We start from the raw sequence: 115,343 nt of genomic DNA, 5'->3' as shown, positions 1-115,343 counted from the left end.
CCTTAAGTGCTATTCTTACTCCTCCTGACGTTATTACGATGTTGGGCCTATGGCTTCCCCTCACAATTCTTTTTGAAATAGGAATTCTAGCTGTCGCTTTTATTGTTCATCCATACTTGGAAAGACATCATACTTCTGGAGAGTAATTTTCCTGAGGAATGGTGATGAGAAATTGAGTGTTCAGAGACTTCGAATTATAAGTTAGAGATCCTCTATGATCTTTAATTATCTGATGAGAGAGGGGGAGACCTATCCCAGAATTTTCTTTAGATTGAGATTTAGTCGTAAAGAATAAGCTAAAGAGGTGAGGTTGAATTTTCTTTGGAATTCCTGAGCCACTATCAGTTACGGATATTTCAATATTCTGATCTCTGGAAATAACACTAACTTCAATCCACTTCTCATCTAAAAACTCTATGGCATCAATACTATTATTGATGAGGTTAATAAGAACCTGAATGATCTGTACTTCACGTACGTAGATATACTTGTCGTAGCAGTTAGAAGTGAATTTGAAATTAAAGTTTTCAGTCGAAATTTTTGGAGAGAGAATATCATTTATCTGATCTCTTAAACTACTAATAAGAAGTTTCTCTCTATCATCTCTTTCACCATTCTTTGAAAGAGTTTTAATACTCTTAATAATTTTATCAATTCTATTAGTGTTCATTGTAATACTTTCTAGATCACTTTTTACTTTTTCATCTCGGGCAATGAGAGTGGATAAGTTTTTTTGAAGAGACTTTGTTCTCCAGAGTATAACTGTTAAAGGATTATTAATTTCATGAGCAACGCCTGCGGAGAAGTGGCCAAGGGCGGTGAGTCTTGAGTTCGCCACCATTTCAACCTTTTGTTTTTCAAGAAGATTTTCTATTTTGAGTCTTTCAAATAAGAAGTAAATTAAGATAAAGAGACCAACAATAAAAGAGAGAACAAGACTCCAATAAATTTTTTCTATAATTTTATTTCTAAGACGAATACTTTCAAAGTCCTCTGCTCTTTGTTTCCAGAATTCTGATTCAGCATAGCCTAGGAATTGATTTAAGAGTTTTATATCTTGTTGAAGACTTAGTGCTAGAGCATAAGAGCTTTTCGAATAAGGGTCTTCTAAGATAGTGGCATACTTATCGAGTAGGGCATCATATGTTTCGAAATCTTCGCTAAAAGAGCTTTTTGCATTTTGGAGAAATAATTCAGAGTCAATGGAAACTAAGAAGCCATAGGCCGACTCTAAGTGTAGATAGCCTTCTTCAAGTTTTAGCTGATTTCTTTCGTGAATGGCCTGAGTGAGATGTGTGACAGCACGAAGGTTTGCTGCGATCACTTGAAAATTTCCTCTTGAAAATAATCTAAAAGAATAAACTCGTTGCAAGGAGTCTCTATTTACGGATAATGTCCAGTGACCAATCACTGCTATAAATGAACCCGCGAGGAGAAAGATGACTCCTAAAATGATGTAACTTTTAATAGAGTTTCTAAGTAGTTTCTTGTGTTCCATTATAAGAAGTTAATACTCCTCACAAACCAGACCCAGTTAACACCTTCTTTTGCCAATTTTCCTTCTTTGAGTTCTCCCTTTCCTGGAACAACTATTCTCGCAGGTCCTTTCTCTTTGACTGTTAAAAAAGATCCATCTCCTTTAATAGCAAGAAGCATTTTCTCTTTCTCAATAAAACTTCTGTCAATTGTTACTTTATAGTCATTGATAGCAATAATTTCTATTCTCTTTGAATTCTTATTAGCATGTATTTTAAATAGGTCTGCTAATAGGATTCCTTGAAACCTAACTTTCTTATTCTTTGAATAGGGATCGTGAATATCTGCTGTGCTTTGAGGAAGCTTAGAAATTTCTTCAATTGTGTAAGTCTTAGGGGCCTTTACATTCCCACCAATGAAAACCTTTTGTTTGGAGTAGTTAATAGAGTAGATATTTATTGAAAAAAGAAGAAGTATAATTGAAATTAGGTGTTTCATATTTTGCCCTTGAATGTTTAGAATATTGTGTCGTAAACAATTCTTTTTGGCAAAAAACTTTTAAGTGTACTTAGGTCTAGATTTACAGCTGGGGGAAGAGTCGGGGGTGCAATTCGTTGTCGTTTTTACTGATATTGATGAGTCGAGGCTCTTGTTGAGTCTTGGTTGATAACTAGAAATAATTAAACCTAGTATGAGAAAAATCTTCATGACTACCTCTAACGTTCCACAATTTCATTATCCCATAAGTAGGGCCATTGCTTTAGAAATGATGTATTTTTAGTCTCTTAGAAGAGGATGTAGGATAATTTCTCGCCGTAATAAAGTGGCGTTGAAGAGTTAGACTATAGCTAACTTATTGATTATTATGTATCATAGCAGTTATAGCATTCTAATAAGGAAGAATTCATGATTTTAGTTACGGGTGGAGCTGGCTTCATTGGAAGTGTTTTAATCAAAGAGCTTAATCAGCTCGGAAGAGAGGATATTTTAATTGTCGATAGATTCGCTGAATCTGATAAGTGGTCTAATCTGGTAGGACTAAAGTATCACGACTACTTTAACTGTGATGAATTTCTCCACGGAATTGTTGATGAAGTTATAGAAGCTGTCACTTTCATTTTTCATATTGGAGCTTGCTCGGCGACGACTGAGTTGAATATGGATTATCTCATGAGAAATAATGTAGAGTACTCTAAGGTCCTCTTTGAGCTTGCGACAGAGCGTGACATTCCAATTGTCTACGCCTCTTCAGCTGCAACTTATGGCGATGGAGAAAAGGGTTATAGTGACGATCATTCTAAAATTAGAGAATTCTCTCCTTTAAATCGCTATGGCTATTCAAAGCAATTAGTTGATGAATGGGTTTTAAAACAAGAGAAACTTCCAACACAGTGGTTTGGACTGAAGTACTTCAATGTCTATGGACCAAATGAATATCATAAGGGAGATATGCGCTCTCTTGTTCATAAGGCCTACGGACAAATTCTTGAAAGCGGACAGGTCAAATTATTTAAATCTCATAGAGACGATTACGAAGATGGAAAGCAACTTCGCGACTTTATTTATGTGAAAGACATTGCTCGTGCGATGATTGAGATGATGAATCCAAGCTCTGCAAACTTCTCTGGAATTTATAATTTAGGAACGGGAAAGGCGCGAAGCTTTTTAGATCTTATGAAAGCAACTTTTAAATCTATGGGGCGCGACGAGAATATTGAATTCATCGATATGCCTGAAAGATTTAGAAATCAATATCAGTATTACACTCAAGCAGATATGACTAAGTTCAAAGAATTTCTTCCACACTTTAAATTCACAACTCTTGAAGATGGTGTTGAGGACTATGTGAAGAATTACTTAGTCGACGGTGATAAACACTACTAGGAGTCACTATGCTCTTTAAAGGTGGAGTAAAGGAAGCGGCCAAAATGCTCTCCGCTCTCTCAATTTCTGAGAGGGAGAGAATTCTTGGAGATATTGCTAAGAAAGATCCCCGAATGGCAGAACTTCTAAAACAGAGTCTCGTTGTCTTTGAAGATTTGATTTTCATCACTACCAAAATGCTTGTAGAGCTTCTTAGAGAAATTGAAATAAGAGACTTGGCCCTAGGGCTTAGAGTTGCTTCTAAAGAGCTTCGAGTACATATCTTAGAAAGTGTCTCAAGATCTATTCGAGAAGAAATTGAGGAAACTCTAAATGGTAAACCGCGTCCAGTCTCTGAAGTTGAAGAGAGTGTCGAGAAAGTCATGCAGGTCGTTAGAAGAAAAGTTGAAAGAGGAGAGTTAATTCTTTCAAATTCATCTGAAACCATGGTCTAACTAATATATCTTAAAAGTTTAAACATCGAATTAAGTCGCATTATTTACTTTTTATTATCTATAAATTAGATAGAAGGTATCCGACTAATATTATTTAAAATGTACACTCACTGGCCTATATTCACTCAAAATAAAGGAATTGGTCCAATAGATAGTTAAAACAGTGAGGTGACCTATGAAAACAATTTTATCTTTAATTTTTATTTTAAGTTCAATACAAGTTGCTAGTGCAAACCTTGATTGCGATAGAGTTCTAACAAGTGACTACTCGGTTGATAGTCAATCATTCAAGTTAAATGAATTTGATCTTGAGTCTGACTTTGAAGTTAGCGCAGTTGCTTTTGCTAGAGAAGCGGTAACGAAACTTTACAGTAATTTAGGTTGTGAAGAGCTTAAGCAAAAGTCTCTTCAGACAGCAACTTGTTCTGAAGTGATTAAGGGCGTGAGTACTTCTAAGGTTTGTTACTTAGAAAATAAGCAGGGCTACTTTCTTGTCTCTAAAGACATGATGGAAAATATTAATATTCTTTATAATCGTTGGGATTAATTTGTATGAAAAGTTTAATTTTAGTTCTTTTCTTAATTTTGTCAGTATCTGCTTTTGCTAAGAAGAACCCAGTGAAGTCAAATGCTGCTATTGAAGAAATTTCTTGGGCGTTAGAATCCGCTAGATGGGATTATGCTCAAGCAATGACTGTAAACTTTGAAGAGAGTTTAGATAGAGTAGATCTTGAGTGTGAAGTCCGAAGCCATAATGAAGCTATTAAATTATTTGGAAGAGCGATCAATGGTTTTAGGGGATACTTTCCAGATGAAGAGCTTCCTTATAGCGCTGCTCTTGATGGGCTATCGTCAATTCTCTCAGGGAGCGAGTTAGATTACTGCGCAACTGATTTTGATGGTGTAAAAGTTTGGCAAATTTATCTAGGTGAAGAGTACTTATTTTCTGTAGAACAATAAGTGAAGTTTTCTACTTCGCTGTCACAATAGATGTCAGTTCATTAATATGGGCCGGCATCTGCTTGTAGTTTAAAGTCGTCATATAAATATCAGAGTTTGGAAGAGATTTTATATTGTAAATATTTAAACTCTCATTCTTCTTTAGAACATGATCTGGAACAACAGCAATACCAAGTCCATTCTTTACTAGAGTTAAAATAGTCTCAATCGAATCAACAGTTGTAATAGAATCACTTGGTCTCTTACTTATCTTGTAGAGATTATCTCCATCACTAAAAACAATCCATCTATGTAGATGAAGTGAGGATAAGTTTACTTCTTCTTTTGAAATGAGAACAAGTTTTTCATGGAAGAGTTTTAGTGAAGAGACGAGTTCTGATTGTAAGTTATCAGTTGAGAATGTGATGTCGTAGCGACCATCTTCAATTCCTGATTTCAGTTGAGGTTGATCTTCAATATGAATCGAGAGATCTCTTGAATACTTCTTACAATACTTAGTTAAATGGGGGGTGAACCAATTCTTTAGGAGACCATTTAAAATACCTATTTTAAGGGCCTTCTTATCTTCTTTTTGAAAGATATCTGAAGTCATTTCATCAAATTGCTTTGCTACTAGAAAGAGTTCTTTTCCTTTATTGGTTAAGAGAACTTTCTTAGATGATCTCATAATTAATTCTTCATCGAGAGATTCTTCTAGGAGCTTGATTTGTCTACTGACAGCAGATTGAGCAATTTTTAATTGCTCTGCCGCTTTGGAGAAGCTGGCAAATTCTGCTGTGAAAAGAAATGCTTTTAAGTATCTATAATCCATAATCTCTAGTTGCGTAGTAGAGGAGGAGTTTTCTCCGGAGCTTTTCTCCAAAACTTTCCTGCATACTTCTTTTGAAGGTGGTTGGTAATAACGAAACCTTCAACGTCATTTACTAAGTCTTGAATAAAGTCTACTGAACTTTCTTGTAGATAGAAAGCAGCAAATGGGTCTAGGAGAATAATGATATCTTCACTGGCATTTTCTATGCTTATTTGAAAATCATCTTCTTTTAGATCCGTAAAGCCGGCCGAGTATGTAAAACCATCACATCCTTTTCCAGAGACTAGGATTCGAAAGTACTTACCCGATAGGGTGAAGTCATTTTCTAAAATAAGCTTTAGTTGATCTAGAGCTCTTTCAGTAAAATAGACCACTGGTTGGGCAACAAGATTTGGGTTAATTTTGTTTTCCTTAAAGGCCATAGTGATTTCTCTTTTGTGTAGTGTGTGTTGTGTCAAACTTGAATAAAATAAGTTTGTCATGTAAGTTTTCAAAATTGAAATTCATTTTTTCTATGCTTCTAGCTTAAAGAAGACCTTAATTTCAAGAATTTTTTTAAAAAGGACCAAATTAAATGAAACTGCATTATAAGCTAAAAATTGAAAGCCCTAAAACTCACTACTTAACGGTTACAATCAACGGGAAGAGAGAGTCTAAAGATTCTAAATTATCTTTCTTTATTCCATCTTGGTCTCCTGGGTCATATCTTATGCGTGAGTATGGAAAACATATTCAAAACTTTAAGGCACTGAATTCAGGTGGAGAGTTCTATCAATACTCACAAGTTGATAAAGGTATTTATGAAGTGGATTTTGGAGTTTCAGAAGTAAAAGGTGACCGCGAAAATTTTGAAATTAGCTATGATGTTTTCTGTCACGAATTAACAGTTAGAACTTCTCATATTGACGAGAGTCATGCCTTCTTACATGGCCCAACTATTTTCATGGGAGTACTTGGAAAAGATATTCTAGACCCGGAGGTTGAAGTTCAATTTCCTCCTCTTTGGTCAAAGTTAACAACAGGACTAAAAGATATTTCAACTAAGAGAGAAGTCTTTCTCTACACAGCAGATAATTACGACGACTTAATCGACACTCCTATTGAAATTGGTTGTCAAGAAACTGATGGCTTTAGAGTCGAGGGAATTGATCACGAACTCTGTTGGTTTGGAAGCCCAATGAAGCACGATCATAACTTGAAAGCAGATATCAAAACCATCGTTGAGCATATTGCTAAAACCATGGGAGAGATTCCTTATGAGAAGTATACTTTTATTACTCACTTTGCGCCAAACCTCTTCGGAGGATTAGAGCATAAGAATTCAACTGCGCTTCAATATTGTTCAAGAGCAATGGTAGATAGAAAAGGCTATACGGATTGGTTAGAGCTTGTGGCCCACGAGTACTTTCATACTTGGAATGTGAAGAGAATTCGTCCAAAAGAACTTGGACCTTTTGATTATTTAACTGAAGCGAAGACTCGTATGCATTGGTTAACAGAAGGGCTTACAAGTTTTATGGACCAGCTCTTTGTTTATAGATGTGGTCTCACAACTCTTGAAGAGTACTTAGAAAAAACAGCAGCAACACTTAATAGGTATTTCTCTATTCCAGGAAGAAAGTTTCACTCTCTCGAAGATAGTTCATTAAACTCTTGGATTAAACTTTATAGACCAGATGAGAATTCAAATAATTCTTCTATTTCTTATTATCTAAAAGGTGGACTTGTTTTCTTCGCACTCAATGTTCACCTTATTAAGGAAGGTAAGAATATCAATGATCTCCTAGATCTACTTTGGAAGAGGTATAAGGCGAATCCAGAGGTGGGAATGGAAGATCATGAAGTATATTCAATGATCGAAGATCTTACGAATAAGAAAGTGAGTGATATTTTCTCAAATATGATTACTTCCACTGAAGAAATTGATTTTGAAGCGCTCCTAAAAGAAATGGCGGTTGAAGTTGAATACACAGATCCTAAGACAACGTCTCTTGGTATCACGACATCTTCATCTGGAGATAGAATTATTATCAAATCAGTAACTCTTGATAGTCCGGCCCATAAGTATGGTTTAAACGCAGGAGATGAAATTATTGCAATTGATGGAATGAGAATCTTAAATTCAGAATTTCAAAAGTACGATAAATTTCTATCCTTGAATAAGACTTATAATTTCTGCGTTTCTAGACTTGGTTACTTAACTGACGTGAAAGTTCTAATGGATAAAGGTCCTAGGGTAATTAAATCACTGAAGAGTTTAGACGAAGATAAGACTAAGAAGTTCTTACTATAATCGCAAGGGCCAGATAATGGCCTTGCTCTTTTCTAAGCTGATAGTATCCACTGAGGCCTTGCTTTGAATCAAGAGCAAAGCTTCCATCATTTCTTATGCAGATATCTTTTAGAACAAGTTGTTTTTCTTCATGGTAGAGAGGGGAGAGTGCCTTGAAGGCCGCTTCCTTTAAGCACCAAAGCTCTAGAGGATTCTCTATTTGATCATCTTCTCGTAGAAAGAATTTCAAAATACCTGTTTTCATTTCTCTATTTCTTGCTTCGAGATCAATCCCGACAGACTCTATCAACTCTTGATCTGTTGTCACTGCTGCGGCCAAGGTATTGGTGTGAGTGAGTGAGACAATAAACTGCGGAAGACTCACCAGGTGATGATGATTCTCTATTTTAAGATCCTCATAGCTTTTGACCTTGGAGGATTTTAGCGCTTCTATGAGAGCAAGTCTTGAGGTGTAGTGGTCTCGAACTCTCTTCTTGGAAGGGTAACGCTCTAGAATCGATGCTGGAATTTCTCCTTCAAAAGAAGGGATAACTACTACTTTTAAGGAATTAAATAGTTTTGAAATTTCTTGTTGCGATAGCGTCATAATTTTGTCATATATGATTTATAAAAATTGGAGTTAGAGACCATGATGCCACATGAAGTACAAGAAGTGATTGCTAAAGTTTTATTTTTCCTATTTGCAACAATAGTCCTATGTATGTCTCAGACTCATGCTGCGGGGCTCCTCCTTTAGGGAAAGCCGAAGTTAGTGATTTTATAATCCCTTACTATAGACATTCTTCCCATATCATAAGAAAATTTACATGTTATTTAAATTTTCGATCCATAAGTGGACGATAGGGAGATAGAAATGCCATCCAAGTATTCAAGATTAGAAGCGAAGAAATTTGCGGTAAATCGTAGCTCAAGAATTTTCGAAAGACCTTTAGATATTAATGGAAATTTACAAAAAGTGAGCGAGTATTATGGAGAGAGTGTTTTTCACTACCTAACTGCTCCAGGAATTCCTGAATCAATTAAAGATGAACTACTGGCCGTTTCAACTTCTGGAACTGCTTTAAAAAAAGAACATGCAGATATTGTTGCTAAGGCCGTTACGGAATGGGCCACTCAGAAAGGGGCCACACACTTTTGTCACTGGTTTCAGCCTCTAACTGGTTCTACTGCTGAAAAGCACGATGCCTTCTTAGATCTTGACGGTGAAACTCCCATTGAAAAACTCTCTGCTGGTCAGCTTATGCAAGGTGAGCCAGATGCTTCTTCTTTTCCAAATGGTGGATCGAGATCTACCTTTGAAGCGAGAGGTTATACATCGTGGGACCTTTCTTCCCCAATGTTCTTAATTGATGGAGTAAATGGAAAAACTCTTTGTATACCTACAGCTTTTGTTTCTTATCATGGTGATGCTCTCGATATGAAGACGCCACTTCTTAGATCAGTGACTAACTTAAATGAAGTCGCGACTAAGTTTATGAATATGATTGGTTTTTCAAATACCAAGAAAGTCACTGTGACTTGTGGAGCAGAGCAAGAGTACTTCTTAATTGATAAGGCCTTTTACTTTGCAAGACCAGACCTTGTAATGACTGGAAGAACTCTAATGGGTTCTCTCTCTCATAAGAATCAGCAATTAGATGATCACTACTTTGGAAGAATTCCTGAGAGAGTCCTCTCATGTATGGAAGAAATTGATTTTAAATTACATAAACTAGGAATTCCTGCTAAGACTAGGCATAACGAAGTTGCGCCGGGGCAATTTGAACTCGCTCAAATTTTTAGAGAGGCGAATGTCTCGGCAGATAATAATCAACTTGTTATGGCAGTGATTAAAGAAGTTGCTGAAAAGCATAATTTTATTGCTCTTCTTCATGAGAAACCTTTTGCTGGAATTAACGGTTCAGGAAAACATATCAACTGGTCAATGGCCACTGACGATGGAATGAACCTCTTAGAGCCAGGTGTGAATCCTGAGAAGAATTTAAAATTTCTAGCTGTCACTTCTATTGTTATTGAAGCCGTTCATAGAAGAGCGAAACTTCTTCGCATGGCAATTGCTTCACAGGGGAATGATCATCGTCTTGGCGCTAATGAGGCTCCTCCGTCAATTATCTCTGTTTTTACAGGTTCTAATCTTGAAAAAATATTTGAGGCGATTAAAAATGGTGAAACTGTTACTGAGGAAGGGAAAGTTATTCTTGATCTTGGTGCAAATCAGCTTGCTAATCTAATGATGGATAATACGGATAGAAATAGAACTTCTCCTTTTGCCTTTACAGGAAATAAATTTGAATTTAGAGCAGTAGGTTCTTCTCAGTCGATTAGTTTTCCACTGAGTATTTTAAATGCAGCAGTTACTGAAGTGTTCGAAGAATCAATTGCATTTCTTGAAAAAGAAATTAAGGCCACCTCGGTTGAAACAGCTCTCATGAACTTAACCCAGAAATGGCTTAAGAGTTCATGGAATGTTATTTTCAATGGAGATGGATATTCACAGGAGTGGGTAAAGGAAGCTGAAAAACGTGGACTTCCAAACTTAAAGAATACTGCTGATGCACTTCCCGCTCTCTTAGATCAAGAACAAACTAAGTACATGGTTGAGAAAGGAATATTCAGAAGAAATGAACTAGATATGAGATATAACGTACTTGTGGAAAGTTATAACACTCTTCGAGAGATTGAATTTCAGACGCAAATGGATATTGTCAAAAAGAATGTTCTTCCTGCGACGTTAGAGTACAAGAGAATTCTTGGAAAAGTCATTAAGCAACAAAAAGATATTGGCCTAGAGTCTTCAGTGGAGGTTGAGCTTTATAAGAAACTTAACTTTACTGTGGAGAGCCTCTATGCAAATTTATCAAATCTCTCAAATGCGTGTGAGGCCCTAAATGGTGATGCCGCTAAGAATTCATTTGAAATTGCAAATAATATCTTTCCTCTATCACAAGCTCTAGGAGTTTCGTGTAATCAAGTGGAAGACTTAATTCCAAATGATCTATGGCAATTGCCAACTTATTACGAAATGCTCTTTCTAAGATAGAGTCGAAAAAATTCCAATATTTCTAGGTGAGAGGGACTCGTTAAAGAGTTCCTTCATCTGGACTTTAAATCCTGCTTCTTCTAGTACAAGACATCTATCAGTTAAAATATAATGCTCTAATGCTCGTCCAAATTGCCAACGTAAAATATTTCCAAGATACATCTCTTTAACTTTTCCTTGAGTCTCTGTACTCTCATAGAAGTTTTGAAGCTCTTCCAATTGATAGGTATGATTAATATCTAGAGCTGATAATTTCTTGGCAGCGTAGTCTGAGAATTCACCCCAGTATTCTCTTGAATGAGAATCGCCAACCGAGATAAAATTAGGGCCACCGTGAATTTCATTTAAGAGAAGTTGCAGCGAGTACCGAAAGGATTTAACTCTCTCTTTTAGAAGATATTGTTTGAAGTCCATACTGGTGTAACCTCTAGAGGCTAATGTTAGTGCCCATCTTGAGAGGTCTAAGTTTTTATTTTCTTTTGAATAACTTGAAAGATTGGTATCATCGTCAGGGTTCATTTTTAGATAACAACACCCAAAATTTAAAAGAGACTTTGTTCGCATTCTTATATGAGTTTCAATAATAGAATTGGCAAGAGTTCCACAGGTGTGAAGACCAAGAGTTAGGGAGTCTCCAGTAAAGACGCTCTTCATTTTCTTAGCGTCACTTTCTCCTAGAAAATTCATGTGGATAAACTCTAGATCACTTGCTCCGTCAGGAAGTGGAAAAGCCTTTGATCTCTTCTCTCCAATTTCTTGAAATTCTTTATTGATATCTATGCTCTTAGTTCGTATGCCGTAGTAGTGAGCGAGAACTCTCGCTAGATGGCCGACGCCGCCTCCAATATCTATAGTATGAGAATGAGGGGATTTCTTTTCTAGATCATTAATAAAAGCTGTTATGAGAGTGATCTCATGTCTCTTCTTTTCTTTGACTTTTCTAAAGGCCCAGTCTGGAAATTCTCTCTCCTTTGAGTAGGTAAAGAAGTCGAGCTTTGTTAACTCCTTTAAAGACTCCATCATTTTAATTAGTGAGGTATTTTCTAATTTATCAGTCTGCCCAAAACAATCAAACTTCCATAACTCTTCTTTAGAGAGCTTTGCAAGATCATCTAACCATGATTGCCGGTAAACAGTCATAGTTTCTGGATAATTTTCTAGAATCTCTCTATTCCAAAGGGGCTCGTAGGGAGTTAGAAATTCGGTTAATCTATTAAAGTGCTCTTTATAGTTCAAAGTAGTTCCAAAAGTATTTTTTTCCTTGTTATAATGCCTTTAGACTCATATTTGAAGTCCTAAAAAGGGAGCAGACTTGTCTTTACAGGGTAAGAAAATAGCAGTTATTGGTATGGGAATTTCTGGAATTGCTAGCGCTAGGCTAGCGAGTGCTCTAGGAGCTTCTATATTGGTCGTAAATAGTGGAAATATTGAAGATTGGTCCCATAAAGTGAAAGGTATTTCCAATTGCACTCCCGTCTCTCAAAGTGATCCAACTCTTGGGGATAGATTAAGCGAAGTCTCTTTTATTGTTCTCTCTCCCGGAATTGCGAGAGAGAGTGAATTCTTAAAGGATGCTCTTCTTAAGGGAATCTCTATAATTTCAGAAATAGAATTCGCTTATGGGCACTTAAATTTAGAGGCCACTAAGATTATTTCTGTCACAGGAACAAACGGAAAGACAACGACTGTAACACTGCTAGATATACTGGCCAGGGGAGCAGGAAGAAGCGTCTTTCTTGGTGGGAATATTGGAACTCCTCTAGCTACTTATGCATTAGAAATTCTTTTAGAAAAAAGAAAAAGCGCAGACCTCGTTATTTTAGAACTCTCTAGCTTTCAATTAGAGAGTATGAAAACTTTTAAGTCGGATGTTGCCGCCATTTTAAATATTTCTGCTAATCACGGTGAAAGATACGAGAGTGTAAGAGATTACGCTCTTGCAAAATTTCACATTGCAGATCGAATGAGACCTGAAAATTGTGTCTTCATTGGTGACCTTGATGGTTTTGAAAGTGACTTTACTCCTGAGTGCAAGACTACTTTCTTGGCGAGTCCAAAGAGTATTGAAGAATTTGGAAGTGAGCTTAAGGGAAAATTTCATCTCATCGGTGAGCATAACTTGAGTAATTTAAATTTTGCAAAAATCTTACTTGAGTCGGTAGGAGTTAATTGGAAAGAGGGAATATCTACACTGGCCGACTTTCATGGCGTGCAGTATCGTCTCCAAAAGAGGTCAGCTAGAGTCGGAATTGAAGTCTTTAACGATGCTAAGAGTACAAATTGGGAAGCGACAATTACAGCTCTAAAGGCAGCAGTATTCTCTTTTTCAAATTCTAAAGTTCATCTGATCTTAGGCGGGCAACTACGAGGCCACGGAGATGAGCTAGAAGGAAAGCTTGATAACTTTAAAGATAGTATTACAACTCTCTATCTCTTTGGAGAATCGGGAAAGAGCTTACTTTCAGAAGCCTCAGCTAAATTTAAGTGCGAGTACTATAAGAATTTAGAAGAAGTTATAAAAAGAATTAAAGAAGTCGAAGAGGATGGAGTGGTATTATTCTCGCCGGCTTTTCCTTCTTTTGATTTATATGATAATTATGTGAAGAGGGGCGAGCATTTTGATGAGCTCGTTAGCGAATATCTTGGATCTTAATGGTCTTAGTACTAGAAGGCTTTCTTCCATCATTGGCCCTAAAAGTATCTGCTACAGCTATCTTTAAGAAAAAGACGCTGAGAATGACGAAGACAATTTTTGTTAAGTTTAAATGCATTTTATAAGCCGTTTAATTTATTGGTAAATCCAAGTTTTAATACTTTTCGGCTAAAGAAAAAAAAATTAAAGAAAAAAGTGAGGAATATCTTGAGAAATACGTTTTTTTTAGAAAAAGAGGTTATTGAGCAGCACTTAGAGCAGATGAGCGCTTATCTAAAGAAGAATTCTATAGATGCTGCCTATATTTCGAGCTTTGATATATTTATGAATGAGTATGTTCCAATGCAGGAGAGTCTACGTTATTACTTTTCTGGATTTTCAGGCTCAGTTGCTGAAGTTCTCCTTCTGTCTAATGGAAGTTGTCATCTCTTTGTCGATGGTCGTTATCATGAACAAGCGGATATCGAAGTGAAGGCCCAAGGGGTTATTGTTGAGAAGTGTCCTTTTGGAAAATCTCTTATAGATGCGACTTTAGAGAAAATAGAATCTTTAAATATTAAAACATTGTGGATTGATGGAGATAGAACTCCACTTGGTCACTTCGATGCATTTAAAGAAATTGTTGAATCAGTTGAAGTTGGAAATACTAAGATTGTTCAAAACTTTATCTCTTTCCAAGCTTTTTCTAAAGAGGTAACTTTGGAAAGAATAAAGAAGTTAAAATCTCCAAAAGAAAAAGTGAAATCTCTTTTAAAAGAAGGCGAGGCCATTTGGTTAAATTCATTAGATTCTATTTCTTGGATTACTAATCTTAGGGGTTATGGTCTTCCGTTTCAAAGTAGCTTCATGGCAAGATGCTTTGTCACAAGAGAGAGCATTGAACTTGCTATTCCAAATCATTATCTTCTAGATTTTGATGATGATTTCATTAACTTTCATAAGTGCTCAATTGATACTTTTTCAAAAACATTAGAGAAAAATCCTTCAGTTCAAAAAGTCTACTATGACCCAGCTCTAATTAATATTACAGACTATAACTTTCTAAGTGAGAAATTTGGAAAGGATAATCTTTGCGCACTTGTTAATGGGATTATTCCAACTCACGCTCTTAAATCAGAAAAGGAAATGGATTATATTAATGCGGCCTTTGAATCTGGAGATAGAGCGATTTTAAATTCTCTTAATTGGTTGAAGGAATCATTTCATAGTGGTGAAAAAGTTTCAGAACTTTCTTTCTACCATAAAGCGACAGAATTTTATTCTTTAGAAGGAGCGAAGGGGCATAGCTTTGGGACAATTGCTGGTTTCGGGGCGAACTCTTCTATTATTCATTATTCAAGTCCATCAGATAAGAAGTTTGCGACAGATGGAGAGATTGCACTAATGGACTCAGGAGCTTACTTTGAGGGTGGCTTTGCAACAGATACGACGCGAACAATCTTTCTTGGAAAAGGTGAAGCTAGCGCCAAGCAGAAACTTATTTATACTCTTGTCCTAAAAGGACTTCTTAATGCTCAAAGTGCTGTATTCCCAGAGGGAACATGGGGCTCTCACATTGACGCTCTTGCAAGAACTCCTATTCTCAGAGGTGGATTTAACTACGCACACGGAACAGGTCACGGTGTAGGAGTTAATGTTCACGAAGGTGGACTTCGTTTCTCTCCGACAAGTTCAATTCCACTTAAAGAAGGAAACTTAGGTTCGATAGAGCCAGGTATTTATCTCCCTGGATTTGGTGGAGTGAGACTTGAGAATATTGCTACAGTAATTAAGCATCCTACGATTGAAGGAATGCTTACTTTTAAACCAGTTGTCTATATTGGTTTTGATCATGCTCTAATAAATAAAGACCTTATGAATCAAGAAGAGATTCAGTGGCTAAATGAATACGAAGCTGAATGTGAGAAGAGAGGAACACTCTTCTCTTAAGAGAGGAGTGCCTTCCCTTTTGATTTAAGGGCCACTATAACGAGACCTATTACCAGTAGTAAGCTCGCAATTGGCTTTCCTCCGCGGTAGTCATCCTGAATATAGGCAACACTTCCGCATGAAGTTGGCTGCTCCCTTGGGTAGAGATAAGTAATACCATCCATATCATCTTCACCAAGTGAGACTCTATTGGCAATATTAGAAAAATACATTAGAGAGTCTGTCACCGGAGAGTGCCCAAGTCCTATGGCGTGACCTATTTCATGGGCGAGAACAGAAATAAATGATTCTCTTGAAAGATTGGCAAGACCTGAACCTGCTCTATTATTTAAGAGAATAACAGAACCAACAATATTATCTCCAGAAGTATTCACATTTGCAGTCACGGCCAAAACACCGTTAGAAGAAAAATTACTTGAGTTTGTATTACAGCTCATGAGAATTTGCGTTTGTCCTGAGAGTGCAGGATTAGCTGTACAGCCATTTGTATTAGAAGTACATAGAGGCCCTGACTCAAAATCATTAGAGACGCTCGTATGATTTCCTCTTCTAATTTTTAATTTACTTGTAGGAACTCTATTCCAGAATTTATTAACACCTTCTGAGGCCATGGAGAGAATTTCATCATTGGTATAAGGAAGGTTATCACAATCATGTGTGGCGAGGTTTACAACAACTTCCTCGCCGGGAAAGGCCGCTGCAAAGTTTGTATTCAATGTGAACGCGAAGGAATTAAAACTAAGAAGGAATAAAAGGAAAGCATTGAAAGTCTTAATTACCATTTTATTTCTCCAAAGTGGTAGTAAGCACTTAGTGCGTAACTAAACGCTCGTGATTCACTATCTGATAAATTTATAACCCAAGTTTCTACTCGTCCAGAAATATTCTTATAGAACTCCCAGTCGGCAGCTAGGTTCAATGTTAAATTACTTGAAATAGAGCTTCCATTTGGTAGAGGAAAATCTGTTGTTCCTACTCCATTACTAAGGCTCTCTGTTCCTCCAGAGGATGAGACTCTATTATATAGAAGACCTGGGCCAAAACTAAATTGAAAACTTTCTAAGTTATAGGCCACAGGAAATTGAAACCAATAAGTGAGCTTCTTTATATTCTCATCTCGTCCTGATCTTGGAAAAGAGATGGCCAGCTGGGGATTAAAAGAGAAAGATTCGTAGAGTTGAAATTCTACTCCACCAGCAATATAGGGAAGGAAGTCAAAGCTATTAGTGGAACCGCTTTCATCTTTTTGAACTTTTCCGACAAATTGAGTTAGAGAGCCGCCTCCCACAAAAACGTCGTTAATAGCGAAGAAGTCTGAGTTCTTTGATTCAGCATAGCTATTGCTGCTAAGAGCAATAATGATTAGTAGTATTAATTTTTTCATAGCAATATTTTTTATGAACATAGACAGAATGACAACTAAATAAAGGTCGTGGGAAATAAAACCTGTGTTCAAAAGTGGTATTTAGGCCTATTATTATTGCAAATATTTACCAAGGATGAGTTATGTTTGAAAATTATAAGACACCTGCTGAATTACTACCTAGTGACCCACGTTTTGGTTGTGGTCCGTCTCTTATTCCTGTTGAGTTCTTGGAGAAATTAGCAGCAACTGGAAATTCTTTAATTGGAACATCTCACAGAAAACCTGCGGTAAGAAAACTTGTTCAAGAAGCTCAAGAAGGGCTTACAAAATATTTTAATATTCCGTCGGACTATCAAGTCGTTCTAGGGAATGGAGGAGCAACTTTTCTCTTTGATATGATCGCTCTTGGTCTTGTTCGTAAGAAGGCAACTCATTTTACTTGTGGAGAGTTCTCTTCAAAGTGGTTTAAGTCGAGCAAGAGTGTTCCATGGATTGAGGCTTCTGAAGTAAGCGCTGAATTTGGACAAGGAGTGGTTGCTGAAAATGTTGCTGATTCTGATTTGATTGCGACGACATTAAATGAAACATCAACAGGTGTTCAAGTGGACGGACTACCGGAAGTAGATGGAGATACTCTTCTGTGCGTAGATGCAACTTCTGGAGCGGGGCAGGTTCCTTGTGATATTTCTAAAACAGATGTGTTCTTCTTTTCTCCGCAAAAAGTCTTTGCTTCTGAAGGTGGGCTTTGGGTTGCCTTCATGTCTCCAAAAGCTATTGCTAGATCAAAAGAAATTGAAGCTAATAAGGAAAGATATATTCCTGGAATTATGAGTTGGGACGCGGCGATTAGTAATGGTGAGAAGAACCAAACGTATAATACTCCATCGATCTCAACAATTTTCTTTTTAAATGAGCAAGTAAAGCTAATGAATGAATTTGGTGGATATGAAAAGGCAATCGAGTATGCAGAGAAGAAAGCGAAACTTCTCTATGGCTGGGCAGAGGAGAAGCCTTACCTAAGCTGCTATGTAGGTGAGGATAAGTTTAGATCTCGCGCAGTGGCGACAATTAATCTTGATGATAAGTACGATGCGTCTGAGCTAATAAAGATATTTGAAAAAGAAGGCTCTGTTAATGGTATCGATGCTTATCGAAAATTAGGTAAGAATCAATTTAGAATTTCTCTTTTTCACAATGTGAAGTATGAAGACCTCGAAAAGTTGACTAAAATGATTTCCATGGCCGTCGAGTCGTAAGTCTATAAAATGACAGAATTTTGAGGTAGGCTACTATTTTAAAATTCTGTCTCATCTCTTTTAAATTCCAGTGTTTAATAGGTAAAATTTGAGTTCCCTATCATTAAAGACTACTTTTCTGTAAAATATCTATAGTTGTGAGTTCTACAACTAGAGAGAAAGGTAGTTATGAAGATCATTTTCTTATTAATACTTTTAGTATTTCAAAACTCTTTTGCGTCCCAAGAGAGTATTTCCATTAAAGATGTTGAAAAAATATTCCTAGATGAAATAAAGAACGAGAAGTCATCCGATGAAGATAAATTTCTACTCTTTAATTTAGCGGGTAGAGAGCTTTATAACTATAAGTACTTTGATAAGTCTAAAGAGTATTATGAAAAAGCAATAGGACTTAGAACAAGTCAAGATAGTACCGAAGCCTATATTAATCTCATGGCCATTGAGCATGCAAAATCAAAAGAAATTTCTAAAAGAACTTATGATAGAGCAATGGATTACTTCAAAAAATCGAAGAAGATTAGTGATGACGGAATTAAAAGGTATATGGAGTTTATTTATTCAAACTTCATAGATAAGAATGGTTCTAAGAAATTTGAAGGATTCTACGGAGAGTTCTCGAAACAAAATTCAATAAAGAAATTAATTGAAGAAAAAAAGTATAAAGAGGCCCTCTCTTTAATTAATACGACGAATATGGAAGAAAGGGACTTTGTTACAAAGATTCGCTATGACCTACTTAGATCAATTGTCCTCGGAAAGAAGAATCTTTCGCTATCATGTAAATCTAAACTAGATAAGTATCCCGATTCAATTGCATGGACAATTGAAGCCTGTAAGACATTAGTTAGTTATCAAAAAGGAAAAACTCCAAGTAAGGCTGATTTAAAGAGGATTGTTGAATCAGCAAAAGAGCAGAGGAGTTCTAGTCAGTATCTCGTTCAAATTTTTGGAGATTTAAAGTGAGAAAGTTCTTAAAATTAAATTTTCTATTGTTGCTACTTGTGTTGACGATTTCTAGTTGTAATCAAAATATGATAGGAGCTGGTTACGCTGTTAAAAATCTTGTGACAGCACCTTTTAAAGCGGTAGGTAATTACTTTAGTAATAATGCATACGATAATATTAAAGAGCAATCGAATGATAAGTCTTCAACACCAACTGAGTGTTGGGTAAAAAGGAAGTCTGTATTGCCTGGGCTACAAGGAATTGAAGATATCACCAATGCAGTAAGGGCCAATGTTTGCTCTTGCGTTCCTTGGGGCAGCTGTACAGTAGAGGAGTGTCCTTGTTCAAGAATGTGCCCAGAAGGATTTGATATTTTTAAAAGGCCAGGGCAGAAGTCTACCGCAGATTTATCTACCAGAGAGAATTCTCTTAGCTTTATTAATGGTGGTGGAGGTGGAGAAATTGAAGCGACACAAGGTTTTTGCTGGGGGCATGCTTCTGTTACTAGTAAGTTTAATCGATTGTCCTTCTTTAAAAAAGACGAAAAGCCAAAGTATAGTTTGAAGTCTAAAGATAGAGAAGAGCAGAAGAAGGCCCTAGATTACTATAAGGATCTTATTGATGATGTCGTTGATAATAAGGTGACAACAATACCAGGCCTTTCAAGCTTACGTGAGCTTTCTGAATTTCCCGGATTAGAGAGTTACATCGCCGACAAAGTTGCACATGAATGGGCGCAGAGAGCAATGAGTACAGCAGGACTTGGAATTGCCTTAAAATCAGGAGCAATGAGCAGAGAGAAATCTTCTGAATTCTTTAATACCATTAAAGAGAAAGTTGATCAGAATCAGCAACCTCAAATTGTATTCACAAAGAGAGGAAGTGCCATGTATACCCACGCAGTACTAGTATCACATTATATTAAAGAAAGAGATGGTAGTACCACTCTATGCATAAGGGATAATAATAGATCTAGATATTCAATTGATAGAGTTAAATCTGATTGCGTTGATAAGATGTCTATTAAAGGAGACGGAAGTATCCGCTATTCTCAGTGGGGAGACTTAGGAGGAGCGGAAATAGCTTTTAACGAAAATCCTGATGCACTTACACAGATAAATAATCTAAAAGAGCACTGTGATAAAGAAAAGGGATGTAATAAGTAATTAAATTACTTATCTCTCGATTCTAGATTGTAATAAAGGTTACTCTTGTACTTAGAAATTGTTCCAGAAGCCTCTTCACCTTCTAGTAGGCGACATTTTCCAAAAACATTAATAAATTCTCCAGAGATGTCATTCATGTCTAAAGGGAAGAGTCTACTCTCATTAAAGTAGGAAACATTTTTAATTTTAAAACGACAACCAAAATTTGTATTCTCTAAACTCTTAACTTCTCCTACAAACATGGCTTCCGGGTATTCATAATCAAGTTCATATACATCACGAGATATTTTTGAATCAGGATGTAGCCAACAGCTTGGTCTTGAAAGAGAGAGTGCACCGTGAACATAACTGGTATAGCGACAGCTAACCTTTGAATAATCATTAAAAAGAGTTCTCTCTGTTTGTGTGGTATCAAGTTTTGTGTAATCTTCCCACTTTTCTCTTGGGGTTAACTCTTGATCTACTTTAAGCGTGTCCCTTGAAGCAATAAGTAAATCAGTGCAAAGAGAGAGAGTTGAAGGGGAAGTTTCCTTGCATTTATCTCTTTGCCAGTCTGTTGCTATTCTATTTGTAGGAAATTTTTGAAAGTACTTTCTTAAGCAGATACTTGTTGCAAAGTAGTCAGCTTCTGATTCTGCAGCATACTTGAGAGTAGGCATAACTTTATAGCCCTTAGAGATAAGATGGCCTAACTCATGGCAGATAGTTAGAGCGAAACTTTCCTTTGTTACAACATTAAGTCTCGCGTACCCTCCATAGAGATTGATAACACCGGTATTATCACTTCTATTTGCACCTGCATTTGTTGTATTTGATTCCCAATTTAAATTGAGAGAAATACTTAATCCCGAGTCTGAAATTTCAGAAGTCATGACCTCTAAGACATTCTTAGGAATTTGCTGAAACTCTACTTCATCAATTGATGCAAGAGCTGTATTTGAAATAAGTAGTAAGATGATTAAGATTTTCTTCATGATTTCTTATATAGAAAAAAGAGAAGAATGTCTTAAATGTTGTATTTTCTTCAAGGCAGGGCCATAGGTCGACCCTGCAACTCTTAGTTATTTGGAGAACTATTATAGTTTTCTAGGAATTCTTTTTTAAATTCTGTAAATCTATTTTCTAGTATTGCTTCTCTCGCTCTTTCGGCAAGACCTTTGTAGAAAGCAATATTGTGAGCAGTCGCTAAAATTGCTCCCAGAATTTCATTTGAATCAAAGAGATGTTTTACATAAGATCTCGTAAAGTTCTTACATGTATAGCAGTCACAGTTTGGATCAATAGGATAAAAATCTCTTCTATAATTCTTATGTTTAATTCTAATTTTCCCTCTATTTGTAAATAGAGTTCCACCTCTGGCAAACTTAGTCGGAATGATACAATCACTCATATCAATACCATTTTCCCAGATCATTAAAAGATCTTCTGGATTTCCAACTCCCATTACATATCTTGGTTTATCGACGGGCATAAGAGGAGCAGTATAGGAGACAATTTTCTCCATTAGCTCTGGTCCCTCTCCAACAGAAACGCCTCCAATAGCATAACCAGGAAGGTCTCTCTTGATGAGTTCTTCCACACACTCAGATCTATACTCGTCGTAAGTAGACCCCTGAATAATTCCAAAGAGTGCTTGTTTTGGATTAGTCCAAGTTGTAATACATCTATCTAACCATCTATGGGTTCTATCAATGGAATCCTTCGTATAGCTCTTAGAAGCTGGGTATGGAATACATTCATCAAAGGCCATCATTATATCTGAACCAAGGTTTTGCTGAATCTCTATACTTGTTTCAGGAGAGAGAAGAACTGTCTTACCTTTTTGATCTCTAAACTCAGCACCTTCTTCTTTAATCCCTTTCTTTTGAAGAGAGAAGACTTGAAATCCACCTGAGTCAGTTAGAATTGGTCTTGGCCAGCCCATCCACTTATGGAGCCCTCCGGCCTTTTTTATGAGATCAGAGCCTGGACTAAGGTGAAGGTGATATGTATTTGAGAGGATAACTTTTGTATCCATATCTTCAAGAACACTTGGTTGAAGGGCCTTAACAGCTCCGTGGGTACCAACTGGCATGAAAACTGGAGTTGGAATATCTCCATTTGGTGTTCTTATTACTCCGGCACGGGCCTTAGAGTTCTTATCAACATGAGTTAGCTCAAAGCTAAAAAATTCTTTTACACGGTCCTGAATTCTGGACATCTTGGGCACTCCTAACTAGTTTTTTGAATTTATGACAGATTATAGTGAGAATTTCCACTTAATTAGTAAGATGTGAATGATTTCCATAGTATTTCTACTGATTTATACTAAAAAAGTTTAAATTCTCACTTTCAAGGTTCTCTTTGAGTCTCTTCAAAGAGTTATTTAATTCAGAAACTTTTATAAAGTTATTAAACTCCAAAGTACTCTCTAGGTATTCTTGAATATTAGAAATTTCAGAAGTTAGAGATTTCTTAAATGGACCTCTTTCTTCTACTGGAAGTGACTGCAACAGAGTTAAGTAGGTTCTTGTAAATTCGAAGTAATATTCATAACTCTTGGCCAATTCCTTATCTGTGAGATCTTTTTTCGTTTCTGTAATTGAAGTCAGAAGATCTAGAGTCGTTGACCAATCATAGGATTCGTTCTTCTTTATAAGTGAGAATACTTTAATTTGTTGAAAGAAGTTTTCAATAATTTTGGTTGTGAGTCTTGCATACTTCTTAGGTGCACTAGATCTATAATTTAGAGTATTTCCACTTCTAAAAATAATTAAGTACTCAGTTCTAATTGAAGAGGGGCTTTGGATAGTGTTGGAAATAATAATTCTATCTTGGTTTTTAAATAGAGAGAGTGAAGAGGAATTATTAACACTTAAATTTTCCAATAAAATACCATTAAGACCCATTAAGTCTTGTAGGAAGACACCATGATTTAGGAAAATACTCTGTGCATTTTCTGGATCAAGATTTAGTGAATTCTTTACGAGTTGAAAGAGTTGATCAAAGGCGTTGATTGTAAAAAGGTCAATAGGTTTCTCACTTTCAAGCTCTGTCTGAAGATCAGGGTAGTGAATAGAGAACATAGGATTAAGCTTTATAAGAGGCAGTATCTTATTGAGAATTTCAACTTCTCCTTCATAAGATACATTCGTCCAAGAATTTAAATTCTTCTTATTAATAAATTTAAGAGAAGCTTTCGTTTTTTCTTTTTGATTTTTTATTGCTGAAAAGATCAACGTGTCTTTAGACGTTTTCCCTTTAAAGTAAAGATTTAAACTAGCATTAGACCATTCATTTTCAACAAGTTCTGCTTTCTTTGAAGGTCTTGTCTCTTGTTGTTCAAAGACTTCTCTTGCTTGAAATTTATCTAAATTAAGAAGCACCGGTGTATAGAGAGGACTTAGAAGAAGAATTGGAAAGAGAATCAAAATACCTAGGGTTTGGAGGAACTTCGAAGGCGTGTGAAGTCTAGAACCTGAAAGAACTTCTTTTAGAGTTCTCTTTTTTACAATGCATGGAAGATCAAAAATGAGCAGAGGTGTTGTCGCTAAGGAGAATATACTTCGTAGCACTCCTTTTATTCTAGAAGCGATAGCACCACTATCACCTCTAACTCCAAGAAGAAGATAGGCGATATTTACTCCAAAGAGTAGTGTTGTTGAGAGCTCTATTAAAATAAAGACGAGGATAATTTGTATGATCTGCGCCGATAAAATATTTGAATAGGGAATAGGAGTTATAATTTTTTGAAAGTCTGCAATATACTTACCTATATGGGCATTTACTTCAAAAATAGGGAAGACCTGATCTACAATGCTGTAGCTGATGGCAATTAATGAGAGAAAAGAAAAGAATCTTGTAAAGAAACCGGGAGGAACTCTTGGAATTGATTTATTCTTGTTCTTAGAAACAATATCTTTCTTTACATCAATCTTCTTTACTTTAAAAATATTTGTTAGTTTTTGAACTAAAGTACCTTCACTTTCACTTGTGCTCTCATCATCTTCAAATTCTTCTTCATCATCTTCCGCGAGATCATCAATACTTTGAAAGCTTGGAGTCGTTTGAGCTTCTATCTCTTCGTCTTGGACATCGCCATCTTCATATTCAATTAACTCTTCTTGTACTACTTGATGAACAGGGTCAGTTTTCTCTTCAAATAGCCCTTTTAATTCATCAGGAGTTTCATTAGGAGCATCACCTTCTCTAATGAAAATTTCAATATCACCAAGTTTCAATTCATCGCCAATATTTAGAATATACATCTTTCCATGTATGAGTTCTTGTTTTCCAAGATAGGTTTTATTTTGTCCACCAAGATTGTGTAGGGAGAGAACTCCATTGTGAGTTCTAAAACTTAAGTGTAGTGGTGAGAGGTTATAATCCTCAATACAGAGTTCACTCTTGTCTGAACTTCCAAGAGATAATTTATTAATGATACTTACTCTGTGAGGAGATTGGTCGGGAAAGCGAATATCAAGTTCGTAGTTGATTTGATTACTCAAGAATTGAAACCTTTATAAAAAATTAAGCTCTCTCTATTTTCGGTGCTAAAGCTAATTTATGCAAGTGATTCTGTCCATTTCATTGGAATGAATTAAACAAATTTTCCCCGTGGTAATAAAGTCGTTAACTCACGATAATAATAAGAAATTCTTACAAACACAGGAGAGTGTAAATGACCACATGGAAGAACCTTGCTCTAGCAGGATGCTTAGGGCTAGTTGCTACAAATTCTTTTTCTTACGATATTGTTGATCGTGCGAAATTGATCGATGATAAATTTAAAACCCAAGAGATGCTTAGACCATACGGTCATGATTTCTATTTAAATATTAATGGGGCAGTGACAACTGATGCCATGGATTTAAAGGATGATGCTGATAAAATTGGTGATATTAACTCGGGAAGTGTTACTGCTGACCTTGCTGAGGCCAATAGAATTCTTGAAAAATACTATGATAAGGAGCAAGTGCTAAGAGCTAAAGTCGATTTTGGGATCCCAATCTTTTCTTTTAAGGCCTTTGATATTGATTTCAAGCCAAATTTTAGATTTGGAGCAGGTGTTCTAGCCGTCCTTACACCAAAGAAAGAGCAGAGTAGTATTTCTACAATTATTGATAATCTTGATGAAATTCCTGCTAATATTCGAACAGCTCTTAAGAGTTGCTTGAATACAATTGTAACAAATAACAATCCAGCTGATAATGGAAAAGATTTACTTGTCCTATGTGTTGGAAATGGTATTACTCAAGCTCAAGCTGATCAAATTAAGGATACTTATAACGTAGATAAAATTCCTTATGAGTCATCAATTGCAACAACAACGACAACTACTCCAAGTGTTGATATCTACGCTAAAGTAGAAGCGAAAGCTGGTCTTTGGTTTGATTACACAAAGGGTGAGCACTTCTTTGGGACATTTGGACTTTACGGACTTGGAAGACTTGATATTAAAAAGAGAGCCGATGGGGTAATCCTACTTGGTGGTGGTGGTAATATTGATACTGCTAATAACACTCTTATTAATGCGGCAATTGATTATAGATTTGGTTATAAGAATTCAAATTACTCAGCATTTGCTGCTGTGGAAGAATTAAAGCTTGCAGAAATTTCTTCTGAAGATGAAGGAACACCATCTTATGGCAACAGCGCCTTAATTAGACTGCACGGTCAAGCTGACTATAAATTAAGTTTCTTTAAACTCTCTCCATTTGCAGGAACTCATATGAGAAGTGGATATGGAATCGGTGATGGATTCTATCTTGGGGCTGATTGGGGAATGCACACTTGGGAAGAGAGACTTGCTCTTACTTTTAGAACGCAGGTTGATACTGAGCATTTAACTCTTGGAGTTGCCGCTAAACTATGGCTTCTTCAACTTGATCTTCAAGGAAAATTTGCTGTTAAAGATAAAGTTGATGACATCAAAGTATCTAATTACTACTCAGCTAATTTTAGATTATTCTTCTAGATTTAACACTTTTGGCCTCAGTCTCTGGGGCCATTTTTTTTAACCTCTCTAAATACTTAATTTTAAAGCTTAAATTTAACGTGTAATTAATTTAAAGGTAATGACTTTAAGTAACTCCTTTGTTAAAAATCGAACACTTATATTTTATTGAAGGAAGAGAAATGTCGAAGTTTGAAGATTTACTACATAATGCAGAGTTGCTTAGATATATTGAAGATCAAGGTTTTAAAACACCAACTCCTGTTCAGGTAAAAGGAATTCCTCTTCTTGCTAAGAAAGAGTCAATTTCTCTACTTGGAAAAACTGGGACGGGGAAAACTCTCTCTTACGCTCTTCCAATTGTTCAAAACTTAAAAGAAGTAGAAGATAGAAATGTGGAAACAATTCCAGGTGCGCCGAAGGCGTTAATCATTCTGCCAACAAAGGAGCTGACTTCACAGGTCTATCAAGTTTTTAAAGATATCTCTCACTTTGCAAAATTAAGAGTAAGACAACTTCTTGGTGGGGAAAAAGGTCAAAAGAGTAGAGACCTTGGAACATCTGCAATTGATGTACTGATCACTGGTCCTGGAAGACTTGCTCAAATGCTTGAGAAGAAGGAAATTACACTTAGTGAAGTAAAGTACTTCATTCTCGATGAAGCTGATACTCTTCTTGATATGGGATTTTTCAAAGATATTCAAAAGCTCTGGGGATACTGCGAATGGGATGATTGTACTGTTGGTCTAATCTCGGCAACAATGCCAAATGACTTTGATAAATTTAAAGAAGAAGTTTTTAGCAAAGTTGATTTTAAAATGCTTGAAGTCGGTGGCCATTCAATAAAGCAAGATATTGAAACTTTCAATATTGATATTGGTCAAAAAGAAAAGAACTCTATGGTAGAGCTTTTCCTTGAAAAGCAGGCAAATGGTAGTGGGATGATTTTCTGTAATAGAAAAGAAACTACGACTGAACTTTATGATTTCTTGAAAGTAAAATATCCAAGTAAGAGATTCTTTATTTTAAATGGAGAGATGGAAGCTAAAGATAGAAATGCTTCTATGAAGAAATTTAGAGATAAAGGAGGGGTGATGATCTGTACTGATATCGCCGCTAGAGGGATTGATATTCCATCTCTAAATTGGGTACTTAATTACGATCTTCCATTTGAAGCAGTCTTTTATATTCATAGAAGTGGACGTGTGGGGCGTGGAGGAAGAAAGGGAAGTGTTTATAACTTCGTAACTTCAAGAGATCTTAATTTAATTTCTAGAATTAATACTTCTATCAAGGAGCAATCCCTTCTTAAGTTGACAACAATTAATACGAAGATGCAAAGAGAGCTCACTAAGAAGAAAGTAGCGAGAGGAAAAGTTAGTGAAGTTCCTGTTAAGAAAGTTGCTAAGAAGAGACCTCAGGTTGGAGGAAGACATTCTCCAAGATATAAGAAAACCAAGTAATTCAAATTTCTAGTTTTTGCCATATTGGTATATAATATCTCTATGGCAAAAATAATATCTATTCTATCCTTATTCATTCTCATTTCCTGCTCAAAAGAAGAGCGCTATTCTGCTAGTCAAATGTGGAAGATGGCGCAGACGAAGGATCCTAATATAGAGCTCGTCATCATTACTGATCCGGCCAAGAGAATTCTCTGTGAAAATTATCATGTCAAAGGATGTATTAGAGGTTCAGGAAAGAGAATAAAACTGCGCTTAGTAGATTTGATTGCCATTGAATTTGATACCGAAGAAAATGCGAGAGCTGCTGCACTTACTTATAATCAATACTACGCCAGAAATTGGTTCTTCGATGATGTTAAGGGTGAGCCTGTTCTTGAGAATTTTGTGAAAGAAGTCTTTGATGCTAAGAACCCAAAAAGCTCAAAATAGAAAAGTTAGAAATCTCTTTTCAAATTCAGAAACTTTCCTTCTCCATTCTCTGATGAAATCTTTATCATCACTACTTTCGTATTGATCTAATGTTTCGTTAAAGAGTTTTACCCATCTTAAGACTTCTCCCTTATTAGGGTTTAGTGCCTTATGAATATTGATAAGATCAAATCTCTTCTCTTCTTTTGTAATTCTCTCTCCTAGAAGTTGTACACGCCAGAATTTTTCAATTCTAGGAAGATGACTTTTAAAGGCCTCTAGTGGGGGAGAGAGTGGATCAAGAGATTTAAATTCTTGAATTTTTCTAAACTGATAGCCAATAAGAAAGTCTGTAGTGGCCTTTTCGTAAAAAGAGTAAGTTACATCATGGATTAGTTGATCTTTTTTGTCTGGCATTTCGTTCTATCTCATTAAATTCATTCGCTATACGAAGAAAAGTAAAGTCAGTGTAAAGTAGTCCAATTTAAATCCGATAAATTAAGTACAGCAAATATCGGAGCGAAATACTATGAAGAAAACTCTTCTTATCCTAACATTAACTGGTTTATTTTCAATAGGGGTTCTGGCCGAGGATATACAGGTTAAATCTTTAAATCAAGGAATATGCTGGATAAAGGAGGAAGTAGGCTCTGTTAAGATGGCCTCTTTTAATCAAGGTATCAGTGTAGAACTCAATGATCAGAGTCTCGGTCGAATTCATGAATTGAATCTTCCTACTCGTTTTGAAGGCGCTCTAGAAGCTAGGGCCTTTTGCAGCTCTCATGGCCTAAGTTTAGTCTTTAATGCTGTTGAAAAAAATAAGAGATATTGTATCTGGCTTCAAGTGGAGCAAGATGGATTTAAAACTCAGTCGGTAGGTTTCACAGATTCAGAGGGAACTTGTGATGGCTATAAACCAGGAACACTTGTTCTTACATTATCGGAGAGTGGAATTGATGAAGGGAGCTTCTTAAAGAAATTAGAAGATAGATCTATTGCAATTAACTTTAAATCTTTTGAAGTTATTTCAGAAGGTTTAGTAAAGATAGAATTAAACGAGGAAGACTGGGGGAGCGAATCTGAGTTCAGTACGAAGTTTCAAGATCTCAGTTCAGTAAAGTATGCGGAGAAGTCATTCTTCTACCACTCTATTGGAGAGTGGAGCGACCTAGAAACTCTAGGTCGTGAATAATTCTCCGGCAATTCTATTTTGAAGAAAGCTCTGAAAGAGTTTTACCAAGTGATTTAGACTTTCTTTGGATGAAGTTGTTCTTTTCAGACAATTCAGCTTCTTCCTTACAACCAATACAAAGCTCGGCAGTTGTTCTTGCCATTAGCCTTTCATAATTGATTTCATCGTCACACTCTTGGCAAAGGCCGTATGTACCTTCTTCAATTTTACCTAGTGCTTTGTTAATTTTCTTTAAGTAGAAGATGTCGCGATTTCTAAAGCGAATCTCCTGTGAGGTTTGTACATTTACTGAAGCTTCATCAACCGGATCACTGAGTTCGTTCTTGTCTAGACAATAGTTCTCACTGTTTTGAGATTTATTGTAGATTCTTTCCTTTTCTGCGAGAAGCGTGTCTTTTAGTTTTTCGACTTGCTTGTCGCTGAGGTAACTGTTTTCACGTTTCATGAGTTTCCTCTCCTGTGTAATATGTGTGTGTGTTGTTGATCAGTTGTATCCCAAGAAATACTCGATTGAAAGCTATCTCGTATTGCAATTTCTTACATTTACTAATCCTTAATTTATTTAGAAGTAATCTACTTACGACTATGCGCACTCGTAAAACCTATTAATCTTACAAAAGTTGACAGCTATACACGGTTTTAACTACTTGACGCGTGACTTAGGAAATGAAGCTTCGCAGTATGGGCAGAAGTGCCAGAATTGGATATCAATTTCAGTTTTACAGCTTTCACAATTTATAATGAAAGCAAGGTCATCAAAAACCTCTGTGGTTCCCACAAAGATATCTTTCCTCATGGCCCTAATCGTTGTTGGATGGGCCTTATAGCCACCTGGAAGAATAGGGTCATTGAGAAACTTACCTGGAGAGATGGATTTGTCCGGACGAATTTGAATTTGATAGGCTTCGGGATCATCAATGAAGTGCTTCTGTCCTACGGCATTAGTGACCTTCATTAGAGTTTCATAGGCCGCTTGTGGATCAAAGTTATCGGAACTCATTTCTTTGGACTCCATCTCTTTTCTAACATTTCAATAATTTGTTTTGAAGCCTTCTTATGCTTATCAAATAAGCTCATAATACCAGGCTTCGCTTTAATTATATCATCTTTTAGAAATATTGCTTGGCTACCTAATTGCTCAACTGTTCTGAGTGTCCACTCTAAAACCTCAGGGCTTTGATGATGGAGAAGTTCTTTAAAAATATTTAATAACTCAAAGGGCGTGCGCTCACCCTTTTTTTGGTGATAAGCAATGATGTGCTTACTCGCTGCACTTAAATTATAGATGAGGATTTCATCATCATTAAGCGTGAAAGTTTTAAAGATATTCTCACTAAAGATATTAGAATAATTTTGAGTATTGTCTAAAATGCAAAAGATCTTGTGCAATTCTTTGAAGTTCTTAGCTTCTAAGAGTTTTGACCATTCTTTATTGATGGAGTGAAATTCCTCCTCACTATATTTGATAAGAGGTCTTTCATTCTTTCTTAACTTTTCTATAATTAATTCAAATTCTTTATCAATATTCATTTCTTAAAAATAACACGAAAGTATTGGGCTTTAAACTCATAAACAAGGCAGTCATATTAGCTAAGGTATAGAGTCTTTTGTCGTGATTTAAGGTGTTTAGCACTAGGTTTATTTTTCTATATCAATTATTTTCCTTCATTGAAGTATAATTTTTTTTAGTGGGAGAGTTCTTTGAAAAAAATATCGATTAAAATTCTAGTATTACTAATCTTGTCACCCTTGGCCAATGGAAAACTTCCTTTTAACGAATGTAAAAAATATGGCGAATACATAGAAGGGCAATATGAAAAAATTATCGAAAATTCAAAAAGGCGTGATGTCACTAAAGAAATAGAAACTCTTAAAAGAACTGCAAATCATTTTTGTAAAAGAGAGATTAGCTCTAAACTTCAAAATAGCTTTACTCGATTACAGAAAAATGGATTAAAGAACCATCTCGATTTAATGGTTAAAGAGGCGAGGAGAGTCAGTCAATTTCGTGCTCCAACATGGGAGATCTCTGAAATTGAGAGAGTGAGAAAGAAATTGGGAGTATCGAATCCTCTTAACTCTGTTGAGCTCTGGAGGTTGAATAGAAATGGTTCGAGGAACTCTCAGGGACGAAAGTCTAAATGTTCAAATATCGATAATAGAAAACCACCTCTAGTAGAAAAAAGAAATGGGAAAATTATTGATAAACCAAGAAATCAAGATTCCATCGGATGGTGCTATGCTTTTGCTGCCGCTGATCTCATTGGTCATAAAATTGGAAAGAAAGTTTCAGCAGTGGATATAGCCAATAGTTTTAATGAAGGCTCTCTTAGTGATATCTTTGGTAGTAATGAAACTAATATGGAAGGGGGATTTGCTTCGGACGCTGCGAATTCCGCATTGAAACGTGGACTTTGTTTAGAAAGTCAGCTCCCTAGTGACGATTATAAATTTTCTACCGATTCTAATTTGATGAAAGAGTACCAAAGAATGGAAAAAATTTATGAGAGCTTTAGAAAGAGAACAACAGAGGCGGGCTTAGTTTTTGGTCAAAATGATTTAAAAGGAACTAGATATAGAAGGGCGGTGAGTTCCTTTGAGCAAGATCTTGTTTGTAACCGTATAGAGGGAGAGTTTAATGTTCTATTCCCTTCTGTAAACGCACAGAGTTTAATGACGATATTAAAGAGGTCTTCTTCTGCAAATGACTTTATTGATAATTTAGTGGCCAAGAGTTGTAAGAATAGAATCAGAAACTCTCAGAACTTAAAATTTGAAAGTAGTGGAATGCTAACTTCAACTAATTCAATGGTAAATACTATAAATAAAAAACTTGAGTCCGGCGATATTGTGGGCGTAAATTATAAAGCATCAAGTTTGAGTAACTTGCTTGATTACGACGAAGACTCTCGCCACGCTAGTATTGTTGTTGCAAGAAGGTTTAATAAGAATACCGGTTCATGTGAGTATTTAATAAGAAATAGCTGGGGAAGAACAAAGGGATCTTCCTATGATTCTAGAACAAATTCTGGTGGAGGAAACCACTGGATGCCTGAAGAGTATTTACGAGAGTCGATGCATGGAGTGAGTTATGTTAAATAAGGTGATCTTACTTTCCCTATTCTTGGGTAAGCCAGTATATGCAAAAGAAGTCTGCGGCGTTGGGCAAATTAAGTATATCAAAAATCAAAAAGAGATCGTACAGAATCTGAAGTTTTGTAAAGAGAGCGAGGGAGGAAGTATTTACTCTCAAAATTGTTCCGAAAGAAAGTGTCACTTTTTAAAAGAGCCTTTTAAAAGACCTGTCGATCTACGCAAGTATGCTTCAACTATGGGCTCTCCTGGGTTTAAAGTTTGTCGTGAATTAAAAGGTTCTCCACAAATTATTAAATATAAATTTAATGACCAAAAGTTTTGGGATGATGATGCGAGATGTATTGTTGATGAGAAAACATTCGTATCAAATTCTATTCTTCTTGAAATGTGGAAGGACTATATTTTAAATTAATCTATGATTTGCCAAGTGTGGTCGGCTAATAGCTCTACTGTTGCAATCCACGACTTATAAGGCATACTTTCTCCCCACTCGTTAGGGGCAATAATTGAGAGTAGGTGTTCTTCATTTTCTTTTTGGTATAAGTGATAAATTTCTCCGATCATGGGCTCAAAAGAGATATGGGCACCATAGATAAGTTCACTAACTTCAACTCTCTTCTTTAACTTTGCGGCCTGTTCAATTAGGGGCTGCATTTGCTCCAACAATTGGTCCATTTGTTTTGCTGTTTGCTGATGCATGGCCCTTAGGGCCTTACTCTTTATCTTACCTTCATCTTCTGGATTTATAAGAGCGCTACTGGCGTTTGTTGCGTAGGCGACTAGACCTGGGAGATCACTTGCGTTGAGTTTAAGTCTATTTCTATCAATAGAATTAATATCAATTTCTCTACCTAATTTATCTTTTCTATCCTTCATAGCTTCTAAATATAGCAAAAGTTTAGACTTTTATCAGCAAGAGCCTTGCTAGTGTTAAAAAAGCTGTGTAAAGACTACAGACTCTGGCCTTTTAAGCGCTGATTCTATGATATAAGTGAGGGCTAGAGGAAGGTTAAGCATTTGAAATCGTTTTTAATAAATTCTATTTATCCCGCGACAGAAGGCGAAGGAGTTCATATTGGAACACCTCAGGTCTTTGTACGTTTTCAGGGATGTGCAATCGGATGTCTTAACTGTGACTCTAAAGATACTTGGGATTTTACTGGACGCAATTGGACATTAGAAGAAGTTCTAACGGGGATTGAAGATGCTGGTGGCGAGAGAATGAAGCGCGTTTCAATTACTGGCGGCGATCCTCTACACCCAAGTCACACTGATCAGGTTTTAAGTCTTGTTGAAACTCTTAAAGAGAGAGGATACTTTGTTAATATCGAAGCAGCCGGAACAAGAGTCGTTGATGAAATATTTAATAAATTAGATTTCATAAGTTTTGATTTTAAAACTCCTTCTACGGGAGTGAAAACTCGTGTTCAGGCCTTAAATAAACTTATCCAAAATTACCCTGGAAAATTTCAGATAAAAGCGGTTGTTGAAACAGAAGAAGACTATAGAGCGACTGTAGATATGTATAATGAGCTCTTGTCGATGAATAGCTCTCTTAACTTTCCGTGGTGTCTAACACCGTCTTATAATTTAAATGAGGAATTTCCTCTTGAGCGTTTTAGAAATGTTATTAAGTGGAATGAAGAAGGGGGAAGTTTATTTAGAGTTATAGGCCAGCAGCATAAGTGGCTCTTTGGCCCAGACGAAAAACAGGTTTAAGCGGCCATAGGTAAATCACTCTTGGCTTCTAACATTTCCATTCCATACTTCTTTAGAGTAATCATATCAACGAGAGCATAATTTGAATCATCTGCGAGGGCCTTTTCATCGGCAGTGAAAGCATTGCAAATAACCACAAGCTTTGAATCAGCAGGAACTTTCTTTAGAGCAATTTTTATAATGGATTTAACTTTAGATAGGTTCGGCGCGCAGTAGACAAGATACTTCTTCTCATTTCTCTTCGCTGTAAAGTGCCAGAGATTTGCTTTATTCTTAGAAACAATCACTTCATGATCAAACATTTTAAATGTCGTCGTACATGTCGTAATATATTTATCAATTTGTTTCTTTGTCGACACAGAAATCCTCGAAGCTAAATTACTTACTTTATTCTATTCGGTATAGCTTGAGGATTTCTAAAGGAAAACCATCTAAGGTAAGCTGCTGTTTTTATGAGAAATCTTGAAGAACCTAAGGCCTAGAGACAACCATCCAAAGATAAATGTAACCCCTCCAACAGGAATGAGTAGCGCGAAGATCTTGATGCTAGTTAAAGCATAGATATAGCAATTAAATGAAAAGAGTATAATACCTAGAGTGAATAATGCTGTTTCAATCTTAAAGCGGTCATTGAAAACTCTATCTAATATTCCTAGAAATATTAGACCAAAAGCGTGGAGCATTTGGTATTGAACTCCCGTCTTAAAAGTCGCGAGGTTTTTCACTGTAAGAGTTTTCTCGAGAGCGTGTGCACCCATTGCCCCTAGAGCAACGGCGAGGGCCATAAGTAATGCTCCCGCAATGATTTTATGATTTGTTCTCTTTAGCTCCATTTTTCTAAATCCTTTTTTGAAAGTGGGTAGAGATTAAAAGTTCCCATTCCCTTTGCTACAATTTTTCCCGTCTCTAGACATGTGATAGAGCCGTTGCAGACTACTAAGGAATTTCCAACGTAATCAAGTTCTGCAGTTCCTTTAATTGTATCACCAAGACTTGCAGGTGTAATAAAATTCGTTTTAAATTCAACCGTTGAGCACAATTTATCAATTGTTACAGAATAGGAAAGGACTGTTAAACCTAGAACACAATCCATCATTGCTGAAATAACCCCCCCATGGCAGGTCTTTGGACTACTTAAGTGATTTTCTGTTATTGGAAGAGTGTATTCTATTTTTCCAGGACCCTTTAATTCAAACTCTAGACCTAGGTGCTTGTCAAAATTTGAAATTTTTCTAAAGAGTGTCTCTAGTTCTTTGGGAGTCATAAATTACCTCAAGAGTTTTATAATTGATGAGTTTGAAATTGATTTCTTTATCTTCAAATTCTTTCCAGCCGACTTTCCAAGATCTGCACTCCTAGAGTTATTCTTTATTCTCTGACTACTTGAGTAGGAGAGACGAGAGTAGACATTCTTAACTCGCACTTCTAGATCTTCTTTTAAAATCATAAGATCTTTATTTGAAAAAGATGAGCTTTGTATTTCTTGAATTTGTTCTTTGTAGCCAGTGGCCACTCCTCGAAAGAAGGAGTTCTTAGCACCAAGTCCTTTTAGACCCAAATTCTCCTTCTGTGTTTCCTTCCATAGGTAGTCGAGTTCATGGACAAGGTAGTCGCAGACGTAGTGGGCGAGCTCTACGTTGACTCTAGAGCCTACGACCTCAAGATAATAATGTCCTTTAGCGTGACTAAAAACAGGTTGAACATTAAAGGTTGTGAGGATTTCGTAAATGGCCTTGGCCTTAGCGTTTACTTTTGTTCCTTCAAGGACTCTTAAAAGAAATGTTTCATCTTCTTCTTCGCTTAAGTCTTCTTCTGTTAAATTAAACTTTAGAAGAAGCTCATTTGCCTTTGCAGTTGCTAAACGTGACTCATTTAAATTATCGGAGTTAGCTAAACTTAAAAGCTTTTGAACTCTTGAAATCAATTTCTCATTCTTAGTATTATCTGCTTTAAAATGGGGGAGAGTTTCACTAAGTTTAAGTTTGGCCCCATAAATATCTTCATTCCAACCATGGGATTTACAGATATCTCTGTATTCGGTTCCATGATCGTTAATAGAACTTCCATATCTTAAGTAGGCCTCAAAATGCGCGAGCTCATGGCGAATAACATCCGCCAAAACTTTGAAGTCATTTAAAAGTAATAATCTCTTATTTAGACCAATTTGATAGAGATGATGATTGAAGAATCCAAGATTTGTTTGGTGTTCAAAGACAACAAAACTTAGGGGGACAGAGTAGTTCTTCCATTTGACTCTTGATCTATTAAAGTCAATTTTCATTTCTTGAATAAGAATTTCTTTGGCCTTGGCCTTACAAATTTTTAGAAATTTCTGAGTCGCTTTAGAGTAAACTTGCATAGAATGAAAAAGGCCCTCTTTCGAGGGCCAACTCTTTAACTTTTAGATTTTACAGCCGCAGAAAGAAAGTCTCTATTCATTCTAGCAATATTGCTAATTGAAATTCCTTTCGGACATGAGGCTTCACATTCAGCTTCGTTTGTACAATTTCCAAAACCGAGTTCATCCATTTTAGAAACCATATTCTTTACTCTCTCTTCAGCTTCAAGTTTTCCTTGAGGAAGAAGTGCTAGTTGAGAAACTTTTGCAGAAACAAATAACATTGCAGAAGCGTTCTTACATGAAGCTACACAGGCTCCACAACCAATACAAGAAGCCGCGTCCATTGCAAGTTCAGCATTTTCTTTTGGCACTAGAATCGCATTAGCATCTTGCGCGTTTCCAGTATTTACATTAACAAAACCACCTGAAGCGATAATGTCATCGAAGGCTGATCTATCAATCATAAGATCTTTTAGAACTGGAAATGCTCTCGCTCTAAATGGTTCTACTACAATAGTTTCACCATTTTTGAATTTTCTCATGTGGAGCTGACAAGTCGTTGTCTCTGCTTCAGGGCCGTGGGCCTGTCCATTAATCATCAGTGAACACATTCCGCAGATACCTTCTCTACAGTCGTGATCAAAGGCAACAGGGTCATTGCCTTCTGCAATTAACTTTTCATTTAGAATATCAAGCATCTCTAAGAAAGATGCATCTGGTGAAACTCCATCAATTGTGTAATCAACGATTTCACCTTTTTCTTTGTTGTTTTTTTGACGCCAAATTTTTAGATTTAAAGTCAATAAATTATCAGAACTCATATTAATCTCCTACCTTTGGCCTACTTGTATGATCTTTGTGTTAGAGCAACGTTTTCAAACTCAAGCTCTTCAATATTTCTAATTGGCTCTTTCTCGTCACCAGTATATTCCCAAGCTGCAACATGACAGAACTTATCATCTTCTCTTCGAGCTTCATTCTCTTCAGTTTGGTACTCATCTCTAAAGTGTCCACCACAAGACTCTTCTCTAGTAAGAGCGTCTCTCGCCATGAGTTCACCAAGTTCTAAGAAGTCTGCAACTCTATTGGCCTTCTCAAGCTCAATGTTAATTCCGTCTGCACTTCCTGTTACTTTTACGTTCTTCCAGAAGTCTGCTCTAATCGCTTGAATTTTTGAGATTGCAGTTTTTAGTCCTTCTGCAGTTCTCGCCATCCCAACATAGTCCCACATCACAACACCAAGTTCTCTGTGGAAAGTGTCTACAGACTTAGAACCATTGATTGCTAGAAGTTTATCAAATCTTGCTTGTGATGATTTAAGAGCTTCATCAAATTCAGGAGCGCTATCATCAATGTTTTCATTAATTAGTCCTTCACTTGCTAGGTAGTGTCCTAATGTATAAGGAATAACGAAGTATCCATCTGCTAAACCTTGCATAAGAGCTGAAGCTCCAAGTCTATTTGCACCGTGATCCGAGAAGTTTGCTTCACCTAGGGCAAAACAACCTGGAACTGTTGTCATTAAATTATAGTCAACCCAAAGGCCTCCCATTGTATAGTGAACAGCAGGGAAGATCCTCATTGGAACTTCGTATGGGTTCTCATCAGTAATTCTTTCGTACATATCAAAGAGATTTCCGTAACGAGCTTTAATTGTTTCGATTCCTTCTCTTTTAATTGCATCTGCAAAATCAAGGTAGACGGCAACTTTTGTTGAACCAACTCCTTTTCCCATATCCGCTTGTTGTTTTGCATTTCTTGCAGCAACATCTCTTGGAACAAGGTTACCAAAAGAAGGGTACTTTTCTTCTAAGTAGTAGTCTCTATCTTCTTCAGGTATTTCATTTGCTTTTCTTGTTTCATCTTTATTTTTTGGAACCCAAACTCGTCCATCATTTCTAAGTGACTCTGACATGAGCGTTAGCTTAGATTGGAAGTCTCCGTGTTGAGGAATACAAGTTGGGTGAATTTGTGTGTAGCAAGGGTTTGCAAACATCGCACCCTTTTTATAGGCCTTCCATGCCGCAGAACCATTAGAGGCCATAGCATTGGAAGAGAGGAAGTAAGCGTTTCCGTAACCACCAGTACAAAGAAGAACAGCGTCAGCAGAGAATTTCTCGTACTCACCAGTTACAACATTTCTTGTGATAATCCCTCTGGCCTTACCATTTACAACAACAAGTTCAACCATCTCTCTTCTTGTATAAGAAGTTACTTTTCCTTTTCCAACTTCTTTCATAAGAGCAGAGTAAGCCCCTAAGAGAAGTTGTTGACCAGTTTGACCTCTAGCATAGAATGTTCTTGAAACTTGTGCTCCACCAAATGATCTATTTGAAAGGGTACCACCGTACTCACGAGCAAAAGGAACACCTTGAGCCGCGCATTGATCGATAATATTATTTGAAACTTGGGCCAGTCTATAAACATTGGCCTCTCTCGCTCTATAATCTCCACCTTTAATAGTGTCATAGAATAGACGCCAAATTGAATCACCATCGTTTGGATAATTCTTGGCTGCGTTTACTCCACCTTGAGCGGCAATAGAGTGTGCTCTTCTTGGAGAATCTTGAATACAGAATGTACTTACTTCGTATCCTAGCTCTGAAAGTGTTGCAGCAGCAGAGGCTCCAGCGAGTCCTGTTCCCACAACGATAACTTTATACTTTCTCTTATTTGCAGGGTTCACAAGTTTCATATTGAAACGGTGTTGATCCCATTTTTCTTGAAGTTTTCCCGCAGGAACTTTTCCATCTAGTTTCTTTATTTCAGTCATCTTAATTTCCTCCCTGAAGGTAACAGAAAATTGGTAGGGCAGAGTAACCAATTGTTACTACGACAGCAAAAATTTTTGCTAAACACTTTAGAAGACAAGTGTACTTAGGGTGCCAAAAACCAATTGATTGAAATGCTGACCAGAAACCGTGACTCACGTGTATTCCTAGTCCAATCATACAGAAGATATACCAAAGAACTGCGAGAGGACTTTGAAAGTAATCTACAACCGTTTTATAAATATCTCTCATCTCTACACCACCATGAGTGATTGTGTAGACAGGACCAAACTTAAATTGAATAAGGTGAAGAATCATGAAGATAAGAATTAAAAGCCCTGTGTAAGGCATAGTCGATGAAGCGAACGTTGCCCCTCTTCCCGTCTTTTGCTTAATATAATACTTCTGTGGTCTTGCTCGATTATTTTCAATTGTTAGCTTTGCCGCCAATCCAATATGGGTTAAGAAAATTGCCGCGAGAATCGCTTCTGCCACATAGATAAATGGATTTGTGACAAGTGTGTGAGCGTAAGTGTTAAACGCTTCTGGTCCGAAGTACATTAAGCAATTACCGGCTAAGTGTGACAGTAAGAAGCCACAAAGCAGTAGGCCCGTAATGCCCATAACTTGTTTTTTTACGACCGAAGAAGTCGCATACTTTAGCATTGATGAAGCCATAGGATATTTACCCCTTTAAAATAAGTGAATGGTTTTCTTTCAGTTTTGTTGAATTGATCAGATTGTACTCCTGTAATTACGATAAATTAAGTGATTTCTTATGTTGCTAATGGCCATGAGGCAATTTTCTTCTGGAGCAATATTTGTAATTTGTTGAGAATTCGCCCAAATTTAATGGCTCGAATCTATATGTAAATATTATCTGTGGAGGGGCGTAAGTATTTGGATTTTTTGAGGGGGTACTAACTAGGCATTAATAAAGAGCTTTAATCTTATCTAACGCGATATAATATTTCTTGAGTAACTAAGTATTTTTGAGTAACCGACCGATCAGGACAGGTATGGATAAAGTAAAGACAGCAATTATATTTACATTCTTCTTGTTTACCACTTGGTCAGTGCAGGCACTTCCTGGGGAAGGAGCACAAAAAGTTGAGGGAGTTGAGCAGGGAGGAGCAGAAATCTCTATTGAGAAAGTTAAGGAAGCCGCTAAGGCCCAAAGAGAAATGGCTGAAGCTATTTGTGAAGGAAATAGAGAAGGTATTGTTGACGAACAATTGAGTGAGTTGATGAAAGTTGGTCTTTATAATTACTGCGACCAATATACTGACGAAGATAGATTTTGCGGATGCGTTGGTGAATCAACTTACGAGCAAAAAGTTACAGATGAAGATCTTAAAAAGTTTGATGAAAATCTTATAAAAGAAAGTAAGAAGAATATCGCTTTAAATAGTTTTAAAGCGCTTAAAGAATATAGAGAAGAAAAGAATAGAGAAATTGCCAATATGCCATCAAGTAATAATGGTATGAAGTATTTAGATTCTTACTCTAGACAAACCTGTGATGACTCAAAGACACTTATGGAAGAAATAAAGCCTTTTTGTAAGGAGTCAGATCTCCTTGCATTAAAAGAGAGCTTCTCTGATTCATTAAAAGACTGCAAGAATTGTGTTGGAATGGACATAGATTCTATGCCGCAAGCTCCTGAACTAAGAAAAAAGAGAACTTCAGGTGAGGACTTTATCTACTTTCCAACTCACTGGGTAAATGAAAGTTTTTTAAAACAAACAGATGCAGATGCTTTTAAATTAAATGAGATTAATAAGAGATACCCAAATAATGACTCTAAATATAAGTCGCTTGGAAATTTTCAACATAAGGAGCTAGTAGAAAATATTGCTAGAAGACTTCAGGCTAAGTGGAGGGGAACTGACGCGAATCTCTATGCAGCAGTGGGGTTAGCTGATTACCAAAGAAGAATGGATACAGCTTTTCTAGTAAGTATGAAAAACTTCTACCTGTTTAAGGGAATAGATAACTTTCCTAATAAGCCTTACTTCTATACTAACGACGTCAGTCTAAAAAAATCTGTAGGTGAGTATATTGATTACTTTAGTGAGCAGTATCCAAATAAAATTTTTCAAAGATCTAAAGTTGAGTTACCTCAAATTATCGCATCTCTTGAGAATTTTATGGAAGATAAGCAAAATGAGAAATTAAATAATAAGTGTGAGAAATTAGTTAAAACTATGAAAGACTCTTGTGCTGCTATATCTGATCCTAAGCCAAGACTGAGCTTTTCTTTAAACGAAGAAACAGCAAAGAAAGTAAGAGAGAATAGGTATAAAAACGATAAATTTAAATTTGATCAACTCTACTGTGTAGCTAAAAATAAATCAGAGTCAAGAGTCTTTGATTCTATTTTTAAAAGATACGGAAGTTTCTTTTCAAATAGCTCTAAGAAGTTAGTGGATGAAAGTAAGCCTTTAAACGCTTATGCCATACTTAATTTTGAAGATGAGAAATTAAATAATGTAGACTTTTCTACAGGCGTTTCTATGGAAATGTCAGAAACTTTAGCGACAGGTAAACGTAATCAAATTGTTGACTTATATGTTGCAGGCTCAGATGAAAGTGATAAGGAAAACCTTTCTTTATCATTTGATTGGCGAAATTACACTGGTAAAGGGACTGGGGCTCTTTTAAATCCGACTAATAGTTATGGTGGAGGAAACGTTATCAATTGGGGAGGCGGAAGTTTTGTGATAGATGTCTCAAAGTTCTACAACTCAAGCCCAGTGGATAATGCCGTTCGAGATATTATTGATAGAGCTCTATCCAATCCTAATCCTGAGGGAGCGAGTGAGAATATACCTAAAGCAATCGTGGTGGAAGAGCCACAACTTGCAAATATTCCCGTTGAAGATGCAATAAGCGACGCTACAGAGTCAGTAAAAGAAGTAGCCAGTACTGTTGATACTCCGGTAGAGAGTGGTGAAGAAATTTCTGACTTTGAAAGTACGAACTTGGAGAGGAGCGAAGTTCCTTCTGTCGTCGAGTCTAAGTCGAGTTTCGACTCATCTGTACCGCTAGATACTAAACCTGTAATGAATTTTAATTCTAATTCTAATACTAGTGACTTCATGCTTGGAAACACCAAGTTTAATAATCGTCAACAAGAAGAAAGAGAGCTTAGTAAAGAAGAATTAATGGAAAAGAGGATTCAAGATCTTGAGGAGAGATTGCAAAATTCAGCAACTCAACAAATAACAAAAATTGATAATAGTAAGTCGCGAGAAGTTAATCCGACAGAGAATAGTTTTAGTAAAGAAAACACAACAACGAAAGACCAGTTAGAGCTTAATAAGTTAAAAGTTGATTTAGAAAAAATGAAGTTAGAGCTTGCAAAATCTGAACTTGAATTGAAAAAGGCTGAGAAGAAAAAGAAGAAGGAAAGAGTTCCGGCATCAACGAGAGAAAGTGTTTCAAAATTAGACTCTAATTCTTTAGAGAGAGAGAACTCTAAAAGTGTTTTCTCGTCAACTAGAAGTAAGAGAGCTGCTGAGGCGAGTTCAACTCCACAGAGAAGTGCAAGTCGTTCTTCTCAGAGTTCAACTGAATCACAATCAAGCACTCCAAACTCAGCTCCTTCTCAGTACTCATCGAGCACGTCTTCCGCAGGAGGCTCTCTCGATAGTGAAGCTTCGAGAGGCTCTAGTTCCATAGCTCCTAGAAGTTCTTCAGGAGCATTACTGAGCGCAACTCAGATTGAAGATTCACAGCTTCAAAATTCTAGTAATGTAAGTGTTGTATCATATCAAAATATTAACGAAGTACGATCAGCTGACCAGAGCGAGCTTGCAAAACTCTATTCTGAGTATGGTACTGAAGTCATCACTCAAGGTGGAACAGAAATTATCCTAGAAAAAGATGAAAGAACTGGTGAAATTAAAGTTATTGAAAAAGATAAGACTTCCGCAGCAGTTATCGAAAAAGTTCTCTCCAAAAGGGCGCCTGCATCGGTTAAGAAAGAACCTGTAGAAGAGAAGAAAGCAAGAAAGAGATTTTCTCTACAAGATTTTAATGAAATTATTGATAATGGTGTAAAGAAAGAGTAGAAGACTAGGCACTAATTATTAAAGAGAGATGAAATTGAATAAAGACTTTCCAAAAGAATTCTTTGTTGAAATTGAAACAGATGACTTCCGTGAGGGAAGAATATCTGTTAATCAAATTGAAGACGGTTTTATGGCCGAGATTGATATTGTTCAGATCGAGACACGAAAAATTTGGAAGCATGTTAAATCTATTTTTGGAAGAGAATCGGCTCATGACGCATTGGAAGATGCGAGTTACTATCTCGGAAAATTTCTAAGAGGTGAGTCAGTAAGTTGACTCTTGAAATCGGTCCTTGTCATAAAAATGGCGGAAGCGTCGCATTCTTAATCCAGTAAATACAGATAGTTATATTTATTAGGGACAATCGAAAAGTTGGCACACGTCTTGCTATATATTAAGTGTGTGTGTAGGAGTTACGAAGAAAGGATTTTTTCATATCTCCAAAAAATGTCTCTCAAAAAAAAGACCCATGAATTTCTTCATGGGTTTTTTTTCGTCTTTTTTATAGAAATGGCTCAATTAATGAGGCCAATGCTCTTGCCCCTTTATTGGACAAATTATCAAAAATTGGATTGTACTCATAAATTCCACAAAATTTCTGCTTCTGGTCTAACGAGTAGTACCAAGAGAAAATATCTCTCACAAAGCTGAGCTCAAGTCCGTTATGGTTAACAGCACTTACGGCCTCCATACTTTGGGAGGAAATGGCATCACAGTCTAAACTTAGAATTATTGTAAACTCACAAAGATCTTGAGTGACTTTATCCATAAAGGCCTGAACCGCTGTAAAGTTCGAGGTCTCTTTTCTTAGTTGAGAAACAGAATAGATTTCCATCTCGCTCTTATTAAGTGGAGTATAGTTACTTATTTCATTTGCAAAGTCGTGAATACCTAGCTGAATTAATTTAAAGTCTCCTTCGACTTCGTTGGCAAATTGTCTAAAAGGAGTTCCAGAGTGAGTCTCTAGGTCTGTCCTTGTGTCTAGATGGGCATCAATATTTATTACTGCGATTTTATTTGTTCTCGTATTTAACGCTTTTAAGAGAGGGTAGATGTGATCGTGTCCTCCTCCTAGGTGACAAATATGAGAATAAGTATAACTTTTCAAGATTTCGGTAATTGAAGAAATATCTTCACTTTGTTGCTGAGTAAAAGGAGTATAAGGCTGGAGACTTCTAATAGATTTTAACCCATTCTCTTTTTGCTTATGGGTAGTCATTTTTAAAAGAGTGTTGACGATGGCCTTTGGCCCAAAGGCCGCTCCTCTTCTTCCTCCATTTCTAACAACCCCTAAGTCGGATTCACTTAGAATAAATATATTCTTAAGATTGCTATTTTTGAAATCGTTAAGGGGTTCAATTCTTAGTTTAGAGGCCGCTCTCTTATCGAGTTGTGTTTGAATATCTTTGATGTCTTCTTTCATGGCGGCATATTAGAGCAAGAAATGAAATTAAGCAAAGTGATAGAGCAATTTTATAAATCTATAAGCTTGAGCAATTCCATATAGCAAGTTAACATACTAAGATATGGAAAAAACGTGGTTTATTTTTCAATCTGATCATCACTTAGGACCATTTTCAACAGAAGAAGTTAGAGAAATGTTGCAAAATGGCAAGGTCGATGATGAAGTTCCTCTCTGGAAAGAAGGGGTAGATGACTGGTACCCTTTGAAAGAGTTTCAGGAATTTAAGCCAGTAGAAACTTTAATTGATCCTCCAAGTGATCTTCCCGATCTTCCTCAGTTACCGGATCTTCCTATTGTTGAAGATTTTGCTTTAGAAGAAATAATTGAACTTCCTGCAGTTCCGGAGCTACCTTCAATTCCAAGTGAAGAAGTTCTATTAGAAGTTGTTGCTGAGGAGAGTATTGAAGAAGAGTTACCAGACTTCCCTGAGATTCCATTTGAAATTCAAGAGGAAGAAGAAGCTCTTCCAGAATTTCCAGAAATTGTTGAGGTGGTGGAGATTGTGGAAGTCGCGGAGACTATTTCTGCAATTGAACCTGTAATCGAAGCTGAACCCGCGCCTCTTTTTATTCCCAAACCAGACTCTATTGATGAGGAAGAGGCTGAAGAAGACATCTGGCTAGAGATTGAAGCTGAGGTAGAGAAGAAGCCTTTTAACTATAAGTTGATAACTGCTGTTGCTTCTTGTTTTATTATTTTGATCTTGTCAGGTTATTTAATATATCAAAGTACACAGTCCTATGTGAATTTAGAGGATTTTTCTGCCATTACAATTGATCGTATTGGAGAGGTTAGAAAAGCTCCCTTTGTGAATAATGTTCAGGCCGAGATCTTTATGTCAAAAGACTCTAAAGAGTTAATTCTTGCTGCGAATATTAAGCATAAATCTAAAGTCTACTTAACTCTTACTTCGGTGCAAGATAAGGTTCTTGCCGAAGAGAAAGTTGTGGCAACTGCGATGGGAATGTTGATTAATGGAGTTGCAAAATTTCCAGAAGTTAAGATTGTAAAAGGGGATCACTTCGCTTCGGGTGAGTACTATGTTCAGCTACTGGCCATTCCTACAGGAGTAGAGCAGAGAGCATTTAAATACCTCTATTCAAAGCTCTCTCTTGGCCTGCTTAAACCAGCTGAGCAACTTCGCTTTAGAGGAAAGAGTCTGATCTTTCCTGGGACGAGAGAGGATTTCGATAAGAATCTCTCTCAATTTAAAAAGAAAAACCTAATTGAAAAGAAAAAGCCTTATACTCACATTTTAGAGGGATATAAAACATTTTCAATGCTTTCTACTAAAATTTATAAAACGTATGAAGATGTTTTAACTTCAATTCGTAGAGGAAAGGAAATTGAGTCTTTTGAAATTCTTTACAGTAAGAATATTGGCCCAGTCTTGCAGGGACTGATCTTAGAGACTCATAAACAATATAAAGAGTTTGAAGTTTCAGATCCTATCATTGCTAGAAAGTTTGAAGAATTATTAGAGCAAGGAAAGAGGATTGGAGAAATGTCATCTGATATGGTTACGATGACGAAGAAAGTGAACAGACTTAGAAAGAAGAATAGAGAACGTCTTATGAAGTTATTTATAAAACGCTCATTATTTCTTCAAGAAACTTCTAAAGCAAAGGCCCATGAAACTGGACTCGAACTTAAGAATCTAAAGTTATAATTCTATTTTATACGCGAGCTGATCAAATTTCTTAAAATTTTCACCTGCACTGAAACCATGTTTACTCGGAGTGAGTTTTCCGCCCCAGTAGATAGGATCATGCTCATAGATCATAGTTAAATTTCTATCGTAAATAAATTGTAGAAATTCTTCCTTATCTTTTGTTGTGACTCCAGGACTAATGTCATAGCCCATGACCCAAGGTATATGGATATGATTAGAAGTTGGAATGAGGTCGGCCAGATAAATCATTCTGTCATCGTAGGGGTGCATCAGATAAGGTGTGTGGCCGTGAGAACATTTAAAGTTTAGTGGTCCACTGTCTAAGTCTAGAATTTTCCCTTCTTCACCTTTATGCCAGATGAGTTTAGAGTTTTCTTCATACCATTTAATAATGGGCTCAAAGTTCTTGCAGTGAAATGATCCCGCATCTCGCATCGTTGGAGAGTGAGCATAATTATAATGCTCTTTATGGATATGGCAGTTTGCATTTTTAAAAATGGGGGTCATCACTCCATCGATAAGCTCACCAATTCCTCCAATATGATCAAAGTGAAGATGGCTTAGAATAAGGTCTGTGATATCGCCAGGTGTTAGGTCAGCTTTTTTGAGAGCTTTTTCAAGAGGTTTCATCTCTGTTCTGACGTCGAATCTCTCGTTGAAGCTCTCGGAGTTGTGATCACCGATCCCTGTATCTATTAAGATATTCTTATTTTCATCCTTTATAAGGATAAGTCTAAGAGCTAGGTCAATTCTATTTTGCTCGTCACTTGGATGAACTTTATTCCAAAGAGGTTTGGGAATGATTCCAAACATGGCTCCACCGTCTAAACGAAATTTAGCAGGTTCTAGACAAAAATACTCTGTGTTGCGTTGCATGTATTCAACCTTTTTTATAGTAATCTCTTAGTATATAGAGATTGTCGCCACAAAAGCATCAAAAATCAATCTGTTATGAAGCATAGCACCTAGTATGATGCACGACTTGCCACTATTATGGGAACAAATTTTTAATACAAAACTTAGGAGAGATTCATGAACGTACATGAGTACCAGGCCAAAGAACTGATGAAGAAGTTTGGAATAAAAGTTCTTGGTGGTCAGGTAGCTAAGTCCGTCGACGAAGCCGTTGAAGGAGCCAAGAAGCTTGGTGGAAATATTTGGGTTGTAAAGGCTCAGATCCATGCTGGTGGTAGAGGAAAAGCTGGTGGAGTTAAACTTGCTAAAAATATGGATGAAGTTAAGGCACATGCTGACGACATTCTAGGTAAGACTCTAGTGACTCATCAAACAGGACCGGAAGGAAAGAAAGTGTTAACACTTTTAATCGAAGAGGGTTGTGAAATTGAACACGAATATTACGCAGGTATCGTACTTGATCGTGCAACTGGTAAAGCAACATTTATGGCATCTATTGAAGGTGGTGTAGAGATTGAAAAAGTTGCAGAAGAAACTCCTGAGAAAATTATAAAAGTTGCTGTTGACCCAGCTGCTGGTTTTACTCCATTTATTGGAAGAAAGCTCGCTTACGGAATCGGTATTAAAGATAAGGAGCTTGTTAAAGAAGCGACTAAATTCTTTAAAGGTTTATACGACCTTTATATCGCAACAGATTGTACAATTGCAGAAATCAATCCTTTAGTGAAAACTAAGAGTGGTGAGATGATTGCTCTTGATGCGAAGTTAAATTTTGATGACAATGCTCTTTTTAGACATCCTGAAATTGAAGAGATGAGAGATCCAACTGAGGAATCTGCTGAAGAGCTTGATGCTGCTAAGTTTGGTCTTTCTTATATTTCTCTTGATGGAAATATTGGTTGTCTAGTAAATGGTGCCGGTCTTGCGATGGGTACAATGGATATTATCAAGCTTCACGGTGGTGAGCCGGCAAACTTCCTAGATGTAGGGGGAGGAGCGACTAAAGAAACTGTTGAAAAAGCTTTTTCAATTATTCTTTCAGATAAGAACGTTAAGGCCATCTTAGTAAATATCTTTGGTGGGATTATGAAATGTGACATCATCGCCGAAGGTGTTGTTGCTGCAGCTAAATCACTTGGTGTTACTGTTCCTCTTGTTGTTAGACTTGAAGGTACAAACGTAGCTCTAGGGAAGAAAATTCTTAACGAGTCTGATTTAACTATTATTGCTGCCGACGACCTTGCAGATGCTGCTGTAAAAGTTGTTGAAGCAACAAAAGGGGAGGCGTAATGGCCATTCTAATTAATAGAGACACGAAATTAATTACTGTAGGTTTCACTGGTAAGCAGGGAACTTTTCACTCTCTTCAATCAAGAGATTATGGAACAAACTTTGTTGGTGGAGTAACTCCTGGTAAGGGTGGTACTGTTCACGAAGGTTTTCCAGTTTTTAACACTGTTAGAGAAGCTGTAGATAAAACAGAAGCGAATGCGGCCATGATTATGGTTCCACCTCCGTTTGCAGCTGATTCAATTCTTGAATGTATTGACGCTGGAATGCCTCTTGTTATTGCTATTACTGAAGGAATTCCTATTCTTGATATGGTAAAAGTTAAAGCGGCTCTTCAAGGATCAAGTACTCGTTTAATCGGTCCTAACTGTCCAGGCCTTATCACTCCGGGTGAGTGTAAGATTGGAATTATGCCAGGACATATTCATATGCCAGGAAGAGTTGGTGTTGTTTCTCGTTCGGGAACTCTTACTTACGAAGCGGTTTTCCAATTAACTCAAAGAGACATTGGTCAATCAACTTGTGTTGGTATTGGTGGAGATCCAGTTAATGGAACAGACTTCATCGACGTACTAGAACTATTTGAAAAAGATCCAGATACTGACGCAGTTATTATGATCGGAGAAATCGGTGGTAATGCTGAAACTGATGCAGGTAGATGGATTCAAAAAAATATGACTAAGCCTGTTGTTTCTTTCATCGCTGGTGCTTCTGCTCCTGCAGGAAAGAGAATGGGTCACGCTGGTGCTATTATCTCTGGTGGAGATGATACAGCAGAGGCAAAGTTCAGAATTCTAGAAGAATGTGGTGTAACTATTGCTAGATCACCTGCTGAACTTGGTCACAAAATGGAAGAAGTTTTAGGTAAGAAATAAAATATTTTATAAGGAGAAATATAATGGAAAGAACACTAAGTATCGTTAAGCCAAATGCTGTATTAGATAATAATATCGGAAATATCATCGCTAAGTTTGAAGGTGAAGGACTAAGAATTGCTGCTGCAAAACTTGTTCAACTTTCAAAAGAAAAAGCAGAAGGTTTCTATATTGAGCACAAAGACAGACCATTCTTTGGTGAATTAGTATCTTTCATGACTTCAGCGCCAGTAATGATTATGGCCCTTGAAGGTGAAGGTGCTGTTGATAAGAACAGAGAAATTATGGGAGCAACTAACCCAGCCGAAGCTGCGGAAGGTACTCTTAGAAAGCTATATGCGAAATCAATCGGTGAGAACGCTGTTCACGGATCTGATTCTCAAGCATCTGCTGATAGAGAGATTAACTACTTTTTTGACAAAAATGAAGTTCTAGGAAGATTCTAGTCTCTAAAATAGTCTAATAAGATTTTATTTAATTCATAGTAGGGCCCTGGCGTAAGTCAGGGCTTTCTTGTTTAAGTACTTGATTTTTAAGGACCTGGCATTTATAATTTTCTGTCTACAAAGTCCACACCACCTGTATTTATTTCAGGGGCAATTGTTAAAAGCACCGCATCAAGATATAAATGAAGAGAGTATATTTACGGAGGTTACTATGTTTAATATTGGCGATTATGCAGTATGTCCCGGACACGGAGTAGGACAGGTATGCGATATCGAAGAACGCGAGGTTGGTGCTGAGAAGTTATCTTTTTACATCCTCAAAATTATTGCCAATGGTATGACTGTGATGGTTCCTACAAATTCTGAAAATGGAATTAGAGAACTTGTTGGTATGAATGAAATCAATGAGGTTTATGAACTTTTACAAGATCATAATATTCAAATTGATAATTCAACTTGGAATAGAAGATACCGCGAGTACATGACCAAGATTAAAACAGGCTCTTTACTAGAAATTGCAGAAGTTCTGCGCGCATTATTTCTTCTTAAAGATAAGAAGAATTTAAGTTTTGGTGAAAAGAAAATGTTAGAGCAGTGTAGAGATTTACTTGCTCAAGAGATTTCTCTTTCTAATGGAGATGACTCTAAGAAAGTAAGTACAGCTATTGACGAGTATTTTAATTAATCTGATCAGGGAGATCCTGATCAGTTAGTTTTTAAGTTACCATCAACATCAAGTATATATTCTTTTGTTCTCTCTCTCATATTATAAGTGGAGCTCATGCTATGGCCATAAGCGCCCACGTCTCCTATACAAATTCTATCCCTTGATTTAATTGGTGGCAGTGATCGATTGCTAGCAAAGGAATCTGCTGTCTCGCAAATTGGACCAACCACATGACAAGGACTAGGGTTGCCAGACCTCTTAGACAGAGGAAGAACGTGGTGATAGGCTCCATAGAGAGAGGATCTCACGAAGTCATTCATTCCACCGTCAACAATAATAAATTTATTTTCTTCTGATTTTTTTATCCTTATGACTTCTGTCACAAGAACTCCACAATTGGCGACAATAAACCTTCCCGGCTCAAAGACTACTCTCGGAATAACTTTCATATTTGACTTGAGAGTCTTAGCAACTAGGCTCATATACTCTTCTAAGGAGCTTAGAGGATGATCTTCGTTATAAGGAACTCCTAGACCTCCTCCAACGTCAATAAACTCTAAGGGAGAGGGGAGAGCGCTTGCTAATTTTACAATTTCTTTAAGGGCCTTCTCTGTGGCCTTTAGACATGTTAGCTGCGATCCAATATGCATGGATAGTCCTACTAGATCTATATTCTTCCAGAGACTTTTCTTTTTAAGAGACTTTTCAATATCAACTTTTAATATTCCAAATTTGTGACTCTTTCCACCTGTTGAAATATGCTTGTGCGTTTTAACATTTACTTGGGGGTTTAGTCTTAGGGCGACTCTTGCTTTTTTATTTAATGACTGAGCGACAGTTCCAATCATTTCTAACTCTTCAATACTTTCGACATTGAATGAGTAAATACCATCTCTATGACACTTAAGAGCAAGCCTAATCTCATCTTCTGTCTTTCCAACTCCAGAGAAAACAATTTTACTGGCAGGTATCTTTGCCTTTAGTGCTTGTTTAAGCTCTCCACCGGAAACGATATCTGCTCCTGCTCCTAACACTTTAAGGGACTTTAGTAGACTTAGATTTGGATTCGCCTTTAAAGCATAGCAAACTAGTGGGTTACTAAGTCCATTATTAGAAGCTGCTAAATAGAAATTCAAATAATTGCTTTCAAGGGCCTTAACACTATAGAGATAAAATGGTGTTTTAAGATCTTTAGTTATAGAATTAATACAGTGATCATCTATAAATAATTTATTTTTCTTATAGCTTAATGATAGGTGGCTTTTAATATTCATAAATTTATTTTAACTGAAATTGAATAACATGAAAGATAAAAAAAACGTTTTTAAAATACATTCAGAGTTTAGTCCATGTGGTGATCAACCAGCCGCGATTGAACAATTAACTAGAAAATTTGAGGCAGGGGAAAGAGAGCAAACCTTGTTAGGAGTTACGGGTTCTGGAAAGACTTTTACCATGGCCCACCTTATTCAAAATCTAGGTAAGAAAACTCTTATTCTTGCTCACAATAAAACTTTGGCGGCCCAGCTCTACGCGGAGTTTAGAGAATTCTTTCCCGAAAGTGCTGTAGAATACTTTGTCTCTTACTATGACTACTATCAGCCTGAAGCCTACGTTCCTGGAACTGATACTTTCATTGAAAAAGACGCTAGTGTTAATGATGAAATTGATAAACTTCGCCATAGTGCCACTAGGAGTCTATTAGAGAGAGATGATGTTATTGTCGTTGCGAGTGTGAGCTGTATTTACGGTATTGGTTCTCCCGATGAATATGAATCTCAAAAGTTGAGTTTATTTATTGATGATGAAATTGATCGTGACCAATTTTTAAAGGACCTAGTTTCCATACAATTTCAAAGAAATGATATTGATTTCTCTAGAGGGTGCTTTCGAGTACGAGGGGATCTGGTTGAAGTTTTTCCAGCATCTGAGGATTCTGATGTTATAAGAATTGAGTTCTTTGATGATGTTGTTGAATCTATTTCAATTGTTGATCCTCTTAGAGGTAAGGTCTTACAGAGTTTAAATAAGATAGTTATTTATCCGAAGTCCCACTACGTTGTAAGTGAGAAGAAGCTTGAGACGGCAATTGGAACAATTAAAACAGAACTTAGGTCTAGGTTGCAAGAGTTACAGTCGCAAGAGAAATTAGTGGAAAAACAAAGGTTAGAGCAGAGAACTCTTCTCGATTTAGAAATGATGGAAGAGATGGGATTTTGTTCTGGTATCGAAAATTATTCCAGACATCTCACAGGCAGTAGTGAAGGTGATCCACCGCCAACTTTAATAGACTTTTTTAAAAATGACTTTCTCATGATAATTGATGAGTCTCACATTACAGTTTCTCAGGTTGGTGGAATGTATAGAGGGGATAGAGCGAGAAAGCAAAACCTTGTGGACTTTGGTTTTAGGCTTCCATCTGCTCTTGATAATCGGCCATTAAATTTTCCAGAGTTTGAAAAGAAACTTGATCAAGTTCTCTATGTCTCTGCGACTCCAGGAAATTATGAACTAGAAAGAACTGAGGGAGAGTATGTAGAACAAGTGATTAGACCGACCGGATTACTTGATCCAATCATTGAAGTTCGAGACGCTACAACTCAAGTTGATGACTTACTAATAGAAGTTAAAAAAGTTATTAAAAAAGGAGAGAGAGTTCTTATTACTACTCTTACAAAGAAATTATCAGAAGAACTTACTAGTTACTATCAAGGAGCTGGAATAAAAGTTAAGTATCTTCACTCTGATATAGATACTTTAGAAAGAATGGAAATTATCAGAGATCTTCGACTCGGTGAATTTGATGTTCTCGTAGGAATTAACCTTTTAAGAGAAGGATTAGACATTCCTGAAGTTTCTCTTGTTGCTATTTTAGATGCTGACAAAGAAGGCTTCCTGCGATCAGAGAGATCGCTTATTCAAACTATTGGGCGTGCTGCACGAAACTCCGAAGGAAGAGCAATTCTCTACGCCTATAAGAACACTAAGAGTATGGAGAAGGCCATTGGAGAAACAAAGAGAAGAAGAGTTATTCAAGAGCAGTACAATAAAGAAAATGGAATAACTCCAATTACGATTTCAAAGAAAGTCTCAGGGGGAGTTATAGAGACTCTTCGTGGAGCAAAAGGAAATAAAACTTCCAAAGGGCCTAAGTCAAAGCTCTCAGGAGAGTTAGATGCAAAGTCTCTTGATAAACAAATAGAAGAATTAAATAAGAAAATGAAGCTTGCCTCTAAAGAATTAGACTTTGAATTTGCTGCAAAAATCCGCGATGAGATAAAATCATTAAGGGAAATTCGTTTATTACTATGAAGTTCCTGTAAAATATTTAGACTTTTTTAGAAGACCTTTTTTGCCCTGAAAAATTATGCTTATCTAAAGTTGTTCTTTATGTTCGCTTTTGCTTTAAGTTATAAGTTATTGTAATTATATATTATGAAAATAGCTTTTATTGTCTATAGGTAGTCTTAACTTATCAGTAAAATTAACTGCTTATCTTTGGTAAATAAAATTACCAAAATCAACTTCTATGCTCTTAAGAATAAATTTAGATTCAAGATTAAAAAAAAGGTGTAGAACCCCCTTTAATTACAGAACTTTATTCTCACTTAATGTCTAGAAAACTTGATGATTTTATGCATCATATTGATATTAAAGAGAAGTTAATAAAAGTAATTTAATTTTAGATGGAAGCAGTTTGATTTTATCTAAGTTAAATAAAGAAACGAATGAATCAAATTTTATAATTTGTTTATTTAATAACCGCTTTTTTACTTAAGGAGTACAAATGAATGTATTAAAAAAAGCCTTTTTAGCAATCGCTTTACTAGTTGCAGCTAACTCTGCTTCAGCTATTGAAGTAAGTTTTGATTTCTCTGTTTTTTCTTCAGGGGCATCTATTTACCCATGTAACGCTGGTATTAAGCACAAGAAAGCTGCTGCCGTAGTTTGTTACGAAAGAACAAACCCAGAAAACTCTTGTAACCCAAGTGCTTGTGAAGAAGGTCAATCATGTGATTGTGTATGTTCAGGAACTGACGGTAGTTACTTAATGGACTTTGCAGAAGCAACTTATGCTAACTGGACTGACCACAACGAAACTTACCCATCTTCTACAAAAGCTACTTTTGCTGCTGACCAAAATAAGAACTTCTTATTTTCAAATAACGTTGATGCAAACGGAAAAGTTTCAGGTAACTACTTTGATAAGCAACTTACAACTTTAAACTTCAATTTAGGTTCAGAGCTTTTTGGTGCTGAGTACTACTTAGACGTATGTTTTAGAGGACCACAAATTGATTACGCAACTGCTGGAATCAAAACTAATTGGGAAGCTAAAGCTGAAGCGACAATTCAAGATTTAACTGGTGGATATGCTAGCTACGCAGCTGTTGCAGGTCTTAAAGTTAATTCAGAAATCGTTTGTGACTACCAAGTTTCTGGTCAACCAAACGCACTTAACTTTGTTCCAGGTTCAACAGTATTTGCTGGTAATGATTCTGATTCTCTAATCACTAACGCAAGTCTTGGTTACAGTACTGCAATCGCTACTGGTGGTCAGAACATCACAGGTCCAGGTAAATCAGCTCCAACTTTCTGTCGTGTTAGATACACATTCTCTGAAGCGACTGATCTAGGTGGAAAAGATCAATTTAGACCATGGAAAACTCAAGCTGCTAAAGTTTGTACTAAAACTTCAATTGAAGAGCCTACTCTTTAATAAATAGTTTATATGAGTGCTGGGATAACCCAGCACTTTTCTATGTTTAAAATATTTCATGCTGATTTTTGGAGAAGAAATGAAGAAGCTATTAATTACATTATTCATGCTATGCTCTTCAAGCTACGTACTTGCTTGTGAAGCTATAGCTCCTGAGCAAATGAATATTGCAATCTCTTCTGAATATGAGCAAGAAATTTTTTATACAGCAGAAAAAATCCTAAGCTCGGCTGCTTATTCGTCAATTAGTAACTGTAAACTTACTGCGGCCAAGAGAAGATATATAATGCTGGCGCTCGGTGTAGAGGACTTGGTTTTAAATAATAAGAATAAGACCTATTCATTATCTGAGGATGGAATTAGACGTCAGTGTTCAATCATTAATTCAGATTTAAAGAATCCTATTTCAGCAGCTGATCAAGGTGAAGAAATTGCTCTAAAGAGAGAATTTCTAAATAAGTGCTTAGTTGTAAAGGTTACTGAACTTGGGCCTGGAGGATTACAAATCCCTGAAAACCAAGCGGGTTGTGATATAACGAGAATTTCTCAGCACGCTGCGGACTTTACAGGTCGTTTCTGTTATTTCAAACCGGGCTTTAATAGCAATATCTCTGTTGAATTAGGCGTGACTCAAAAGTGTAAAACTGTTGAGGGTCTAAAAGAGTTAGGTGTTACGGCAAAAGACTTTAATGGAATCCTAAATATATATACTTCCGATTCAGCTACAGGAAAAAACTCTGACCTTGTTGCTATCGGTGGATCAGAGCTTAGAATCTCGGTGAATCCAATTGCTGAACTTGTAAAGCCTGCTGATGACTTCGGAGTATTAAGACCAGTGTTTCCATCAGAGTTCAATGTAAGTGAAATTCATCTTGCTGAGCCAGAAGTTCGCTCTAGAGGAAGATTATTAGAGTTTAAATTTCCTACAGTAGTAGATACTCGTTGCGAGAGAAAGTGTTCTGGTGGACTATGCTCTTCTCCATGCGACTATGCTCAACCTATTATTGCAGAACATACTTTAGAAGTATTTACAGAAGGTCAGTGGGAGTATCTTACTAGTTGGTATGATGGAGCAGTTGCCCCTGGACAGTGGCAAGGAATCCTATACGGAGCAGGAAGACAAATCGAAAAAGGTGTTCTAGAGGCAAACTCTAATTACAGAGTGAGAATAGAGTATAGAGAGCCAAACTTTGATTTTAAATACTTTGATGGTGATATTACAAGAAGGTTATTTTTAAATAATAATAATATAGGAGGACTTTCATCAAGAGGTCGTATTGGCTTCATTCCTCTTATTCACACTATTGTTAACGGTCAAACTATTCCATTAATTGATATTATAGGGCAACTTGATTTTGACGGCTCTCTTGATGGAGTAGATAGATCTTTAAGAACTCTACAGTCTTATTTAAATAATAAGTACTGGCCACCTCTATATGAAAAAATTTGTAGTGATAAAGGGAGTTGTATTGAGAATGGTAATAAATTCTTAGAGTTCACTGTTAACTTCAAACTTAAAGAAGAGGACCGAAAGTATAGTCTAGAAAATCTTAAATTTTCTAAGAAGTCTTTTTATGGAGACGACTATACAGCAAGAACCATTGAAGCTTTTCCGTCAATTAAGTGTAGTAGGTAATTGTGAATAAGGTAACTCTAGCGCTTCTATTTATTTTTGCAATTTTTTCGGCACCAGTTCGTGCGGGAAATATTTGCGGTGATAATAAGTTAAACAAGATTACTATTTGTCACGCTGGAAGTGAGAATAATCCTCACTTCGTTAATATATGTGTAGATTTCTCAGCTGTTCATGGACACTTAAAGAATCATTCTCACGACTCTGTGGGGGAGTGTGGATCTAGTGCTGAAAGCTTAAGTGACGGAATTGTCTATGCTTGTAACGCTGGAATTAAGCATGAGAAGCCAAACTCGAGAGTTTGTTACTTAAGAACAAACCCTGCTGTTTCCTGTAACCCTTCTATCTCTTGTTCGCCAGAGACTTCAAGCTGTGATTGTATTTGTTCAGGAACTAGCGATGGTCCAAATAATGTAGACTTCATGAAGTATAGTGGAAGAATCTTTGCTGACAATGAAGAGCTAGAGAATATTGGAGATGAGAATTTCTGGGCAGGGACTAGTCAAGCTAAGACTTCAATCGCAATTCATAATTCTGGTTCTATTGATGGAGAAGGGTTTGTCGTTGCAACACATACTCCTGAAAACTATGTACTTAGAAATAATAGTCTCTCTTTTGAACTCGGTTCTGAATTACATGGAACGGAGTATTTTGTAGATCTATGTTGGAAGAATATTAATAAAGATTTTGCGGGTAAGTTTGAATTTACTCCAAAGTATAGTTTTAAAAATAAGCAACTCTTTGGCCAAACCTATGTAGACTCAGCTGAAATCTTAACTCGAACAGATATTGAATGTACTGATGAAGATGATTACATTTTTAATTTATTTGATGAGGCCCTTTCTATTTTTCCAAGCCAGATGAGCGAGTTATTTCCTCAAGTTGGTTCTGTTGATGGCGTAAGCTTTTGTCGAGTGAGACATTACTTTAAAGAAGATAGTAAGACATTTAGACCATGGAACTTGAATGCGATTGAGGTCATAACTTCTTTAGAGGTGAAGCTGACTGAAGATCAGGTTACTCCAGTTGATGAGGGAGTTAAGTTATGTCACCCAATATCTGCCATTCCTGGAAATACGAACGGAAGTACGAACGGAAATGGAAATGGAAACAACGATCCATCTCTGCAGGTGTGCCAAGTTCAATTCGTCACATCTCTTGCGTACGAACAATTCGTTTTAGACCATGAAGATTCTTCAAATGGTAACTCTAATTCTTCATACAGTGTTAACCATAACGATGACTCTAGATTTACTGATTCTTTGAACTGTGGGGAAACAACGGGACTACCTGTGGCAAGCCCTTTAGCGTGTATCGAGAAATTTACTGCAGATGGGTACCACAGTAACCACGTATTTATTCCTAATGGCGGAACTTTAATAATATTAGAAAATTAATAGGACAATTACTTCGGAGGTAATTATGAAAAGAATAATATTAACAATGAGCTTACTTATATCATCTCTCACATTCGCAACGAATGTTGATGACCTATTTGCTGGTGGAGAGAGAGAATTTGAATTTGAAAGATTTGCTGATGACAGTATTCTTCTAGCAATTGATCAAGATGCTGAACTTGCTTGTGATGCTGGAATTTGTACTCTTCATGCAGTGACTAATAATTATGGTGGATTTGAAGTATCTTTCAACGTTGGTGAAGGGGATCAAAATAATAACTCTGGAACTACTATTTATACTGGTGGATCAGGTTACCAAACTGGTGGAGACTCTGAGTTTTGGGGATTTACTGTTAAGTATTCTAGAGGACAATGTACTCAGAGAATTAGAACACCAAGATCTGTTTACTATGCAATCAACAGATATATGTACGGACTAATGACAGAAGAGGGTGGAACTAGAAGAGGTTTCACTCCTGCTGATGAAGCAATGATCATGTTCTATACGACAATCATGAACAAAGCGAATGGTTGTACAATGCAATAATTTGCAAAACTTGGTACTTCTTAAGGGCAACCTTAAGGGTACCTTAATTTACTGTTTTTATTGAATATTCATAGAGAAAAAAATTCAATAAAGACTAACGAGAACTCAAATTCTGCTAAAACAGGCAATGAATTTGGAGATTAAATGAGAAGAATAGTTTTAGCAGCAATGCTCTGTATGACATTTTCTTTACCTATATTCGCTCAGGGGACTGAGTGGATGTCGGTTGATAAGGATTCTTTGAAATTTGATCTAAATAATATGAGATTCTCCAATAGAGCGAGATGCGCTCTAGACTCGAAAGTCCCAACTGATTCATCTTTTCTTCTTATCACTAATACTGACGTTGCTAAAGCTGTTTATAGACTAGCAAAACTTAGAGGTGAAGACTCTGATGCTCTAACTAAGTACGGAATAGAAGTTTTTAGATACTCTGTTGTTCAGATGATTCAACTTATTCATGAGAAAATTATGAATAGAGAGTTACCTCTGCTACCTGCAGATATCTCGCGTGATGATTTACATCTTCCGGGAAATTATAAGAACGTTATGGCAAATTGTCGTAACGATGAATACTGCACGGGTCTTGATTCCTACATTGAAAAAATTTGGAAAATTACTTCGAAGAAAACATCTGCAGCCGCAAAAGTTGTAGCGTTTTATACAGTTGATAATTTTCACTCAAAAGATAGCTATATTCTTGAAAAGAATTTTGAAGATAAAGAGAGAGTTACTGAGTTAAAGTGTAACTACTTAAAGAAATTCTCTCCTCTACAGGCCCACCTTTATGGAACAAAGCCTGACAAAGCAGCTCTTGAATCAATTGCTAAAGCAGCTCTCGACTCAAGTAAGTACCTCGCTGCATGTGATGATTTTAAAGCGCAAACAAATTTACAAGTTGCTGCTTATCAACTTGAAATACCTAATATAAAAGAAAAGAGATGGGAAGATAAGGGATTTGATTATTGGAATTCTCTTAAATTATACTTCTCATGGGCATTTAGAAATGCACCAGAGATGAAGCAAATAGCTTCTCCATTTGCGAGCGTCTTTAAAGGTGTTGCAATTGAAGATTCTGTTTTAATTGTTCCAAATGGTTGTAAGTCAATTACTATTCCAAAATGCGATGGGGACTTCCTTGCTACTCAGGCAATGAGAGAGTTTGCAAAAGAAGACTTTAGAGAAACGGCCCTTAATTTAGATGTGCTATCCAATGTTCCTGAAGGTCCACAAGATGATTTACTTTCAGACCCATTTACTTCTGTAAATGTTGATGAATTAGACCTTGGTGGTTTTGCTAACGCAGAGTCTTGGCTTGTAAACTTCAAAGAAAATTTCTCTGGAACGCGTGCTCTAATGAAGAAGAAATTAATTCATGCAATTTCAACTCTAAATATAGCCAAGGCTAACATTAGCTCTCAGAAAGTATCAGAGCTCTTAGAGAAGAGATTTTCAACTCTTATTTCTAATCCTGAAACAAATAATACTGAACTTAAGAATGATCTTTACTATCTCTGTGCAGAGTTTAATTTTGCCGATCATGATGAATTTAGTTTTTTAAAAGGTAAATTGAAAGTCTTAAGAGAGACAACGCTTATTGATGGACTTGCATCTGAAATATCAGATAATAAGACAAAAGAGCTCTTTGACTTCTATTCAGAGATTGCCGATAAAGTTATGGCCGGTTGTGCTAAGTTGAATGAGAAGGGAATTTGGAATGATAGTTTCACTCTTGATAAAACCGGGTTTTCTCCGTGGTATGTTCAAAAAGTTTATGAAAATAAGTTTAAATCTACTTATAATGAAAAAATAGAAGACTACTTAAAAACCAATAAGCCTCTTATTGCATGGAAAACATTTGCAACATCAAAATCAATTGAAGATGTTATTTGCGCAAACTCAAGTGATTGCTCAAGACGAATTTTGAAGTCAGTTATCGACCTCTATTCTGTCGCTCAGTATGCATCGACATTTTGGAACTTAGAACAAGAAATTAAGACTCCAGCTCTCTTTAATCCATACGCTGAGAGAACGGCTTGTAAAGTTTACGATCCATGGTTTAAGACAAAGTCTATTCTCTTTAACTTATTTACTGATATGTCTCAAGCAGCACTTTCTGTCGCTACCCCTGGAGTAATTTACGGGCGACTAGATTTAAAACCAGGGCAAGTTACTTCATTTAATCAGTTAGTGAAGGACGGAAGAATTTCATATGATACTCGTTATGATAGAACGAGTATTACGACATCTTTAGCTGCTGACTTTGGACCACTTCTAGGTGTTCCTTGCATGGTCTCAATTTCAGGACGCGCCAATAGTCCATATGATAATTATAGATTTGGTGGTGTAAGTGTTGGAGCTTGTAACGAGAATGAAGATAATAATCTAAATGTTCGAACAGCTTCTGATATGGATGATAATGCGACAAGAGGACACTCTGAGTGTATTAGTTGTCGTCTAAACTTTGAAAGTGTTGCTAGCTCTTTGACTCATTTATCTAGCGAAGTGGGGCCAACGTTCTTCTTATTTAGAGCCGTCTTTAGACTTTATAAGGGACTTAAAGATCCTCATAATATTCCAAGATCGTGGGACGCTAATCCTAATTATGTTTCGGAAACTTATAGACGTTTTGGTGAAATTCCTAAGTCTTGTGTCAGATCACTTATAAAGGGTGATCGTTGTTTGAAGGACTCTTGTGAAGAGTCTATTGCTGAGAAACTGACAGAAGAGTTATACGGAAGTATTGTTAGTATAAAAACTCTCAATGGTTCTCGCGCTCAGGTTAAAATGTCTAGCTGCGATAAACCAATTACGATTAGAACATATAGTAATTCTGATACAAATTCGTGCAGAGTAGGGAAGTATACTGTTCCAAGCTCATGTAGCTCGATGAGAAGGGTTAACTAATGAAAATTTATTCTCTTTTTATATTCTCTCTTCTTTTTACTCTTTCTTCTTTTTCAGCAGTTGTTGAATCTTCTTGGAATGACCAGTATCAGAAAGAAATAAGCTTCTATTGTGGTGAAAATGATACGCTTTGTTCTGATCTCTGTGGTGAAGCTACAATGTGTAAAGTTCCCGAAGAGACTTGCCATAACTGTATTGGGACCTCGATTACACTTACATATATTTTTAACTATATGAGTAAGGCCTATACAAATACTGGTGTTTCAGCCCTATCAGGAGATGTTCTAGAGCTTCTTAAGTCAGGAGACTTTGTCACTTTCTCTTCTCGAAGTATTTACAACCATGTTGATTCTTTTAATTCAATGACGCTAAGACAGAACTTTAAAAAGCTCTGCTCAGATGGGACTCGTTATCCAATAGTTATTTTTAATAAATCTAAGAGAACTCAAAAAGTCTCAGATGTTAGATTTGTTTTTTGTAATGATGGAATTTATGAGATGAATTTCTCTAATGATCTAATTCTTAATTTTGAAGAGAATCAGAAGAATACTTTATTCTAAGAACTTTCTCTAGAGCTAAAATCCTCTTTTCTATTTGCTCGGACCTTCTTTGTTCATTTAGAAAAGATAGTAGGAATTCTCCGTAGCCCAATTCAAGAGAAAAGAGATCAGCTTCAATTTGCGCGAGTTCATTAGAAGTACCCCTTCCCTGATGATCGAGAATAAGATGACCTATTTCATGGAAGAGAATTCCAATTGCTTGATTCGCTTTTCCTGACTTCATTAAGTAGGTGAGTTCAGGGTAAATGATAATAAGATTTACATTTGCTTTTACTGCGCTAGCATACTGCCCATTACTTGGAGTGAAGATTGTCTGGTTTAAAAACTGTCTTACATTCTTATGCTTTTCAGTCACAAGGTAAAGCGTACTAAAAACCTCTGCTACTTGTTGAGACTCAAAGAACCACGCGTGCTCACTTCTATTTAGAAAATTTAAAGATTTCTTTGACTGTTTGAATATGGATAGTAGTCTACTCATACTTACTTTTCGGTTACTTAGGGTGGAGAGATGAATAAGGACTTTCATTTGGAAAAATCTGCCGTTCCAAATAATTTCAATAACTTGATAGAATGATTAAATGAAATATCTATTACTCTTTTTATTCTTCATTAGCCTTCCAACCCTTTCAGTTGAAAAGTCTGAGGCTTTTATAGTTACTGCCTATACAAATAAGTTTAAGGTTCTATCACCTGTGAAAAGAACTAATAAAGTAAGTGTTATTATTGAAAATAAAACTCTCGTAAAACTAATAGGTGAGATCGTTACAGATAAGGGAGTTCTACGAGAGATGGTTACTATTAAACCAGGTAAGTATAAATCTGTAGAACTCAAATTTTATAAGAATACTAAATACTACTTCATTCCACTTTCACCTTCATTTCAGAAAGTGATTTTAGACTTTGGAAAAAAGGCCTATGAGATTCCTTCGAAAGAATAAAATTGATAAATGCATTCTCGTTATTTCTGATATTCACTTAGGTGCAGGAGTAATGGTAAATGGAAAGAGAAATTATCTTGAAGACTTTCACTTTGATAAAGAGCTGGTAGATTTTCTTGATTACTATTCCTCACATGATTATCTTTCTAGGGAGGTTGAGTTAATTATTAATGGAGATCTCTTTGATCTTCTTGCTGTGCCATTTGTTAATTACTTCGATGATGAGTTCTGGAGTGAGAAGGCAGCTCTAAGTAAACTCGAAATGATCATTAAGGCGCACTCTGAAGTTCTAGAGGCCCTTGACCGCTTTGTTTCACATAAGAATAAAAAGCTAGTTTATATTATTGGTAATCATGATGCTGAGTTTGTCTTTGAATCTTTAAGAGATCGCTTCTATGACTTATTTGAAGAGAAGAATAGGGAACGTGTGAATATTCAGCTTAATAATAATGGGGAATATATACCAACTCCTGGTGTTGTTCTAAAGCATGGACACGAGTATGAGCTCGCTCATCACTTTCACCCTGTTAAGTCTATTGTAGAGTCTGAAGACGGAGAGAAATATTTTCTTCCTCCTTGGGGATCTTACTATGTAACAAGAGTTATCAATAAGTTTAAAGAGGAAAGAGATCATGTTAATGCCGTTCGTCCAATTAGGAAATTTATAATTAACGGACTTATTTATGACACTTTCTTCACACTAAGGTTTCTCTTTGCAACTAGTTACTACTTTATAATGGTTCGCTCTATTTATCTCTTTAAGCAAGAGAGAAGTTTAAAGAAGATGTACAAACATTGTATGAACGAGCTAGAGCTCTTTAAAGACTACGAGACAATGACAATGGATTTCTTTAGAGAGAGACCAGAAGTTCAGTGCCTAATTGTAGGACATACTCATGACCCTAGTTTTAGATCTTTTTCTGATGGGGGAATATTCATTAATACAGGTACGTGGACAAGAATGTATAATCTTGATTTTGGAAAAAATCCTTCTGGTGAACAATTGTCTTTTGCTCAGGTGGACATTCTTGATGCTAAGAAAGAAGAGTATGAAATAAATTTAAATATATGGAAGGGGAGAACGAATCTCCCCTTTGAAGAATTCTCTTAATCCGCTTGAGAGTAGCATAGCTCAATAAACATATCGCCGTGAGCTGATTTTATTGGAATGAGTATAACTGTAGTTCCTGCAGGATACTTAATCTTATGGTTTGCTCCTTCGATCATCGAAGGAATGGCCATATTAGAAGTATAACCTTGAGTCGCTAAGTCTCTCTTAGCATTTCCCATTATCATATTACAGATTTCTCCACCAACATCAGCGATTTCATCATTATATTCAATAAAAGTATCCATAAGCATGGCACTCGCTACTTTGAAGTAGGTATCATAGGGCCATGAGATAACTAACATCGCTCGGTAAGGCTTTGTTTCGCCATCTATTTCAACTTCGCCATTTAGACCTAGTACTGCAGAGATATCACCTTTAGAAAGAGAGTCTGTCTTAATAGTAGGCTTTTGTGGATCTAATTTTGTAAAAACCATTGTTTCAAAAACATTCTTAGCAGCATCTATGAAAGGTTTTGAGAATGTTAAAAAATTACTTTGCTTTGTCATTATTTCTCCAAATTATAATCCGAGACTACTCATTAGATCATCAATAGATGTCTGAGTGAGATTGCCCTCTGGATCAGCAGCACAAGAGGAACGTTCAATATCGTTAAATTTTTCTTTAAGCCATTTTAGTCTAGTTACAAATGTGACGGAACTTACTTGTTCAAAAGAAGAAGAGTTACCTTCTTCAATTTGTTTAATCATTTTCTTTAAAAGCTCTAACGAGTCAAACATAATGGCGCAAACAACTTCAAGTAGGGCAGTATCCTTAACTTGGCTTGATTTATAACCAATGACCTTTCCTAGTTCGCAGAAAGTCGCAATTTCATCGGCTCCAATCGTTTTAGCAGATCCCATGACTCTATCAATTATTTGTCCAAACTTTTCAAGCTTATCTGTCTGTGTAGGATCATCTTCAAACTCTTCAAGAATTTCTTCTAATTCATTAAAGAGTTCCATTGATTCATTACAGAATTCATCTACAACTTCTTTCATTGATGGATCATTTAATAAGCTCATTTTTAGGCCCTTTTAAAAAATCTTTTCTATTTTCTCTTTTAAGACTGCAGCAGAGAAGGGCTTAACAATGAAGTTACTAACTCCGGCCTTTACTGCGATAACAACATTCCCTTGCTCAGCTTCTGCTGTAATCATAAGAAATGGTAGCTTCTTAAGCTCTTCTGTTTCTCTTACTTTCTTTAGAAGGTCGAGACCACTCATTTGAGGCATATTCCAATCTGAGACGATAAATTCATAAGGAGCAGTACTATTAAGCGCCTCTTGAATCATTGGCCATGCTGTAGCACCATCATCTGCTTCAGTTATATTGGTAAAACCAATTTGTTTTAGCATGTTCTTGATAATTTTTCTCATCGTTGCCATGTCGTCAATGACAAGAATTTTCATATCACTTTTAAGGGCCATCTTTTCTCCTAAGCAGCTTCTTCTGTCTCTGTGTTAATTATATTTACTAAGCTTTCGTATATTTTATCTCCAAACTCGAACTCTAGTCCAGCAGTGAAAGATTTATTTTTTAAATTTCTTATAACTGTTGTCATATTCGTCTTTGTTCCAGTCACTTTTCCTTCTGAGTATTCAAATATATGAGATACTGCACCAAGTATTAATGAAAGTTGATCAATATGTTCCCCTTTCTTATACATTGGAAAGCCAGAACCATCATTTCTTTCATGATGCTGGAATATAATATTCATGCATCTATTACTAAGCTCAACTTCGCTCTTATTTAGTAAGTGGTGAGAGAGATTAGGGTGTTTCTTATATTCTTTTAACTCACTCTTATTATATTCTAAATGTGCTTTATGACCTAGGTTATAATCTAGTTGAGTCATTCCAATATGACTAAAGAATGCAGCACAAATTAAATCTCCTAGCGTCTGCTCGTCTTTCATATCGCAGTTCTTTGCTAAGTAGTAAGAGACTGCAACAACTCTATTCACAAAATTATCTTCAACTAAGAGTTTTTCACATAAGTAGCTGGCTAAGCTTACTGTGTGGGAGACTCGTGCACTAAAAGTATCAGTCTCTAGCCTTACTCTTTCAATCATAGACATATAGTCATCATCAGTGATTGAGCTTAGAAGCTCTTCTTTAAACTTCATCTCTCCCAGAATACTAGTCTGTTTCTCTAGTTCTTGAATTTTTTCAGCCCTCTTTTCATCCAAGTAATGAATAGTTTCTTGAAGGCCCTTAAATTCTTCTTCAATTAAAGAATGAGTACTTAAAAAAGTTTTCTTTTGCTTCCTATCGACTGCTAAGCGACCACCTTTACTTAATATAAACTCAAGAAAATCAAGCTTATCACCAACGAGAGGAGAATTTGCTTTTAAGAAAGGACTGACAGATTCATTGGCAGGATTAAAGACAAAGAGGTGATAAGGAAAAATCTTCTTTTCAGAAAGATCTTCTAATTCGATAAAGAAGTAATTATCTGTAATGGCCATTAAGATGCCTTCCTTTTAAATAGACTTCCAAATAAGGATTTTATAGGATTTGATTTTACTTTCTCTTCTTTCTTCTCTTGCCCATTATATTCACCAGTGTGCATTCCTTTCCTAAAATTTGCGATGAGAAACCCTCTAAGAGTTTCAAGTGTGACCTCTAGTTCTCGACATCTTTTTTCATCAAACTTATTTGTAAACCATGTCACAGCAAATCCCATGAGGCTTGCTCCCTCAAAATAGGGGTAGATAAATTGAATATTATCATCTTGAAATGTTTCATCACTCCATGTTGGAAGTTTAATATCCTTCCATGACCTATAGCTTCTTGAAAATAATTTATCCCATATAGGTTTCTTGGCTTCGAGTTCCATATCTCCTAAAAGGTTTAGAGAGTTAGTAGCTTCATTAACTCTAGATTTTTTTTCATCATAGTAGAATAAGGCCATTTCACCATTGAAGTTACTTTGAATAATCTTAGAGACATACTTATAGGCCTGCTCATCAGCATCTTTGTTAAGGTTATAGAAATTTAAGACCTTAATTATATTTTCTAGACCCTTTGAGATAGGCTCAAATATTTGATCTTCAGAAGTCATTTGCTCTTCAGTACTCTCTTCATTTAGTAGTTCTTCGCTTTGTTCTTCATCATCTCTATAATAGCTTGGTGTTTTAGCTTTTCGACCTGGACCTCCGCCGTAGTATTTGGGACCAGTTTTCTTAAGAGAGTTTCCTGATCTATCAATGGTGATTCCGCCAAACTCATCCTTTAGTTTTCTATAATCAATAGTTTGCTCACCTAGATCCACTTTTTCTCCATAGCTCATACTTTCGCTAAGGTCTTTTCTAAGTGACTCTTCTTTTTCGACTTTCTTTTCAGATTTCGAAAAATTCCAATCATCGTCTACGTGGCTAACGCTTGCTTCACTGCTATAATGAGTCTGAATCTTGTCAACTTTACTATCGGATTTCATTTTCTCTTTGGTCAAGTTATCAGTCTTAGACTCATGAGTTTTATTCTTCTTTTCTTCTTCTATCTCTTGCTTCGTTCTAGCCTGCTTCTCTCTCTCTTCAAGCTCTGCGGACTTTTCTTTTTTGTGCTGATAGTTTCTTTCTTCTTCCTCTTCTAATTCGGACTTTTCTTTTGAAGAAGGATCAAATTGTAAATCGACACTTTTCTTCTTTTTCAGATAATCCTCACTCTCTTCTTCATAAGAGTGTTCTTCTTTTTCTAAATCTTTCTTTGCTCGATCAATTTTAAGTTCCGCATCTTTATTATAGTCTTTAGAGTTCTTATCTTCATTCTCTTCTTGATCATCTAGGTCTAAATCATTCTCTTCTAAGCTAATCTCTGCCGACGTTTTTAAGTCTTTCTCATCTTCTTTATTTTCTTCCTCTTGACCTTTCTTGGCCGAACCACCTCTAAGGTACTTGTCGAGTTTATCTGTGGATCCTTTTCCGCTAGTTTCTTCACTATTAAGATGCTCTACTAGACTTTCAGAAGCTGGTTTTTCTACCTCTAGAGTCTCTTGATGACTCTTTTTCTTCTTTTCTTCACTTTCTTCTTCGTAGTGCTCTTGTGTGAGCTCCTTTTCTTCCATATTCAAAATAGTGAGAGGTTTTTTCTTTTTCTTGGAAAGGTGCTCATCATCTTCATCATAGTCGGTGAAGTCTTTTTCTTGCTCAACATTTAAAATAGTTGATCCTTTCTTCTTTTTCTTTTCCTCGTCTTCACTCTCTTCTTCATGAGTGCTAACTGAGCCTTTGTAGTGGGTGAGGTCTGATTGTAGCTCTCTTTGGAGATCTTTCTTTATGTCATCAAGGTCTAGTTCTGTATGAGCTTTGTTCTTGTGGGTAGCGTAGTCTGCCTCGAGACTATCTCTCTTTGCATTAGAGCTTAAGTTCTCGTCTAATATCTCATCTCTATAGTTATTCTTTCTTCTTTGCTCTTCTTCATCACCAATATTTTCGTGAGTATCTTGTTTTCCTCTAAGATAATTATCAATGAGGTTTTCGTTAGCTTTTTCTTTTTCTGGGAGATCTACGTCTTCTAGAGAGAGTTCTTCTTTTGTTAACTTCCCTTGCCAGTGAGAATCTATTTCTTCTTCATGGTAATTACTTTTCTTTTTCTTTTTTTCCGCTTGTTCTATTTCAAAAGCTGCCTTTTTCTTCTTCTTTGTTAAATAATCAAGACCGTCATCTTCTTCATCGCCTTGATTATTGTTCTTCGAAGATTTGTAGACAGATTCATCAGCTTCTTCAGTAGACTCATTAGAAGATTTAACTCCAACTTCTTCCTCTTCTTCGTCAAATTCGTCATTCACTATCGATTTTAGCTGGAGCTTTACTTTATAGAGTAGTGTTTTCGCTGGAACAGGTTCTTGAATAAATTCAGTAAGACCTATTTTAGAAAACTTATCTAACGTCTTTCTTGGAATAGATTTTTCATTTAAGAGAAGAACTTTTGAGTTAAGTTTGGAATTAATTTTCTTTAATTGCTTTAGGGCCATGGCACATTTCTTAGGGGCGCCGTAGATAGATAGAGACTGTCCAATTGTAGGAACAAGCTGGGCCACTTCCGTTAAGTCATCGACTTCATAGATCTCAACACCTTCAGATTCTGAAATTTCCTCAATTGCTTCTTTGAGTTTCTTCATTGTTTCTGAAAGGGGATATATAAATATAAGTGGCTTTGTACTCATGCTATTTTATCGTCATTTTAAGCTCAAAGTTTACTAGGAACTTACCTTTATAGTGAATATTTTTAATGGGTTGGTAGCACTTTTGTCAGGTATTATTTTTAAGAAATGTTAAAAAAAGTCTTAAGTATATCTGATCGTCTCCGAATAGTTTTATGAAACAAAGGTCACAACGACTGTTTCATTAAAATTCATCTATAGCAGTATGCTTATTGATCCTCACGGTACGGTGATCAAGTCTTAGAAAGGACGGACTAACAAGGAGGAATCATATGGGTTTGCGTATTGCAACTAACACAACTTCACTATCAGCTCAAAGAACTTTGGGTGTTAACAATGGTGAACAGGCCAAGACTTTAAACAAATTATCTTCTGGAACAAGAATTGTAAGATCAGCTGATGATGCTGCAGGTTTAGCGATCTCTGAAAAGATGAAAGCTCAAATCAAGTCTACAAATCAAGCAGAAAGAAACGCTAACGATGGTATCTCAATGATCCAAACTGCAGAAGGCGGTTTATCAGAGATTGGTAACATCCTAGTAAGAATGAGAGAACTTTCAGTTCAATCAGCATCGGACACAGTTGGTGATGCGGAGAGAAAGTTTACTGATTTAGAATATCAAAATTTAAAGCAAGAAATGGAACGTATTTCTCAAGTAACTGAATTTAACGGTAAGAAGCTATTAAATGGTGCTGGAGATAAGTATGACTTCCAAATCGGTATTAACAACGATGAATTCCAGGATAGAATTTCATTTGATACACAAGTACTGAACTCTTCAATCTCAAATATGGGAGTAGACGGGTTATCAGTATCTTCTAAAGATGATGCTCAGACAGGGCTTGAGTCATTAGATACAGCGATTCAAATGGTTTCTGGACAAAGAGCGGAGCTAGGTGCGAAGCAGAACAGACTAAGTTCTACTATCAATAACCTACAAATTAGTTCTGAGAACTTAAATGCTGCAAACTCTCGAATTAGAGACACTGACTTTGCTGCAGAGACTGCTAAGAATACTAAACTTAATATTCTTACAAATGCTGGTACTTCGGTTCTTGCACAGTCTAACTCTCAAGGACAAGCAGCTCTTAAGCTTATCGGTTAATTAGATTTTTAAAATTTAAATACCTGCATACCGGCCTCACGAATGTGAGGCCTTTTTTATTATGCTATTGCTAATTTTCATGTAAAATATTTATATCAATTAACAAAAGTTCTTATAGTTATGGCAGTAGATAATCTAAAATTTAAAAAATTTATCTCTCTTAGGCGAAAGCTTATGGTTGCCATTCTACTTGCTTCTTCTGTCATTACGTTATTTACAACAGCACTTCAGTATTACATTGAATATAAGAGAGATTTAGCTTACTTGAATCAAACCTTGACTCATATTGGAGGTTCAAATTCTACGTCCTTGTCGAGATCTTTATGGAACTTAGATGATTTACAGATTCAAGTACAGCTGGACTCCATTTTAAAACTTCGAGATATTGTAGGAGTTGCTATTTATGATGAAGATGGACAGATCTATTATCAAAATACTGAAGCAGAATATAAAATGCTTGATAAATTCTCTGCAAAGTTCCCTCTCTTTTTAAAAGAGAATAAATATTCTCATCAACTTGGAGAGCTTGTTATTTGGGCGACAAAAGCTCATATTAATGAAAATTTAATCTCGAAGCTAATTAACTTCTTTCTGGCCCAATTTGTTAAGACTCTAATGGTGATTTTAGCGATGCTCTATCTCTTTAGAATTTTGGTGACAAAGCATCTCGATTATATTGTTAATTTCTTAAAGAAGGCAGATCTTAACTCACTAAATATTGAGAGGCTTTCCTTAAAGAAGGGAAGTCCAGATATTGATGAATTAGATTATGTGAAAGACTCAATTAATAATATGTTAGAGAGAGTTGAGAGAGCAAACTTTGAAACAAATGAGAAAATTCAAAGACAAGAACGTGAGATTCAGCTTCAAAAATCCGCTTCAATAAATTCTGCTAGACTTGCCAGTCTAGGGGAGATGGCCGCAAATATTGCTCATGAAATTAATAATCCACTTACAGTTCTATCATTTAGTGGAAAGAAAATCCTTCACCTCTTACGTGATGATGAATTAGACCGAGATCGATTGAAGCACTTTGGGAGTATGATAAATAGGACTGTTGAGAGAATGACTAAGACGATTACTTCTTTGAAGAGGTTATCAAGAGATACTGCTGGAGAGAAGTTTGAGACTGTTGTAATTTATGATTTAATTGAAAGACTACTTGATCTTTGTCAAATGTCTCTCAATGAAAAGGGAATAGATATTACTACAGAGTTTATAGGTTTTGATTTTTCGACTGAGATTCAATGTCAGGAAGTTAAGATCACTCAGGTTATAATAAATCTTTTAAATAATGCTCGCGACGAAATAAAGGGAATGGACAAGCCTTGGATTAAGTTAATTGTAGTGAAAGGTGATGATTTAATAAGCTTTTCTGTCGTAGACTGTGGGGGAGGGATTCCTGGAGAAATTCAAGAGAAAATGTTCGAACCTTTTTTTACGACGAAGGATATTGGTGAGGGAACAGGACTTGGATTAAGTATTTCTTCTTCAACAGCTAAAGAACATAATGGAAGACTTTTTATAGATAACTCAAAAGAAAATACAACAATCACTCTTGAGTTTCCAACAAATCTCTAGTCTACTGGAGTGACTTTTATACCGGCCTTTTTTAAGAGTTTGGTAAAAATACCATCATCATTCTTCATAGTACCTGTGAAACTCCCATCATAGACGGAGCCCACACCACACATGGGAGACTTGCTCTTTAATAGGGCTTCAGTTGCTCCTGACATTTGTGTAATTAGAAAGGCCTCATCTGCACCTCTACTATACTCAAAAGTGACATCTCTACCATTGATTGTGAGTACCTTCTCTTCTACAGCTTCAGCAGGCTCTCTGGGGGTACTAAGGCCTCCAAGTTGCTCAGGGCACACAGGGATAGCTTCTCCGCGTTTAACCATTTCAACAATGTCTTCACGCCTCTTATTATCTCCGTCGTATCTACAATTTAGTCCGGCGAGACAGGCGCTTACGATTACTTTTTTAGTCATAAATCATTATAGCATAGAGATGAAAAAAGGCCCTGATTAGGGCCTAGGTTTGAATTATTTACTTTGTAAGTAGCTCTCGACCCAAGGAACTTCAAGTCTTTTGATTACTTCCTTATCAAAGCTTTGCTTTTGAGCGTAGGAAGCGATTCCTCTAGACTTAACTCTTTGATTCTTTTTGATCGAGCTTGTTAGTGCCATATTAGAGAATAGTGTTGTCTTAAATAGAGTCTTTAGTCCAGTACCATTAGCTGAAATCTTATCCCTAGTTTTAATGTGAGTCATTAAGTTCTCATAAACATAGTAGTTTGAACTTGAACCAGTTTCACATAATTCACTTAGTTCACTATAGGTCTTTGCTAGGTGAATATTAATAGCATTTGAAATTGATTTTCTCGTCTCTGTTGCACTAAGTTTTTCTTTAATTGCCACATCAATAACTCGTGGTCTAACACTACTTTTAGAGACAGGTAGGTAGAACTCTGGATAACTTGCCATGAAACTTGTATTTTCCATCATCGCCATATCCGTAAAAGGGAGCTTATATTCTCTCTTACTTGAAGGAGTAGATGAATTCTCATTGTAGGTTAGATAGCTTGAATGAAAACTAGGACAGTGATTAATCTCTAGTCCCACTGTTTCATTAGAAGCAAAAGGTCTTAGAGATTGATATTGAGAGTAGAGAGTAAGAAAGTATAATCTCTTATTGTTATATTGATTTAGACCATCATCTCTTTCTTGTTCAGTTTGAACAGAAGCTGGACCTCTGCTTCGCTTAGATTTATAAGAGAATTTCTCATTTACTTGGACTTCTGGAACAAGATTTGTATTCATGCTACGAGACTGGTAGCGACTAATCTTTTCATCAAAAGACTCTGGCTTCTTATATGAATAGCCTGATGAACATGAGGCTAAAAATAGTGAGAGAGAGCCAAGTGTAAGTGCAGTAGTTAAATTTGTTTTACTAAACATGGAAGATCACTCCTTAATCAAGATATTCCTATACCACTTATCGGGAGTTTTTCAGGGAATTTGAATAATTTAGAGATCTAAATTATATCCACAAAAATAAGCGAATAAATTTCCGAATTAATTTTCAGGAAGCTCTAGAAATAGCCCATTGTCATTGAGTTTTTCTACTGTTACTGATTTTGTCGGATACTTTCTGATTGCGTACTGGATGGAATTGGTCAGGTTAAATCGTCTGAGGTTTCTTACTGTCTGATAAACTCTCTCTGGAAAAATAATTCCACCTGAAACTGATAGGTCAGTAAGTTCACTCTTTTTTATGACTGTTTGAAGAAGAATATTTTTTAATTGATAAATTTTTAATTTAATACCAAGTCTCTCTGCTTGAGCTAGTGCTTTGATCGCAATATTTACAACATATGGCGAAGCCTGACTGGTTCCATTTGTTGCAAGGTATCCTTGTCTTGGAATAGTGCTTCTAATGGCCATTCCTGGGGCGAAGAGGTCTACAGTCTTCTTTCCAAAGTTTGAAAAATAGGCCATTTCTTTAAAATCAAATGAGGCTCCAATTGAGAGTGAGTTCTCTAGTCTAATAGCGCTTGGAAAGTGAATATACTCATCGGAGTTATTCTTCTTATTGCCGGCGGAGAAAACGAAGAGTGTATTAGGGTGCTTACTTAAAATTCGTGTAGACTTCTCTATGAGCTCTTTCATAAAGGTAGTGGTTCTTGCAAATGACTCCTTAGAGTTCATCTCTTTTCCAAATTGATCTTTATAATAATTTTCCATACGCTCTTGAATACCTTCAAAGCTTTGACCAAATGATCCATTTACGACAGAGGCCTTTGATGCTGCGTAATCTACTCCAAGCTGAAATTTATTAAGTTGCCACTTAAGAAAACTCTTCCAATAATTTTCAAGATGTCTTTGCCCAGCAAATGTACTATTAGTATTTAAGGCCTCAAACTCTGGAGCTTTCGCTGGACCAGACTTCGCGTCACCTAGATAGGTGACAGAGAAGATTTTTATATCACTAGAGTTAATTTCCTGTGGAAGATCTTCGCTATTGGCGGCTATTCCTGCCACATGGGTTCCGTGCATCCAAGAAACAAAATCCTTTCTTCTATCCGAGAGATCAGAGTCTTTCTTTAATTTATTATATTCTCTTGTTTCTTCTTCTGTAATTGTTCCAAGGGAGTTCTTCGCTCTTAGGTGATAGTATCTTTCGATATCAGTTGTTAAGTAGATCTCTCTAGAGAAATCAAAAGTAGAATTTGTCATAGTGACAAAGTTCCAACCTAGAATATCGTCTATGTAGCCATTTTGATCGTCGTCGTAACCGTTAAGTCTCTCATCTAAATTTCTATAGATATTTTCCTCAAGCTCACTATGAGTGTGATCAACTCCGTTGTCTAAAATTGCGGCAGTTGCGCTGTACGAATTCATTGAGAATAAATAGAGAGGTATTAGCAGTAAAATTTTCATGGAAGAAATATGGCAAGCTCGCTAGATTAAGTCATTGTGCGTTGCCGTAAGGAATTGATTCTACGTTAAGAAATCTTTTAAAGTACAGACAATAGGGAAGTGATCGGAAGGGAGTTGGTATCTCTCGTACAGAGATGTTGGGCGAGGAAAAGGGGCACCCTCCTCGTTCTTATAATTATAGAGGCCACTGCGTTTTGGGTCTACCTTAGAGTGGAGCATCTTTGGAAGAAAAATATAATCGAGTTGGTGACCAAGGTCATTTCCCTGCTTATCGAAAATGTGGATGCTGACTCTCGCTTCTTTAGGCTCATTGATGACTTCTAGAACATCTTCTAAATCTGTTGTCTCATAGAGGTTTGTAAATTCAGAATCAGTCTCATCTCTACAGGCCTTCCCATTAAAGTCTCCCAGAAGAATGATTGGAACTTTTTGATGGTAGCGCTTATTTAAAACTTTATAAGTTTCAATTAATTGTTTGAACTCTGCCTTTCTTCTAAGTCTTCCTCCAAAGTCAATTCCCTCTTTATCGAGCTGACTCTTTAAGTGAACACCGAGAAGAATGAGAGATGGCTTTTCACTGTCACCTTTAAAAATTCGAAGCTCGGCAATATCTCTTGAAGGGAGATGTGAAGGGTAGACTCTCTTTTTTCCCATACTCATTTGATAGTAGTTTTCTTTTTCTTCATGAGGGTAGTTAAAGTTTAAAGGTCGTCTCTTATGAGTGAGATGTTTAAAAGTATAATCCGTACCTTTCTTTATTAAGTACGCAAGCTCAATTCCACGCTCTGAATTGCCTGGCATGAGTGAGTAGAGGTATTCATTTTCTAGATGAACTTCAACAAAGTTCTGAAGTGAGTCCTCTCCACCAACTTCGCAGAGAAAAATAATATCACTATCGATATCTCTAATCGCCTTGGCAAGCCTTTCAACTTTATCTTTTGATTTTTCATACTTGTAGAGAGCGTAAGACTCTTCTTTACTATAAGGAGGAAGGAAGAGGTTTTCTACGTTAAATGAACATATGGAAAATTCTTTCTTCTTCAATCGCAGCTCCAACCAAACGCTAGAGTTTCATACTTTCTAGATTTCTTATTCCAAATAATTTTACAGTAACTTCCTTGGTATAAGTGTTTTACTGGTGAGAGGGCGAGAAGCTCTCTTGTCACTTCTTCTGAGCAGCCAATTTCACTTGGGTAGTTTTGAACTTTAGGAGTGTCTTCAATGCGAATTTCACCACTGGCGAGAATTCTGAGACCGTAGTAAAAGCCTTCATTCTCTCGTATATAAATGAGATCATCACCATCGATGAGAATAGGAGCATCCCCTCTGATCACGCTTCTCACTCTCTTTGATTTTCTATCTATCATAAGAGCGTTTGGAACAAAGAGATCTTTTTCTTTTTTCAGAGTATTTAAATTTTTAGAGAAAACTTCAATCAACTTCATCGATTCAATCTTCTCTTTATTATGAGCTTTACAGGATGAGTCCCAGAGAATGAGGTCTTGATTCTTTTCTGCAATCTGGCGTCCCCAAACGGGAAGAAGTGCCCCGTATGAGGCCGTAAAGGAGCGCATTTTGCTGATCTTATTCTTATCAGCTGACTTGGCAATTCCCAGTAGCTGATGTCTTATAATTCCAATTTTCTTTGAACACTGAGAGTTCGACGGACAGCCTAAGTTCTCATGTTCCGCCATATAGGGAAGGAACTTAACCTCTGTGGCGTAGGTACTTAATATGATAAGAGTTAAAAGCTTGAGCATAGAATAATTTTAACGGCGCTTGCGGAGAGCGTCTACATTAAAAAAGTGATTATTTACAATATGTATGATGATTCCATCTGTAACCTTCTAAGAATCTTACAAATCCATTATCATTGGCATCATCGTAATCGAGGTTAGAGTCAGTAATAGACCACATCTTACTGTCTTCTAGAGAGCCATTTTGAAAGTAATTCCCAGTATTAGGTTCTGCGTAGAAGTAGCCAAATGCTGCTCCACCTCTAATTTCGCCAGAACCACAATAAGCAGAACCTAGAGCTCTCACTTTAGAGTAGGCAGTAGAGTTTAGCTTTATTTCACCAGTCTCAGGAATAAAGTCAGAATCTTCTAGACCGCCACCTGGCTGATCTTCTCCCATTCCGTCTCCTGAAACGAATTTATTGAAGTAAACATTTAAATCTGTTCCAGAAGGTAGTTTACACGTTCTCTTTGTGTCTGTACTTGTCGAGTCGCTTCCTGGGTCTGGAGCGAAGCCACTACAGCAGAGCCCCGGGGCATCAGTCTCTTCACCTAAGTTAAGACAACACATGAATTCGTTGTCTGACCATACTTGAGTTTGAATAATTCCATCTGCGTTGACAACACGGTCTCCAGGGTTCGCTTCGGTGTCTAGTGCAGACATATCGTATGCTTGAGATATTGTTCTCCCATTGGCATTTTGTACATTATTGTAATCAAAAGAATTTGCATCGAACCCAGCTCTTGTTTTTTGATTATAAATCCCACCAACAAGTTTACTCTTATCTGAATTACAGTAGAGTGGCTCATACACAATTTGAGGTATTCCAAGAAGTTCAAGACGCCCAAGCTTTGTAAGGTAGTAGAGATCATTTCCTGGACTCATTGGTTCTTCTCCAGGATTTTGGAAGTTCTGATTTAAGAACGTTATATTAAGTCCAGCGTAATCAAAGTTGTTACTGTCATCAGCGTCGTCTGCAGCTCCTGATTGTTCAGGAGAAATTCTTACGTCTAGAGCTATTTTTCCATTAACTTCTCGTAAGCAATATGAGTTTTCGAGTTGCAGGCCACCATCACAAGTAATAGGCACCTTTGGAGACAATAGGTTTACAGTTGTTGAAGAACCATCTTTAACTCTAACTGCGGCAATGTTTTGAATAAGACCCAACGATGAATCGTCTAGAACTGAGATGTATGCGGGAATAATCATTCTAATTGCTAAATGAAAATCACTATTATGAAAGTAGTTATAAGGACCTTCACTTGAAAGGTTCTCTGCATGTCTAAGTGGAGTAGGCATATATGGAATATTTGAACTCAGTCCATTAACTTGTAGAAGAGTACCACTACTAGGGTTTTCATCAGGTAGAGTTGTTAAGGTGAGGCTTCCCGCCGCTCCTGCTGCTGATGGAGTGAGTACTTCAAATTCATTTGATTTAAAGATAGGTCTTTGAATACAACCACCGTTGTCAGCAGGTGATTGGCAAAGTTTTGAGAAGTCACCATAATAGTTTTCACTGTTAATGGATAAATCAGCTTCAGGGTTATTCGTAAATTGAAGCTTCGATTGTGTATTTAAACAGCTAAAGTCATTTGGATTAATATTCAGTCTACTTGAATTTCCCCAATCATTTGTACCGTCAGCAAACTTTCTAACCCATCCACGACCACAGCAAGTTCTTTGAGCTGTATCGTTAATTGTCTTCCACTGGAAAGCCTTTGGGGCAGCAGCAGTAGCAACGATAGGAGCTTGATCAATCGCAGTATCTGTAATTATTGCACTTGTAATAGCTGCCGTAAGATTATCTTGAGCGGTGACAATAGAGTAGCGTGAGTATCTTCCGTTGGCAGATGGACCATTTTGTGGATATCTCGTAACTGTCAGTTCTGATCCTACGTTATTGCTTGAAACATTACTTGGAACAAGAGAAGTCGGACCTTCGGTAAACATTGTAAGCGTTGCGCCCGTTTCGCGGCAACATCTATTCTGAGACATATCGTAAGAGTTAAAATTGTCACTATTAAAGCTTGGCTTCTTTTGAGCCTGACCACAAATAAGTCCTTCTTGCCAGAATTTATGTTCTGCTTCTGTATCACCAAAGTGAGACTGATCATAGAAGAGCGCCGTCTCTGCGTGAAGTTTTCCTGGTCCACAATCTAAATTAGTTTGGCAAATTGCGCCTGCTTTTCTTAGACAAGCATTTTGCACAACTCTTGGATCTACTAAAGAAGGAAGAGCTCCCAGATCTAGTGCTTCAATTTCAAAGAAGACAGATTGAGGTGTCCCGTTGATTGTTGAGACAGACTCACCACCACACATATTTTGCTCATTCACATCTTCTATTTGTGGAGAGTTTACATAATCTCCATCAGTATCAAATACTGGACATGCCCTAGCTCTTAGAGTTCCATTCGTTGCGGTAGAATCACAAGAAGATATCTGGCTAATATAGTCAGTTCTTCCTAGGCTATCTTTACTTTGTTGCATCTGTTCTTGTGTTGCCTGTGTAATATCTTTTCCAGGTCTACAAACGCCAATATCATTTAGACGAACATCGGCTTCATTGTTAGAAAAATAGGCTGCCATATTATGCTTTATTTGATTTAAAACAATACTCTCTGGTGGAGTGCTAATATTAAACTTTAATGTTCCATCAGGGTTTACAGAGAGGTTAGACTCAAGCGACTGAGTTCCATTGCCACCTAAGTAATACATCGGTCTACCTAGGACATCGGCTTCTTGTCCAAAGAGGATATTTGAAATGAGGTTAGGAGTTCTAACTACTTCTGAATTAAATTCAGATTCATCCATTTTGGCACAGTAGAAGTTAGGAGCACATTGAAATAATTTTGAAGCAGCTCCCAGATCTGTTCTAGAGCTTGAGCACACAGAACCTGAACCTCTGTAAACACATCGCTTTGAAGATGCCGAAGCGGCTTGAACACCAAAAATAATTTGATTAAAAGAGAGGGATTCGTTTTCTTGTCCCGCTTGTTCGTCAGCATTTAAGTTAAATTTTGGCCACTTTGATTTATGCTGATTTACATCCGCACAAACATATTCCCAACCTAATTTGGTGACGCAGTCACTATCAACTTGGCATTGGTGGGCCTCTTGGCAAGAGGCACCTTGGTTTTGTCTTGAATCATTTAATTCTAGGTTAGGGTCGTAATCGTAATCCGCAGCCGTTCCGCCACCTTGATCTGTTACAACATTCACAAGAAGATCAGTTTTATCTGCAAGATCTGCGTAGGCTCCATTAATAGCAAGATAGAGTTTATTAGAAGTAGAAGTGACTCTTCTTCCTTTTCCAATGGCAAACCAATTGACTCCATTGAAAGAACCAATGAGTGCACCTTGGTTAAAACCATACCAATCTCTTTGGTATCCGTTAACGTAGAGAGCTGATTGAGTGATAAGCCTATTCATTCTCTGAGTCTTTAAATTATTATTTGGATTATGAGAGAATGGAATCATTGTTGGAGGAAGCCAGCACGCTCTACCAAAGATCGTATCTTCATAGTTTCCTGCATTCGTATTATTGTCGTAAGCATCTCTTGAAGTAGAGTGTCCTACGGCCTGGAGTCCTGTTCCATTATATGAAGGCGGACGTGATTTAAAAGTTGAGAACCACGCATCGTCAGCACATTGCGGACAAGGAGTGTAGTAACCACTATTTACTGAAATGACATAGACTTGATCAAATTCAATATCTAATTTCTTGGCAGGTACTGCTCCTGTTAATTGAACATTCATTGGCCCTAGAATTGCGTTCATACTAAATTGAGTCGGTGTAGGATCGGTTTTTCCTGACGTATCAGTGTAGGAAAAACTTTGTCCTTCTTGAACTATAGAAGCACTGTCAATTTTAGTTAAGTCATCCCAAAGTTTTCCTGTTGTATCAAAGAATCTATGAGGAACACTTCTTACAGGAACGGGCTCATTAGTGTATTGAACTGGAGTAGGGTCACTTGGCGGAGGTGGAATTTTACAAATAATTTCTACAATTTCATCGTTTGTATTTAAAACAGGCTTTAAACCAAAGTCCGGACATTTCACTTCTCTTTCTGCACCAACAGCTTCACAACCACACTGATCCCAAACATCATTCTTTATTGTGTCATAAGCGGCATCATCAAATGTAGGTTCGCAGGCAGAGTAGTCCGCTCCTTCCGTATTTTCTGCACCCGTAAGGCAATTATATTGCTTAAGGAGGGCCTGGAATCTTTCATCTGCTCCTGGATTTGGATCGGTGATTACTGGATCTTGTGGCTCAGGTCTAACTATATTTGGACAAATAAAGTAAACATTTGGCCACTTTAAAAAATTCAGAGGATCAGTTTCAACTTCAGCTTTTGCCTGAAGAAACTCTGTACTTAAAGGATCTACATTTGGCTTCACAGAAGCATCATTAACACATTGTCCTTCTAGGCAACAGTTAAACCCTTTGGCAATACATTCGCTATTGCTACAACTACTCACAGGATCTGTTGCCGTATTAGTAGGATTAATTCTAAGATTAGTTGTAGCAAGTCCTGTTAGAGAAGGATCTACTTTTGTTCCATCATTAATTGAAAGAGAAGAGTATTCATATAAACTAATATTACTTGTGGTGAATGCACTCGTACAATTTGGACAAATCGTTGTGGGCGAAAAACCTGGGTTTGGTGCTCTCGTGATGTCAACTTCTCCGTTTACATCTAATACACTAACAGGGCCTGCACATTGAGTGGAGTTAACTGACTCGTCAATCAAGTCTATTCTAAGAAGTCTTTCAATACTCTTAGTCGTAAAGTTTGTAATGACGATAGGAACCGCTCTTACGTTGAGTGTATTCTTAGTCACAGTATTATCTTGGTAACTTCCTACTAGACAATATTTCTTCGCAGCATTGCTCTCTGTATTTAAAAAATTATGAATAGTTTTACCGCGTAGGTAGGCGACTGTTTGAACATTTTGATTAACGGTAATTGTTCCTTCAATTTTTTGACCATTGAAGAACCAATAAGCATTTAATGTTTCACCACTATTAGAATCATCAACGTCATCAGTGGTTGCCCCTTGATTTGCTGTCGCAGTCTTTCTCTTTCCACCACTTCCCGCATCAACACAAGACACAAGTGTGAAGGCGAATAGTAAAATGAGAATGTTGAAAATTCTTTTAAAGTTCATATTGAAGCTCTACTCCTCAGTATCTATTCGGGTATTTATGAGCTTTGTTTAAAAAAAGACTTAATTTCTTAGGGCTAGGAAAAATAGTCTTTTCTCTATTTTACGACAGTAACAGAGTGAAAAGGTAGATTAAGAAGGAAAGAAAATGACCTATCTAACTCTTTGTAATTAAAGGTTAAAATGGGGTGAATAAGAGATATTGTTTCTGCTAGATAAAATTGGCCATAATAGTCGCCAATTTTACTTGTCTATGGCCGTCTAGTTTCCAAAATTATAGTAACCAGATGAAGCGTAGCCGTTTAAAGGATTAGATACCCCGTAGCCGTTGAACATACTGGTGCTCCAGTATTGTGGATTATTCATCATATACATATAGTTCTTCTGTTGAATCGCCATCTGTGTTTGATAAGGAAGGTTATTCTTAAAAGCAGAATTTTGTAAGTAGAGTGGGAGACCATTGTTAAGCAGTGATGTTCCTGCTGACTTTAAAACCATTGTCCCAATTCCCGTCTTTTTCTTATACTCCATCTCGCCAGATAAACGATTATACTTAGTGGTATAAGTTCTTCTGAACTCTTTTTGTTCTTCAGAAGGAGTTCTAACGATTAGATTTCTTAGATCGTTCTTGGCAAATGTACATAAACTTTGAAGGTTTGGTATAGAGCTATCAGTATTTTTTGCGGAAGTTTGAGCCGTCGCGGCTGCCGCTTGTCTAGCCTTTGTTAATATTGGACTACACTGCTGATTTACGCCACTAAGGATTTCTTCCGTTTCTTTCTTACCAGAGAGGTTCCATTCAATATTATCTAAGTTTGTAAGAAAATTTTCATTATCTCCAAACACAAGGTTTGTTACTTTAGCATCACTGCCAATACAACTTCCCTTATATTCTCCAAGAGTGTCGGCACAGTACTCTTTAGCGGTAGCAGCGGCATACTTAACAAGATTGCCGTACTTATTATTTGAAGAGGCCCTTGCCTTTTGTAAATCCGCATCTACCTGTGTGATCTCGCTATCTAACTTGCTCTTCTTGGAAGCAAGACCTTCTTCTGTTCCACTGTTCGCATTTAGTTTATCAACACAGTTCCAAAGAGATTCTGCAAAGCCCGAGTGAGAGAGAGGTTTTAAACTGCTGCAGATCGCTTTCATCTGCTTGAACTTCTCTTCATCTGAAATGGGACTGCTCCCAAGTAGGTCTAGTGTTTTCAATTCTTTCTGCGCTATATTCTTTACTATATTTTTAGCATTGAACTTACTTACTTCGGCATTCTTTCTAAGACTTTCTTCAACTTCTTCTCCGCTTCCACTTGTCTTCTTATAATCAAGATCATTTATTTTGTTAAAGAAGTTTGCAATAGATTTCTCTCCACTGCAATCAACTTGAATTCCAAATTGCTTCTTGGTAAAGCATTTCTTCGCACTTTCAAATTCATCTTCCATTTTCTTAATGCTATCTACACTATACTTATCAGTAGAAGACATGGTTCTTTTTTGAAAAGGTTTATCTGAAAAATTTTTAATCGAAGGATTAATAGTATTTACTTTGAAGAAATTTGATAGATTTTCAGTATCAAATAAACCATCTTTCTCATTCTTTTCTAGTAGGGAAGAGAGAAGAATTGTTCTTTCAGAATTTAAGTTCTCTATACTAACATGTTTTGTTATTTGTTCTCGTTGTATCTTCTTTAAAGCTTCATCACCTATACCATTATCTTTAGTCTTTGATGTATAGTAGGCCTTAAAGAAGTTATTTGTAACATCTCCAACCATGTCTTGATTGGTTTGAGTAAAGAGAGTGATTAAGGCCTTCTCCTGAACATCAGTAAAGTTAGTACAAGGATCCTCAGAGTTTCCTTTTAAACCTAATTCTTGACATCTTTCTTTGATGAATCCGTAGGCATTCCCATCTGATAATACTCTAAATTTTTCAACATTATCTTTTGCATTAATCCATTCTTCACTTCCTTTTAAGCCTTCATCGCTTGTATCTAAGAAACCATCTTTTTCTAAAATGGCTGAGATACTACTAGTGATCGAAGTGAGAATATAATTACTAATAATTTGTTTTTGAGTTTCTTGAACGGCAGTCTTTGTATCCATATTCTTAGAGTAGAATGAGTTTGGATTTGTCGGATTTAATCTCTTTTCAAAATCTTCCCTCTGCTTATGAATATTTGAAAAAGTATCTAAAATAGATTTCTGGGCCTCAAGAGAAGCTTTCTTTATTTCAAGATTTCTAAGTGTAGTAGGTACGTTATTTAGAGTGATCGTTTCATCAAAAACACTTTTTTCTAGAACTTTAAGAGCTTTCTTAGATTCTATACACCTAGGACTTTCCTCTTTGGCAAGAGCGCTTATTCCCTGAGAACAGGTAGCAAGTACGATAAATGAATAGAATAAATTCTTAATACTCATATAATTCTTTCCTCAAGAAACCCTATATTCCTATTATGGCTTATCGGTTTTAAATTTAAAAACTTTAGTGAAACGATCGGGTAAGTGGGGCGCTATTTCAGGATGTTAGGTAAATTAGCCGCAAAGTGAGTCGCCATAGAATATTGGCAAGAGAAGTTTTTTATGTAGGTAATAATAGAAAATGGTTTATATCCTTTTTCTTAATAAGAAATCTTTAGTTTAAGAGGAGCAGATTTTCTTGGTATAATTTACTTTTTGCTAACTGGAGGAAAACGATAAGAATAAGATCTACTCTACTTTTAGTTTTCTCTATGTTTTTTGGTGTAGAACCTATTCTTGCAGCGAATTGCTATAAGTTTGTTTCTCCGATTGTAAATAAAGATCTAGCAGAAAGTCTTCAGTATAAATTAAGCAAGAAGGGGATATGCATTAATGTGGATTACTTTCCAGGGAAGAGGGCGACAAAAGATTTCGAATCAGGACAATATGTAGGAGAGATCGGAAGAATTAGAAGTTACGCAGATTATCTGGGGGAATCCGGAGTCCTAATTGGTCCAAGAATATCAAGCTCTATCGGAGTTCTTATTTCAGATCATTTAAAGAATAAAGAAGACCTTTTAAATTATAAAGGAACTCTTGGATTATTGCATGGATGGAAATGGATGGAGGACATTGCAAATAAAATGAGAGTAGAGAAATTATTTAAGGCCAAGAGTGTTTATCAGTTAGTACAATCTTACGATAGAAAGAGAGTATCTAGTTTCTTAGTTTCCCAAGGAGGCCTTAAGAGCTTCCGGATATCTAGAAATTACAAAATGATAAAAGTTTTTGATATAGAGCTCTTTGTCTGGTTACATAAATCTCATTTAAAGCAACGGCAAGTAATTGAGAGCGCTTTATATGACATATATCAGTAGTAATGCATGCAGCAAATTGTTGCAATTTCTTTAAATAGATTCAAAATATAGAAATAATTTGCTAAATTCATTTTAAACTGAGGAGATATTTTTATGAATAAGACATTTTTAATGATTGGCGTAGTGCTTTTTTCAATGAGCTCTTTTGCAGGTGACATTGCTAAAGGTAAGAAAGCGTTTAAAAAAGTAAACTGTGCTCTTTGCCATAATGCAGATGCGATGGGGAAAGCGAAGAACGGAAAAGTTGCTCTACTTAAAGGACCACAGATTGCTGGTCTAGATGAAGCTTATATTGTCGAGCAGGTAACAGCTATTCAGAATAAGAAGAGAAAAACTAAGAATACTTCAATGATGATGGCAAAAGTTAAGAAATTAACTCCAGCTGAAATTAAAGATATTGCAGCCTATGTTCACTCACTATCTAAGACTAGATTTGTAGGTATGTTACAAAAGAAATAATTATCCATGCCCCGATGTCATAAATGCTTCGTCGGGGTTTATCTGCTTTCTCGCTGTCTCTAGTGAGAGAAAGTAGTCCTCTGCAATTTTCATAGAGTCATCAAGTTCAGGGCATTTGAAAATCATATTTCTAAAATTGGCTGCATTACTCAAACCTGCAGCAAACCAGACCATATGCTTTCTCATAATAACGAGAAGAGTCCTTTCTCTATCAGTATACATTTGATTATATTCAAAGAGTCTCTTTGTGATTTCCCAGTAATCACTAGGGGTAAAAGTAATCTCTTCGTTATCTTTGATGTAGCTTTCTAAGAAAATAAATGGATCTCGCAGTGGCCCTCTCGCTAGCATAAAGGCGTCGCATTCAGATTTTGCCATTCTCTTTTTTACAAGGCTTGCGCTATGAAGATCGCCGTTTCCAATAATAGGAAGAGGGCTCTCGGAAGCAATCTCTTCTAGAAGTTCCCAGTTGGCCTGACCTTTATATTGTTGAGTCCTGGTTCGCCCATGAATGGCCACAAACTCAACACCTTCTTCTCTCGCTATATGAATGACCTCTTTGGCGTTGATCATATCATCGTCCCAGCCAGTTCTAATTTTAATAGTGAGAGGAATATCTATCGCTTTTTTTATTGTTCCAAAGAAGTTTCCAAGCTTGCTTGTGTCTTTTAAAAGAGCAGAGCCACTACCTTTAGTCACAACCTTTCTTACAGGACAACCCATATTGATATCGATGAATTTTGGACGGCTCTCAAGAGCAACCTTCGCGGCCTTTGCCATACTCTCGGCATCCTCACCAAAGAGTTGAATTCCGACATGCTTTTCTTCTGGGTGAATGCTCAGCATTCTGATGGTTTTTTCATTACCATAATTAATGCCGTGACAAGAAATGAGCTCACTAACAGTTCCACCACAACCTAGCTCTTCCATTAGTAGTCTAAATGGAAAGGCGCAGATATTTGACATAGGAGCTAGGAGTAAAGGTGAAGCGAATGACACGCTGCCAAGTTGTATTGCTTCACGTCTTTTAGAGAGAAGATCGATTTTTTCCTGCAGACCTTTTGAAAATGGTGTAACTTGTGTAATATTCATGGCGAGTTTTTAGCAAAATCTTACAGATTCGGGAAGCTGTATTGGAGTTTTTTTATGCCTAATATTGAGGAATTTAAGGGTCATATAGTTTTTGACTGCGATGGCACACTTATTTCTAGTCAAGAGGGGATAATCAAAGGCATTCAGCAGCTAATGTCAGAAGTTTTAAAGCGAGAAGTGCCGAGATCTGAAGTGGTTGAAAAATATACGGCTGATATGTATGACTTGGCCCTACGCTTTGGACTAAATATCTCAGATGAAACAATTAGAGATGCCTTATTTAAGAGATGGATTGAGATTTCAAATCAAGATCAGCTTAAATATGTCTTATTTGATAGTATGAGAGAGCTTCTGATTAAGCTTGGTGAGTCAGGCTATAGGCTCTATGTTTGGACTGCCCGTGACAGAATGAGTACAATGGCCATCTTGAAATCTCTTGATGTGGCTAAATTCTTTTACGAATTTAGATGCCTAGACGACACCATTCCTAAACCTCATCCTAAAGGACTAGAGGAAATGCTAGAGAATGTAGATAAGAGTAAAGTCATTATGATTGGGGATAGTATAACTGATATCCAAGGTGCGAAATCCTTTGGGTGTCAGTCAATCGCAGCACTTTGGTGTACTCATGTGAATGAAGAGTATTTGGATGAAGTTGGTCCAAGTTTTAAGGCGAAGACTCCAATTGATTGTTTAGAAATAATTGAAAGAGAAATAATATAGAGGATAGTGATGTTTGATAATTTAAGTGAAAAATTTGCAGATGCTTTTAAGAACCTTCAAGGTAAGGGGAAAATTTCTGAAAGCAATATTGAAGATGCCCTTAAGCAAGTGCGAACGGCCCTTCTTGAAGCCGATGTAAATTTCAAAGTTGTGAAGCAATTCATTGCCGCTGTTAAAGAGAAGTCTCTCGGCGAAAAAGTTATCTCTGGAGTCAATCCAGAAGAGCAATTTATAAAAATTGTAAACGATGAACTCGCTCTCATTATGGGAACGGCTAATGAAGAAGTAGATCTTGAGCGCGATGGAATTGTTCCTATTCTAGTCGTTGGGCTTAACGGTCAAGGAAAGACGACTTTCTCTGGAAAGTTATCCCTACATTTAACTAAGAAAAAGAATAAGAAAGTTCTCCTTGTCCCTGCGGATACATTTAGACCTGCAGCAAAGGATCAGTTGATAACTCTTGCTAAGAGCATGGAGATGGACTGGTTTGACTCTGATCTTTCAACACATCCTAAGATCATTGCTGAAAAGGCCATGGCCTTTGCAAAAGAAAATTCTTACGACGTAGTCATTGTCGATACCGCCGGCCGTCTTCATGTTGACGATGAGTTGATGGGACAAATTAAAGAGGTGAGAGAGTCCTTAGAGGTTTTTAAACCTGAAGTTCTCATGGTTGCAGACGCGATGACGGGGCAGGAAGCAGTAAATGTTGCAAAAGTCTTCCATGAGGCAGTGAACCTCACTGGTGTAGTTCTCTCGAAGATGGATTCAGATGCCAGAGGTGGTGCAGCCCTTTCAATTAGACACGTAACAGGTGTTCCAATTAAATATATCTCTACTGGCGAAAAAATGAAAGATCTTGAACTCTTTCATCCTGATAGGCTTGCTGGAAGAATTCTCGATATGGGAGATGTGGTTTCTCTTGTTGAAAAAGCGCAAGATGCCATTGATGAGAAAGACGCAGAGAATATGATGAAGAACCTTGAAAAAGGTAAATTCACTGTCGATGATTTCATGAAGCAAATGGATATGATGAAGAACCTAGGTTCTATGTCATCAATCCTAAAAATGATTCCAGGTATGGGAGGAATGCTTAGACAAGTTGGAGATCTCTCTCCGGCAGAAGATGAGATGAAACGCATGCGTGTCATCATCAATTCAATGACTAAGAAAGAAAGACAAGACTATAAGATCGTTAAAGAGTCTCGCATGAAGAGAATTGCTGGAGGGTCGGGAACAACTGATGCTCAGGTAAAAGACTTCTTTCAAAAATTCCGTCAAATGGAAAAGATGATGGGAGGAATGATGCAGATGATGAAAGGTGGAGGAATGCCGGGGATGCCTGGAATGCCTGGCGGGGGAATGCCCGGACTACCTGGAATGCCTGGTCAAAAACAAAAGAAGCCTCGTAAGAAAGGTGGAAAATGGGGTGGAGGCTTCTTCTCTTAAAAGATAGTAGCTACTACTTAATCCAAAGTAGAACGTGAGGGACTGGGGTCATACTTGGCCCTGGCATTGAGCCTCCACCATAATCAGCATAAGAACCAATCGCATACCACCAAGTGGAGCCTGATGAGGCGCCCACTGAGCCATCTGCAAAGGAAGAAGTACAACCTGCTGTACAATTTCTCTCAAGACCTCCCCAATAGGAGCCTGTCGAATCTACACTTATTGCTTGATAACCAGCTACGGGCTGATCTATTGAAGGATCGGTTGTCTGTGACCAAATATTAACATTCGCATTTCCTGGCCACTCCATTTTAAAAGTAAATTTACCATCTGAGCGCAAGTACTTTATGTGATTGAGTAGGGAATACTTTGCAAGATTAGGATTGGGGTTTAGATTTCCAAGAGCATTCGCTTGGGTTGCATCTGTCCAGTACCCTCCACTAATATTATGGCTAAAGAGTAGGGTCCATCCCCCTCCGTCATTTTCCATGTCACAGTAAACCATTTGTCTAGTATCAGGTGAGCCAGGTGAAATATCAATCGAGTAGACTCCTGAAGTTGCGTCAGGATTTCTTTCTAAAATATCTTGGCAATTTTTAGGAAAGTTCTTACTTTTCTTTTCTCTGATGAAGAACCATCCGTTTCCGGCTCCTTGTCCATTACTCGTTGTTCCCCATTGTGTTGCCGAGCCAGTGTAGTAGGCTCCGTTGTAGTGAAAAGTACTATTATCACTACCTTCTCCTCCTCCATTAATATTTCCAGACCAGCAAGCATCATACCAAAAAGGAGTATTTGAATAGAGCGTCGCACAGTTGCTTGCATGATTATCATTGTCGGCGTCCATTGTTGTAAGCTGCTCTCCATTGTGAGTAGTGCTGTGGGGAGAGATTACTCCTCCAAGAAGTGTTTGATAATTATGCATTGTGAGTCGATAATTATCTGCAGGGTTAAAGTTTGTAATGTCTGCTTTATAAGAATTTGTAATACCCACGTTATAGGCGTATTCCCATTGATACATGAGTTCAAAATCATCGTCTTGAGCTATATTATCCCAGTGCTTGAGTCCTAAGAAGTAATTAACATACTTAGAATCACTATAAGGCATAGTTGAGAGAGAGATGTAAGAGCAATTTCCCGAAGAGTCTAATGCATTTGATGAGGCCGGTCTAGAGCACCTTGGAAGTGTGTTGACAGCGTCAGAATAAGATAAGTTTGTGACTGGTTTGTTTGTTCCTTCCCGCGTATTTGACCAGGTGAGTGTCCAGCCTCCGCCATCAGTTTCCATATCGCAGTAAGTTTTAAATGGAGGATTACTTCCTTCTGGTCCATCTGGATCAATAAGGTAGACATCACTGCCGTGAGAGTAGTTTTGATCGAGAATGTCTCGGCATGAAGTCATGGAAGGAAGAGATCTTACCCATGTTGAAGTTTCTTGGTATTGTTTAAGAGTAAGACCTAGTCCACTATCGATCTCAGTGCTATCAAAGGCATTGGAGCAATAATCGTTATTCGTGCTCACACATGTACTAATAGAAGCGGTGTTGAAGGTAGCTCGTGATTTACAGCCGGGTGCATAGCCTCCACCTGTATAGATATTTGATGATGAGCTTACGTTAATACATGTCCAAAAGTAGCGCCAAATATTTCCGTAACCTCTTAAGAAGTTTCCGCCTACAAGTTTCACATCTTGATTACCCTCAAAGTCATGGAAGCTCACAGTTGGAGAAGCTGCATCTGCTTGAGCGATAACACTCTGGTAGTAGCCGACAATTGTATCGTCAAGATAAGCAGTTTCCATAGTTTGATCAACAACTGTTTCACCTGTGTTTTCCCCCTTCATCATCATTTCGTTGAAAGGTATTTTATTTGATCTTGAATAGCTTTCATTTGCTGTCGAATTTACGTAGGCCTCTGTTGGGTAACCGTGCCAGACTTTAGTCCATCCTCCTCCATGAGTGGTCATGTCACATTCGACAGTAATAGCACTTCCTCTTGGATAAATAGTATAAGTCCCAGAGCCCTTAGATTCTCCACTTAAGAGAATATCCATACAGCTTTGCGGCCTGTCTAATTTATCTCTTATAAAGTATCGAGCTTTTACATTGGCATCACCAGAGTTCCATCCGGCAACTCCACGAACTCTTTGCGTATCAGTAGAGTCTCCTGTGCTATAGATAAAGTGCCTCGTATAATCTTCGACATCTGTGGCAGACGCAGTTTGAGCAGGAGGAGAGGCAAAGCAGTCAAACCAGCCGAAGCTTCCTACTCCATAGTCGTGAGCTTTATCAAAATAGAAGCCTGCTCCATTACTTGTTTCATAGAAGAAGTTCTGCGCCCCCGGAAGGTTGTTACAAGAGTCATCTGAGTTTGCTAACTTTTCTTGAACGAAATCTTGAAAAATACCATTATGATTAAACGAGAGAACTCCATACATATCGGAAGTCCAATTCCCAATATCTTTGGCCATTACTTGTGTTGTGGCAGGGAAGTCTCTTGCGTTTAACATTCCGACAGTATTGGGTGAAGTATAGTTTCCTGCCGTAACAGACAGACCGTAATTTTCATCTCGAAATTCTTTAAATGATTTCTTTACTGGCATTGCTGGATCAGCAGCATTGGCATAGAAGAGAGTCCAGCCACCGTCTAGAGTCGTCATATCACAGTAGACATTTAAAGCATTCACTTGATCAGGGTAAATGGTATAGATTCCATCTCCCTTTTGATCTCCAAGTTCAACAATATGAGAACAGCTCATTGGTTTTAAACCGCCAGTGTGAACAAAGAGTTCAACCTCATCAGTACTTACTGAATTAAAGGCAGGTATATTTCCACTATGAGCAACTGTCGCTCCAACACTATACCACCAATTTGAATGCTCAACAGATCCGTCTAGTAGGGACTTGTTGGTATTATTTCTTCCATTTGAAAGCCTATTCCCATTCTCTAGTCCCGCCCAGTAATTACTTGAATTCTCAATTTCAATCGGGCGATAGCCCATTACTTTTGTGTCATAGACTGGATTACTTCTTTGAAACCAAATATTTTGGTTTCCATTTGTTGTATCTCTATATCTAAAGGTTAGACCATGGGCACTTTTAAGAGCGTCCATTTTATCTAGGATTGAGTAGAGGTTTCCATTGGGGGCAGTAACGTTCTTGCTCTTAGCATCTGTAAGACTTGAAAAATAACCGCCAGCTGTATTGTGTTTAAAAACTTTTGTCCAACCACCACCATCATTAGTCATATCACAGTAAATATCTAAAGGGGCAATAGGGCCTGCATCATCAAAATCAAAATTATAAATTCCTGATGTTGTAATTCCCATTTTTTGAAGATTAGAACAATTGGCCTGACAAGATCTCACTGTTAACTCTGTTGGGTGGTTGGCGATGAAATTCAACCATTCAGGGGAGGTCTTCGTTGCAATAAATTCAGCAGTTGAGCTTGTATTCCAAACTTTCTTACAGAGTCCATGAGCAACAATAGTTTTAATTTCGTCAGGAGCAACTTGAAACCCTGTTGCAACAGTATTGATTGCATTTGAGTTTAGCGAGAAGGTAAATAGGAGAGTGAATATCAAGTTATAGTTTTTCATTAGACCTTCTTAGTCTTTCTTCTTATTCATTTGTTTTAAAATATTTTGAAGGTCTTCTTCCATTTTTTCAATGCGTTTTTGATTATTAGCAGAGCTTTGTTTAAGCTCTTTATTTTCTTCTTCTAGAGAAGCAATTTTTCTGTTTAATTCTCTCACTTCTTTATCATTACTTTCAAAGTAAGAAGATATTTTCTTCTCTAGTGACTTGAATGCCTCAACAAGTAGGGAAGTGATATTTCCATACTTAACAGACTTATATCCATTTTCTCCAGTGTTAACTAACTCTGGAGCGACCTCTTCAACTTCCTGTGCGATAAATCCATACTCTTTACCTTCTGGTAAATTAAATTGATCAAATTCATTTGTTCTCCAGTCAAAGAATACACCACGAAGAGAGAGCACTTTCTCAAGAGGATCTGTAACTGTTGCAATATTCTTTTTAAATCTTCTATCAGAAGTGTAAAGGTAAGCCGCTGCCTTAACGTTCCCGTTAACTTCTAGTTGCTCACTTGGCGCCGCAGTTCCAATTCCGACTCTTCCGTTTGAGGTTGCTCTAATTGCCAAGTAACTATCATTACGAGGCGAACCTGTGTACAGATTCCAATCATTACCCATTGATTGATACGAGGATACTGTCGTATCATTTCCTGTTGCAGTTAATTCTGTCCATGAGGCATTATGTCCCTCTGAATTAATGCTTAATTTCATCTGCATTACTGCACTGATACCACAGCTGGCACTGGCTTTGATTGCTCTAACTCTAAACTTAGGACTGTTTGCATTTGGATTAACATCGACGGTAAAACATTTAGTGATATTAGTATAAGTTGTTTCTGATTCTTGTGCAGCTTCTCTCCATACTGATGAGCTAGCATGAGTGGAGGAAACTTTGTAAGTACTACCTTCTGTCCAGTTTCCTCTTGTCCCTGATAGATGAACTTTCCATTGACCTGAAGCTCCTGATGCTTCGGGGGCTACTTGGACGACTTCCCAGTAGTCACCGATTACCCAACCATCGGGGATTTGTAATGGCTTGTCGTAGTACTTATTACTATATACGGCGCCATTACTCTTAATGCTTCCATTCACATGAAGTTTTTGTGAAGGGCTTTCTGTTCCAATACCAACATTACCTGAAGACTTTATAATCATTTTCTTGCTTCCAGCACCGTGAGCTATACCATTTCCAAAAACAGTTGTTACATGTTCAGTTGTAAAACTAATATCCCCATTAGCGGCAGAGCCAGTACCTATTCCGGCCCTAAACTCTAAGTTATTACCTGGAACACTATTCCCCTCTGATACTCCATTGTCTGATTGCTGAGCTGCTATTATACTTGTTTTTTGAGTACCCGAATTTGGCTTTTCCCCAATTAAAATATTTCCTGCCACATCTAATGTCGTTTCTGGAGCCGCTGTACCAATTCCAACATTTCCGTCCTTAACAACAAGAGTATCGATGTAGCTTGTACCAGCATTCTTTGTTCCAAAAGATAGGTAGTTGGTAAAACTATTCCATTTCATATCCGCTTTATTATTTGTGTCTTCTCCAAGAGCTACGACACTATCTTCCGTCGTTGATCCAACACTAAAAACATTCGCTCCGGCACCAGAATCAATAGAGCTTCCAAGAGACATATCCCCTGAGTTTGAAATACTCGCTCTAGTTGTTCCACCTGTTTGAAAGAGAATATCTCCGGAAGAATTTGAATCAGCATCGGCATTTATAACTGCATTTACATTGTTGCTAGAGCTATCTGCAGTAATGCCAGTTAAACTTGAACCATCACCTTGAAATGAAGTGGCCACAACTGCTCCTGCATTTGTAATTCTCATTCTTTCGGCGGAATTTATGTGAAAGCTTATTGCGCTCACATCATTAGCTCCTGAGTTTTCAGAATTAATAGAAGCTGTTGCTCCTGTGCCATCGCCTCTTCTTAGAACTAAGTGTCCTCTTGAAGTGGAGTCATTCTCCGTTCTCGTTATTTGATTAAAACCATCATGAATATCTAATTTTGCAGTAGGTGTAATTGTTCCAATACCAACGTTTCCAGTATTGTCTATTGCCATTCTATCGCTACCTGCTGTCTGTATTTTAAGATCAGAGTCTTGTGTAGATCTAAACGCATATTGAGGCTCAACTGTAGGAAATACGGGGGCTGTCCCATCATCTAGTTCTGCAGTAGGTTCGTTTGATATATTTGTTTTAACTGTAATTGTATATGTAAATGTATTTCCACCTTGCCCAATTCTTAAATAGGGAGTCCCTGTAGAGCTATCAAAATACCATTGGTAAGTGGCAAGCGTTCCAGAGACTTCAGCGGACAGAACTCTAAAAACAGTATTTTCTTGAGTAAGAACAGTGTTAAATTTCGCAAGAATATTTGATGTAATATCATTTGTTGTTCTTGCTGATCTAATCGTAACCTCTGCCGTATGTGTTGATGTTGGAAGGGTTAGGAGAACTCTTTTCCCAGAGCTCGCATCAGCGTGACCTAGTCCCACTTTCTTGTTCCATATATAGGTACCATTATTTAAGCCGAGTGTACCTCTTACATCTAACTTTGCAGCAGGTGTTGTTGTCCCAATAGCAACATCTCCTGTATTGTAGTAAATATCTGAACCTGTAGTTGTCCATTGAGATTCATTGATCGCAGCAATATCGGTTGCATTTTGAGCTATGTCTGTATCGTTTGAGCTTATGGCCGCTGTATTGGCGGCAATGTCCGTATCATTAGAAGAAATATTTGTAGTATTAGCAGTGATCGCCGCTGCATTCGTTGCGATATCAGTTGCGTTCGTTCCTATCGACGTAGTGTTTGCTGAGATAGAAGTATTATTAGCATTAATTTGTCCCTGAACTTTTCCAAAGGCAGAAACTATTGAATCAGTTGCGGCGAGGGGAGTGTCAGCACCAACTGTATAACCAGTGAGAACACTTGCTAGAACATCATTTAAAAAAGTTGAGAGAGTTAAGTCCCCACGAAGATATTGCGCCGTCGTTCCACCTGTAGGAAGAGCAGCTTGCTTATTATTAAATGTATTCCAATCAGTTGAACTTAAGTAACCGTCGGTAGTTGTATTTGCTTGTGATATAGAAATATCAGGGGATGTCGTAGGGCTAGTTACTGATAGAGGTGCATTTGCTGAAACAGAGGCAACCGTTCCTGAAGTTGGTGTTGTCCATGAGGCAAGTCCATCGGCATCTGAAGTTAAAACTTTTCCAGCGCCAATTCCTCCGCCAGTTATTTTTATTTGTCCATTAATCTCTAACTTTGCATCGGGGTCAGCAACACCAATACCTACATTTCCAGTTTGACTAATTTTCAATCTACTTGTTAGAGCTATATCTGTATTTATTGTTGCAGTTTGTGCTGATGCATTTAAAAATTCAAATTCATGATCTAGAATCATTGCGCCTCTATTTAGGCCTGCAGTAGAGGATGAAGATAGAAAGCCTCCTACACCACTCTTAGGTTTTGTTGCATATCCAACAACTGTTGCTCCTGAGCTATATTCACTTCCGTATGTATTTAGAGTTCCGCTTGCATACTTTCCTGCAAATTGAAGAGTACCTGTTGTTGCAGTATCTCCACCTGATGTGATTGTACCGTTTACATCTAATCTTGAAACTGGTGCAGAAGTTCCTATCCCAACATTTCCGGAAGAATCTATTCTTAGTCTCTCGGTAGGATTAAGTTGATTATTTCCTCTAGTTGTAAACATCATTCTTGAGCCGAAGCCGTTAGCACCACCTGCTCCCTCATTGTATACTGATATTTGTGATTTCACTGCAGTTGTATCATTCACAGAATTAAAGTTGATAACACCTAGAGCATCACCACCGCCTGGTGTTGTTCTATTATTTCCTATGTTGAGTACTCCAAAACTTGCATTATTATCAGCTGATCCATTTCCTGTAATTCCAAGCTTGCTCGCAGAAGCGTAAGCAAAACCACCAAGAGTAGGAGAGCTTGTTCCAATTCCAACATTTCCTGTATTATAATAAATGTCTGATCCTGTTGTTATCCATTGAGACTCATCAATCGCTGCAATGTCAGCTGCGTTTTGAGCAATGTCCGCTGCATTCGTTGTAATGTCTGCAGTGTTGGCTGCAATGTCAGTATCGTTAGAAGAAATATTCGTTGTATTTGCTGTAATCGCCGCTGCATTAGTTCCAATATCTGTAGCATTTGTTCCTATGTCTGTCGCATTAGCCGAAATCGCTGTATCATTTGCATTAATTTGTCCTTGAATTTTTCCAAAGGCCGAAACTATTGAATCTGTTGCAGCTAAAGGAGTGTCGGCACCAACAACATATCCAGTGAGAACACTAGCTAGAACATCATTTAAAAAAGTTGAGAGAGTTAAATCTCCACGGAGATATTGTGCTGTTGTTCCACCTGTTGGAAGAGCCGCTTGTTTATTATTAAAAGTATTCCAATCAGTTGAAGTTAAGTAACCGTCGGCAGAAGTTGTTGCCGCAGGAATTGAGAGATCAATATCAGAAGCAGTTCCACCCTTTACTAAAGGAGCTGTCACATCAACACTTGTCACACTCCCTGCTCCCGAGAGAGTTGACCAAATGGCCGTTCCATCAGCTGATGAAGTTAAAACTTTATTCGCACCTTGTGATCCATCTACAATTTTTAAAGTTCCATTAATTGTTAAAGTATCAGTTGAAAAATCTCCAAGAATTAACGGAGTCGCTGTATTTGAATTATCTATGTAGAGTTTATTAGAGCCAGTTTCATTTTCTCCGGCAGCATTTCCTAAAAAAATATTTCCAGAGCCTGTCACGTTACTCTTACCTGCATTGTAACCAACCGCTACATTATTTGATCCATCTTGATTTGCTGTGAGAGAGCCGTCTCCAAGAGAAGTGTTAAAATTACCTGTTGTAAGAGCATCAAGTGCCGTTACACCAACTCCAGTATTTGAAGTTCCCATTGTATTGCTATGACCTAGAAATAAATTATCAGTTGTTGTAGCAGCGTCACTTAAATCATTGAGAGCATTAACTGTCGAAGCCGTCGCTCTTGGTTCCCATTTTGAAGTTGTGTTATTCCAAGTAAGAACATCGTTATCATTTGGAGCAGTGTTGTCGACATCATTTCCTTGCAGAGAAATGGCATCAGCATCTTCACAACCAAAACCAGGAGCACCGAATACTATTCTCTGTCCAGCTCCACAGGCCGAAGCATCAATAGAGAACTGCCCTGCAGTTAGATCAATTCCTAATCCTGCGGTATAAGTTGTATCACTATCAGTTCCTGTATCGTCAGTAACACAAGAAAAGTTTGTTCCATCAGATTTTAAAACTTCACCAACCCCACAGGTTGGAAGGGCCGCTTTTGCAAAAGCAGTAACACTTGGATCAGTCTCAACTGAAGTTGCTAACTTTCCAGAGCCATCGAGTTGAGGAATATCTCCAGCTCCTACACCAACGTCAACAGCAATTGTTCCAGTGGCAGTAATCGTTCCACCAGTAAGTCCTGTTCCCGCAGTAATTGAAGTTACAGAGCCCGTACTTGCAGAAATACATTTGAAATTTCCAGCACCGTCACCAGCGATGACTTCGTTATTGGCACAATTAGCGGCGACGCCTTTTAAGTCAGTATTTACAATTGAGCCAGTTCTAACAGAAGCGGCTTCAAGAGCGAAGATAGCAAGAGGAGAACTTGTAATGGCCTGTGAAGGATAAGTTTTAGAATGAGTGACATCAACAACGCGAATAAAGAGCTCTTCACTAGCGGTAACAGAATCAGAAATAATATTTTTTAAAGAACGCCCACTATCACAAGTCGTTCCATAATCCACTTCAAGATGAAAGACACCATTTGAAAGAGGAACAGCACCATCGTTAATAGTACAAAGAACAGCAGGAGTAGAGGTTACAATTTCTAAGTTAAGACTTACAGGCCCAGAGATAGGAGCTCCAGAGGCGGAAGTTAATCTACCAGAATAAGAGATCTTCTCAGACGCCATAACAAGAGAAGACGCAATTATCAGTATGAATGTAGTTAGCAGCTTTTTAATCATCAAACGTTCCGCAAATAAGCTATTAAGACTAGGTCGTTCATACTATTCTAATCGGTATGTTGAAGATTTCTTTGAGAATTTAGTTTAGGATGTTAACTTGTTAAAACTAGGAGGAAAGTTTTTCGTAAATATAATCTACTTGGAGAGAAAGTGACTATTTTAGTAGGCGATACTAATAGATAATATCTTCTTTGGTGGCCTCAAGAATATTATTTGCGTCAGCTTCAAATCTAGATGAACCACTTGTAATAGAGGCGTCACCAATAGCGGCCGGCTCTCGGAAGATACCATAGCTATTAAATGTTCCACTATATTCCATATGACCTGAGCCATTTACAATGGGAGCAGAAGTTGATGTTTGCGTTGAGGCAAGGTAGTCGAAATCTTCTAAGACAACTTTATGAGTGACACAATTTCTCTTCGCTTCTCCTGCGAGATTTCGATTGGAGAGGATTGAAACAAAGTAATTTCCACCTGCACCATAATTCATTATCCCCGGACGAAGAGGACTTGTAATAGTTGTGAAAATTGAGCTTAGATCATAGAGGTCTGGTGATGAGTTGCCATCAAAGTCGACTCCGTAGGTTGCATGAGCGAAATTTTCTTCTACTTGCTTACAGTTTAGGGCCGATGGATCGGCACTGAGATTATAGAGGCCGTAGTCATATCCAGTAGATCCAAACTTTGATGAATTTATAGCGATACTACTTTCACCAGTAGTCTGAATATATTGAACATCAACAATTGAAGACATATCTGGGAGTGTTTGATCTACATTGTAAGATTGAGTTACTTGCTCTCCTAGAACTCCACTTTGGCCAATACCAACAAAACTTAAGCAGAAGTTTCCATCTCCTGTTCCAATATCTATTGCCGAACTATATAGAGTTCCACCGGAAGAAGGGTTAGGTTCACAACAGCTTCCTTCTGCAACACAATAGTAGATTTCGCCACCAATATTCGAGCTCAAAGTTACACTCGGATTTTCTGAATAATTTCCTGCCCCTAAATCAGCTGTTACCACTGGAGCGACATCGGCCGTAGGATTCGTCGGAGTAGAGGTGGTTCCTTCTGAAGAATCTGTGCTCGCCGTACTTTCTCCGCTATTTGTTTCTGCTGTATCAGAATTATCTTCATTAGCAGAACAATTTTCTGCACAGTCTGGAATTGCGTAATTCACTTCTGCAGAGGTTGCTGCAATATCGGAAGAAGAGCCTCCTGAGCTTTGTCTAGGGTCCTGTTGAAAGTCGTCATTTATTTGTGGATTAGAGTTTCTCTTCGCTTCAGCTTGGTCTTGTTGTTCTTGAATCTCGCCACGCTCACCTGGTAAGCTATTTTCAAAGCTTCCACTTGATTCAGCTAAATTTCTAAGAGAAGGGTCTTCCTCGGGAATAAATTGGTTTTCATTTTCAAAGTCAGTATTGCTCTCTTCACTTAATTGTGTTGTCGAGGCTGACTCTATTGGAGATTGCTCATTGATTGAAGCAGGCTTTCTCATATTATTATACTTACCTAATTGGTTAGGAGTTTTTTCCGTAGGTTCGACACTTTGAATTTCCTCTTCATCGAAAGAGCTTATTTTCTGATCGCCAGGAGCAAAGTACAGAAGAACCGCTGCACAGCTGATTAGTGCAGAAGCTTTTAAGAGATAATTTCTAAACTCATTAAACATAGTGATCTACTCGGATATTTGGTAGGTATAGTTTAGAACACTGAGGGTTTAATTAAATGAATTTACAAGATATCAGATAGTTGTGAATGTCTTCACTTTAAGAAGATTTTATTAGTGGCAATAATTGGTGGAGGATCACCATATTTTAGAGGCTTTGCTTTGAGCCATGACAGAGGTTTCTGATTTTTATTAAATAGCCTCATGAAAAATCTAACACTATCCACACTTATTCTATTCTTCCTTACTGCTCTTACATTTGCTGCAAATGGCGACTATCCGGCCCATTGGTGGCAAGAGGTTGATCGTTCAACCGCGCCTGGTTGGGAAGTACTTCCTCAAGATGCAAAAGAAGGAGAGGTTATTCTCTCTAAGAGAAATGAGTTGGGAATTCTTTCTAACTTTGCAGCGACTGACTTCGTTTATAAAGAAACTCTTTATAAGTCTGTGGAGGGGTTTTGGCAGTCTCTTAAATACCCAGAGTCAGATGAAGACGTAAGAGCAACAGCAGAGGGGATTGAGTGGCCTTACACCCGTGTTGAGGTGGAGCAGATGACTGGATTTCTTGCGAAGAAAGCAGGCGGTTACGCAAATTCAAATATGAGAGAAATGGGAATTGACTGGGTAACTTTTCAAGGAAAGAAGATTAAGTTTTGGACTGTTTCAAAAGGGCTTCATTATCAATTAATTAAAGATGCTCTTAGAACGAAAGCGAAACAAAATCCAAAAGTGATGGAAGTTCTCATGTCTACAGGTAATCTAAAACTTAAGGCCGATCATATTATGGGAGATGCTCCTCCTGCGTGGTTCTATAATAAAATCTGGATGGAACTTAGAAAAGAATTTAGAGAAGAAGTTCTCTAATTATTAGGAGGGTAAAACCTCCTTTTTCTATATGTAAAAATGACGCGATGCATTGATGACGGTTTTAAATTTTGTTATATTCCAAGAAAATTTAATGAGGAGTCATCATGAAAAAGAGTTTATTAGTTCTATTGTCATTACTTTGTCTTAATTCTACCTATGCTATTAGTGATAGCGATTGTAGAGATATTTATAATGAATCATTTGAAAACTTAGTGAGCGCTTCGATTGATTTCAATCAAGGCTATAGCGATAAGTTTGAATTCTCAGCTCAAGTTGCTGAAATCTCAACACGAGTTTCTGCCATTCGTGCCATTTGCCTTGCTGTTGAGAGCCCGGATAATAAGAAGTGCGTGGCCACTTATAAGAAAAGGTATAAGACTCTAAGAAATCAAATTAAACTAACATCTGTTTTAGTAGGTAATCAAACAGAGGTTAAGCCACGTGTAATTCAAAGTATTACAAATGAATTTAGCTCTTTGATTAATAGAGTTAAATGCGGTGACTTATAATAATTAATTACTTAAATCGTTGACATCTAGCTGGTCATGAATTATTTAATATAGCCTATTTACAAGTGTAATAAAGAGTTTTGTAGGAGTTTATACATGCTAACAATCAGAATGCAACGCGGTGGTAGAGTACATATGCCAATTTATACTATTGTTGCCACAGACTCACGTAATCCAAGAGATGGAAAGTTTCTTGAGAGACTAGGTCAATACAATCCACATATTGAAGGTTCAGAGCTTATCGACATTAAAGCTGAAAGAATTGCTGCTCTAGTTAAGAGTGGAGCAACTATGTCAGATACAGTTAGAACACTTTTAAAGAAAAACAAAATCCAATTAGGTTAAGTTTTTAATCCTCTTTTTAGCTCCAGCTAGGAAGAGGAACATCGCCCTTGGCGAACAATGTTAATGGAAAATGGTATTCCTAAGGGATACCTGTAGAAAGCGAGAGTACAAATGAGCGAATTGAAAGATCTAATCCATTACGTTTCTAAATCACTTGTCGACATGCCAGATTCGGTAGAAGTAAACGAAATTGTAGGTGAACAAACTACAGTTATCGAACTTAAAGTTGATAAAACTGACTTAGGTAAAGTTATCGGTAAGCAAGGTCGTACGGCTAGAGCTTTAAGAACAATCCTTAATGCAGCTTCAACAAAGCTTAAGAAGAGATCTGTTCTAGAAATTATCGAATAATTAATAAAGAAATTGTAATTAAAAAGCCTCACTTTTAGTGGGGCTTTTTTTATTCCCACTAGTGCTGTCTTAAGTTTTTTTCTAAATTTTCTATTTTTCCTTTTTATAGGCCCATTAAGTCTCTATGATATTAATATGAGTAATTCCGAAATAACTATATTAATTGCAGAAGATGAAGCTGATCTTCTAGAGATTTGCACAGATATTTTTGAAATAGAGGACTTTCAAGTTCTAGGTGCCTGCAATGGTGAAGAGGCTTTAAATATTTTCTTAAATAATCATGTTGATCTCATTTTGTCTGACTCCCATATGCCTAAGATGGGAGGATTAGAATTGCTAGAAAAAATTCAGGACGGACCAAAGAAGCTACCTCCATTCTTTCTTTTGACAGGAGATATTGGGCTAGCAGAAGAGGAATTAAAAGAGAAGGGGGCAACAGGTCTCATCTCGAAACCTTTCGATCTTGATGAGATACTAGCTACAGTTACAAATATTTTTAAAGCACGGTAGTATGGCCCACAAAGCTAAGGCCCAGAGTTTTCTGGATATTTCAGATAAGTTCAAGTTAGGTGAATTACCTACTGAAAAATCACATCCTAAGACTAAGAATCTCTCCTCTTTGAGTCAAAGTCATTTAGATCAAGCACTAGAAATAATCAAAGAAATTGAAATTAATTTATTAAATATAGCTCTTAGTAAGCAATCTAAAATTAAAGAGCTCACAGAAGATGTTCAGAAAGCTTTACAGCTTGGGGGGAGAATTTTTCTCTGTGGTTGTGGTGCAACGGGAAGACTCTCTCTTGCGCTAGAGACTATTTGGAATAAGAGTGGCAAAGAAAAGGGAAGGGTGATCTCTTTCATGGCCGGTGGTGATGTGGCCTTAATTCATTCAATTGAGAATTTTGAAGATCACCCAGAATTTGGAAAGAGACAATTAGAAGAATTAGGTTTCAATGAAAATGATCTTCTGCTCGCGATTACAGAGGGAGGAGAGACTCCTTTTGTTATAGGGGCCGTAAATGCAGCAAGTGAAGTTGCTAACTCTGCTCCATACTTTCTCTATTGCAACCCTGATGAAGTCCTCTGTCAAACAGTTGAGCGCTCACGTGAAGTCATAGAGAATAGAAAAATTAAAAAGCTCAACCTATGCGTTGGAGAGATGGTTCTTGCTGGAAGTACGAGAATGCAGGCAAGTACTATTCAAATGCTTGTTGCGGGACAGGCCTTATTTAACTTTGATGTGAATTGGGTGCAAAAATTAAAAGATAAGTTTGAAGAAATTGATTTTAGTTTTCTTAAGAAATTTATTGAAAGAGAAAGTGAAGTCTATAAGAGAAATGATGGAGTGGTTTATTCTACCTGTGATCTTTTAGGAATTAGCGTTCTTACGGATACAACTGAGAGATCTCCTACATTTAGTCTTCTTCCATTTGAAAGAAATGTTGAATCAAGGCCTAAGCAGTATTCTCTATGTTACTTATCTTTAGAGGGAGAGCTTGAAGTTCAAAGAGCTTGGACCTCTCTCTTAGACAGAACTCCTCGCTGTCTAGAGTGGATTGAAACCAAAGAGCTTACAAGTATTGAGAGGCTATATGGTTTTGATATTTCTGCTAGAAATATTGAAAAGAGAAAATCTTATTGTTCTGGTGAGCAGCATATCTTTAGAATTGAGCTCATAGACGAGAGTTTAAAATTTCGATTTGAAGATTTAGAAGAAAATATACGGTTTGAGAAAAATGATCTTTTAAGTATTCACCTAATTTTAAAAGTTCTCTTAAATACTCACTCGACTTTAGTGATGGGACGGTTAGGACGCTATGAAAGCAATATTATGACTTGGGTTAGGCCAAGTAATAATAAATTAATTGATAGGACGATTCGCTATATTTTAATTCTCTTAAGTGAGCGCGGAATTGAAAAGAGTTATGAAGAGGTTTGTTATAAATTATTTGAAGTGATGGAAGAGGTAAAGAAAGATGACCCTCTAGTTTTAAAAACTCTAGAGAGCCTATTATAAATTACTTTGAAATTTTCTTTTCGTCTTCTTTATCATCTTTCTTTGAGTCGTCTCCGTCGTCCATTCCTTTCTTAAAGTTTTGAATGGCCTTTCCAAGAGAGCTACCAAGCTGAGGTAAGCGTTTTCCTCCAAAGAGCAAGAGAACAACTGCGAGAATGACTAAACTTTCACCGACACCAAATCCCATTTTCTATCCTTCGCCTAATAAATCTTAGACATATCCATTGTGTACTTACCTGGAGAATACTCCGCAAATCTCTTCGCCTTAATGCTCTTATAAAGTGGCTTACTATTTGAGTAGCTCGAATAAGGGTAGATTGCAATTCCACCACGTGGAGTAAATTCTCCTATCACTTCAATATACTTGGGTTTCATGAGTTTCGCTAGGTCATCGCAAATTTTCTGTATGCAATCTTCGTGAAAGTCACCGTGATTACGAAAGCTAAATAGGTAGAGTTTAAGAGATTTACTCTCAACCATCTTCTTGTCAGCAATGTAATTGATATAGATTCTCGCAAAGTCGGGCTGAGCGGTCTTAGGACAGAGGCTAGTGAACTCTGTGCATAGAAAGGTAGTCCAAGCATCACTGCCCGGATTTTTATTATCGAAGGCCTCTAGAACCTCTGGAGCGTACGTCATTGAGTATTGTGTATTCGCCTCTCCGAGCGCGAAGTTTTCTAATTCTTTTGCTGCGCGTCCTTGTTTGATACTTACTACTTTCTTCTTTGCTTTTACTTTTGCCATCTGGACTTCCCCTTATCTTATAAATCAGGTACATTATGCGCTCTAAATAGTCAAAAAGATGTGAAAATATGACAGGTAAAATTGAAAACTTTCTAGGTCCAGCTGATTCACTTGGGCATAGAAAAACTAAGGTTGTCTTTGTTCAGCTTGGATCTCCCAAGTCTCCTAAGGTTCGTGATGTGAGGGCATTCTTAAAGGAATTTCTGGGTGACCCAAGGGTTGTGGACATCAATCCACTACTTTGGAAAATTATCTTAAATCTCTTTGTTATTCCATTTCGTCCGGCCCGCTCGGCAAAGCTCTATTCTAGAATTTGGAATGGTAAGAGCTTTCCACTAATAGATAATACAATTTCTTTTACTGAAAAAGTTAGCCAAAAGATAACCTCAGATAAAGTTGAAGTGGAGTACGCCTTTCTTCTTTCAAAACCAACGGTCGCAGATGTGTGGGATCAGTGGGAGAGAGAAGTTGAGGTTGGTGCAGAGGGCGCAGCAACTGAGCTTTTAATTATTCCCATGTTTCCTCAATACTCAGAAAGTACAATTGCTTCTGGTATGGACGGTTTCTTTGGAGTTCTTAAAAAGAGAGTGCAGATTCCTCCTTTTAAATTTCTTACAAACTTTCATCGCTCCAATGCCTTCATTGATAACTCTGTCCTGCAAATTGATAAATTCTTAAAAGGGTTTAAAGTGTCAGGAAATGAAAGTGATGTTTTAATTATTTCTTTTCATGGAATTCCTAAGAGGAGAGTTCTCTATAAGAATGATCTCTACTATAAGCACTGCTTTGAAACCTATCTTCTTTTAAAGAATAGAGTTTTTGAAATTGCTGCTGAAAATATTCTCATTACTTTTCAGTCTCGCTTTGGATCTGAAGAGTGGCTCACTCCGTATACGGAAGATGTGATGGAAGAGCAGATTAGAAAAGGAAATAAGAATATTGCTGTCTATTGTCCAAGCTTTGTTGCCGATTGCTTAGAGACAACTGATGAAATTGCTACTGAGCTAGCTGAAGAGGCGAGAGAGTTAGGTGGTAATATTCAATTCATTGAATGTTTAAACGACGATGATAAGTGGTGCGAAGACTTCGCGAGCTTTGTTGTCAATCAATGTGAAGGATCGGGAGATATTAAGGCCCAAGACTTTCACTATATGAAAAAAGAGGATTATAAATTTATGGAAAAGCCTACAATGAAGTCAGAGCCATTTAGTGATAATGCTAAAAGTTCTTTAAAGATCGTTTTCTTAACTCTCTTTCTAGACCTCGTTGGTTTTTCAATTATCTTCCCTCTATTTCCAGCGCTAGCAGAGCACTATATAAAAGTGGATGGAGATAATTACTTTTTAAATCTCATTTTTAGTGGAATTGAAACTCTTACTGCCACAGGTGGGGCTGGGAAGCTATCTTCCATTGTTCTATTTGGTGGTGCTCTTGGGGCACTTTACTCATTTCTACAATTTATTGCTGCTCCTGTATGGGGGAGAATCTCTGATAGGATAGGGCGAAGACCCGTTCTTCTTGTCTCTGTATTTGGCCTAGCTGTGAGTTATATTATGTGGTTCTTTTCAGGCTCATTTACAACTCTGATTCTCGCTCGCCTTGTTGGGGGAATTATGGGAGGAAATATTTCAACGGCTACTGCAGTAGTTGCCGATGTCACTTCAAAAGGAAATCGATCGAAGGGAATGGCAACTATTGGTATTGCCTTTGCTCTGGGATTTATCATTGGACCGGCCATGGGTGGGATTATGTCACTCTTTGATTTAACAGCCAGCTATCCTGCTCTAACTGAATACGGTGTAAATCCATTTTCAATGGCCGCAGCAATTGCATTTGTTCTAAGCGCGTTCAACTTATTCTTCTTAGCTAGAAACTTTAAAGAGTCTCTTCCAGAAGAAAAGAGAGGAAAGGTTCATACTAGTGAGAGAACTTTTAATCCATTACAACTTTTTAAACCACTTCCATTTGAAGGAGTGAACTTAACAAACTTCTCTCACTTTCTATTTCTTATGGCCTTCTCTGGAATGGAGTTCACGCTAACTTTCTTGGCAGTAGAAAGACTGGGATACTCATCGATGGATAACGCCTATATGTTTATCTTCATCGGGTTTGTGATAGCGCTTGTTCAGGGTGGTTTTGTTAGAAGAAAAGCAGGACAAATGGGTGAGCGAAAAGTCGCTTTGATAGGACTTATTTGCTTAATTCCTGGCCTTGTGGCGATTGGTTACGCCTCATCGAACTTTCTTCTTTATGTAGGACTTTTCTTCTTAGCAACAGGATCTAGTATGGCGATTCCATGTCTTACTTCACTTGTTTCCCTTTATACTCCTGCGGCACAGCAGGGACATAGTATTGGAATTTTTAGATCTCTCGGCGCCCTTGCACGAGTAATTGGACCAATAATTGCTTCTATTATTTACTGGAAGTACGGTTCGAGCTCTCCGTACTTCTATGGATCAGCATTTTTAATAATCCCAATAATTTTAGTTTCTCTTCTAAAAAAACCTAACGAAGCGATTTAATCGTGAGGCCTTCGGGCCTCAGCCTAGTTTCTGCATCTTTACCTTTACTCTAGGGATCATTTGCGGTACTCCATGTGGCAGTTATTGTGAAAAACCTTACCTTGGAGAATTCGATGAAAAATCTAATCGTATCTGTACTAATGTTAACTTCTCTCTCAGCATTTGCTTCGTTAAATCAGCATATTACTCCTGATGTTCAAGTGGAATTTACTTGTATCATTCCTGGGCACGGTGGTGGTTGTAGTGTTGAAACTTACTTTTTCAACTCACATCCAGAAACAGTTTTTGTTAAAGTTTTCACAAGTTTTATCGAAAATGGAGAACTTCAAACATCTGAACTAGAGACTACTAATACTAACTCTATCAAATTAATAACTTCAAAGAACTTCAATGAAGACTTTACTTCGAACTCAATAATGATTGGTAAGAAGAAAACTGTTATCAATGTTCTTTACTTTGATGTGAATGGATATTTAATCGATAGTAAGAAAGAAGTTCTTCACGCTTCATTTTCTCTAGAATACTAAAATGAGAAAGGCCCCAAATTGTGGGGCCTATTTTAAAATTTTTATTCTGAAATTTGTGATTGGATGAAATTTTGGATTCCAACTTTTTGAATTAAACCTTGCTGTGTTTCAAGCCAGTCAATATGTTCTTCTTCACTATCTAAAATACCTTTTAAGATATCTCTTGTGACATAGTCCTGCTTCTTTTCGCAAAGAGAAATATACTCTCTAAGTTCTGGAACTGCCTTATACTCGACCTCTAGATCTGAAGCGATAAGCTCTTCAATGTTTTGACCAATTTTAAGTCTATTAAGTTTTTGAAGGTTTGGAAGCCCTTCTAGAAAGAGAATTCTCTTGATTATTTGATCGGCATGTTTCATCTCGTCTATTGAAGCATCGTACTCTAACTTACCAAGTTTCTCTAGGCCCCAATCTTCTAGCATTCTAGCGTGAAGAAAGTACTGGTTGATGGCAGTTAATTCATTGGCCAAAACATTGTTTAGAGCTTCGATAATTTCCTTATCACCTTTCATATGGATTCCTTTAATGAGTTAATTAATTTATAGAGATATTATAAAGAAGGGGATAAAGAGGGGCAATGGAGATATTATTTTTTCTTCTCTTGTAGACCAGCAGTCTTTTTAAGAGTCATTTTCTCAATTGCATCAATCAGACAGATTCCACAGCTATCACCAACTCCAAGGTCTTTCAGAATGTCCGACGGCTTCGCGTCAGGCTTGATGGCCTGTTCGAGCTGTTCTTCCGTAATGCCTTTGCAGATGCAGATGTACATAGTTTTCTACCAGTTAAATTCCTGTTAATTATTCGGACGAACCTTTAATTAACTTAACACTTGTTTATAATACTATGTAAAAGTTGGACAGGTCAAACTTTATTTTGATGACTGAATAAGTTATTGATTTTGCATTGCTTCCAATTGTAAGGATTTCACACTTGCTTGTGTGCGTTGAGTCATATTGATATAAATGCTCCACTATGTTTTTACAATTAATCCCTCGGGCCATATTCACCTTCTTTCTTCTCTGTCATATTTCTTATGGAAGTTCAGGTGGTCTCGACCTAAGTGATAGCGAATTCGATGTTCATTCCCAAAATTCTCAAAAAATACTTATCTTAAATGACGGTTATAGCGCTCTTGAAAAGAGGCTTGAGCTTATTGAGAAGGCCACTAAGACCATAGATATGGAAACATTTATTTGGAGAGTTGATGATTCTGGTCAGCTCCTAACTCACGCCCTCATCAAAAAAGCTAGAGAGGGTGTTAAGATAAGACTTCTCATTGATACGTTTGTAGGAGCAAAGGACTTTAATTACTTCATAGCACATGAGATGAGAAAAGAGGGAATTGAAGTTAAGTATTATAATCCAACTCCGCTTTATCGATTCATTGAAGCTCAGTGGAGAAATCATAAGAAATCAATGACTATCGATCATAGAGAAACAATTATTGGTGGAAGAAATATTGGCGATGAGTACTTTGATTTAAGTCCAGAATATAATTTTGTTGATAGGGATGTATGGATTGAAGGTGATCTTGTTGATGCAGTAACATTGAGCTTTGAAAGTATTTGGACGTCACAAGAGTCTGAGGAAGTTACTAGAGATAAAATGCCAGCTAAGTATGATTTAAAATATAGAAGAAATTCAAGAGGTTCTTCTAGAGGACTCATTCAGTTTAAAAATGATTTAAGAGCATGGAAGAAAAAAGTTTCATTCGCAGAAAATTTTGTCTCACTAAAGAATGAAAAGAGTGATTTGAGAGAACAGATTAGAAACCTATCTCTAATACAAGCGCCAGAGCAGTATTATGGAACTTGTTCTAGCGCAAGCTTTGTTTCAGATAGACCTCTTTCCCACGATACTGGGAAAACAAAGAGAATACTCAAGAAAGAAATTTATAAGAGAATTAATAATAGTAAGACATCTCTTCAAATTGAGAGTCCATATTTCATCGTCAATAAAGAGACTGAAGAAATTTTAAAAGACGCTCTCTCCCGTGGGGTGAAGACAACTCTTTTAACAAATTATCTCTATAGTACCGATGCTATCTATGTTTCGGCGGCATTTAATTCAATTGCAAATGATTGGCTTAGTAGTGGGATGGATATCTATCTCTATGGTGGCGATACTCAAACAGATTATCAGACAATAAATACTGAAGTTCAAAATGGTAGATGGGGAACTCATGCAAAGTCAGCAGTCTTTGATGAAGACTCTCTTATGATTGGTTCTTTTAATTTTGATCCTAGAAGTTACAACTTCTCTGCTGAGCTTGCTTTCTTTTGTGATGGAAATAAGGAACTTGCCGATGCTTTAAGCGAAGATATCAAGCAGAGAGAGACAGACTCAATTCTTATTCAAAAGAAAGATTTAGAAAATGATCCCGATTCAGTAGATGAGAGTCTATTCTACCGCGTAGGCTTTGGTAAGAAGGCCCTCTATTATTTATTAAAGGGCCCATCAAATCTCTTCGACTTTATTCTCTAGTTCACAATATTTTGATGAACTCTTGTAATCAATTCTTTTGCGACATTTATCTCGCATACCTTCTCAAGCATTTCAAAACCAGGACACGGATTAACTTCTAAGAGAAAGTGTTGGTCCTCTGTTTCAAGAATATCAATTCCCCCATAGAAGAGATTAGTGTTTCTTCGAATGGTTTGAAAGAAGCTTGTGAGCTCTGGGCTTAGGTCTTGTGGGCGTATGGAAAAGCATTCACTGCGCTCAGCATTTAGCCTGAACTCATCTTGTCTCTTGGAATGTTTTTCAAAAGCTCCGATAATTTTCTGTCCAACGAAGAAAATTCTATATTCTCTGACGCCTCTGAGTCGTGGCTGAATAATAAACCTCTGATCTTTAAAATGATAGTAGCTTTCAAGTTGGGTGTAGAGAGAGTCCATTCCTCTACAGAGACTCATTCCAAGGCCTTTGTTGCTACGAGTGGGTTTAATGATGTACTCATTTTCAAATGAGGAATCTGAGGGAGTGAAGTCAATAATAGAGTCTAGGTTCTCTCTTGTGACAGCTCCTCTTATCGCTCTGGTTGGGACACAGTTAACTTCAAGGTTATTTAGGAAAACGTGACTGGAGAGTTTATCTCTAAAAATTTGTAGCTCTGGTATCGGGTTTAGAATGAGTGAGCCTTTATTTTTCCAGGATTGGCAGAGCTGCAGGTCAAAATCATCGTATAAAATACCGGAATATCTATTGAATACTACGGCTGCTGAGCTCGTTTCGTTCTCGCGCCAATGACTCGATTCGTAAATATCTAAGTGCTTTGTCTCAAGACCAAGGGAAACTGCTTCCTCAAGCAGGCGCTTACTTGAATAAAGTTGACGACTCTTTGAAATTACGAGTATTTTCATAGCTATGCTCCCCAAAAAGGGTATTTTTAGTGTTATTAAAAGGCTATAATAAGACATATTTTACCACAAGAATCGAGAAGAGAATGACAAGAGTTTATATTCCTTTAGTATTATTTAGCCTGCTTTTTGGGTGCTCTTTGATAGAAAAGACCGAAACATCTGTGGATTCAAAAGAAGAAGTTAAAAAAGTTATCGTAGATATACCAAAAGAAAAAGTTCCCCTTGCTCCAATTGTTCCACTTTGGGAGAAGGTTCCTCAAAATCAAGCAGTGAATAATTTTTGCGATAAGGTTGAGGGGAAGTTTAGACATTGGGGCTGGGGAAGAAGTCGCTGCAAGAATATCCACTGGAAGAACGTAAGAAAGTCTTTTCGTGGAGACCCAATTATTTGGACAGTGTACGGAAGCGAAGAATTACAAAAATCAGATAGTCCAAAAGATATGACTCTTATTCTCTGTGGTGTTCACGGAGATGAGATCACTCCAATAAAATTCTGTTTCGATATCATTCACCACTTAGAACAGGTTACTAAAGGTTATATTCCGGGACATGAGGAGTTAAAAGATAAACTCGTTGTCATTGCTCCAATTGTAACTCCTGACTCTTTCTTTAAGAGACGCCCGACTAGAACTAATGCTAGAGGTGTCGATGTAAATAGAAATTTTCCAACGAAAGATTGGAATAAAGATGCTCTAAGACTTTGGGAGAGCAGATATAAAAAAGATAAGAGACGCTATCCTGGACCGAAGGCCTTGAGTGAGCAGGAGACGATCTTTCAAGTTAATCTTATAAAGAGATATAAGCCTTCAAAAATTATCACTGTTCATGCTCCATTATCAATCTTAGATTATGATGGACCAGAGTTTCAGGCCCATCACCATGATGGAGATCATCTGCTCGTACCAAATGCTCAGGAGTTATTGGTTCAAATGAGTAAGATGGCCAACGACTATAAGATTAAAAATTATCCATTCTTTCCGGGAAGCCTTGGAAATTATGCAGGTAATGAGAGAAATATTCCAACCTACACGCTTGAGCTTCCTACTTCGGATAATAGAAAGCATAAGAAGTATTGGGCGACATTTAAAGACGCAATTCACTCTGCCATTCTTCACGATATGAAGAAAGAAATTGAGGTCGCAAAGCTCCCTCAGGAAGATGCTAAAAGCTCAACAAACTAGATTTTAGTTAGTTTGAAAAACTTACCTAATACCTTTGTATTTTTAGCTACTTCGGCTAATTCTCTTGACGTAATTTAGTCGGTAGATTAATCAAAGAAACTACAATTTTTTAAATAGAAGTATTGAATAGAGGAGCTCTCTTTGAAGCAGGAAATTATTAAAGATTCACTTCCAAAATTGCAAAATCCTAGTGAACTCTATCTCAATGCAATAGGTGCGAAAGAGCTTCGTTCCAATGCTACTCATATCATCGGATTTGGCTTTGATGGAACTGCATGTTTTAGAAAGGGAACTAAGGCCGGACCAGATGCTCTTCGAGTTATTAGTGACGGAATTGAAGATTACTCACCTTACTTAAATAATGGAACAGACGTAATAAACTCTTTCTACGATCTTGGAAATTTAAACGTTGGTGAAAGTGAAGATGCCGATGCTAATTGGCAACAGGCCACTGATGAATTCTTTCAAATCTTTTCAGATATTGATTTAAAAAATAATGGAGTTAAAACTCTAACTCTTGGTGGAGAGCATTCGATTAGCTTTGCTCCAATTAAGACTTACTTAGATCAATTCGAAGATCTCGTGATCATTCACTTAGATGCTCATGCAGATTTAAGAGATGGTTATTTAGGACACCACTACTCACATGCTTCAATAATTAGAAGAGCACTAGATCATTTTAAGAGTGGGCATGAGCTTATTCAATACGGTATTCGCTCAGGGACTAAAGAAGAATTTGAATGGATGCACGAGAATGGAACTATTAAAACTTCTAGGAATGAATTCTTAGAAGCGGTGAGAGCTATAGATAAGGATAGACCTGTCTACCTTACGTTTGACCTCGATTACTTTGATCCAAGCTTCTTTCCTGGTACGGGAACACCGGAGCCAGGGGGAGAAGACTTTCATTCATTTATTTCATTTGTTAAGATATTGATGGAAAAGAATTTTGTAGGTTGTGATGTTGTGGAGCTTTCTCCTGTTATTGACCCTACAGGAAATAGTGACGTTTTTGCTGCAAAAGTAGTGAGAGAATTATTAATCGCTCTCAATTAGGAAGTACTATGACGAAATGGACAATTAACGACTCAAAGAAATTATATAAAATTAATCAGTGGGGAGAAGGATACTTCTCTGTAAACGCACTTGGTAATTTAACCGTTAGGACAGAATCAAAGAAGTCTGGAGAGTTTGATATTGCCTCTGTAATTGAAGAGATGAAAGAGCAGGGAGTTAAGTTTCCTGCGGTAATTAGGTTTCACGATATTCTTCGCTCTAGAGTGAGACTTATTAATAAAGTCTTTAGAGAGACAATCGAAGAATATGATTATGAAGGACGTTACTATGGTGTCTATCCGATAAAAGTAAATCAGATGAGAGAAGTTGTTGAGGAAATCATCGACGCTGGTGTTAAGTATGACTATGGACTTGAAGCAGGAAGTAAGCCTGAACTTCTCGCCGTGCTTGCAATGAATGATAGTAAGAAGGCCTTAACTATTCTTAATGGTTATAAAGATGATGATTATATGAGACTTGCTCTTTTAGGAAGAGAAGTTGGAAGAAAGATTATTATCGTTATAGAAAAGTTCTCTGAAATAAAGAAAATCATTCGTCTAAGTAAAGAGATTGGTGTTGAGCCATTGATTGGCCTTAGAGGAAAAATGAGTGTTCCTGGTTGTGGAAGATGGTCAGGTTCATCGGGAGAGAGAGCTAAATTTGGTCTCTCTGTTTCTGAAATGCTTCAAGCGGTAGACCTCTTTAGAGAGAATGGGCTAGGGGATTGTATTAAACTCTTTCACTTTCATATCGGATCTCAGATTCCTGAAATTAGATCTTTTAAAGAGGCTATCAGTGAAGGTGGACGAATTTATGCAAAGCTTGTTCAAGCTGGTGTTCCACTAGAATACTTTGATATTGGTGGTGGTCTTGGTGTTGATTATGACGGAACAAGAACAATTAACGACTCTTCAACAAATTATTCTCTTAGCGAGTATGTTGCAGATGTTATTTATAGTTTAAAACAAATTTGTGATTTAGAAGGTGTTACTCATCCAAATATTGTGACTGAGTCAGGAAGAGCGGTTACCGCGCACCATTCATGTGTAGTGACTAATGTAATTGGGAAAATTGACGCAACTTCAGACTACAATACAAAGAAAGTCACAGGAGAGCATATTTTCGTAAGTAATATGAGAGAGCTTGAGGAAGACCTACATGAAAATGGAAGACTTCAGGAATCATATAACGATGTTGTTCAACTAAAAGAGAATGCTCTAAATGCATTTAAACTTGGAATTCTCTCTTTAGAAGAGCGCGCTAAAATAGAGACGATCTATACAAGAGTTTTAAATTATATAACGGGAATTTTAGAGGGCCTAGATAAGGTTCCAGAAGAACTACAGTCTCTCATTGATGATAATTCAGCAAAGTATCTTTGTAACTTCTCTGTCTTTCAATCTGCCGCAGATAGCTGGGCCATCGGTCAAGTTCTTCCGGTGGTTCCGATTACTCGTCTGCATGAGAAGCCTACCGTTAATTGCTCTATCGCAGATATTACATGCGATAGTGAT

Annotated in this window: 101 protein-coding genes (2 of these 101 running past the window's edge); 53 read left to right on the top strand and 48 right to left on the bottom strand. The window is 37.1% G+C overall.

Annotation, left to right across the window (positions count from 1 at the left end; genetic code table 11):
* A protein-coding gene (tatC, locus tag CES88_RS05420; protein WP_290732068.1) for a twin-arginine translocase subunit TatC crosses the window boundary here: on the top strand, positions 1–146 show its final stretch. Its footprint begins 589 nt before the window's first position; 146 of the gene's 735 nt are visible here — the last part of the coding sequence; the start codon falls outside the window, past its left edge; it ends in the stop codon at positions 144–146.
* On the opposite strand, the gene CES88_RS05415 is transcribed toward tatC, so the two are convergent.
* A complete protein-coding gene (locus CES88_RS05415) occupies positions 128–1,498 on the bottom strand; it encodes an ATP-binding protein (RefSeq protein ID WP_290732067.1) in 1,371 nt (456 codons plus the stop codon). The two genes, tatC and CES88_RS05415, sit on opposite strands and share 19 nt — an antisense overlap.
* Entirely contained in the window at positions 1,498–1,974 is a 477-nt protein-coding gene (locus CES88_RS05410) for a molybdopterin-dependent oxidoreductase (RefSeq protein WP_290732064.1), read from the bottom strand. Before CES88_RS05410 ends, CES88_RS05415 begins: the two co-directional genes overlap by 1 nt.
* Before the next feature lie 408 nt (positions 1,975–2,382).
* On the opposite strand from CES88_RS05410, the gene rfaD reads away from it, so the two are divergent.
* The 4 genes from rfaD (at position 2,383) to CES88_RS05390 (ending at position 4,754) form a co-directional block, all read left to right on the top strand.
* A complete protein-coding gene (gene rfaD, locus CES88_RS05405) occupies positions 2,383–3,360 on the top strand; it encodes an ADP-glyceromanno-heptose 6-epimerase (RefSeq protein ID WP_290732062.1) in 978 nt (325 codons plus the stop codon).
* A gap of 8 nt (positions 3,361–3,368) precedes the next feature.
* Positions 3,369–3,794, top strand: coding sequence for a FliG C-terminal domain-containing protein (locus tag CES88_RS05400; protein ID WP_290732059.1), 426 nt, complete (start codon positions 3,369–3,371; stop codon positions 3,792–3,794).
* A 175-nt stretch (positions 3,795–3,969) separates the two neighbouring features.
* Complete coding sequence (locus CES88_RS05395; RefSeq protein WP_290732056.1) at positions 3,970–4,341, top strand: hypothetical protein; 372 nt, start codon at positions 3,970–3,972, stop codon at positions 4,339–4,341.
* Between the two features lie 5 nt (positions 4,342–4,346).
* Positions 4,347–4,754 carry a hypothetical protein gene (locus CES88_RS05390; RefSeq protein ID WP_290732053.1) on the top strand — a complete coding sequence of 136 codons (408 nt, stop codon included), beginning with the start codon at positions 4,347–4,349 and terminating at the stop codon, positions 4,752–4,754.
* 10 nt (positions 4,755–4,764) lie between these two features.
* On the opposite strand, the gene CES88_RS05385 is transcribed toward CES88_RS05390, so the two are convergent.
* Together CES88_RS05385 and CES88_RS05380 are read right to left on the bottom strand one after the other, a co-directional pair.
* A complete protein-coding gene (locus CES88_RS05385) occupies positions 4,765–5,565 on the bottom strand; it encodes a LysR family transcriptional regulator (RefSeq protein ID WP_290732050.1) in 801 nt (266 codons plus the stop codon).
* Positions 5,566–5,570: 5 nt separating this feature from the next.
* A complete protein-coding gene (locus tag CES88_RS05380) occupies positions 5,571–5,987 on the bottom strand; it encodes a hypothetical protein (protein ID WP_290732047.1) in 417 nt (138 codons plus the stop codon).
* Positions 5,988–6,139: 152 nt separating this feature from the next.
* On the opposite strand from CES88_RS05380, the gene CES88_RS05375 reads away from it, so the two are divergent.
* Positions 6,140–7,858, top strand: coding sequence for a PDZ domain-containing protein (locus CES88_RS05375; RefSeq protein WP_290732044.1), 1,719 nt, complete (start codon positions 6,140–6,142; stop codon positions 7,856–7,858).
* Here the strand turns inward: CES88_RS05375 and CES88_RS05370 are convergent.
* Positions 7,839–8,444, bottom strand: a complete 606-nt coding sequence (locus tag CES88_RS05370; protein ID WP_290732041.1) for a 4'-phosphopantetheinyl transferase superfamily protein — start codon at positions 8,442–8,444, stop codon at positions 7,839–7,841. The two genes, CES88_RS05375 and CES88_RS05370, sit on opposite strands and share 20 nt — an antisense overlap.
* Positions 8,445–8,711: 267 nt before the next feature.
* Between CES88_RS05370 and CES88_RS05365 the strand changes: the two genes are divergently transcribed.
* The gene (locus CES88_RS05365) at positions 8,712–10,898 is read left to right on the top strand and encodes a glutamine synthetase III (RefSeq protein WP_290732038.1); all 2,187 of its coding nucleotides are present in this window, start codon (positions 8,712–8,714) and stop codon (positions 10,896–10,898) included.
* Here CES88_RS05365 and CES88_RS05360 read toward each other — a convergent pair.
* Positions 10,890–12,134 (bottom strand): methyltransferase, encoded by a 1,245-nt coding sequence (locus CES88_RS05360; RefSeq protein ID WP_290732035.1) that lies wholly within the window; start codon positions 12,132–12,134, stop codon positions 10,890–10,892. The two genes, CES88_RS05365 and CES88_RS05360, sit on opposite strands and share 9 nt — an antisense overlap.
* A gap of 76 nt (positions 12,135–12,210) precedes the next feature.
* On the opposite strand from CES88_RS05360, the gene murD reads away from it, so the two are divergent.
* Both murD and CES88_RS05350 read left to right on the top strand, forming a co-directional pair.
* Positions 12,211–13,551: a UDP-N-acetylmuramoyl-L-alanine--D-glutamate ligase gene (gene murD, locus CES88_RS05355; protein WP_290732032.1), complete on the top strand. Its 1,341-nt coding sequence runs from the start codon at positions 12,211–12,213 to the stop codon at positions 13,549–13,551.
* A gap of 207 nt (positions 13,552–13,758) precedes the next feature.
* A complete protein-coding gene (locus tag CES88_RS05350) occupies positions 13,759–15,480 on the top strand; it encodes a M24 family metallopeptidase (RefSeq protein WP_290732028.1) in 1,722 nt (573 codons plus the stop codon).
* Here CES88_RS05350 and CES88_RS05345 read toward each other — a convergent pair.
* Entirely contained in the window at positions 15,477–16,262 is a 786-nt protein-coding gene (locus CES88_RS05345) for a matrixin family metalloprotease (protein WP_290732026.1), read from the bottom strand. The genes CES88_RS05350 and CES88_RS05345 overlap by 4 nt on opposite strands.
* Positions 16,256–16,864: a hypothetical protein gene (locus tag CES88_RS05340; RefSeq protein WP_290732024.1), complete on the bottom strand. Its 609-nt coding sequence runs from the start codon at positions 16,862–16,864 to the stop codon at positions 16,256–16,258. Before CES88_RS05340 ends, CES88_RS05345 begins: the two co-directional genes overlap by 7 nt.
* Before the next feature lie 122 nt (positions 16,865–16,986).
* On the opposite strand from CES88_RS05340, the gene CES88_RS05335 reads away from it, so the two are divergent.
* The 3 genes from CES88_RS05335 (at position 16,987) to CES88_RS05325 (ending at position 20,213) form a co-directional block, all read left to right on the top strand.
* Positions 16,987–18,102, top strand: coding sequence for an aminotransferase class V-fold PLP-dependent enzyme (locus CES88_RS05335; RefSeq protein ID WP_290732021.1), 1,116 nt, complete (start codon positions 16,987–16,989; stop codon positions 18,100–18,102).
* Between the two features lie 168 nt (positions 18,103–18,270).
* A complete protein-coding gene (locus tag CES88_RS05330) occupies positions 18,271–19,065 on the top strand; it encodes a hypothetical protein (RefSeq protein WP_290732018.1) in 795 nt (264 codons plus the stop codon).
* Entirely contained in the window at positions 19,062–20,213 is a 1,152-nt protein-coding gene (locus tag CES88_RS05325; RefSeq protein WP_290732015.1) for a hypothetical protein, read from the top strand. Before CES88_RS05330 ends, CES88_RS05325 begins: the two co-directional genes overlap by 4 nt.
* A gap of 5 nt (positions 20,214–20,218) precedes the next feature.
* Here CES88_RS05325 and CES88_RS05320 read toward each other — a convergent pair whose 3' ends face one another.
* The 3 genes from CES88_RS05320 to CES88_RS05310 form a co-directional block, all read right to left on the bottom strand.
* Entirely contained in the window at positions 20,219–21,187 is a 969-nt protein-coding gene (locus tag CES88_RS05320) for a hypothetical protein (RefSeq protein WP_290732012.1), read from the bottom strand.
* A gap of 83 nt (positions 21,188–21,270) precedes the next feature.
* Positions 21,271–22,413, bottom strand: coding sequence for a tRNA guanosine(34) transglycosylase Tgt (gene tgt, locus CES88_RS05315; RefSeq protein WP_290732009.1), 1,143 nt, complete (start codon positions 22,411–22,413; stop codon positions 21,271–21,273).
* Between the two features lie 94 nt (positions 22,414–22,507).
* A complete protein-coding gene (locus CES88_RS05310) occupies positions 22,508–24,700 on the bottom strand; it encodes an FHA domain-containing protein (protein WP_290732006.1) in 2,193 nt (730 codons plus the stop codon).
* 173 nt (positions 24,701–24,873) lie between these two features.
* On the opposite strand from CES88_RS05310, the gene CES88_RS05305 reads away from it, so the two are divergent.
* The 3 genes from CES88_RS05305 to CES88_RS05295 all read left to right on the top strand — a co-directional run bounded on the left by CES88_RS05305 (position 24,874) and on the right by CES88_RS05295 (position 28,043).
* Positions 24,874–26,169, top strand: coding sequence for a hypothetical protein (locus tag CES88_RS05305; protein ID WP_290732003.1), 1,296 nt, complete (start codon positions 24,874–24,876; stop codon positions 26,167–26,169).
* Between the two features lie 161 nt (positions 26,170–26,330).
* Positions 26,331–27,611 carry a DEAD/DEAH box helicase gene (locus tag CES88_RS05300; protein WP_290732001.1) on the top strand — a complete coding sequence of 427 codons (1,281 nt, stop codon included), beginning with the start codon at positions 26,331–26,333 and terminating at the stop codon, positions 27,609–27,611.
* A 42-nt stretch (positions 27,612–27,653) separates the two neighbouring features.
* Positions 27,654–28,043 carry a hypothetical protein gene (locus CES88_RS05295; protein ID WP_290731998.1) on the top strand — a complete coding sequence of 130 codons (390 nt, stop codon included), beginning with the start codon at positions 27,654–27,656 and terminating at the stop codon, positions 28,041–28,043.
* Here CES88_RS05295 and CES88_RS05290 read toward each other — a convergent pair.
* Complete coding sequence (locus tag CES88_RS05290) at positions 28,035–28,439, bottom strand: hypothetical protein (protein WP_290731995.1); 405 nt, start codon at positions 28,437–28,439, stop codon at positions 28,035–28,037. The two genes, CES88_RS05295 and CES88_RS05290, sit on opposite strands and share 9 nt — an antisense overlap.
* Positions 28,440–28,551: 112 nt before the next feature.
* Here CES88_RS05290 and CES88_RS05285 point away from each other — a divergent pair, with 112 nt between their 5' ends.
* Positions 28,552–29,214: a hypothetical protein gene (locus CES88_RS05285; protein ID WP_290731992.1), complete on the top strand. Its 663-nt coding sequence runs from the start codon at positions 28,552–28,554 to the stop codon at positions 29,212–29,214.
* Between the two features lie 13 nt (positions 29,215–29,227).
* On the opposite strand, the gene CES88_RS05280 is transcribed toward CES88_RS05285, so the two are convergent.
* From CES88_RS05280 to CES88_RS05270, 3 genes are all read right to left on the bottom strand, one after another.
* Entirely contained in the window at positions 29,228–29,659 is a 432-nt protein-coding gene (locus CES88_RS05280) for a TraR/DksA family transcriptional regulator (protein ID WP_290731989.1), read from the bottom strand.
* A gap of 198 nt (positions 29,660–29,857) precedes the next feature.
* Positions 29,858–30,214 carry a hypothetical protein gene (locus tag CES88_RS05275; RefSeq protein ID WP_290731986.1) on the bottom strand — a complete coding sequence of 119 codons (357 nt, stop codon included), beginning with the start codon at positions 30,212–30,214 and terminating at the stop codon, positions 29,858–29,860.
* Positions 30,211–30,744, bottom strand: a complete 534-nt coding sequence (locus tag CES88_RS05270; protein WP_290731983.1) for a hypothetical protein — start codon at positions 30,742–30,744, stop codon at positions 30,211–30,213. The genes CES88_RS05275 and CES88_RS05270 overlap by 4 nt, the downstream gene beginning before the upstream one ends.
* A gap of 171 nt (positions 30,745–30,915) precedes the next feature.
* Here CES88_RS05270 and CES88_RS05265 point away from each other — a divergent pair, with 171 nt between their 5' ends.
* Both CES88_RS05265 and CES88_RS05260 read left to right on the top strand, forming a co-directional pair.
* On the top strand, positions 30,916–32,316 hold the full coding sequence (locus CES88_RS05265; protein ID WP_290731980.1) for a hypothetical protein: 1,401 nt from the start codon (positions 30,916–30,918) through the stop codon (positions 32,314–32,316).
* The gene (locus CES88_RS05260) at positions 32,306–32,722 is read left to right on the top strand and encodes a hypothetical protein (protein ID WP_290731977.1); all 417 of its coding nucleotides are present in this window, start codon (positions 32,306–32,308) and stop codon (positions 32,720–32,722) included. Before CES88_RS05265 ends, CES88_RS05260 begins: the two co-directional genes overlap by 11 nt.
* Here CES88_RS05260 and CES88_RS05255 read toward each other — a convergent pair.
* Positions 32,719–33,186, bottom strand: coding sequence for a DUF2452 domain-containing protein (locus CES88_RS05255; RefSeq protein ID WP_290731974.1), 468 nt, complete (start codon positions 33,184–33,186; stop codon positions 32,719–32,721). The two genes, CES88_RS05260 and CES88_RS05255, sit on opposite strands and share 4 nt — an antisense overlap.
* A 141-nt stretch (positions 33,187–33,327) precedes the next feature.
* Between CES88_RS05255 and CES88_RS05250 the strand changes: the two genes are divergently transcribed.
* Positions 33,328–34,029: a 7-carboxy-7-deazaguanine synthase QueE gene (locus tag CES88_RS05250; protein ID WP_290731971.1), complete on the top strand. Its 702-nt coding sequence runs from the start codon at positions 33,328–33,330 to the stop codon at positions 34,027–34,029.
* Here the strand turns inward: CES88_RS05250 and CES88_RS05245 are convergent.
* The 7 genes from CES88_RS05245 to CES88_RS05215 all read right to left on the bottom strand — a co-directional run bounded on the left by CES88_RS05245 (position 34,026) and on the right by CES88_RS05215 (position 39,819).
* The gene (locus CES88_RS05245; protein WP_290731968.1) at positions 34,026–34,388 is read right to left on the bottom strand and encodes a hypothetical protein; all 363 of its coding nucleotides are present in this window, start codon (positions 34,386–34,388) and stop codon (positions 34,026–34,028) included. The two genes, CES88_RS05250 and CES88_RS05245, sit on opposite strands and share 4 nt — an antisense overlap.
* Positions 34,389–34,460: 72 nt before the next feature.
* Positions 34,461–34,862, bottom strand: a complete 402-nt coding sequence (locus tag CES88_RS05240; RefSeq protein WP_290731965.1) for a DUF423 domain-containing protein — start codon at positions 34,860–34,862, stop codon at positions 34,461–34,463.
* Positions 34,853–35,293 (bottom strand): PaaI family thioesterase, encoded by a 441-nt coding sequence (locus CES88_RS05235; RefSeq protein ID WP_290731962.1) that lies wholly within the window; start codon positions 35,291–35,293, stop codon positions 34,853–34,855. The genes CES88_RS05240 and CES88_RS05235 overlap by 10 nt, the downstream gene beginning before the upstream one ends.
* 3 nt (positions 35,294–35,296) lie before the next feature.
* Positions 35,297–36,388 carry a DUF2786 domain-containing protein gene (locus tag CES88_RS05230; RefSeq protein ID WP_290731959.1) on the bottom strand — a complete coding sequence of 364 codons (1,092 nt, stop codon included), beginning with the start codon at positions 36,386–36,388 and terminating at the stop codon, positions 35,297–35,299.
* 35 nt (positions 36,389–36,423) lie between these two features.
* Complete coding sequence (locus CES88_RS05225; protein ID WP_290731957.1) at positions 36,424–37,191, bottom strand: succinate dehydrogenase/fumarate reductase iron-sulfur subunit; 768 nt, start codon at positions 37,189–37,191, stop codon at positions 36,424–36,426.
* 20 nt (positions 37,192–37,211) lie between these two features.
* Positions 37,212–39,143, bottom strand: a complete 1,932-nt coding sequence (locus CES88_RS05220; protein ID WP_290731954.1) for a fumarate reductase/succinate dehydrogenase flavoprotein subunit — start codon at positions 39,141–39,143, stop codon at positions 37,212–37,214.
* 1 nt (position 39,144) lies between these two features.
* Complete coding sequence (locus tag CES88_RS05215; RefSeq protein ID WP_290731951.1) at positions 39,145–39,819, bottom strand: succinate dehydrogenase cytochrome b subunit; 675 nt, start codon at positions 39,817–39,819, stop codon at positions 39,145–39,147.
* Between the two features lie 341 nt (positions 39,820–40,160).
* On the opposite strand from CES88_RS05215, the gene CES88_RS05210 reads away from it, so the two are divergent.
* Both CES88_RS05210 and CES88_RS05205 read left to right on the top strand, forming a co-directional pair.
* Complete coding sequence (locus tag CES88_RS05210; protein WP_290731949.1) at positions 40,161–43,217, top strand: hypothetical protein; 3,057 nt, start codon at positions 40,161–40,163, stop codon at positions 43,215–43,217.
* 28 nt (positions 43,218–43,245) lie between these two features.
* Positions 43,246–43,494 carry a hypothetical protein gene (locus CES88_RS05205; RefSeq protein WP_290731946.1) on the top strand — a complete coding sequence of 83 codons (249 nt, stop codon included), beginning with the start codon at positions 43,246–43,248 and terminating at the stop codon, positions 43,492–43,494.
* Positions 43,495–43,720: 226 nt separating this feature from the next.
* Here the strand turns inward: CES88_RS05205 and CES88_RS05200 are convergent, their stop codons facing one another.
* A complete protein-coding gene (locus CES88_RS05200; RefSeq protein WP_290731943.1) occupies positions 43,721–44,641 on the bottom strand; it encodes an arginase family protein in 921 nt (306 codons plus the stop codon).
* A gap of 103 nt (positions 44,642–44,744) precedes the next feature.
* Between CES88_RS05200 and CES88_RS05195 the strand changes: the two genes are divergently transcribed.
* Positions 44,745–46,352: a GYF domain-containing protein gene (locus CES88_RS05195; RefSeq protein ID WP_290731940.1), complete on the top strand. Its 1,608-nt coding sequence runs from the start codon at positions 44,745–44,747 to the stop codon at positions 46,350–46,352.
* Here the strand turns inward: CES88_RS05195 and CES88_RS05190 are convergent.
* Positions 46,347–47,231 carry an MBL fold metallo-hydrolase gene (locus tag CES88_RS05190; protein WP_290731937.1) on the bottom strand — a complete coding sequence of 295 codons (885 nt, stop codon included), beginning with the start codon at positions 47,229–47,231 and terminating at the stop codon, positions 46,347–46,349. The two genes, CES88_RS05195 and CES88_RS05190, sit on opposite strands and share 6 nt — an antisense overlap.
* 156 nt (positions 47,232–47,387) lie before the next feature.
* On the opposite strand from CES88_RS05190, the gene sucC reads away from it, so the two are divergent.
* The 4 genes from sucC to CES88_RS05170 all read left to right on the top strand — a co-directional run bounded on the left by sucC (position 47,388) and on the right by CES88_RS05170 (position 50,566).
* Positions 47,388–48,560 (top strand): ADP-forming succinate--CoA ligase subunit beta, encoded by a 1,173-nt coding sequence (gene sucC / locus CES88_RS05185; protein WP_290731934.1) that lies wholly within the window; start codon positions 47,388–47,390, stop codon positions 48,558–48,560.
* Positions 48,560–49,435, top strand: a complete 876-nt coding sequence (gene sucD / locus CES88_RS05180) for a succinate--CoA ligase subunit alpha (RefSeq protein WP_290731931.1) — start codon at positions 48,560–48,562, stop codon at positions 49,433–49,435. The genes sucC and sucD overlap by 1 nt, the downstream gene beginning before the upstream one ends.
* Before the next feature lie 23 nt (positions 49,436–49,458).
* Complete coding sequence (ndk, locus tag CES88_RS05175; RefSeq protein ID WP_290731928.1) at positions 49,459–49,881, top strand: nucleoside-diphosphate kinase; 423 nt, start codon at positions 49,459–49,461, stop codon at positions 49,879–49,881.
* Between the two features lie 211 nt (positions 49,882–50,092).
* The gene (locus CES88_RS05170; protein ID WP_290731925.1) at positions 50,093–50,566 is read left to right on the top strand and encodes a CarD family transcriptional regulator; all 474 of its coding nucleotides are present in this window, start codon (positions 50,093–50,095) and stop codon (positions 50,564–50,566) included.
* A 20-nt stretch (positions 50,567–50,586) separates the two neighbouring features.
* Here the strand turns inward: CES88_RS05170 and lysA are convergent, their stop codons facing one another.
* Positions 50,587–51,822 (bottom strand): diaminopimelate decarboxylase, encoded by a 1,236-nt coding sequence (gene lysA / locus CES88_RS05165; protein ID WP_290731922.1) that lies wholly within the window; start codon positions 51,820–51,822, stop codon positions 50,587–50,589.
* Between the two features lie 28 nt (positions 51,823–51,850).
* On the opposite strand from lysA, the gene uvrB reads away from it, so the two are divergent.
* From uvrB to CES88_RS05130, 7 genes are all read left to right on the top strand, one after another.
* A complete protein-coding gene (gene uvrB / locus CES88_RS05160) occupies positions 51,851–53,860 on the top strand; it encodes an excinuclease ABC subunit UvrB (RefSeq protein WP_290731919.1) in 2,010 nt (669 codons plus the stop codon).
* Between the two features lie 475 nt (positions 53,861–54,335).
* A complete protein-coding gene (locus CES88_RS05155; RefSeq protein WP_290731916.1) occupies positions 54,336–55,268 on the top strand; it encodes a hypothetical protein in 933 nt (310 codons plus the stop codon).
* A 79-nt stretch (positions 55,269–55,347) separates the two neighbouring features.
* A complete protein-coding gene (locus CES88_RS05150) occupies positions 55,348–56,904 on the top strand; it encodes a hypothetical protein (RefSeq protein WP_290731913.1) in 1,557 nt (518 codons plus the stop codon).
* 2 nt (positions 56,905–56,906) lie between these two features.
* Positions 56,907–58,298 (top strand): hypothetical protein, encoded by a 1,392-nt coding sequence (locus CES88_RS05145; protein ID WP_290731912.1) that lies wholly within the window; start codon positions 56,907–56,909, stop codon positions 58,296–58,298.
* Positions 58,299–58,323: 25 nt separating this feature from the next.
* Positions 58,324–58,845: a hypothetical protein gene (locus CES88_RS05140; protein WP_290731909.1), complete on the top strand. Its 522-nt coding sequence runs from the start codon at positions 58,324–58,326 to the stop codon at positions 58,843–58,845.
* A 144-nt stretch (positions 58,846–58,989) separates the two neighbouring features.
* On the top strand, positions 58,990–61,752 hold the full coding sequence (locus CES88_RS05135) for a hypothetical protein (protein WP_290731906.1): 2,763 nt from the start codon (positions 58,990–58,992) through the stop codon (positions 61,750–61,752).
* Positions 61,752–62,312, top strand: a complete 561-nt coding sequence (locus CES88_RS05130) for a hypothetical protein (protein ID WP_290731903.1) — start codon at positions 61,752–61,754, stop codon at positions 62,310–62,312. Before CES88_RS05135 ends, CES88_RS05130 begins: the two co-directional genes overlap by 1 nt.
* Here CES88_RS05130 and CES88_RS05125 read toward each other — a convergent pair.
* The gene (locus CES88_RS05125) at positions 62,275–62,790 is read right to left on the bottom strand and encodes a hypothetical protein (RefSeq protein ID WP_290731900.1); all 516 of its coding nucleotides are present in this window, start codon (positions 62,788–62,790) and stop codon (positions 62,275–62,277) included. The two genes, CES88_RS05130 and CES88_RS05125, sit on opposite strands and share 38 nt — an antisense overlap.
* A 100-nt stretch (positions 62,791–62,890) precedes the next feature.
* Between CES88_RS05125 and CES88_RS05120 the strand changes: the two genes are divergently transcribed.
* The gene (locus CES88_RS05120) at positions 62,891–63,250 is read left to right on the top strand and encodes a hypothetical protein (protein ID WP_290731898.1); all 360 of its coding nucleotides are present in this window, start codon (positions 62,891–62,893) and stop codon (positions 63,248–63,250) included.
* Positions 63,228–64,361: a metallophosphoesterase gene (locus CES88_RS05115; protein ID WP_290731896.1), complete on the top strand. Its 1,134-nt coding sequence runs from the start codon at positions 63,228–63,230 to the stop codon at positions 64,359–64,361. The genes CES88_RS05120 and CES88_RS05115 overlap by 23 nt, the downstream gene beginning before the upstream one ends.
* Here the strand turns inward: CES88_RS05115 and CES88_RS05110 are convergent.
* The 5 genes from CES88_RS05110 to CES88_RS05090 are packed head-to-tail and all read right to left on the bottom strand — an operon-like array spanning position 64,358 to position 69,527.
* Positions 64,358–64,867: a chemotaxis protein CheX gene (locus tag CES88_RS05110; protein WP_290731893.1), complete on the bottom strand. Its 510-nt coding sequence runs from the start codon at positions 64,865–64,867 to the stop codon at positions 64,358–64,360. The genes CES88_RS05115 and CES88_RS05110 overlap by 4 nt on opposite strands.
* A 12-nt stretch (positions 64,868–64,879) precedes the next feature.
* Entirely contained in the window at positions 64,880–65,383 is a 504-nt protein-coding gene (locus CES88_RS05105) for an Hpt domain-containing protein (RefSeq protein WP_290731890.1), read from the bottom strand.
* Positions 65,384–65,395: 12 nt separating this feature from the next.
* Entirely contained in the window at positions 65,396–65,788 is a 393-nt protein-coding gene (locus CES88_RS05100) for a response regulator (protein ID WP_290731887.1), read from the bottom strand.
* Positions 65,789–65,796: 8 nt separating this feature from the next.
* Positions 65,797–66,828 carry an HD domain-containing phosphohydrolase gene (locus CES88_RS05095; RefSeq protein ID WP_290731884.1) on the bottom strand — a complete coding sequence of 344 codons (1,032 nt, stop codon included), beginning with the start codon at positions 66,826–66,828 and terminating at the stop codon, positions 65,797–65,799.
* The gene (locus tag CES88_RS05090) at positions 66,828–69,527 is read right to left on the bottom strand and encodes a hypothetical protein (RefSeq protein ID WP_290731881.1); all 2,700 of its coding nucleotides are present in this window, start codon (positions 69,525–69,527) and stop codon (positions 66,828–66,830) included. Before CES88_RS05090 ends, CES88_RS05095 begins: the two co-directional genes overlap by 1 nt.
* 269 nt (positions 69,528–69,796) lie before the next feature.
* On the opposite strand from CES88_RS05090, the gene CES88_RS05085 reads away from it, so the two are divergent.
* Together CES88_RS05085 and CES88_RS05080 are read left to right on the top strand one after the other, a co-directional pair.
* Positions 69,797–70,630, top strand: coding sequence for a flagellin (locus CES88_RS05085; protein ID WP_290731879.1), 834 nt, complete (start codon positions 69,797–69,799; stop codon positions 70,628–70,630).
* Positions 70,631–70,750: 120 nt separating this feature from the next.
* Positions 70,751–72,211 (top strand): ATP-binding protein, encoded by a 1,461-nt coding sequence (locus tag CES88_RS05080; RefSeq protein ID WP_290731876.1) that lies wholly within the window; start codon positions 70,751–70,753, stop codon positions 72,209–72,211.
* On the opposite strand, the gene CES88_RS05075 is transcribed toward CES88_RS05080, so the two are convergent.
* The 7 genes from CES88_RS05075 to CES88_RS05045 form a co-directional block, all read right to left on the bottom strand.
* Positions 72,208–72,624, bottom strand: coding sequence for a DUF523 domain-containing protein (locus tag CES88_RS05075; RefSeq protein WP_290731873.1), 417 nt, complete (start codon positions 72,622–72,624; stop codon positions 72,208–72,210). The two genes, CES88_RS05080 and CES88_RS05075, sit on opposite strands and share 4 nt — an antisense overlap.
* Positions 72,625–72,678: 54 nt before the next feature.
* Positions 72,679–73,593 (bottom strand): hypothetical protein, encoded by a 915-nt coding sequence (locus tag CES88_RS05070; RefSeq protein ID WP_290731870.1) that lies wholly within the window; start codon positions 73,591–73,593, stop codon positions 72,679–72,681.
* Positions 73,594–73,710: 117 nt separating this feature from the next.
* A complete protein-coding gene (locus tag CES88_RS05065) occupies positions 73,711–75,036 on the bottom strand; it encodes a S8 family serine peptidase (RefSeq protein ID WP_290731868.1) in 1,326 nt (441 codons plus the stop codon).
* Between the two features lie 99 nt (positions 75,037–75,135).
* Positions 75,136–76,119: an endonuclease/exonuclease/phosphatase family protein gene (locus CES88_RS05060; RefSeq protein ID WP_290731867.1), complete on the bottom strand. Its 984-nt coding sequence runs from the start codon at positions 76,117–76,119 to the stop codon at positions 75,136–75,138.
* A complete protein-coding gene (locus CES88_RS05055) occupies positions 76,116–76,835 on the bottom strand; it encodes a hypothetical protein (protein WP_290731863.1) in 720 nt (239 codons plus the stop codon). The genes CES88_RS05060 and CES88_RS05055 overlap by 4 nt, the downstream gene beginning before the upstream one ends.
* A 49-nt stretch (positions 76,836–76,884) precedes the next feature.
* On the bottom strand, positions 76,885–81,984 hold the full coding sequence (locus CES88_RS05050; RefSeq protein ID WP_290731859.1) for a hypothetical protein: 5,100 nt from the start codon (positions 81,982–81,984) through the stop codon (positions 76,885–76,887).
* Between the two features lie 258 nt (positions 81,985–82,242).
* Positions 82,243–84,399: a hypothetical protein gene (locus CES88_RS05045; RefSeq protein WP_290731856.1), complete on the bottom strand. Its 2,157-nt coding sequence runs from the start codon at positions 84,397–84,399 to the stop codon at positions 82,243–82,245.
* Between the two features lie 311 nt (positions 84,400–84,710).
* Between CES88_RS05045 and CES88_RS05040 the strand changes: the two genes are divergently transcribed.
* Positions 84,711–85,316, top strand: a complete 606-nt coding sequence (locus CES88_RS05040; RefSeq protein WP_290731854.1) for a hypothetical protein — start codon at positions 84,711–84,713, stop codon at positions 85,314–85,316.
* Between the two features lie 93 nt (positions 85,317–85,409).
* The gene (locus CES88_RS05035) at positions 85,410–85,775 is read left to right on the top strand and encodes a c-type cytochrome (protein WP_290731851.1); all 366 of its coding nucleotides are present in this window, start codon (positions 85,410–85,412) and stop codon (positions 85,773–85,775) included.
* Here the strand turns inward: CES88_RS05035 and CES88_RS05030 are convergent, their stop codons facing one another.
* Positions 85,776–86,867, bottom strand: coding sequence for a tRNA-dihydrouridine synthase (locus CES88_RS05030; RefSeq protein ID WP_290731848.1), 1,092 nt, complete (start codon positions 86,865–86,867; stop codon positions 85,776–85,778).
* A gap of 54 nt (positions 86,868–86,921) precedes the next feature.
* On the opposite strand from CES88_RS05030, the gene CES88_RS05025 reads away from it, so the two are divergent.
* Together CES88_RS05025 and ffh are read left to right on the top strand one after the other, a co-directional pair.
* On the top strand, positions 86,922–87,590 hold the full coding sequence (locus tag CES88_RS05025) for an HAD-IA family hydrolase (RefSeq protein WP_290731845.1): 669 nt from the start codon (positions 86,922–86,924) through the stop codon (positions 87,588–87,590).
* Between the two features lie 9 nt (positions 87,591–87,599).
* A complete protein-coding gene (gene ffh, locus CES88_RS05020) occupies positions 87,600–89,039 on the top strand; it encodes a signal recognition particle protein (RefSeq protein ID WP_290731842.1) in 1,440 nt (479 codons plus the stop codon).
* 13 nt (positions 89,040–89,052) lie between these two features.
* On the opposite strand, the gene CES88_RS05015 is transcribed toward ffh, so the two are convergent.
* From CES88_RS05015 to CES88_RS05005, 3 genes are all read right to left on the bottom strand, one after another.
* Positions 89,053–92,634 (bottom strand): fibrinogen-like YCDxxxxGGGW domain-containing protein, encoded by a 3,582-nt coding sequence (locus CES88_RS05015; RefSeq protein WP_290731839.1) that lies wholly within the window; start codon positions 92,632–92,634, stop codon positions 89,053–89,055.
* A gap of 9 nt (positions 92,635–92,643) precedes the next feature.
* The gene (locus CES88_RS05010; protein WP_290731836.1) at positions 92,644–98,676 is read right to left on the bottom strand and encodes a tail fiber domain-containing protein; all 6,033 of its coding nucleotides are present in this window, start codon (positions 98,674–98,676) and stop codon (positions 92,644–92,646) included.
* 172 nt (positions 98,677–98,848) lie between these two features.
* Entirely contained in the window at positions 98,849–100,348 is a 1,500-nt protein-coding gene (locus tag CES88_RS05005; RefSeq protein WP_290731833.1) for a hypothetical protein, read from the bottom strand.
* 201 nt (positions 100,349–100,549) lie between these two features.
* Between CES88_RS05005 and CES88_RS05000 the strand changes: the two genes are divergently transcribed.
* The 6 genes from CES88_RS05000 (at position 100,550) to CES88_RS04975 (ending at position 104,434) form a co-directional block, all read left to right on the top strand.
* The gene (locus CES88_RS05000) at positions 100,550–101,209 is read left to right on the top strand and encodes an NADAR family protein (RefSeq protein WP_290731830.1); all 660 of its coding nucleotides are present in this window, start codon (positions 100,550–100,552) and stop codon (positions 101,207–101,209) included.
* Between the two features lie 107 nt (positions 101,210–101,316).
* The gene (locus tag CES88_RS04995) at positions 101,317–101,721 is read left to right on the top strand and encodes a hypothetical protein (RefSeq protein ID WP_290731827.1); all 405 of its coding nucleotides are present in this window, start codon (positions 101,317–101,319) and stop codon (positions 101,719–101,721) included.
* A 96-nt stretch (positions 101,722–101,817) separates the two neighbouring features.
* Positions 101,818–102,066 carry a 30S ribosomal protein S16 gene (gene rpsP, locus CES88_RS04990; RefSeq protein WP_290731824.1) on the top strand — a complete coding sequence of 83 codons (249 nt, stop codon included), beginning with the start codon at positions 101,818–101,820 and terminating at the stop codon, positions 102,064–102,066.
* A 111-nt stretch (positions 102,067–102,177) separates the two neighbouring features.
* Complete coding sequence (locus CES88_RS04985) at positions 102,178–102,417, top strand: KH domain-containing protein (protein WP_290731821.1); 240 nt, start codon at positions 102,178–102,180, stop codon at positions 102,415–102,417.
* A 135-nt stretch (positions 102,418–102,552) separates the two neighbouring features.
* Positions 102,553–102,927, top strand: coding sequence for a response regulator (locus CES88_RS04980; RefSeq protein ID WP_290731818.1), 375 nt, complete (start codon positions 102,553–102,555; stop codon positions 102,925–102,927).
* A gap of 1 nt (position 102,928) precedes the next feature.
* Entirely contained in the window at positions 102,929–104,434 is a 1,506-nt protein-coding gene (locus CES88_RS04975) for an SIS domain-containing protein (RefSeq protein WP_290731815.1), read from the top strand.
* Position 104,435: 1 nt separating this feature from the next.
* Here the strand turns inward: CES88_RS04975 and tatA are convergent, their stop codons facing one another.
* Positions 104,436–104,621: a twin-arginine translocase TatA/TatE family subunit gene (gene tatA, locus CES88_RS04970; RefSeq protein ID WP_290731812.1), complete on the bottom strand. Its 186-nt coding sequence runs from the start codon at positions 104,619–104,621 to the stop codon at positions 104,436–104,438.
* Between the two features lie 14 nt (positions 104,622–104,635).
* On the bottom strand, positions 104,636–105,178 hold the full coding sequence (gene queF / locus CES88_RS04965; protein WP_290731809.1) for a preQ(1) synthase: 543 nt from the start codon (positions 105,176–105,178) through the stop codon (positions 104,636–104,638).
* A 68-nt stretch (positions 105,179–105,246) separates the two neighbouring features.
* On the opposite strand from queF, the gene hemH reads away from it, so the two are divergent.
* Complete coding sequence (hemH, locus tag CES88_RS04960) at positions 105,247–107,700, top strand: ferrochelatase (protein ID WP_290731806.1); 2,454 nt, start codon at positions 105,247–105,249, stop codon at positions 107,698–107,700.
* 113 nt (positions 107,701–107,813) lie between these two features.
* The gene (locus CES88_RS04955) at positions 107,814–108,227 is read left to right on the top strand and encodes a hypothetical protein (RefSeq protein WP_290731804.1); all 414 of its coding nucleotides are present in this window, start codon (positions 107,814–107,816) and stop codon (positions 108,225–108,227) included.
* A gap of 41 nt (positions 108,228–108,268) precedes the next feature.
* Here the strand turns inward: CES88_RS04955 and bfr are convergent, their stop codons facing one another.
* Together bfr and CES88_RS04945 are read right to left on the bottom strand one after the other, a co-directional pair.
* Positions 108,269–108,739 (bottom strand): bacterioferritin, encoded by a 471-nt coding sequence (bfr, locus tag CES88_RS04950; protein ID WP_290731800.1) that lies wholly within the window; start codon positions 108,737–108,739, stop codon positions 108,269–108,271.
* 74 nt (positions 108,740–108,813) lie between these two features.
* Positions 108,814–108,999, bottom strand: coding sequence for a (2Fe-2S)-binding protein (locus CES88_RS04945; protein WP_290731797.1), 186 nt, complete (start codon positions 108,997–108,999; stop codon positions 108,814–108,816).
* A 203-nt stretch (positions 109,000–109,202) separates the two neighbouring features.
* Here CES88_RS04945 and CES88_RS04940 point away from each other — a divergent pair, with 203 nt between their 5' ends.
* On the top strand, positions 109,203–110,714 hold the full coding sequence (locus CES88_RS04940) for a phosphatidylserine/phosphatidylglycerophosphate/cardiolipin synthase family protein (RefSeq protein ID WP_290731795.1): 1,512 nt from the start codon (positions 109,203–109,205) through the stop codon (positions 110,712–110,714).
* Here the strand turns inward: CES88_RS04940 and CES88_RS04935 are convergent.
* On the bottom strand, positions 110,711–111,592 hold the full coding sequence (locus CES88_RS04935; protein WP_290731792.1) for a hypothetical protein: 882 nt from the start codon (positions 111,590–111,592) through the stop codon (positions 110,711–110,713). The two genes, CES88_RS04940 and CES88_RS04935, sit on opposite strands and share 4 nt — an antisense overlap.
* A 137-nt stretch (positions 111,593–111,729) precedes the next feature.
* On the opposite strand from CES88_RS04935, the gene CES88_RS04930 reads away from it, so the two are divergent.
* The 3 genes from CES88_RS04930 to speA form a co-directional block, all read left to right on the top strand.
* Positions 111,730–112,773, top strand: coding sequence for a M14 family zinc carboxypeptidase (locus CES88_RS04930; RefSeq protein ID WP_290731790.1), 1,044 nt, complete (start codon positions 111,730–111,732; stop codon positions 112,771–112,773).
* A gap of 141 nt (positions 112,774–112,914) precedes the next feature.
* Positions 112,915–113,829 carry an agmatinase gene (gene speB / locus CES88_RS04925; RefSeq protein ID WP_290731786.1) on the top strand — a complete coding sequence of 305 codons (915 nt, stop codon included), beginning with the start codon at positions 112,915–112,917 and terminating at the stop codon, positions 113,827–113,829.
* A gap of 8 nt (positions 113,830–113,837) precedes the next feature.
* Positions 113,838–115,343: the 5' portion of a biosynthetic arginine decarboxylase gene (gene speA / locus CES88_RS04920; protein ID WP_290731782.1), read on the top strand. 396 nt of this gene lie beyond the right edge of the window; only the first 1,506 of its 1,902 coding nucleotides appear in the window; it begins with the start codon at positions 113,838–113,840; its stop codon lies beyond the right edge, outside the window.

Source organism: Halobacteriovorax sp. JY17 (assembly GCF_002753895.1).
Classification (GTDB): domain Bacteria; phylum Bdellovibrionota; class Bacteriovoracia; order Bacteriovoracales; family Bacteriovoracaceae; genus Halobacteriovorax.
The sequence above is the reverse complement of the archived record's forward strand: the minus strand, read 5'-3'. Positions and strand labels throughout refer to the sequence as shown.

Excerpts from the sequence above, each read along its gene's own strand:
- CES88_RS05200 (WP_290731943.1), bottom strand. The coding sequence starts at position 44,641 with ATGAAAGAAGACATCAAAGATATTCAAACACAACTCGATAAGAGAGCG.
- hemH (WP_290731806.1), top strand. The coding sequence starts at position 105,247 with ATGACAGGTAAAATTGAAAACTTTCTAGGTCCAGCTGATTCACTTGGG.
- CES88_RS05045 (WP_290731856.1), bottom strand. The coding sequence starts at position 84,399 with ATGAGTATTAAGAATTTATTCTATTCATTTATCGTACTTGCTACCTGT.
- CES88_RS05290 (WP_290731995.1), bottom strand. The coding sequence starts at position 28,439 with ATGCCAGACAAAAAAGATCAACTAATCCATGATGTAACTTACTCTTTT.
- CES88_RS05125 (WP_290731900.1), bottom strand. The coding sequence starts at position 62,790 with ATGAGTAGACTACTATCCATATTCAAACAGTCAAAGAAATCTTTAAAT.
- CES88_RS05065 (WP_290731868.1), bottom strand. The coding sequence starts at position 75,036 with ATGAATTCGTACAGCGCAACTGCCGCAATTTTAGACAACGGAGTTGAT.
- CES88_RS05205 (WP_290731946.1), top strand. The coding sequence starts at position 43,246 with ATGAAATTGAATAAAGACTTTCCAAAAGAATTCTTTGTTGAAATTGAA.
- CES88_RS05080 (WP_290731876.1), top strand. The coding sequence starts at position 70,751 with ATGGCAGTAGATAATCTAAAATTTAAAAAATTTATCTCTCTTAGGCGA.
- CES88_RS05015 (WP_290731839.1), bottom strand. The coding sequence starts at position 92,634 with ATGAAAAACTATAACTTGATATTCACTCTCCTATTTACCTTCTCGCTA.
- CES88_RS05395 (WP_290732056.1), top strand. The coding sequence starts at position 3,970 with ATGAAAACAATTTTATCTTTAATTTTTATTTTAAGTTCAATACAAGTT.
- CES88_RS05110 (WP_290731893.1), bottom strand. The coding sequence starts at position 64,867 with ATGACAAAGCAAAGTAATTTTTTAACATTCTCAAAACCTTTCATAGAT.
- uvrB (WP_290731919.1), top strand. The coding sequence starts at position 51,851 with ATGAAAGATAAAAAAAACGTTTTTAAAATACATTCAGAGTTTAGTCCA.
- CES88_RS05365 (WP_290732038.1), top strand. The coding sequence starts at position 8,712 with ATGCCATCCAAGTATTCAAGATTAGAAGCGAAGAAATTTGCGGTAAAT.
- CES88_RS05040 (WP_290731854.1), top strand. The coding sequence starts at position 84,711 with ATGTTTTTTGGTGTAGAACCTATTCTTGCAGCGAATTGCTATAAGTTT.
- lysA (WP_290731922.1), bottom strand. The coding sequence starts at position 51,822 with ATGAATATTAAAAGCCACCTATCATTAAGCTATAAGAAAAATAAATTA.
- CES88_RS04940 (WP_290731795.1), top strand. The coding sequence starts at position 109,203 with ATGTTTTTACAATTAATCCCTCGGGCCATATTCACCTTCTTTCTTCTC.
- CES88_RS05390 (WP_290732053.1), top strand. The coding sequence starts at position 4,347 with ATGAAAAGTTTAATTTTAGTTCTTTTCTTAATTTTGTCAGTATCTGCT.
- CES88_RS05225 (WP_290731957.1), bottom strand. The coding sequence starts at position 37,191 with ATGAGTTCTGATAATTTATTGACTTTAAATCTAAAAATTTGGCGTCAA.
- CES88_RS05190 (WP_290731937.1), bottom strand. The coding sequence starts at position 47,231 with ATGCAACGCAACACAGAGTATTTTTGTCTAGAACCTGCTAAATTTCGT.
- tgt (WP_290732009.1), bottom strand. The coding sequence starts at position 22,413 with ATGTCCAGAATTCAGGACCGTGTAAAAGAATTTTTTAGCTTTGAGCTA.
- CES88_RS05170 (WP_290731925.1), top strand. The coding sequence starts at position 50,093 with ATGTTTAATATTGGCGATTATGCAGTATGTCCCGGACACGGAGTAGGA.
- CES88_RS05120 (WP_290731898.1), top strand. The coding sequence starts at position 62,891 with ATGAAATATCTATTACTCTTTTTATTCTTCATTAGCCTTCCAACCCTT.
- CES88_RS04995 (WP_290731827.1), top strand. The coding sequence starts at position 101,317 with ATGAAAAAGAGTTTATTAGTTCTATTGTCATTACTTTGTCTTAATTCT.
- CES88_RS05195 (WP_290731940.1), top strand. The coding sequence starts at position 44,745 with ATGGAAAAAACGTGGTTTATTTTTCAATCTGATCATCACTTAGGACCA.
- CES88_RS05220 (WP_290731954.1), bottom strand. The coding sequence starts at position 39,143 with ATGACTGAAATAAAGAAACTAGATGGAAAAGTTCCTGCGGGAAAACTT.
- CES88_RS05400 (WP_290732059.1), top strand. The coding sequence starts at position 3,369 with ATGCTCTTTAAAGGTGGAGTAAAGGAAGCGGCCAAAATGCTCTCCGCT.
- CES88_RS05095 (WP_290731884.1), bottom strand. The coding sequence starts at position 66,828 with ATGGCCATTACAGATAATTACTTCTTTATCGAATTAGAAGATCTTTCT.
- CES88_RS05300 (WP_290732001.1), top strand. The coding sequence starts at position 26,331 with ATGTCGAAGTTTGAAGATTTACTACATAATGCAGAGTTGCTTAGATAT.
- CES88_RS05305 (WP_290732003.1), top strand. The coding sequence starts at position 24,874 with ATGACCACATGGAAGAACCTTGCTCTAGCAGGATGCTTAGGGCTAGTT.
- CES88_RS05370 (WP_290732041.1), bottom strand. The coding sequence starts at position 8,444 with ATGACGCTATCGCAACAAGAAATTTCAAAACTATTTAATTCCTTAAAA.
- CES88_RS05150 (WP_290731913.1), top strand. The coding sequence starts at position 55,348 with ATGAAGAAGCTATTAATTACATTATTCATGCTATGCTCTTCAAGCTAC.
- rpsP (WP_290731824.1), top strand. The coding sequence starts at position 101,818 with ATGCTAACAATCAGAATGCAACGCGGTGGTAGAGTACATATGCCAATT.
- CES88_RS05130 (WP_290731903.1), top strand. The coding sequence starts at position 61,752 with ATGAAAATTTATTCTCTTTTTATATTCTCTCTTCTTTTTACTCTTTCT.
- CES88_RS05230 (WP_290731959.1), bottom strand. The coding sequence starts at position 36,388 with ATGCAAGTTTACTCTAAAGCGACTCAGAAATTTCTAAAAATTTGTAAG.
- CES88_RS05140 (WP_290731909.1), top strand. The coding sequence starts at position 58,324 with ATGAAAAGAATAATATTAACAATGAGCTTACTTATATCATCTCTCACA.
- CES88_RS05270 (WP_290731983.1), bottom strand. The coding sequence starts at position 30,744 with ATGAATATTGATAAAGAATTTGAATTAATTATAGAAAAGTTAAGAAAG.
- CES88_RS05410 (WP_290732064.1), bottom strand. The coding sequence starts at position 1,974 with ATGAAACACCTAATTTCAATTATACTTCTTCTTTTTTCAATAAATATC.
- CES88_RS05100 (WP_290731887.1), bottom strand. The coding sequence starts at position 65,788 with ATGGCCCTTAAAAGTGATATGAAAATTCTTGTCATTGACGACATGGCA.
- CES88_RS05070 (WP_290731870.1), bottom strand. The coding sequence starts at position 73,593 with ATGTTTAGTAAAACAAATTTAACTACTGCACTTACACTTGGCTCTCTC.
- CES88_RS05155 (WP_290731916.1), top strand. The coding sequence starts at position 54,336 with ATGAATGTATTAAAAAAAGCCTTTTTAGCAATCGCTTTACTAGTTGCA.
- CES88_RS05215 (WP_290731951.1), bottom strand. The coding sequence starts at position 39,819 with ATGGCTTCATCAATGCTAAAGTATGCGACTTCTTCGGTCGTAAAAAAA.
- CES88_RS04955 (WP_290731804.1), top strand. The coding sequence starts at position 107,814 with ATGAAAAATCTAATCGTATCTGTACTAATGTTAACTTCTCTCTCAGCA.
- CES88_RS05415 (WP_290732067.1), bottom strand. The coding sequence starts at position 1,498 with ATGGAACACAAGAAACTACTTAGAAACTCTATTAAAAGTTACATCATT.
- CES88_RS05235 (WP_290731962.1), bottom strand. The coding sequence starts at position 35,293 with ATGACTCCCAAAGAACTAGAGACACTCTTTAGAAAAATTTCAAATTTT.
- CES88_RS05295 (WP_290731998.1), top strand. The coding sequence starts at position 27,654 with ATGGCAAAAATAATATCTATTCTATCCTTATTCATTCTCATTTCCTGC.
- CES88_RS05085 (WP_290731879.1), top strand. The coding sequence starts at position 69,797 with ATGGGTTTGCGTATTGCAACTAACACAACTTCACTATCAGCTCAAAGA.
- tatA (WP_290731812.1), bottom strand. The coding sequence starts at position 104,621 with ATGGGATTTGGTGTCGGTGAAAGTTTAGTCATTCTCGCAGTTGTTCTC.
- CES88_RS05000 (WP_290731830.1), top strand. The coding sequence starts at position 100,550 with ATGAAAAATCTAACACTATCCACACTTATTCTATTCTTCCTTACTGCT.
- CES88_RS05345 (WP_290732026.1), bottom strand. The coding sequence starts at position 16,262 with ATGGTAATTAAGACTTTCAATGCTTTCCTTTTATTCCTTCTTAGTTTT.
- CES88_RS05030 (WP_290731848.1), bottom strand. The coding sequence starts at position 86,867 with ATGAATATTACACAAGTTACACCATTTTCAAAAGGTCTGCAGGAAAAA.
- CES88_RS04935 (WP_290731792.1), bottom strand. The coding sequence starts at position 111,592 with ATGAAAATACTCGTAATTTCAAAGAGTCGTCAACTTTATTCAAGTAAG.
- CES88_RS05005 (WP_290731833.1), bottom strand. The coding sequence starts at position 100,348 with ATGTTTAATGAGTTTAGAAATTATCTCTTAAAAGCTTCTGCACTAATC.
- CES88_RS05010 (WP_290731836.1), bottom strand. The coding sequence starts at position 98,676 with ATGATTAAAAAGCTGCTAACTACATTCATACTGATAATTGCGTCTTCT.
- CES88_RS05330 (WP_290732018.1), top strand. The coding sequence starts at position 18,271 with ATGAAGATCATTTTCTTATTAATACTTTTAGTATTTCAAAACTCTTTT.
- CES88_RS05055 (WP_290731863.1), bottom strand. The coding sequence starts at position 76,835 with ATGCTCAAGCTTTTAACTCTTATCATATTAAGTACCTACGCCACAGAG.
- CES88_RS05025 (WP_290731845.1), top strand. The coding sequence starts at position 86,922 with ATGCCTAATATTGAGGAATTTAAGGGTCATATAGTTTTTGACTGCGAT.
- sucC (WP_290731934.1), top strand. The coding sequence starts at position 47,388 with ATGAACGTACATGAGTACCAGGCCAAAGAACTGATGAAGAAGTTTGGA.
- CES88_RS05090 (WP_290731881.1), bottom strand. The coding sequence starts at position 69,527 with ATGAGTACAAAGCCACTTATATTTATATATCCCCTTTCAGAAACAATG.
- CES88_RS05320 (WP_290732012.1), bottom strand. The coding sequence starts at position 21,187 with ATGAAGAAAATCTTAATCATCTTACTACTTATTTCAAATACAGCTCTT.
- ndk (WP_290731928.1), top strand. The coding sequence starts at position 49,459 with ATGGAAAGAACACTAAGTATCGTTAAGCCAAATGCTGTATTAGATAAT.
- CES88_RS05050 (WP_290731859.1), bottom strand. The coding sequence starts at position 81,984 with ATGAACTTTAAAAGAATTTTCAACATTCTCATTTTACTATTCGCCTTC.
- CES88_RS05375 (WP_290732044.1), top strand. The coding sequence starts at position 6,140 with ATGAAACTGCATTATAAGCTAAAAATTGAAAGCCCTAAAACTCACTAC.
- CES88_RS05275 (WP_290731986.1), bottom strand. The coding sequence starts at position 30,214 with ATGAGTTCCGATAACTTTGATCCACAAGCGGCCTATGAAACTCTAATG.
- rfaD (WP_290732062.1), top strand. The coding sequence starts at position 2,383 with ATGATTTTAGTTACGGGTGGAGCTGGCTTCATTGGAAGTGTTTTAATC.
- CES88_RS05380 (WP_290732047.1), bottom strand. The coding sequence starts at position 5,987 with ATGGCCTTTAAGGAAAACAAAATTAACCCAAATCTTGTTGCCCAACCA.
- CES88_RS05035 (WP_290731851.1), top strand. The coding sequence starts at position 85,410 with ATGAATAAGACATTTTTAATGATTGGCGTAGTGCTTTTTTCAATGAGC.
- CES88_RS04945 (WP_290731797.1), bottom strand. The coding sequence starts at position 108,999 with ATGTACATCTGCATCTGCAAAGGCATTACGGAAGAACAGCTCGAACAG.
- CES88_RS05075 (WP_290731873.1), bottom strand. The coding sequence starts at position 72,624 with ATGACTAAAAAAGTAATCGTAAGCGCCTGTCTCGCCGGACTAAATTGT.
- CES88_RS05255 (WP_290731974.1), bottom strand. The coding sequence starts at position 33,186 with ATGAAGGATAGAAAAGATAAATTAGGTAGAGAAATTGATATTAATTCT.
- CES88_RS05335 (WP_290732021.1), top strand. The coding sequence starts at position 16,987 with ATGTTTGAAAATTATAAGACACCTGCTGAATTACTACCTAGTGACCCA.
- CES88_RS05385 (WP_290732050.1), bottom strand. The coding sequence starts at position 5,565 with ATGGATTATAGATACTTAAAAGCATTTCTTTTCACAGCAGAATTTGCC.
- CES88_RS04985 (WP_290731821.1), top strand. The coding sequence starts at position 102,178 with ATGAGCGAATTGAAAGATCTAATCCATTACGTTTCTAAATCACTTGTC.
- bfr (WP_290731800.1), bottom strand. The coding sequence starts at position 108,739 with ATGAAAGGTGATAAGGAAATTATCGAAGCTCTAAACAATGTTTTGGCC.
- CES88_RS05115 (WP_290731896.1), top strand. The coding sequence starts at position 63,228 with ATGAGATTCCTTCGAAAGAATAAAATTGATAAATGCATTCTCGTTATT.
- CES88_RS05135 (WP_290731906.1), top strand. The coding sequence starts at position 58,990 with ATGAGAAGAATAGTTTTAGCAGCAATGCTCTGTATGACATTTTCTTTA.
- CES88_RS04980 (WP_290731818.1), top strand. The coding sequence starts at position 102,553 with ATGAGTAATTCCGAAATAACTATATTAATTGCAGAAGATGAAGCTGAT.
- CES88_RS05105 (WP_290731890.1), bottom strand. The coding sequence starts at position 65,383 with ATGAGCTTATTAAATGATCCATCAATGAAAGAAGTTGTAGATGAATTC.
- CES88_RS04975 (WP_290731815.1), top strand. The coding sequence starts at position 102,929 with ATGGCCCACAAAGCTAAGGCCCAGAGTTTTCTGGATATTTCAGATAAG.
- sucD (WP_290731931.1), top strand. The coding sequence starts at position 48,560 with ATGGCCATTCTAATTAATAGAGACACGAAATTAATTACTGTAGGTTTC.
- CES88_RS05240 (WP_290731965.1), bottom strand. The coding sequence starts at position 34,862 with ATGGAGCTAAAGAGAACAAATCATAAAATCATTGCGGGAGCATTACTT.
- CES88_RS05260 (WP_290731977.1), top strand. The coding sequence starts at position 32,306 with ATGTTAAATAAGGTGATCTTACTTTCCCTATTCTTGGGTAAGCCAGTA.
- queF (WP_290731809.1), bottom strand. The coding sequence starts at position 105,178 with ATGGCAAAAGTAAAAGCAAAGAAGAAAGTAGTAAGTATCAAACAAGGA.
- CES88_RS05340 (WP_290732024.1), bottom strand. The coding sequence starts at position 16,864 with ATGAAAAAATTAATACTACTAATCATTATTGCTCTTAGCAGCAATAGC.
- CES88_RS05280 (WP_290731989.1), bottom strand. The coding sequence starts at position 29,659 with ATGAAACGTGAAAACAGTTACCTCAGCGACAAGCAAGTCGAAAAACTA.
- ffh (WP_290731842.1), top strand. The coding sequence starts at position 87,600 with ATGTTTGATAATTTAAGTGAAAAATTTGCAGATGCTTTTAAGAACCTT.
- CES88_RS05210 (WP_290731949.1), top strand. The coding sequence starts at position 40,161 with ATGGATAAAGTAAAGACAGCAATTATATTTACATTCTTCTTGTTTACC.
- CES88_RS05285 (WP_290731992.1), top strand. The coding sequence starts at position 28,552 with ATGAAGAAAACTCTTCTTATCCTAACATTAACTGGTTTATTTTCAATA.